Raw genomic sequence first — 115,343 nt, forward strand, 5'->3', positions numbered from 1 at the left:
CTAAAAAATATTCCGAGTGCTAAAGAAGTGAATGACAATGGAGGAATTGAATTAGGGAAAATGAATGCCAAATTATTGCAGAAAATAGAAGAATTAACCTTATATACTATTCAGCAAGAAAAAGCATTACATGCTAAAGATGTTAAGCTAAAGAAGCTGGAAGATGAAACAGAAAAATTAAAAGAACGATTGGCGAGAATAGAGGCTCTTCTATTAAAAAGATAACAAAAAAATCCCGCAACTAAGTTGCGGGATTTTTTTATACTGTTTATAAAAGTTTTATTCGGTAGGAATACGCTCATCAATCATTTTTAATGGCATACCTTCCATTAAACCAATCAGGTCTAATATATCTCTTACTTTTTCTTCTTCTTCAGCTTGTTCTGTTACAAACCATTGTAAAAAGATTTCAGAAGTGAAATCACCTACTTTTCTTGCGGTTTTGAATACGTGGTGAATTGATTTGGTAACCTCTATTTCTGCATCTAACGAAGCTTCAAAAATAGCTCGTAAACTCTCAAATTCGTGAGCAACTTCAGTAGCTATAGGTGACATTGCACTACCGCCATTATCGTTAACGAATTTGAATATTTTCATCATGTGCTCTCTTTCTTCTTCAGCTTGCTTATAAAAGTATGCGGCGCTATTTCTAAGTTCTCTTTGATCGCACCATGACGCCATGGCTAAGTATTTAGAAGAAGCTTGTTGCTCCATCGTTATTTGGTGGTTTAGCAAATCAACTACTTCCACATCTAAAATCATGTCTCTTCTTATTGCTGTTTCCATAATATTTTATTTAGTTTTAATACTATAAAGATACAGATTATAAGGCTTTAAAAAGAATGGAGCACCTAATTTAAAGCCAGTCTTAGTAAAAACTTTTCTGTTTAAATACTGATAAAAGAAGCTCTCTTAACTCTATAAGTTGAGGTACTTCTAGGAATAATAGGTGTTTGTTGTCTGCTGCAAAAAGGAGTATGAAGTTGTCTCCATCGATAATCGTTTCTAATGATTCATAAGAAGCGTATTCTAATACTTTTTTCCTGAAGGCTAATAGCTGACAGAAAGTAAAGTCGATTACTTTATAGCCTAAATCTAGTTGGTAGCAGTTTCTGCCACCGCAAGATATTTTAAATGATAATTCTTCTATAAAAAAATTCATTCGGCAAATATAATTATTTTTAATAAATCTAAAGAAGAATAATATAAGCAATAAAAAAGCCCACTAATTAGTGGGCTTTTTTATTATAAACGTCTTTTAAGACTAGATATTTAATGATTCAAATAACTCAACTAATTTAGGATTAGAAGGTCTTGGAGCATTAGAGTCTACAATCTTTCCTTCTGGATCTAATAAAATAAATCTTGGAATTCCTGATACTCTGTACGCATCCATAAAAGCGTTGTCTTCTTTAGCATATAATTGTACACCCGATAATTCTTTATCAACAATCATTTTTTTCCAAGTTTCGTAGTCTTTTTGTCTGTCAACAGAAATACTTACAAACTCAATATTTTTATTGTGGTATTTTTCTTCAACTTTTTTTAAGAAAGGAATTTCGTTTTTACATGGTTGACACCAAGTAGCCCATAAATCGATATACACATATTTCCCTTTTAAATCATCTAAAGAAGTAGTGCCACCCGCATTGTTTTCATAATCAACAAACTTAGGAGATTCAGCACCTTTAGCTAAGTTTTTAGCAATGTATTGCTTGTCGTTATACATTTTAGTTAAGTACTTTTCTAAACCAGTAATACTTTGTTTTTGGTTTGCTACGAACGTAGAATCTAATGAAGCTCCTTCAAATCTTTTGTTAAAGTCGTCAACAAAAGAAGAAATTTTAGATCTGAAATCTAACTCCGGTAAATCCATTAATTCTTTATCGCCAAATAATTTTTCTTGATTTAAAGAAGATTGAGCTAAGAAAGCACTTTCTTCAAAACCAGCACCCGTATAAGTTATCGTTTCATCAAATTCTTTAGCATCAACTGTTACGTTAATATCGGCTCCATTTTTTAAGTATAAAGTAGCGTATTCTTTACCATCAAAAAGTCTGTAGAAACCATCTTTTACATTCATAGTATCTTTAAAGGTTCCGTCCTCACCAACTTTAATTACTTTGTTGAATTTAAATTGAGGGTTAGAAATAGTAACTGTTTCAGAGTTTTTGTTGGTAATTTTTCCAGAAAAAGTCACATAATCTTTTTGCTCCTCTTTACATGAAACTAAGGCAATAGAAAATGCCAATAAGTAAACTAGTTTTTTCATTAGGGTGTATGTTTAATTTTGCTGTTTAGCGTTATAATAAGCGTCTAAATTAGTGATTTTAAATGAAAGCACAATTTTTTAACATTTCCCTAACTGTTTTTTGAAGCCCTAGGCTTGCTTAAATTTTAATGTCATAATTATCCCAACCAACCTTCACGGTCTAGACTTCTATATTGAATAGCTTCGGTAATATGTTCGGATTGTATGTTTTCGGAAGAAGTTAAATCGGCAATAGTACGAGATACTTTTAAAATTCTGTCATAAGCCCTAGCCGATAGGTTTAATCTTTCCATGGCTATTTTTAATAAGTTCTTACTTTCTTCTGATAATTTACAAAATTCACGAATTTGCTTTACATTCATTTGTGCGTTGTAATGAATGTTTTCAAAGTCTTTAAATCTAGTTGTTTGTATTTCACGAGCATGGGTAACTCTTTTTCTAATATCTACGCTACTTTCTCCTTTTCGTTCATCAGAAAGCTTATCAAAAGGCACTGGAGTTACTTCAATGTGAATGTCTATTCTATCTAACAAGGGGCCAGAAATTTTACTTAAATATCGTTGCATTTCGGCAGGAGAGGAGGTGACAGGTGAGTCAGGATTATTGAAATATCCTGAAGGACTGGGGTTCATACTTGCTACTAGCATAAAACTACTAGGATAGTTTACAGTAAAACGAGCGCGTGATATGGTAACTTCTCGATCTTCTAAAGGTTGGCGCATTACTTCTAAAACAGTACGTTTAAACTCGGGTAGTTCATCTAAAAATAACACACCATTATGTGCCAAAGATATTTCACCTGGTTGCGGATATTGCCCTCCACCTACGAGTGCAACATCAGAAATAGTATGATGTGGAGAACGAAAAGGACGCTGATACACCAAGCCAGTATTTGTTACTTTTCCAACTACAGAATGAATTTTTGTGGTTTCTAAAGCTTCTTGTAAGGTCATAGGAGGAAGGATGGAAGGGAGTCGTTTTGCTAACATTGTTTTACCCGCTCCTGGAGGTCCAATAAGAATAATATTATGTCCGCCAGCTGCAGCAATTTCCATACAACGCTTTATAGATTCTTGTCCTTTTACATCAGCAAAATCAAATTCTGGAAAGTTGATATGTTTGTAAAATTCAGCCTGAGTATCAACGGTTGTAGGTTCGATTTGCTTGTTGCCATCAAAATGATTGACAACTTCCATAATATTGTCTACTCCAAGAATATTTAAGTCACTAACAATAGCAGCTTCTTTAGCATTCTCTTTGGGTAGGATAAAATGTTTAAACCCTTCTTCACGTGCTTTGATAGCTATGGATAAGGCTCCTTTTATGGGTTGTAAACTTCCATCAAGAGAAAGTTCTCCCATAATAATATATGCATCAATATGTTCTGATTTTATTTGATTGGAAGCCGCTAAAATCCCAATAGCTAAGGTTAAGTCATAGGCAGCACCCTCTTTACGAATGTCGGCAGGTGCCATGTTAATAATAATTTTCTTTCCGGGAAATTTGTAGCTGTTGTTAGTTAAGGCAGCAGAAATTCGATACGAACTTTCACTTACAGCTTTATCAGGTAACCCCACCAAGTGGTATCCTATACCTTTATCCATATTTACTTCAACAGTAATTGTAGTTGCTTCAATACCAAAAACAGCACTTCCATAGACTTTTACTAGCATATTTTCTCTTTTCGTTAAAGATAGAGAAAAAAATAAAAGTTATTGTAATTGCATTTGCTGTGGAGTCCAACGAGTTGGATCATTCTTTTTTAAGAAGCCTTTTAAAAGATTGTTGTTCTGATAATCGATATAATCATCATAAATTAAGGCTGTGGGCTTTTTACTAAGTTTGTTAAATGGGATAGAGAAAGTATTGTTGTCAATATCTTGTTGACTTACAATAAAAAATGAGAATCCTGTTAAATCTAGATTTTTGTTTATTGTTGATGAATCATAAAAAAGAGTTGATACCTTGGAAAAGGTGTAAATACTTTTAGGTGTTTTCTCTTTTTTATCGACTTCTTGGGCAGTAGCAGTAAACATAGCTGCTATTAAAAAAAGGGTGGTGATGCTATTTTTCATAAAGTTCCATTTATAAAAAGAGTACCAATAACTATGCCTTTTTCGACATAGGAAAGAGGGACTTATATATTTTACGGATGCCAATAAATATTAAAATCACTGCAATAACAGCTACTATAGGCAAAAAAATGGAAAAGGCAGTCATTACTATTGAAGTGCCTGTTTCTACAGTTGAAATAACAGGGTTGGCAATTCCACCAGTTGTTGCGGTAGAGCTAAGTCGAGTAGAAGCAGCAGTGCCCTTAATGGCTGTAGCGGTTCCTCCACCAGCTATAATTGCCAAAGCCCAAGTGATTACCGGAGATAAATCTGCTACAGTTGAAACCATTACAGCAGTACCAGCAATAGCAGCTAATGGAATTGCTACAGTATCGAGTAAGTTATCAAACCAAGGAATATAATAGGCAAATATTTCTAATATTGTAGCGACTCCCAAGGTTATAATAGCTGGTGAACTAGCTACCCATAGCCAGTTTTGATTTAAAGGGATAAGGTTATAATATCCTGCTAAACTCAATGCAAATAGCGGTAAAAACACTCTAAAGCCTACTGAAGCAGCTAAGCCTATTCCTAAAAATATACTGATAATAGTTTCTGGTGTCATATATTTTTTATTGAAAGATATAAAAAAAGCCTCTTTTTAAAAAGAGGCTTTAAATATTATAATACGAATACTAAAATTAGTTAGCGTTGAATCTGTCTAAACCAGTTTTTAACCAATTGTAGTAAGTTGTATGATCTGTATATTGTTGAGGTGAGTTTAATACCTCTAATTCTGGACTCATTAACACATAGAATGGTTGAGAAGCTGTTTTAAAGTTAGCAGCTTGTAAAGTTGCCCATTTATCACCATAAGTTCTAATTCTCTTTACTTTTCCATTAGATTTGATAAAGTCGAATTGCTCTTCTTCTGGTAACGTTCTTTGGTGGTCATCTACGTATAATGAAATTAATACATAATCATCATTAATTAGAGAGTAGATGTTTGGTTGACTCCAAATATTCTCTTCCATTTTACGACAGTTAACACATGCCCATCCTGTAAAGTCTAATAATACTGGTTTGTTAACTGATTTTGCGTAAGCAATACCTTCATCAAAATCTTTAAAACAATTTAAGTTAAGTGGACAGTGATTGTCTTTTTGATAGATACTGTGGAATTTAGGTGGAGCAAATCCACTTAATAATTCATTTTGACTCCATGCTGGTTTCTCCATAACACCTGGTGCTAAATACACCGCTAAACCTAATGCACCGATTCCTATTAACACTCTAAAAAGAGTCATTTTTCCATATCGTTTACCAATAAATCCAAATAAGTAAAGAGCTAATAAAAGTGCAATTAAAGCCCAGATACCAATAAAGATTTCTCTTTTTAATAATCCCCAGTGACCTACTAAATCAGCATTTGATAAGAATTTGAAAGCAAAAGCTAATTCAATAAACCCTAAAACAACTTTAACAGTATTTAACCATCCACCAGATTTTGGTAAGGTGTTTAACCAGTTAGGGAACATAGCGAACAAAGCAAATGGTAATGCTAAAGCTAATCCAAACCCTACCATACCTACTGATAATTGCATCGCTCCACCGCTTAACGATCCTGCTAATAATGACCCTAAAATTGGTCCTGTACAAGAGAATGATACAATAGCTAAAGTTAATGCCATGAAGAAAATTCCGATTACTCCTCCAATATTAGAAGCGCTATCTGCTTTATTACTCCAAGAGCTAGGTAATGTTAATTCGTAAAAGCCGAAGAACGAACCAGCAAAGAATATTAGAATAACAAAGAAGAATAAGTTTAACCAAATGTTCGTTGAAATACTATTTAATATTTCAGGATCTAATGTATCTAAGAAATGGAAAGGTAAACTTATTAACCCATAAATTAATACGATAAAGAAACCGTATAAAACAGCACTACCGACACCTTTTCCTTTTTTCTCGGTACGTTTGGTGAAAAAAGATACCGTTAAAGGAACCATTGGGAATACACATGGGGTTAAAAAAGCTAATAACCCACCTACAAAACCTAATAAGAAAATATTTAATAGGCTATTGTCTTCCTCTTCACCTGAGCTTGATTCAGTTGAGCTTTTTAATAAAACAGTGTTTTTTAAGTCTAAGTTTAAAGTTTGAGATAACTCTTTACTTTTATCATCAACTTCAGCAATAGTTTGTGCTACTTCTTCTCCGGTTAATGAAAATGTAAAATCTTCATCAAAAGGTAAACAGTATTCCTTACATACTTGCGCGTCAAGATTTAAGGTGATTTTTGTTAAAGTAGTGTCAGAAAGAGTAATTCGTTGTACTATTTTACCTTCTTCAACAAAAAAGATTTCATCTTTTCCCCAGATTTCACTAAACTGAGTTTCTGTTTCACTTTCTTTGGCTTTACCATTTAAGGTATATCCAGATTGTCCTTCTGCTGGTGTAATTGTCATAGGTAGTGAAGCATCTTCTGGATTATACTGAGAGTATAAATGCCAGTCTTCAGCAATTAACACGTCAAAAATTAAGTCGTACTCAGTATCAGAGATTTTCTCTACTTTAGGAGTAACAACTACGGGGTTATCATCAGATTGAGAATAAACCGCTAAACCTATGAATAATAAAAATAGAGTAAAGAATTTTTTCATTCTATATGTAGTTTGATGGGGTTAATTAAATACTAATTTTTAATAGTTTGGTTGTTTTTTCTGTGGGTAAAAAGCGTCTATCTTGTCGTTTTCCTACTATCCAAATAATCTCGTTTTTACTGGAACAGAGCAACCAAATTTTATTTTTGTTTACTATTGATATTTTTTCGTCTTTAAAATACTTACTTACTTTTTTTTTGCCTAACATGCCCTTAGGATAAAAAAAGTCACCGGATTTCCACCGTCTAAGTTTAAGGGGGAAGTTAAGTAATTCATTATCAACGTAAATACTTTTATTGTCAGTATTTGTTTTCCTTTGAACCCTTTTTAGTAGCAGCTTAATTGGCGCTGTAATTTCTTTGTTTTCCTCCCTACTAATGAAATATTCTTCCTCGAAAGAACTTTTTTCATTAGTGCGTAAAAGTAATAAAAAATCTCTGTCTTTCCACAAAGTATAAAATTTTGTTAAAATTTGCTTGCCAGATTGTGCATAAATCAAGTTGTAAACATCGTTCCATTCCTTGAATTCATAAGGCTTTAACAGCTGATATAGGTATGCTTTTGGATTGGATAATTTTAACAGTTTTTCAATGCTAATTTTTAACAAATCACCCTCGTTTGAGACTATTTTATGAGTAATTTCTGCTATTTTATCATTAACAATTTGTTGAGATTCTTTTAAATGATCAATTGTTTTGTTGAAATTGTTTAAAATATTGGGATTCAGTTCTTTTAGTGTTGGTGTTATTTGATGACGAATCTTATTTCTCAAATATTTAGTTTCTGCATTACTTTCATCTTCCCGCCATTCAATATTGTTGCTTTGAGCAAAGGTTAGAATCTCTTCACGAGAAAAAGGAAGTAACGGTCTAATGATATTTCCATTAATTGAAGGTATTCCAGTCAAACCTTCTAATCCCGTACCTCGAGAGAGATTAATTAAAAAGGTTTCTAAATTATCATCAGCATGATGCGCAGTTAATATATAATCAAAAGTATTTTCTTTGCTTAAGCTGTCAAACCAATGGTAACGTAACTCTCTTGCTGCTAATTGTGTTGATAATTTGTTCTTACTAGCGTATTCCTTAGTATTAAAACGTGTTGTAAACGTTTGAATGCTCAAGCTTTTTCCTAACTCTTTAACAAAGAGTTCATCTAAATCACTTTCTTTTCCTCTTAATTGGAAATTACAATGTGCTAATGAAATATTGAAATGTAGCTGATGTAATAGGTGTGCTAGTACCACACTATCAACTCCTCCTGAGATAGCAATTAGCAACTTTTTTTCTTTTAAAAAAGAAAATTGTTCGTCAATATGTTTTGCTAATTGTTGGAGCATGGAAATAATAATTATTGTAATTGAGTGTTTAGCCAGTTTACAACATCTTGTAACATTTCTTCTTTACATAAGTCATTTTGTAATTCATGATACCCACCTTCGAATAATTTTATACTAGCTTTAGAAGTATTGTTTGCAAAAGCTTCTGTGCCTTTATAATCAATAATTTTATCACCTGTACCATGTAATAAGAACATTGGTGTTTTTAAAGAGGAGGCATTTTTAATAGCCCATTCACCAGCATCAATAAATGATAAAGAAAAATTAGGACTTACTTTATCATGAACTAATGAGTCATTACGATATTTTTCAACTTCAATAGGGTCACGAGATACATCATTAGCATCTAACTCATTTCCTAAAGTAACAGAGGGAGCTATTTTTTGCATTACTTTTCCCAACGAAAGTTTCCAAGCAGGTGGCTGAAAAGCCAAACGTAAAAAAGGACTGGTAGCGATGACTCCGTTTAGATGGTGTTTTTCTCTAAGCGTGTAATTAATTACAGTGTTACCCCCCATAGAATGCCCGTATAAAAAGGTAGGTTTGTTACCAAAAACCTCTTTCGCTTTTTCAATTAGTTTGGTTACACTTTTTAAAACATAATTGTAACCTGGGTTATGTCCTCTTTTTCCTGTTGTTTTTCCATGTCCGAAGTGATCAAAAGCAATTACTCCAAAATTATTATCAGTAAGCTTTTTTGCGACGTGTTCATACCTTCCAGAATGTTCTCCCATTCCGTGAATAATTACAACGATGGCTTTAGCAGTTTCTGGTTGCCAATACTGACCAAAAAACTCAGTTTTATGAAAATTGAATGTGAATGTATGGTGTGTCATTAGTCTCTAGTAATGTTTCCGTCTTCTAAAATATTAAAAATAATAGTAGAAGGAGCGTCAGAAATATATTCAACTAATTCAATACTATTTTTATTAAGAGTAGAGGTGGTTTTTAACATTCCTTCTGCTATTTCATCATAAGCCAATACTTGACTATTAATTATATTGAATTGTTTATCGTAAGTAACCAACATAGAGATTAACTCAGTATTATTTGGATAGAAATAATATACTACCGATTGAAAGTTTTCTGATATTTTAGGAAGATAAGAAATACCAATTTTAGCGTTTTTCTCATTTAATTGTTCTTCGAAAATTAAAGGAAGCTTTAAAAGCTCTTGTTGTGGTTTTGTTAATAATTTACCCTCTACATGATTGCTAAAGTTTGTACTGTCAACCAAAGGAACATTTTTAGTAGGATAGTCGTTTAAAAATGAATACTTGTTTGCTTTACAAGACGTCATTGATGCAATAATAGCAACGAACAGTATAAGTTTAATTGTGTTTTTCATCTCTTTATTTTTTGTAATAGTTTTTTGATTAGAAATACTTATTATGAGTATTTGCTATAAATATAGTTAACTTTTGTTAGTGTGTGTTAGTACATATTTCATGGCCTTGGCTTTGAGTAAACATTCTTCATACTCTTTTTCTGGAGTAGATTTAGCTGTAATAGCCCCACCAACGGAGTATGAAACGTATTTGTTATCGGAATTGTATAAAATACTTCGGATAACTACGTTAAAATCGAAGTCACCATTTGGAGTAAAATAGCCTATGGTTCCAGAGTATAAACCACGTTTGGTTTCTTCTAATTCTTCAATGATTTTCATGGCAGAAATTTTTGGAGCTCCAGTCATACTTCCCATTGGAAAGGTGTCTTTAATTACATCGACTGGATGTGTGGTGTTCTCAATTTCTGAAACGACAGTAGAAATCATTTGATGTACTTGCTTAAAGGAGTATACTTTACATAGTTCTTCTACGAAAACACTTCCTTTTTTAGCTGTTCTCGATAAGTCGTTACGAACTAAATCTACAATCATAATATTCTCTGATCGTTCTTTTTCGTCACGAGCTAAATCAAAAGCTATTTTTTCATCTTCAATCGGGTCAATTAAACGTTTTGCTGTCCCTTTAATAGGTTGCGAAATAATTTTAGAATCTTCTTTTCTAAGATATCGTTCGGGAGTTGCTGATAGTAGGTAATGATTGTCGTTTCTAAAAAACGTTGCAAATGGAGGTTCTGATATTTTGTTTAATTGTGTGTATACTCTATAGGGATTTATAACAGTGTTTTCTGCATAGAATTCTTGACAGAAGTTAGCTTCATAAATATCTCCTCTATGTATATGTTCTAATACTTTTTCTACTTTTTGATGGTATTCATCTTTATGGATACGTAGTTTTATTTTTACGTCATCAGTTCTCTCTTGTTGAGAATGATCAATAGAAGGGTTCGTTTCAATAATGTCTTCAAAATCTTCTTCCAATTCATCATCAATCATTTGTAAGTAGTGAAATTCAACTGTGTTTCCTTTGATGAAAATTAATTTTTGAGGTTGAAAAAAATACAAGTCAGGAAAATGAAGTCCGTCAAAGTTGTTTGAACTTAGTCTTTCAGTATCGTTTTTAACATCGTAACTAATGTAGCCAAAGATATAGTCTTTGGTGAAAGACTGATATTCTTTTAGTTTATCAAAAGCTTTGTGATAATCTGTTTTGATAGAGGTAAACTCTTCTACAGCTAAAGCACAATCGAAAGAGCTATATTGTTGCTCGTAATTGTTAGAATCTAGCCAAATAGCTGTTTCAAATTGTTTAGCCCAAACAAACAGTTTTTGCTTGAAGAGCTTAGGGGTGTCTATAGAAAAAATACGGACGGTTCTTGACATCGCCACAAAAATAAGAAACCCGATAGAAATACTGCTATCGGGTGTAGGTTTTATACGATTTTAAAGTTTATTCTTTTTGTTGTAAATTCAACTAGTTGATTCCTAGTTCTTTCCAGTGATTGCTGTAAAAATTTGAGGTTTCTAATAATTGTTCATGGTTTCCTTTTATAGTGGTTTCTCCTTTTTCTAATACATATATCGTATCGGCATATTTTTTTAGGGTTTCTAAACGGTGGGAAATAAATAGTACGCCCATTTGCTCTTTTAATCTAGTAATTAATTGGATACTGAATTTTTCAGTTTTTCTGTCCATAGCAGCAGTGGCCTCGTCTAAAATTAGTAGTTGTGGTTTTTTATATAAAACACGTGCTAGGGCTATGATTTGTTTTTGTCCTCCTGATAAATTCACTCCTTCTTCTCCTAGTATGGTAGCATATCCTTGCGGAAACTCTTTAATGAATTCTTCAAAACCGTGTTCTTGACAAAATTTCACAATGTTTTCTGGGGTGTCTTCTCTTCCTAATAAAATATTGTCTAATACATTGCCGTTAAAAATGGTGATTTCTTGTGGTACAACTCCTACTAAGTTTCTCCAACTAGTTAACTCAATATCGTTAAGAGCTTCTTTTTTGTTGATAATGATTGTCCCGTTTTCAAAATCGTAGAATTTCTGTAGTATTTGTCCTAAGGTACTTTTACCGCTTCCGCTTTCTCCAACAATTGCTGAGAGTTCTCCTTTTTTTATGGTAAGGTTTACTTTTTTTAGTAGTTGACTTCTGCCTGCAAAACGAAAAGATAGGTCGTTTATTTGTAGGTGTTCAAAATTTGTGAGTTCTATTGTTCCTTGTTTCTCTTTTTCTATCGATGTAAACTCAAACATACGGTTAAAGGCTATTTTTGCTTCGTTTATAGGTATGGTAATTAGTGCTAAGTTGGTTATTGATGGTAGTAGTGAGCCTGCAATACCTAATATTGCCATTAGTTCTCCTAATAGCATTTGCTTTTGATATACTTGGTATGAGGTATATGATAAAATAGCCATTAAAAACAAGACTCCTGCAATACCTGAGAGTAGTGCTAAACGTACATTTATTTTGCCTAAATCAACAATTTTATTTTGCAGGTTACCAAATACTAATTGATTTATCTTTTGAAAGAATGATTGCCTGTTGTAGTTTTTTATAGTGGCTATGCCTTGCATTGAGCTGATGTAATTGCTTTCGTTTAGGGCATAACTTTGCATGACTTCTTTTTGCGATTTGATAATTTTATGATTGAATCGGTATATTATGAAAAAGTAAATAGGCAAACTAACCAAAGCGATAATACCTACTTTCCATGAGTAGAAAAATAAAAAACCAAACGATACTAATACAACTAAAGCATCAATAACTACATTGCTGGCTATGAACTTGATTACTTTTTGCACTCTGTTTGTATCGTTTAATCTCGCTACTAATTCTCCTATTTTACGGGTGTCAAAAAAAGGTTTTGGTAAATGGAGTAAAGAGGTGTAAAAAGAGTCAATTATTCGGTTGTTGAAGTCTTTTGATTGTCTTATTAATAACAATTCTCTTAAGGAGGTAAAGCCAATTCTTACTAGTAACAAAAAGGTTAGAAGCCCAATGCCCGATATTAATTTTTTGGTGTTTTGTGATGGTAAAATATCATCGATTAGTTTTTGAGAAAATACAGACATTGCCATTCCTAATACGGCAATTCCTACTCCTAGTACGATACTTGTGGTGAGTAATTGCTTATCTTCTTGTAATAGTTGAAAAAACCATTGTTTTTTTGACTTTTTTGTTTCTTCCGCTTTTATAAATTTTTCGTTAGGGCTTAGGGTTAAGCAGGTTTTAGAGATCCATATTTTTTCTAGTTCTTCTTTAGTAAGGGTTGAAATTCCTTTTCCTGGGTCGCCTATGATGAACTGGTTGTTTTTAAACCCATAACAAACCACGTAGTGTTGTAATTTGTTTTCTAGAAGTACGTGTAGTATTAATGGGGCATCATGTTCTATCAATGCTTGAATGTCTGCTTCGTTACCTTGTGCTGTAAAACCTATTTGGTTGGCAGTTTGATATAGACCTAATAAGGTGGTTCCTTGGCGTGTTGTACCGCTTAATTCTCTTAATTTTTCTATGGAGTTTGCTCCTCCGTAATATTGAATTAACGATAATAAACAGGCCACTCCACAATCAGATTGGTCATGTTGTAATACATGGGTTTTATGAATGTTTTTTTTGTTCATAAATTTATTTTCTAACAGGGTTTACACAGTTTTTACAAAAAATAAGTCACTATTTAACTTTTAAACTTTTCAATTATGTCGGTTTCATTTTTTTTTTGATAAAAAACGAAACAAAAAATCAAGTCTAAACAAGGAAATTACTCCGTATCGTTCTCTCAGTAAACTTCATGCGTTGTGCTCCGCACCGCAATTCTGTTTCTTCGTTCACTATTTCTACGTTTAGACAGGGATACTACTTTTTGGTAATGATGTATTTACTATAACAATACAGTATCTTCTCCTTCACTCAAATCAACAAAACATTTCTTTTATCTAAAATTTACTTTTCATACCATTAAAATGTATTTTTTCTTTCATGCCATTTTTTGTTACGGAATGACTTTTAAAATATCTTCTATTTTGGTAGCTCCTTTAAATTTTTGCAGTAGTTCTTGGTTTTTGTTATATACTACGATATAGGGTATAGAGTTTACATCGAAAATAGTGGCAAACTTAGCCTTGGTATCTTCTAAGAAAGTAACATTTTTTTGATTATCTAATTTATAGCTTATAGCAAACTGTATGATTTGCTCTTTTTTTTCATAAGAAACAAATATCAATTGCGTGTGTTTAAAATCTTGTAAGCGTTTTTGAATTTTTGTAGCTTCTGATTGACAATAGTCACACTCAGTATTAAAGTATACAAAAATCGTAGGTTTGTTTTGTAGGTTGTTTTGTGTAAAAATTTCTTCGTTTAGGGTTGTAAAAGAAAAATTAGGGATGGTTTTAATACGTTTAGCGACCTCTTTTTTATGGTTGAGCTTGGTGGTTATTTTATAACCTAAAAAAGTAACAACTAATACCAATACAATTCCTATAAACAATTTTAGTTTTTTCTTCATTATATTATTTTTATTAACTATTTTTTCATTTCGACTACGCTCAATGAACTTTTTGAACTAACCTTAGACTAGGTTAGGTTTAAGGTTAAAAACATCACTAACCCTAACCAAATAACCAAACCAGTACCATAACTAGCTGCGGTGATTTCAAAACTTTTCCAATAGTTGTTTTTTAACAGTTTGTGTACTCCATATACCAGTACAAAAAAGTAGGCTATTTCAAATAAGTTAATGGTTTGTAAAGGGTATATAAGCCAAGGTTCTAAATTTTCAATATCTAAAAAATTAATATAGCTTAGAGGATAAAACTGCTGAATGTCTTGTAAGGTATAGTCTGTTTTTATAAATAAAAAATATAGTAGTTTTACAAAACCTACCAATACTAATACAAACTCTCCTAATAGGGCTGCTCTAAATAATTGTTTAAATTTTATCTTGTTTTCAGTGTCGTAGAAAAATAACCCTATGTTTAAGCATAAAGCTACCAAACCAGACCTTAATAAGATTATTAAAGGAATTATTAAGTGAAATAACCATTCCCAGTTGTTTTTTTTCTCGATTGCTTCATTAAGCAAATCTTGTGATAAATTTTCAATATAATATTCGTAAACTAGTTTATTAATATTTAATGTATAGTTAGTAATCTCTATGCAAAAAATAGAGATTACTGAAATTATAATTAATATGATGTAGTTTCTCTTATACATAAATATTAATTTTCTCCCTTTTTATTAAGAATAATAGTCTTCTCAAGATATACCAAAATAATTAATGCTATTATGATTAAAGGAATTGATACTTCTATTGTAAAGACTGATTCTGATACAATGAAATAAGATAGAATACATATAATTATAAATAAAACAATAGAAATACTCCGATAATATTTAATTTTCATATTTAAAATTTTTAAAGGCATTGTAAGAAAAATCAAACAATGCCTAGATTAATTTTTTAAGCTCTTAATGCTGCTGCTGTTCCACAAGCTATAAGCGCACCTGCTAAAACAACATTTGCTCCAGGTACAGCAGAACCTACTGCTATTGCATATATTGCAATACCTCCACGAGCAAGAGTTAAACCTGCACATAATCCATCAAAGAATCCTTCTCCATGAATATTTTCCATTTGATTTAATTCTAATCTTTTCATACTTCGAAAATTTTATTTATTATTTAACAATCCTTATTAAAAACTCCATTAATCCATGTTGCAGCAGCTCCAGCTATATATATTGCACCACCTATTCCAGTGCCCCCTGATGCGGCAGTAATAAAACCTCCAATAAGAAGTCCCGCAGCTAACCCAAATCCGCCAGAACAAGAAACTCCACCATGAAGTAATTCCATTTGATTTAATTCTAATGTTTTCATTTTACTATAATTTTTAATATAAATGCTATTATGAGTAGTATAATTTTAACCATTTGAATAGCATTTAATAATTTAACTTTTCCATGATTTCTTTTTAGTCACTCATAGCTTTATGACCATTCTTGCGCAAAAATATTTTTAGCACCCTTACGGTATTAACTTTTAGGTTTGTTAAGAAATAATGTAGAATTTTCGGTAATCAGCAATTTCGGTAATCAGCAATTCTTTTTTTTAATTTCTCTAGCGATACCAATTTAAAAACATATTTTTAGAAAACAAAGATTTTTTAAATTTTGTATTGTTTTTTAACATTTAGGTTGGTGTTTTGTTTGTGTTTTAAGCTTTATTATTGAGTAATGTGTGGTGTAGGTGGTTTTTATAGAAAATAAGAAACCCGATAGAAATACTGCTATCGGGTGTAGGTTTTATACGATTTTAAAGTTTATTCTTTTTTTGAGTTTTCGTATTCTTTAATTTTTTGTTCAACTTCTTCTAAAGTGCCTTCAAACGTTTTTTCTTCAGTTGTTTCTTCATCGTTTTTAATAATTGTGGTAGTAATAATAGCTTTAGCAGTACCGTCGTCATTCTTTTCAATAGTTACTTTAACGATGTTTTCTAGTTTGTTTTCTGTAGTAAATTCAGCATTAGTAGAAAGTTTTACCTCATGCTTTTCTCCATTCTTGTCAATCCAAACTTTACTATTTTCTGTTTTTTCATGTGTATCAGAAGAAGTATGTCCGCCTAATATTGGAGCAATAACTAAACCAACTAAGCATGTAAGTTTAATTAAAATATTCATTGATGGTCCTGAGGTGTCTTTAAAAGGATCTCCAACGGTATCACCTGTAACTGCTGCTTTATGCGCATCAGAACCTTTATAGGTCATTTCTCCGTTAATTTCAACACCAGCTTCAAACGATTTTTTTGCATTATCCCAAGCGCCACCAGCATTATTTTGGAAAATAGCCCACATAACACCCGATACACAAACACCGGCCATATAACCACCTAGAGGTTCAGGGCCAAAAACCAACCCTATAATTACTGGGGTAATAATGGTAATTAACCCTGGTAAAATCATTTCTTTTAAGGCTGCTTTGGTTGAAATATCTACACACTTTGCATATTCAGGAGTACCGGTTCCTTCCATAATTCCTGGAATCTCTCTAAACTGACGACGAACTTCATGTACCATTTCCATAGCTGCTTTTCCTACAGATTGCATTGCCAATGCTGAAAATATTACAGGAATCATTCCTCCAACAAATAACATTGCTAATACATCTGCTTTAAAAATGTTAATTCCGTCAATTCCTGTAAAAGTTACATAAGCAGCAAATAATGCTAAGGCTGTTAAAGCAGCAGAAGCGATGGCAAATCCTTTACCAACCGCAGCAGTTGTGTTTCCAACAGAATCTAATATGTCGGTACGCTCACGAACATGATCTTCTAATTCACTCATTTCAGCAACTCCACCTGCATTATCAGCAATAGGTCCGAAAGCGTCAATAGCTAGCTGCATAGCTGTTGTTGCCATCATTGCTGAAGCTGCTAAAGCAACACCATAAAAACCGGCAAAGTAATACGAGCCATAAATAGCAGCAGCAAATAATAAAACAGATAAGAAAGTAGACTTCATACCTACCGCTAAACCAGCAATGATATTAGTTCCTGCACCAGTAGCACTATTTTGCACAATAGCTAAGACAGGCTTTTTACCTAAACTGGTGTAATACGAAGTTACCATAGAAATTAGAGCACCTACTGCCAAACCGATACAGGCTGCCCAAAACACATTGATAGATGCTACTTCTTTAAAACCTGCGCCGAAGAATTTCATTTGCATGGTTTCAGGCAGCATCCATTTTATTAAGAAAAAACTTGCCGCTAAGGTTAAAATAATGGCAACCCAGTTTCCTGTGTCTAATGCTTTTTGTACTTGTGCTTCTTTGGCTGTATTGTCTTTTATACCTACTAAAAAAGTTCCAATAATAGAAGCTATAATACCAACTCCTGCAATTACTAAAGGGAGTAAAATTGGTCCCATTCCGTTAAAGGCATCAGTAAATGCAGAATCTATCGACATATCTCTAATAACATAGTTGCCAAGTACCATGGCTGCCAATACAGTTGCTACATACGAACCAAATAAATCGGCTCCCATTCCTGCAACATCACCCACATTATCACCTACGTTATCTGCTATGGTAGCTGGATTACGAGGGTCGTCTTCAGGGATTCCAGCTTCCACCTTTCCTACTAAATCGGCACCTACATCGGCAGCTTTGGTGTAAATACCACCACCAACACGAGCAAATAAAGCAATAGATTCAGCTCCTAAAGAAAATCCAGCCAAGGCTTCTAATACAACTGTCATTTCATTGTAAAAATTACCCCCATCTGTAATAAACTGACCAACGAAAATTAGAAAGAATAGACTTAGTCCTAAAACAGCTAAACCAGCAACTCCAAGTCCCATTACGGTACCACCACCAAAAGATACTTTTAAAGCTTGTGGTAAACTGGTTTTTGCAGCCTCTGCTGTTCTCGCGTTAGCATCGGTGGCTATTCGCATTCCTATGTTTCCTGCTAGAGCAGAAAAAATTGCTCCTATAATAAATGCAGGAACAATCATAATGCTGGTTGTTTCTACTACTTGAGAGATTCCGAATAAAGCTAATGAAGCAATAATTACAAAGATTAATAACAATCGGTATTCGGCAGCTAAAAAAGCAAGAGCTCCTTCTTTAATACTTTTTGAAATGGATTTCATTTTATCATTTCCTGCGTCTTGTTTTTTAACCCAGACCATTTTTATATACATAAAAACCAGTCCTAAAATTGCCAATAGTATTGGCACATATATCATGTTTTGTTTCATGTTATTGTTATTTGATTAGTTATAAGTGTTCGTAAATATAACAAAATCAATAACTAAACAAAAAACCTCTCAGTTGTAACTGAGAGGTTTTGTATTTTATTAGAGAAGAATTCTACAAATTAAATAGTAAAATTTCCTTTTGCTTTGTGTTCGCTATTTTCATAACGCTCTAAACATTTGTCTAAAATTTCGTATGCTTCATCAGCATTACCCCAATCTCCAATATCAACTTTTTTCTTCTCTAAATCTTTATATACTTGGAAGAAGTGAGTGATTTCTTTTTGGCGGTGCGGGTTTAAGTCGGCTATGTCATTATATCTATTCCAAATAGGGTCAGATACGGGTACACAAACGATTTTTTCATCTGGACCTTTTTCGTCTGCCATATGGAAAACACCAATTGGCTTTACTTCCATAACACACATTGGAAAAGTTGGTTCAGCACCCAATACTAATACGTCTAACGGATCACCATCTAACGCTAAAGTTTGAGGAATAAACCCGTAGTCTCCTGGGTACATCATTGAAGAGAACAACATTCTATCAAAACGAATTTTTCCTAAATCAAAATCGTACTCGTACTTGTTTCTACTTCCTTTTGGTATTTCAATTAAAACATCAACTGTTTTTCTTTCTTTTGCGGTCATATATTCTAAACTTTTCTTCGTTTTCTAAAATCGGTTTGCAAAAGTAGTAATTTATTAGATTTTTTAAAGAAAAAATAAAGGTATTTTATGGTTAAATGTATGATTATAAGCCGGGTTTAATTCCTATGCGAATCGCGAACTCAGGTGTTGGAGCAACAACTGAGCCTGCTGGAGGGGTGTAATTGCTTCTCCAAATAGCATCAATTCTTAAAAAACGTAAGTTACCATACCCAATATTTTCTAACCCAACGCTGTATTCATAATACAGTTTATTGGGGGCGTTGTAGTTAACATTATATGCTCCACTACTATTCATTAGCCCATCGTTTATAGCTCTGTTTTCTGGGGAGATGTTTCCGTATGCGGCTCTAAAAGAAACTAAACTTCTTAATTTTAATTTTTTTAATAGCGGAATTCTGTTCAGGATGTAACCGTTGAAGTGATGTTCAAAGTGTCCTGCTAAATATTCATCAGCAACAAAGTCGTAGTAATTCAGTAAAGCAAAAGTGTCTTTAACCAATGAAAATGTTTGGTTGGCAGGAATAGGGCTTAATAAAGCAACAGGGACGGTACCAAATGTTTTTCCTGCTTCGATACTTGCATCCAAAGTCCCAAATTTACCTAATAGAATAGGTTGGCTATATTTGAATTGAATTTTATCGTAACTGTGAGTTCCGTTAAAAGGGCCTTTATAGCCTTTTCGGTAATTTAGCACAAAAGTAGGGAACACATTTCTACCAAAACGTCTTTCTACACCTAGTCCATATACAAATCTACCAGGGGTAAAAGAAACATAAATGTCAGAAGCAACATCTGTGACTTGTGATTGAATATTTCCGTTTTCATCGATATAGTCCATAGAGAAATCTTTTTCAGATGCAGAGGCTATTTTTGAATGAGAAAAATTAAATCCTATATGTAAGTTCTGCTGAATTTGGTAGTCAAAATTTGTGGCTATTTTTTCAATGTTGGATAAAAAATAGTTGTCTCCTCTTGAAAATAATGCTGCTGTACCAAAGCTTCTTCCTAAAAGCTGAGTAGTGTTTAATAGAGTACTACCTAATTGTTCAATGTCGTTTTGGTATGCCACTCCAACAGCAATTCTAGGCTTGTAAGATAAAAGATAGCGAGCTTCAGCACCGTACTTTACCCGTTTGTCTTTAAATCCATAGGCAACATGACCGCCTAGGCGAAAACGATCGTCTTTTGTGATGAAAGTTCGGAATCCCATCTTAGTTCTAAACCCTTCTACTTGGTTGTTTGCGAAAGCAGTCCATAGAGGCCCTATTTGCACACCAAGATTTGTGTTTATGTATCCACTAGCTACAGTGTTAATAAGTCCTGTTAGGTTTTTTATTTGTTTCTTTTCTTTAACGCTTTCAATTAACTTATATGTGTTTTTGCTTTCGTTAGTTTGAACAGCTTCCCAATACGATTCTTCTTTTTCGTATTGATCGGGTCTAATCTTTTCAATAGTTTGTTCGTAAAAGTTTTTTGGAAAGGCTTTGTTAAGAACGTAGTTTTTAAAAGTAATGTTCTTTTTAATTGTTAAACCCTTATTACTTTCATTTTTATCAATAAAGGTAAAGTCGCCTTCATAAGCATTTTTAGTAGGAATGTAAATACTGTCGTTTCTAACTTCAAACTCTTTTTCAAAAGTAAGCCCTCTTACAAAGTTTAGGTTGATGCTTTTGTGGACTTTCATTTTTAGTTTTTTGATTGAGAAGTTTTTGTCAGCTACCCAAAAATTTCCTTGAAAAGCTAAATCACCATCTCTTCTTGGAAAGAAAAAAATATTGTAAAGCTTTTTATTGTTGTTTACAATACTATCATAAAGAACGTAATCATAGGTAGAAAAACCATCAGTAGATAAAGGACTAACGAAGGGTTTTTGAAGTAAGTTGATGTTGTTTTTAAAGACGTCAACATTTTGAAAAGTATTCGCCATTCTGTCAAAAATAAAACCTTGAGCGCTCAAGCCTTTAGATTTTTCAGCTTCGATATCTTCTCTAATATTATTGTTGTTGTTATCTCCGTATACATTCGCTACTTGTTCATTTAAGTAAATAGGAATGTAATAGTTTATACCGTCGCTATCATATTTTATTTCTTTGAGTGCTTGTTGATATTCTTTTTTAAAAATTTTTTTTAAGAAAAGGGTGTCTAAATTGTTTAGACCTATTTCTATAGCTGTATTTTTCTTGTATTGATAATGGTCAACTAAATCAAGTCCGTTTTTTCGTTTGCGTTTCCAAATTTCTTTTAGAATTCGATAAGCAGGGTTTTCCTTTTTCTTTAAGCGCTTTTTCGGTTTGGTCACAATAACAACTTCTTCTAGTTCATTGCTTTCCTCTTTTAAAACAACACTTAAAAAACTTGTTTTTTGACCAACTTTTATGGTTTGTGTTTGAAAGCCTACAAACGATATTTCAAGTACTCCTCTATATTTATTCGTTTTTAAATAAAATTTACCATTGTCGTTAGTGGTGGTTCCATATGTGGTGTTTTTTAGGATAACATTAACGTAAGGCATTGGAGTATTAAACTCATCAACTACTTTACCTTGTATAGTTAATTGTGCACTTAAAACACTGGTAGTTAGTAGTAGTAATAAGGTAAGAAGATGTTTCATTATTTTTTTTACTACAAAATCCTTTTGACGTGAGTCAAAAGGATTTTAATTTATTTTCAATTTCTTTTTTCTTCAATTATTTGCGGTACATTACCTCTTTTACAGCTGATACAACATCATTAGCGTTTGGCAACCATTCTTCTAATAAAACAGGAGAATAAGGTGCAGGAGCATCGGCAGTTGTAATTCTTTTTATAGGAGCATCTAAGTAATCAAAAGCTTCATCTTGTACTCTAAAAGTAATTTCTGATGAAACACTTCCAAACGGCCATGCTTCTTCTAAGATTACTAATCTATTAGTCTTTTTTACAGACTCTAAAATAGTTTTATGATCCATTGGACGAACTGTACGTAAATCAATAATTTCGACAGAAATTCCTTCGTTAGCTAATTCGTCAGCAGCTTTGTATGCTTCTTTAATAATTTTACCAAAAGATACCACAGTTACATCAGAACCTTCTCTTTTAATATCAGCAACTCCAATAGGAATGATATATTCTCCTTCAGGAATTTCCATTTTATCACCATACATTTGCTCAGACTCCATAAAAATTACAGGATCGTCATCACGAATAGCTGCCTTTAATAAACCTTTAGCATCGTATGGGTTGGAAGGAACAATAACTTTTAATCCAGGACAGTTAGCATACCAACTTTCAAAAGCCTGTGAGTGTGTTGCAGCTAATTGACCTGCTGAAGCTGTCGGTCCACGAAAAACTATAGGGCAGTTAAATTGTCCACCACTCATTTGACGGATTTTCGCAGCATTGTTAATGATTTGGTCAATTCCTACCAAAGAGAAATTGAAAGTCATATACTCAACAATAGGGCGGTTACCGTTCATTGCTGACCCTACAGCAATACCACCAAAACCTAATTCAGCAATAGGAGCATCAATAACGCGTTTGGCACCAAACTCGTCTAACATTCCTTTACTGGCTTTATATGCACCATTATACTCAGCAACTTCTTCTCCTATCAAGTAAATGCTTTCGTCTCTACGCATTTCCTCGCTCATTGCTTCGCAAACGGCTTCTCTAAATTGTACTGTTTTCATACGTTTTATAAGTAGTTGTTTATCAAGAGTGCAAAAATAATAAAAATAGGAGTAATATTGTAGCTTTAAAACCAACAAATGATTATGTAATAATAATACCTTAATTTTGAGGCTGACGAATGTTGAATAAAAAATTTATTATGCACGCATAGTAAATTAAAAAAAATTCTTAACTTCGTCGCACAAAATTAAGTTTCTTTAAAACAACGATATATGAAAATATTAGTTTGTATCAGTCATGTACCTGATACTACTTCAAAAATCAACTTTACAGATAACGATACAAAGTTTGATACTAACGGAGTTCAATATGTGATAAATCCATACGATGAGTTTAGTTTAACTCGTGCTATGTGGTTTAAAGAAAAGCAAGGAGCAAGCGTAACTGTAGTGAATGTTGGAGGAGCTTCTACTGAGCCTACTTTGCGTAAAGCTTTGGCGATTGGTGCAGATGATGCAATTCGTGTAAACGCTGAACCAACAGATGGATTTATGGTTGCTAAAGAATTAGCTGAAGTTGTTAAAAATGGAGGATATGATTTAGTGTTAGCAGGAAAAGAATCTGCCGATTACAACGGGCAAATGGTTCCAGGAATGCTAGCTTCTTTGTTAGATTTTAACTTTGTTAATGGATGCGTTGGTGTAGAGGTTGACGGAACAAGTGCTACTTTAAATAGAGAGATTGACGGAGGTGAAGAAAAAGTATCTTCAACATTACCTATGGTAATTGCAGGTCAAAAAGGAATTGTGGAAGAAAAAGATTTACGTATCCCTAATATGAGAGGTATTATGATGGCACGTAAAAAACCTTTAAACGTGGTTGAGCCAATTGGAGCGCCAGCGGCAACAGCAACTCAAAACTTTGAAAAACCAGCACCAAAAGGAGCGGTTAAGTTAGTGGATAATGTAGATGATTTAATCGATTTATTACATAACGAAGCAAAAGTAATTTAATTTGCTATATTGTTTTAATAGAGTTTAAAAGTAAAGAATACAAATATTTGTTAGTGTTTAATAGTTGAAAAATAACCACTAACGACTAAAAAAATAAAATAAATATGTCTGTATTAGTTTTTGCCGATTCATCGGAAAGAAAATTCAAAAAAACAGCTTTTGAAGTTGTTTCATACGGAAAAAAAGTAGCAGAACAATTAGGAAGCGATTTAATAGTATTAACTATTAATGGAGGGGATGCTTCTGAATTGTATACTTATGGAGCAGAGAAGGTAGTAGAAGTAAAGAATGACTTAGCTTCATTTAATGCCAAAGGATATGCTTCAATTATTAAACAAGTTGCTGAAGCAAAAGGAGCAAACACAGTAATTATTGACTCTAGTGTTGATGGATTAACTGTAGCACCGTTAGTTGCTGTAGGTTTAGAGGCAGGGTACGCTTCAAATGCGGTAGCATTACCAAGTAGCACAAGTCCTTTTGTCGTTAAGAGAAAAGCATTTTCAAACAAAGGATTCAACAATACTGAAATCTCAACAGAAAAAAAAGTAATTGGCGTAGCTAAAAATTCTTACGGAGCGCATGAAAATACAGTAAGTGGCTCTGTTGAAAGTTTTGATGCTGCATTACCAGAGTTAGGAATAAAGTCAGAAAGTATGAATAGAGCAACGGGTAAAGTTACCATTGCTGATGCTGATATCGTTGTTTCTGCAGGTAGAGGTTTAAAAGGACCTGAAAACTGGGGAATGGTAGAAGAGTTAGCAGATGTTTTAGGTGCTGCAACGGCATGTTCTAAGCCAGTGTCTGATTTAGGATGGCGCCCACATAGCGAACACGTTGGTCAAACAGGTAAGCCTGTGGCTTCAAATTTATACATTGCTATCGGTATTTCTGGTGCAATTCAACATTTAGCAGGAATTAACGCATCTAAAGTAAAAGTAGTTATCAATACAGATCCTGAAGCTCCTTTCTTTAAGGCTGCAGATTATGGTATTGTTGGTGATGCTTTTGAAGTTGTACCTCAGTTAGTAGAGAAATTAAAAGCTTTTAAACAAGCATAAAATAGTGGTAATTTTTTCTTTTTCTAGAAATTAGAGTACAACTCATAATTTTTAGTAAATTGTGCCCACTTTAGAAGGCTGTCTAAAATTTTAAGCAAAAGGCCTAAATTTAGACAGTTTTTTTGTATTTTATGATGATTGATCGTACATGAGTTTAATTAAACTAACTATAAAAGGGATTTCGTATAGCCAAACACAAAGTGGGGCATATGCTTTAGTGCTGAGTGAAATGGAAGGAACCAGAACACTTCCTATAATCATAGGAGCGTTTGAAGCACAATCAATAGCTATAGCTTTAGAAAAGGAAATCCGTCCGCCTAGACCCCTAACTCACGATTTATTTAAAACATTTTCAGATCGTTTTTCCATTATTGTTAAACAAGTAATTATACACAAATTAGTTGATGGTGTATTTTATTCAAGTTTAATTTGTGAACGTGAAGGAGTAGAGGAAGTAATTGATACAAGAACATCCGATGCTATTGCGTTGGCAGTTCGATTTGAAGCGCCAATTTTTACCTATGAAAACATTTTAGATAAAGCAGGGATTTATTTAAAAATGGATGAGGAATTAACGATTGAAGAAGACCTAGAGACTGATGAAGATGAAATTGAGTTTTCAATAGAAGAGGAAGAAGAAGATCAGGGGAACTACTCACACTTATCACTTAAAGAATTACACGAACAACTTAACGATGCTGTAGCCAATGAAAACTACGAATTGGCGGCTAAAATTCGTGATGAAATCAGCAAACGTTCTTAATTTAAAATATTTAAAATGAAGAAACTATTTACTTTCATAATGCTTTGCGTTACGATGATAACTTTTAGCCAAAGCATTGAAAAAAAGTGGAATTTCTCATCAATTACAACAACAGAGGGAGATTCAATTGTTTCTATAGATCCTACAGATGTTTTTACCTTATTAGAAGGCAATTTTACATACTCATTAGTAGCAAAAGATAGTTTACAAGCTTCAGGAAACTATATTCATCAAAATAACTTATTAATTTTTAACTACAAACAACCTAACGATACAGTTCGTTATTACAATGTAGTTGAGTTAACAGATGAAGTATTGATACTTTCAGAAAAAAACATACTTTATAACTTTACAACAGCGCCAAAAGTAGTTTCTGCTCAAGATGCTGAAAAAGAAATCGCAAGTACAAGTGAAATAATTCCAAGTCAAGGGTTTTCCATGCAAAGTTTATGGAGAGGAGCCTTAGGAATGGTAACATTATTAATTATAGCTTTTTTATTTAGTGCAAACCGAAGAGGGATTGACTGGAAAACGGTAGGGTTAGGATTGGCTTTTCAGTTACTAATAGCAATTGGAGTTTTAAAAGTTCCTTTTGTACAAAAAACGTTTGAGCTGGTAGGAGGCTTGTTTGTAAGTGTATTAGATTTTACCAGAGCAGGAAGTGAGTTTTTATTTAGTGGTTTGGTTGCTGATATGGATTCTTTTGGATTTATTTTTGCTTTTCAAGTATTGCCAACAATTATATTTTTCTCGGCACTAACATCAGTATTGTTCTATTTAGGGTTAATTCAAAAAATAGTAAAAGGGTTAGCTTGGTTGTTGTCTAAATTTTTAAAGATTTCTGGAGCAGAAAGCTTATCGGTAGCAGGAAATATTTTCTTAGGACAAACAGAAGCTCCTTTATTAATCAAGGCATATTTAGAAAAAATGAACCGTTCTGAAATCTTGTTAGTAATGATAGGAGGAATGGCTACGGTTGCAGGAGCCGTGTTAGCAGCGTATATAGGCTTTTTGGGAGGAGATGATGAAGCGTTACGTTTATTATATGCAAAACACTTATTAGCAGCATCTGTAATGGCAGCGCCGGGAGCTATTATTATTTCTAAAATACTATATCCGCAAACTGAAGAAGTCAACACAGATGTACAAGTTTCATCAGAAAAAATAGGTTCAAATATCTTAGACGCTATTGCTAACGGAACAACTGAAGGATTGCAATTAGCAATGAACGTAGCAGCAATGTTGTTAGTGTTTATTGCTTTTATAGCCATGATAAATGGTATTTTAGGAAGTCTAGGAGGGTTTGATGGAATTGAGTATTTTAATTGGAAATTTACTTCTTTAAACGAACTAATTGAAGGAGCTACCCCATATGAAGCCCTGTCATTAGAGTTTATTTTAGGATATGCTTTTGCACCTTTAATGTGGTTAATTGGAGTTGCTAAAGAAGACATGGCATTAATGGGACAGTTATTGGGTATTAAATTGGCTGCAAGTGAGTTTGTAGGATACATCCAGTTGGCCGATTTAAAAAATGCAGCGAGTGCTACACATTTAACATATAATAAATCAGTAATTATGGCTACCTATATGTTGTGTGGTTTTGCAAATTTTGCCTCTATTGGAATTCAAATTGGAGGTATTGGTTCTTTAGCTCCAGGTCAACGTAAAAACTTATCTGAGTTCGGAATGAAAGCTCTAATAGGAGGTACTATAGCTTCGTTAATGTCGGCAACCATAGCAGGAATGATTATAGGATAAAATATTGGTGTTTTGTAATTTGTTGTTTTTTAAGGAGATAATTTTATTTGTTCACTTTTTTTGATATATTTATACCAATATTAACCCCCAAAATTAAATCTATCATGAAAAAACTAAAAAGTTTAAAAGGAATTAAAACGTTATCAAAAAGCGAACAAAACCAAATTAACGGAGGAGGCTATACCTACTGTAAAGGACCTCGTTTATGTTGTACTAGATTTGCAAATGGTCAAGAGTTTTGCGACTATGGTTACTGCCAAAGTAATGGAACTTGCGTTTGGGCATAGTTATAGTTGATAACTTATTAATATAATTTTAAAAGCATTTACATTTTTTGTAGATGCTTTTTTATTTTTACGTTGTTAAACAATTCAACAATTTTAACGATTAAACGTAGAAGGATGAAGCAGTATCACGATTTAGTAAAACACGTTTTAGAAAACGGAAACGAGAAAGGAGATAGAACAGGAACAGGAACTAAAAGTGTTTTTGGATATCAAATGCGATTTGATTTAAGTGAAGGATTTCCAATGGTAACAACTAAGAAGTTACACTTAAAATCGATTATTTATGAATTATTATGGTTTATAAAGGGAGATACTAATATTAAGTACTTGCAAGAAAATGGCGTGCGTATTTGGAATGAATGGGCAGATGCGAATGGAGATTTAGGACCAGTATACGGACATCAATGGCGTAATTGGAATAGCGATGATATAGATCAATTAAAAGAAGTAATTGAAGCCTTAAAAAAGAATCCTAATAGTCGTAGAATGCTTGTGTCTGCATGGAACCCCTCTGTTTTACCAGATACTACTATATCGTTTGCAGAAAACGTAGCAAACGGTAAAGCAGCACTTCCACCATGTCACGCATTTTTCCAATTTTATGTAGCAGAAGGAAAGCTTTCATGCCAATTGTACCAACGTAGTGCAGATATATTTTTAGGAGTTCCCTTTAATATAGCATCGTATGCTTTATTTACAATGATGGTTGCTCAAGTTTGTGGTTATGAAGCAGGAGAATTTATTCATACATTTGGCGATGCTCATATATATAATAATCATATAGAGCAATTAGAGCTGCAATTATCACGCGAATTGAGACCTCTTCCGAAAATGAAAATAAATCCAGCCATAAAAAATATTGAAGAATTTACTTTTGAAGATTTTGAGTTACTTGGTTATGACCCGCATCCACATATAAAAGGAGTTGTAGCAGTATAATTTAACTTTATTTTATATATATTGTTTAGTAGCTTTGTAAGAAACCACCAAAAAAGTTATAAAAATGAATATAGACGTTGATGTTTTAAAAGAAGATCTCTACGACAAAATAGCTGAAATTAACGATGAAAATGTATTAAAAGCAATTCATACATTAGTTGATAACATGAGAAATGAAACTTTTGAAGAAGCTACAACAGAGAAACGAGATCTTACAGGATATATTAAAGAATGGGTGAAAAACATGTAAGCAACACATATTAAATTTATGATTACACTCATCGCTGCAATTGCAAAAAATAATGCGTTAGGAAAAGATAATGATTTAATTTGGCACCTACCTGCCGATTTAAAACGTTTTAAAAAAGTTACGACAGGACATCCTATTTTAATGGGGCGCAATACTTTTGAAAGTATTGGAAAACCTTTACCTAACCGTACATCCATAATCATCACTAGAAATAACAACTACTTTATTGATGGCTGTTTAATTGCCAACAGTATTGAGCAAGCCATAGAGTTAACGGGTGGAAAGGATGCATTTATTATAGGAGGAGCACAAATTTATAAGGATGCTCTAGAACAAAACTTAGTTGATAGGTTAGATATAACTGTTTTACATCACGAATTCGAAGCAGATGCTTTTTTCCCTGAAATAGATATGGGAATATGGAAAGAAGTAGCAAGGGAAGACTTTAAAGCTGACGATAAAAATAAATACGATTATAGCTTCGTTTCTTATGAAAGAAGGTAATGGAATTTAAAGAAGTAAATAAATTATCTCCACTTTTTAAAGAACAGGTTAGGTTACTTTGGAATCGTGAATACCCCTATGTAATTGCACAGAAAAGTAATAAAGACTTCAATGAATATTTAGAATCGTTAAAGAATAAAAACCACCTTTTAGTCCTTGAAAAGAATCGAGTACTGGGTTGGTGTTGTGATTTTATTCGTGAAGGAGAATGTTGGTTTGCGATGATTTTAGATACAGAAATTCAAGGAAAAGGAATAGGAAAAAGATTAATTGAAAAGTTAAAAAAGAGGCATAATAAATTAAATGGTTGGGTAGTCATAGAGGAAAGTTATGTAAAAGAAAATGAGCAACCATATAAATCACCAATAGGCTTTTATAAGAAACTAGGATTCACCGTTTTTGAAAAAGAAAAGCTCGATTCATCAATATTAAATGCTGTGAAAATTCAGCTGAAATCATAAGAACTAAATGTCGATAGAACTTACCTCAATAATAAAAAGATACGGAACACAAAAGGCGGTTAATAATATTTCTTTTTCAGCAAAAAAAGGAGAAATAGTAGGGTTTTTAGGCCCCAATGGAGCGGGCAAATCTACAACAATGAAAATCTTAACAGGATTTATTCAGCCTTCAGAAGGAACTGTATTGGTTAGTGGAATTGATGTAATTTCGAATCCTATAGATGCGCAAAAAAAAATAGGTTATTTGCCTGAACATAATCCGTTATATTTAGATATGTATGTGCGTGAATATTTACAGTTTCAAGCATCTTTACACAACGTAGAAAAGTCTAAAATTAATGAAACTATTGAAAAAGTAGGGTTAACGATTGAAGCACATAAGAAAATAAATCAATTATCTAAAGGATACCGTCAGCGTGTAGGTTTAGCTGCTGCTATTTTACACAACCCAGAAGTGTTAATTTTAGATGAACCTACTACAGGATTAGACCCAAATCAATTGGTTGACATCCGTGAATTAATAAAAGAGCTAGGAAAAGATAAAACAGTATTGTTATCTACACACATTATGCAAGAAGTAGAGGCTATGTGTGACAGAGTTATAATTATTAATAAAGGAGAAATAGTAATTAATAAACCTATTTCAGAACTTAAAACAGATAATGAACAAGTAATTAAAGTAACGTTTGATTATAAATTGGAAGAGCAGTTTATAAAACGTTTACCCAATATAATATCGTACAAAAACACTCTAGAAAATAATTGGATACTCGTTTTTAATTCAGTTGACGATATGCGTCCTGTAATTTTTGATTTTGCACAAGAAAACGGATTAAAAATTCTAGGGCTAAATACCGAAAACAAAAACTTAGAAAGTTTATTTAGAGAGTTGACTCAATAGAAAAATAACAACCTAAAAAGAAAGAACTCCTTGCATATACAGTATGTAAGGAGTTTTTTGTTTGACTTGAGATTTTCAAAATTTAAGCCTTACTATTTAAAAAAGTAAGGGTGATTTCCCCCTTTTTAGCACCAGTAATTCTATTTGAAAATTTTTAGGAGAAACTACTTTTTTAAAAGAGTTTTTCATTGCGGTTATTCTTCATAAGAGCAATTAATTTTACAATGCCTGATTGCTAACCCTTCAATCTGCAAGTAAAACTAACCAAACTTACGATCAAATGATTTTTGAAATATTACAAATCATTACCGAAGAATTAAACGGCTATTTCGATGAAAAAGCTGTCGACTTATCAAATATAGCCATGGCAGAAGGAGATGGCAATGCTCCAGCAAATAATCCTGATGTTTCATTAACATTAATCAATACGCAAGAAGAGTTTGCTTTAAAAAATACTTCTAATAATCGTGTTGAAGGAACTTCAGTAAGTTATAGAAATCCAAAAGTATATCTAAACCTTTATGTGCTGTTTAGTGTAGACAAATCTAGTTATGCAGAATCCTTAAAAAGTTTAACTAAAATATTGGCTTTTTTCCAAGGTAAAAAAGTATTCACCCATCAAAACACCAATTTTGAAGGAATAGACGGGCTAGGTGATTTGAAGACTTTTAAATTCATTACACAATTATACACACCATCTTTTGAAGAGCTAAATTATATATGGGGAACCTTAGGAGGTAAACAATACCCGTCAGTACTCTATAAAATAACATTACTGGAAATAGAAAGAAATCTTATAACAAAAGAAGGTACTGTAATCTCTGGTATTGAACAACAATCAATAATTAAAAACTAAAAGATTATGTACAAAACACTGTTCAATATCAACATATATCACTCTTATTTTTTAAATGAAGGAGAACGAACTTTTTTTGAGTTCAATGGAGGTAATAATGGGGTAACACCTCTTACAACGGAAGAAAAAAAACGTTTAGAAGAACAATATGATATTAGCAAGTTTCTATCAATTCAACCTACTCAAGAAACCAAAAAGAGGTTAAAAAATCATAGACTATTGCTTAGAAACCATAAAAAAGGAGTTCGAGTACTATCGGAAACTACAAAAGTAATTGCAGAAGAAGGAAATCAGGAAGTAGATAGGTATAGTCCTATAATTACATTACCCGATTCACTAACACTAACTTTTTATGTAAAAGCACACCATTCTTATTTTGAAAATTTTTCAAACATAATTGAAAAGAAAGAGCAGCAATTATACTACTTATCAAACAAAACTTCTTCAGCAATCAATTTATTTGAAGCCATTTCTGAGGTGAAAAAATGGAGTTCATTTTTGATTTCAGAAAATGAAACAAGAAAGTTGCTACATCAATTGGAAAGTGAAAAAGAGTTTCAAACAACCACCCCAAATTTGGTAAGCATAGCAAACATAGCTGCTTTTCAGTTAGAGACTATAGAAGCTAAATTAATGAATGCTACTCCTTTAAATGAAGAAGAACAAGAGGTTGTAAACACGATTAATTCCTTTGTGAAAAGCATTAAAAATAAAGGAGTAATAGGCCTTGTACAAGTCCAGATATTAGGAAATGACAATACAAACCTAACAGAAGAAGTGTTTGTTAAGAATAAGGAAACTCAGCTGTTTGATGTGTTAGAAAAATGCTTGTTAGAAACGCCTCCTCAGTTTGCTGTATGTATTGAAAATAGAGCCACTTTTTGGCGTTATACCAAAACAAGTGAAAGTCTTGTGATGACTACTTCAGAAGAAAGGCCTTTAACACTCAATGGACGTGTTGAGATAAATAAACAAGACGTTTCGCCACAACCACAAAACGATTATTATTTCCCAAATCCTACTCCTGAGAGTATTACCCTAGATCCAGATAATCAAAATTATTATTCGGAAGTATTTATATAAACAAAAATTAAAATTAAAAACAAGTAATTATGTCAGCGTACAAAACACCAGGAGTCTACGTAGAGGAAATTGTAAAGTTTCCCCCTTCGGTAGCTCAAGTAGAAACAGCAATTCCAGCTTTTATTGGTTATACCGAGAAAGCAACTAAAAAAGCAATAGGAGACCTTAAGGGAGTGCCAACTAGAATCTCTTCAATGTTAGAATATGAGAATTACTATGGAAAACCGAAGAATGAAACAGGAATTAAGGTATCTGTAGTAAATGGAGAAATCTATGCAGAAGGCCCTAGTAAAAATGAGAGATCTCCATTCTTCATGTACTATGCAATGCAAATGTTTTTTGCCAATGGAGGCGGACCGTGTTACATTGTTTCTGTAGGAAGATACGGAACTGATATTGATGATGCAGATTCTCAAGAAACTATCGTAGAACAAGCAAACTTAAAAACAGGATTAGATACCATAGAAAAGGTAGATGAAGTTACTTTAATCGTTTTTCCAGACGCTTCTAATTTGGGAGATGTAGATAGTTTTTATGGATTGTATAATGATGCTTTAAAGCAATGCTTAAAATTAAAGGATCGTTTTGTAATTATTGATACGGAACATGATGATGATACGCAATCACCAACTCCTGTAGAAGATTTGAGAAATAAAATTTCAAACATAAAGGATGAAGTAAAATATGGCGGAGCATATTACCCGTACGTGAATACAATCTTAGATTATATGTATGATGAATCTAAAATTTCAGTGATAGAAAAGTCTACCACTCAAGAAGATTTAGAGGCAGCGGTACAAGAGATTTCAGACAGTATAGACACAGCTAAGTTTACAGATTTAAGAAACTCAATAGATGCTTTAAAAGCCGATGCAGATGCAAACGTAACAGATGCAACATCAGCCACAGCATTTGTTCCTATAGTTAAAGCTGCAATTGATAATATAATCAATTATATAAATACGTTAAAAGTAGATGTAGAAACCGCATTAATTATTTCTCAAAAAAACACAGCGGTTGCAACAGAATCAAATGCTTTAGACGCTTGGATTACAAATGTGTTAGAGGGAGCGATTCTTGATTTTAATAAATCAAAAGATAACTTAAACTCTGATGATACGGCTATTAAAATAAAAAATGAAATAGATATTGATACCGCAGCAATAGATGCTTTAAAAACGAGTGTAGATACTTGTATTGCATCAGGAGAACTGGATGCAGTTATTACTGCTTTAAATACAAACGCAGCAGTATTACCAACAACAACAACTGTTTTAAAGAGTTTAAAAACGACAAACAATCGTTTATACAATCAAGTAAAAGCCGAAATAGGTCGTATTCCATTAACCTTACCCCCTAGTAGTAGTATTGCAGGAATCTATGCTGCTGTAGATGAGAATAGAGGGGTATGGAAAGCACCGGCCAATGTTAGCTTAAATTATGTTATAGAGCCAACAATTCAGGTATCTCATGATGAACAACAAGGATTGAATGTAGACGAAGTAGCTGGTAAATCTATAAATGTAATTCGTGCATTTAAAGGGAAAGGAAATCTAGTATGGGGAGCAAGAACCCTTGCAGGAAACGATAACGAATGGAGATATGTATCTGTTAGACGCTTCTTCAACATGGCAGAAGAATCGATTAAAAAAGCAACAGAACAATTCGTTTTCGAGCCTAACGACAAAAATACGTGGGTGCGTGTAAAAGCAATGATTGATAACTTCTTAACACAACAATGGAGAGCAGGAGCACTAGCAGGTCCTACACCAGAAAAAGCATTTTATGTAAGTGTTGGTTTAGGAGAAACGATGACCGCTCAAGATGTTTTAGAAGGAAATATGATTATAGAAATTGGAATGGCAGTAGTACGTCCAGCTGAATTTATCATTCTTAAGTTTTCTCACAAAATGCAAGAAGCATAATTAAATGAATTAATAAAAAAATAAACAAAAAATAAAAAATCATGGCAGAATTATATCCAATTCCAAAGTTTTCCTTCGAAGTAACTTTTGGAGACACAAAATTTAATTGCACAGAAGTTTCTGGTTTGAGTTTCGATAATAAAGTAATAGAATACCGTGGGGGAGCTGATAAAGAATACCACAAATCAAAGCAACCAGGACTGTTTGAGTATGGTAATATTTCTATGAAACGAGGAACTTTTGTAAATAAGAGTAAAGAGTTTTATCAACAGTGGGCTAAAACGGTCTATTTTCAAGAAGGTGGTGAGCAATTTAGAGGTGATCTAACCATAAAGTTATTAGACGAAAATGGAGACCCAGCTGTTGTATGGGAAGCCCAAAATGCATACATCACTAAAGTGCAACCAACCGATTTAAAAGCTGATGGTAATGAAATTGCCATTGAAACTGCCGAGTGGGCTATTGAAAAACTTAAAATGCCATCGTAATGAGCTATTATCCGCCAGTAGGCTTTAGTTTTCAAGTAGAGTTTGTAGATGTTTCAACTTCACAAGGAGATAATTCATTTCAATCAGTTTCAGGTCTTTCAGTAGACCTTGAAACTGAAGAAATAACCGAAGGAGGAGAAAACAGGTTTAAACATACAATACCCGTACGTTCTAAGTATGCTAATGTGGTTTTAAAAAGAGGAATGTTAATGGATTCTGAAGTGATTAATTGGTGTAAAAAAGCAGTGACAAATTTCGAAATACAACCCTCTGATATTAATGTGATGTTGTTGGGAGAAGATGGACAAACCATACAGACTTGGAATATTGTACGTGCTTATCCAGTAAAATGGAATGTGGGAGATTTTAATGCGGAAGAGAGTAAACTGGTTATTGAAACATTAGAATTAACCTATAACTATTTCAAAGTATCCTAACATGCCAATTACAATTAAAGAATTACATATCAAGATTAATGTAGATGAAAAAGCAGAGCCCCAAGGAAAAACAAGTGGAGCAAAAAATGGTAATACAGCAGCTATTGTAGCAGCATGTGTTGAAGAGGTAATGGATATTCTTGAAAGACAAAAAGAACGATAATGAGTCAAGGAGAGTTAAAAAAACTAGTTATAAAAGCGTATAAAGATATTGCTTTTTCTGAACCCGTTGGTGACGGTGAGTTTACAACATTAGTAAACCCAGAAAAGTACATGATTGCCTATAAACCTGAATATGATGAAGAACAGGGACAAGGGACAAGCGCTACACAACCAAGTTTTACTAGAATTGCTCCACAAGAACTAGACTTAGATTTATTGTTTGATAGTAGTGGAGTTATAGATGGTAGCCCAAATTTGAAAGATGGGATCATAGATAAAATAGATGCATTTAAAAAAATTGTATTCGATTACAGTGGAGAAGAGCACAAACCTTACTACTTAATGATTAAATGGGGGGCATTGCTTTTCAAAGGATCTTTAGTAGATCTTTCTATTGAATACAGATTGTTTGCTCCAGATGGAACTCCCTTACGTGCCAATGCAAAATTAAAAATAAAAGGAACCGTTGATGAGGATTTACGAGTAGCAAGAGAAAACAATCAATCTCCAGATTTAACACACTATCGTAAAGTGAAATCAGGAGATACCTTGCCTCTAATGTGCCATCGTATTTATGGAGATTCTAAGTATTATTTAGAAGTAGCGCGTGTTAATAAAATAATGCAGTTCAGAAAGCTACAACCAGGACAAGAAATTTTTTTTCCACCCTTGCAAAAATTCGCATAAATGAATAACACAGGAACCATACAAACTTCAAAAAGTGCCGATTTAGTCACGTTTAAAATCTTAATTGCTGGAGAGGAACTCTCAAAACAATACGAGGTAAAAACGATTACTGTGGCTAAAGAAGTAAATAAAATACCTACAGCCCAAATTGTTTTATTAGATGGAGATGCTTCTCAAAGAGATTTTAAGTTGAGTAATGAAGACTTGTTAATTCCGGGAAAAGAAATTGAAATTACGGCAGGATATCATTCCGATGAAGAAACCATTTTTAAAGGAATAGTTATTAAACATAACCTAAGAATTAGAGCCAATTCAGCACAGCTGATTGTTGAATGTAAAGACGAAGCTGTGAAAATGACGGTAGGTAGAAAAAGCAAGTATTTTTACGAAAGCACCGATAGCGACATTTTTGAAGAAATCATTGGAAATTATGGTTTAGCTAAAGAGGTAGAATCTACAAATTACAATCATGCAGAATTGGTACAATACAATGCCTCAGATTGGGATTTTATGGTTTCGAGAGCACAAACAAACGGAAAACTGTGTTTTGTTGACGATGGAACCATAACCATAGCCAAACCCAATGTGAGTCAGTCTGAAATTGAAACCGTAACCTTTGGAGGTTCTTTGTTAGATTTTGATGCAGAAATAGACGCACGTCATCAAGTAAAAAAAGTAGCAGCCTATAGTTGGAACCACGCTGATCAGGAGCTAGTTGAAATTGAAGGAAAAGATCCTAATATAAGTTTAAACGGAAATTTATCGGTTTCAGACTTAAATAAAACGATAGGTTTAGAAAGTATGGAGTTACGACACGGAGGTGTTGTTACCGATACTGAACTACAAGACTGGGCAGATGCTAAATGGTTATTTCAACAATTAGCAAAAGTAAGAGGACGTGTAAAATTTCAAGGAATTCCTTCGGTAAAACCAAATACAATTTTAAAGCTAGAAGGAGTAGGAGATCGGTTCAACGGAAATGTATATGTAACAGGAGTACAGCATCTAATTTCAGAAGGAAATTGGGTTGTCAATGCACAGTTTGGATTGTCAACAGAATGGTTTTCTGAAACTTTTGAAATCTCAGCCAAATCAGCATCAGGATTATTACCCGCAATTCAAGGCCTACAAATAGGAATTGTTTCTCAATTGGAAGAAGACCCTGATGGAGAAGATAGAATTCTAGTGCAAATTCCTATAGTAAATAATAAAGAAGAAGGTATTTGGTGCAGAGTAGCTTCACCCGATGCAGGAGAAAATAGAGGTATTTTTTTTCGTCCTGAAATAGGTGACGAGGTAATTGTAGGATTTATCAATGAAGATCCTAACGATGCTATTGTTTTAGGGATGTTGCATAGTAGTGCAAAACCATCACCTATTACTGCAACCGATGATAATCACGAAAAAGGAATCATTACCAGAAGCGAAATGAAAGTATTGTTTGATGATGATAAAAAAATAATCACCATAGAAACACCTGCGGGAAAAACCATTGCATTAGATGAAGATGAAGGAGCCATAACTATTGAAGATGATAACTCCAATATAATAATCATAAACAGCGATGGGATATCAATGGAAAGTGCAGGAGATATTTCATTAAAAGCCTCAGGAGACGTAAATATTGAAGGAACAAATGTGAGCATAGCAGCCAATGCAGAATTTAAAGCAGAAGGTAGTGCTGGCGCAGAAGTTTCAACAAGTGCTATAGCTGTTTTAAAAGGCTCGTTAGTTCAAATAAATTGATTTTAGAAAAGAGAAAAGAGAAAAGAGAAAAGAGAAAAGAGAAAAGAGAAAAGAGAAAAGAGAGAAGAGAAAAGAGAGAAGAGAAAAGAGAGGAGAGAAAAGAGAGAAAAATTAATATTGATAACTGATATGGGAAATCCAGCAGCAAGAATAACAGACATGCATGTGTGTCCAATGGTAACGGGAACAGTCCCTCACGTAGGAGGACCAATTTTACCAGCAGGAGAGCCTACGGTATTAATTGGAGGTTTACCAGCAGCTAGAGTAGGAGATATGGCTACTTGCACAGGTCCTCCAGATAGTATAGTCGCTGGCTCAGGAACCGTATTGATAGGAGGAATGCCAGCAGCAAGAATGGGTGATAGTACTTCACATGGTGGTACTATTGTACTGGGAGAACCCACAGTTTTAATAGGATAATAATGGAAAATAAAAAAGCATTTTTAGGGATAGGATGGGATTTTCCACCCGAATTTTCAAAAGACTTAAGTGAAGTAGTCATGATTTCTGAAGAGGAAGACATTAAAAGTAGCTTAGAAATATTGTTAACGACTCGATTAGGAGAACGCGTAATGCTACCTAATTATGGGTGTAACTTACAAGAACTTCTTTTTGAGAAACTTGATAGAACGCTGATAACCTATGCCAAAGATTTGATAGAAACAGCAATCTTATATCACGAACCAAGAATCGATGTTATTCATATTGATGTTTCGGAAACAGATCCTTTAGAAGGAATGTTGATTATAAAAATTGACTATAGAATTAGAGCTACAAACAGTAGAACCAATGTGGTTTTCCCTTTTTATAAAGGAGAAGGAACCGATATAAATTAAAACACACCATGAGTAAAATCATTTCTAGCATATTACAACGAAACGGAACAGGACAAGAGCGACGTTATATTGAAGCACTGAACCCTGAAAATTTCGAACTTCACGATTTTACTATTGAAGATTGGATTTTATTTGCCTATAATTTTGCTGAAAAGCTCAATTATTTTCCCACAGAAAACCATGAAGTAGCGTCTGGAGATTGGCAACTTTTTTTTAAAAATTTAACGACAGAGAATATCCCTTTTAGAGGAACAAGAGAGTATAAAAAAATAAAAGAAAATATTCAGAAAGCTCTTGAGAAATACACCCAAGAAGGAAAATTAAGCCCGCATTTAACTTTATTTGTTTGTTTTTTGCACTTGTTAGAACTTTCAAAAGAGCGATTCAACAATTTAACGAAACGCCACTTAGATTTTTACTACAAAGAAATACTTCAAGTTCAAAAAAGAACGCCAATTCCAGATCAAGCACATGTAATTTTTGAACTGGCAAAAAAAATAGCAGATGAACGAATAGAAAAAGGAACGTTGTTAGATGCAAAAAAAGACAGTTTAGGAAATCCATTAGTATACGAAACAAATGAAGAACTGATTGTAAATAAAGCTTCTGTAGGAGCCATAAAAACGATTTACAATAACAATTCAGAAAGTTTAAAAAAGATAAAAGCAAGTGCTGTAGCGAATACAAAAGATGGTTTTGAAGAGCCACTATCTGAAGAAGCACCGTATTGGTATCCATTTGGATATCCTGAAAGTGAAAAAAATGCTATTGAGTTGCCAGATGCAATAGTAGGTTTTTCAATAGCTTCACCAATGCTACTTTTACAAGAAGGGGATAGAACAGTAACGATTGCTATTAACTTTAAAAATAACTTTGAAGAAAATTCTTTTGATGTAAGCGAATTGCTACAAACCGTCCAAATTTTTGCCAGCGGGAAGGAAAAATGGGTAAGCCCAACATTAACGGCAATTAATCATGCAAATGATGGAACCCTTGAAATTGTCAATCAGGTAAGTTTTACATTTACATTAGGGCTTGATACAGAAGCATTGGTAGCATATAATGAAGAGTTTTTACTTAAAAAATACAATACAGCACATCCATTAGTTCGTTTTGTTTTTGATGTTTCCAACACGAATGGATACGATTTTTACAGGTTTTTAGCAGGGAACACACTTGAAAAAGTAACTATAAAAACAGATGTTAAAGGAGTAAAATCAGCAACAGTTGAAAATGATAATGGAGTGCTAAGAACCAAAAAACCATTTCATCCTTTTACAACACGCCCTATTGAAGGATCGAATTTTAGTGTGGATTATACCGAAGCTTTTTCGAAAAAGTGGAAAGATTTTACAGTAAATCTTCACTGGAAAAATATCCCCGAAGATTTTAAAGAATGGTATCAAGCATATGTGAAATCAACAAGTTATTCTTCTATTAAAACCTATGGAGATGAATTGGGAGAAGCTATAGGTTTAAGGAATTTAATAATTGAAGACTACACTTTTTTCCAAATAGAAAAACGATTATTGCATGCTGCTGGAGAAACCAAAGAAACCGTAGGGAAGATTGAAAACCTCTTTAAAAAACAGGTTGATGAAGAAAGTGAAGCGGTATTTTATACCTCAGAGTTTAAGGTAGAAAATACAGGAAATAGTTACGGAATAGACAAAGCAGGTCCTTTACAGTTAACACTAGAACAATCATTTTTACATGAGTTGTATCCTAAGTTATACGCACTGGCAGTAAGTGCAGAAGATAAAAATATTAACCTTCCTAATGAACCCTATACCCCATTAGTAGCATCTATTTCTGTAAACTATTCAGCAGAAGAAACCATGGTAATGGAAGGGATGAATTTAAATGAAAACCGCATTCAATTATTTCATGAACACCCTTTTGGGCAACACGAAGAAAACTATGCAGAAAAAAAGTATTTACAAGAAGAAAAAGGAATTGTAGATATTTTTGATAAAGACAGTATTCAAACCACTTTAGTACCAAAATACTGTTTAGGGGGTCACTTATTTTTAGGAATAGAAAATGTAGCGCCTCAGCAAAACCTTTCACTGTTAATCCAAGTATTAGAAGGAAGTGAAAATCCAGAAGTAGAAAGTTTTGGAGCAAATGAAAAAATAAACTGGTCGATATTATGTAATAATAAGTGGAAAACACTTGAAAATAATATCATATCGAACAGTACAGATAATTTCTTGAAATCAGGAATTGTTAAGTTTTCCATTCCTAAAGAAGCCAATTCCGATAACACATTATTACCAGCGGGCTATACTTGGATAAAAGCAGAAATGAATAAGTCGTTTGAAGCCGTATGCAAGGTCATTGGTATTCATGCACAAGCAGTATTGGCTAGGTTTGAAGATAACAATAATGAGGTAAGCCATTTAAAAAACGGATTGCCTAGTGAAACCATCAAAAAAATGGTGACACGCATTCCACAAATTAAATCAGTTTCACAACCGTATAATTCATTTGGAGGAAGTCCTGAAGAATCTGATGCTAACTTTTATAGAAGAATAAGCGAACGCTTGCGTCATAAAAATAGAGCGATAAGCTTATGGGATTACGAGCATTTGATTCTTCAAGAATTTCCTGAAATATACAAAGTAAAGTGTTTAAATCATACTTCAGAAACAAGTTTTACAGCAGCGGGTTATGTTACGTTAATTGTGGTGCCAGATACTGTAAATAAGAATGTATTTGATATGTACCAACCAAGAGTTAGCAAAGCTACTTTAAACAGTGTTACGACTTACATTAATTCGTTAAATACCCTACCTGTAAATGCTGAGGTTATCAATCCAAATTATGAAGAAGTAACGATTGGCTTGGAAGTGAGTTTTTATGAAGGATATGATGAAAACTATTATACAGAGCAGCTAAAAACCGACATTACAAAATTCTTATCTCCTTGGGCATTCGACGAAACCAAAGAAGTAACCTTCGGAATTATGCTGCACAAAAGCATATTGATTGATTACTTAGAAAAACTGCCTTATGTAGATTATTTACAAAACGTAAGCATGAATGGCAATGCTAATGTGTACAAAATAGAACCAAGCAATCCAAAATCAATATTGGTATCTGCTAAAACTCACAACGTAAGTACTGTATTAACGACCTGTAAAGGAACCAAAAAAATCATAGAACAAACATGTCAGCTATAAACGAACATATCAATATTCCTAAAAATATATCTAGAAAAGATGACTTAGATTTTTCTTTTTTAAGAAAAGAAGGAATCTCTTATTTGGAAACATTAGGAGGTAAGTTGTGGACTGACTTCAATTCACACGATCCAGGAGTTACTATTTTAGAAATGTTGTGTTATGCCATTACCGATTTAGGAATGCGTATTGATACCCCCTTAGAAAACTTATTGGCATCTAAAGATCCCAGTTTATCATTGCAAGCACAGTTTTACCAAGCTTCAGAAATTTTTCCAACCAAACCAGTCAATGAATTAGATTACAGAAAACTGTTTATTGATTTAAAAGGGGTAAAAAACTGTTGGTTACGAATTTACGACAAGCAAGTGTTTGTAGATTGTAAGAATAACCAGTTAAGCTATAAAAAGTTTGAAGGGATTTTACCAGAGTTTCAAAAAGATTTTAAGCTAAAGGGATTGTATTCCTTATTGGTCGATTTAGAAGAAGGCTATACTAAAGAACAAGTTTTTCCTCATATAAAAACGACTTATCACAAAAACAGAAATTTATGTGAAGACTTGATAGAAATAAAAGAAGTAGACACGCAGCCGATTGCTATTTGTGCCAATGTAGATGTAACTCCTGAAGCAGATGAAGAATGGGTATATGCCAATATTGTATTTCAAATAGAAAACTACCTATCACCATCTTTAAAATTCTATTCAATTCTGCAAATGTTAGATAAAGGGTATACAACCGATGAGGTATTTGATGGCCCAGTTTTAAACAATGGATTTATTGATGTAGAAGAGCTTAAAAAAGCAGAATTAAGAAAAGAGGTACGCCTTTCAGATGTGATGAAAATTATCATGAACATTGAAGGGGTAAAATTAATTAAAGACATCTCTGTAGGTTTTTGTGATGAAAATATAGTTCAAGAGAACAAATGGGTAGTTTGTATCGATCCAGATAAAAAACCTGTGTTGTGTGAGAAAAGTACTTTTAATTTTAGCAAAGGATTTCTTCCGTTAAACTTAAACTACGATAGGGTAGAGGAATATTTGAAACAATTAAAAGAAGATGAAATAGCATCACAGCAAATAGCAGATGAAGACAAGGTTTTATCGTTGCCAAAAGAAAGTTTAATAGGAGTTAGCGAGTATACCACTATTCAAAATGATTTTCCTGATACTTACGGAATTGGTCGAGAGGGGCTAGCTGTACATGTTTCTAATGACAGGAAAGCAAAAGCGAAACAATTAAAAGCCTATCTAACATTTTTCGATCAAATCTTAGCGAGCTATTTCAAACATTTATCAGAAGTAAGAACGTTGCTTTCTGTCAGTGGGCAAGAAACGCGTACTTTTTTTACACAAGCGGTTAAAGACATTAAAGATTTTGATGAACTCGTTAGTGAATATCCACAGTCAGATGACGATGAATTAACAAAACTATTGTTCAGTCAGTTTGATAATAATATAGAGCGAAGAAACTCCATTTTAGATCATTTATTAGCTCGTTTTGCTGAACGATTTGGAGAATATACCTTCATTATGAAAGCGCTGTATGGAACAGCTACCGATGAAATTGTATTGTCAAACAAAGAGTCTTTTTTAAAAGACTACAACATAATAAGTAGCGAAAGAGGATTAGCGTTTAATTATTACAAGCGCGTTAAAGAAAACTTATGGGATACTAACAATGTATCAGGATTTCAAAAGCGTATAGCACGTTTAATGGGAATTACCAATGAGAAACGAAGACATTTAACGGAAACCAGTGTAGATATTTATGAAGTAACAGAAGGGAGTAATAGCTATAGATGGAGGTTAAAAGATACTAGTGGAAACATACTATTGTCAGCAACTGAAAACTATGTTAAAAAATCCTTTGCTATTGAAGAATTATACTTTGCAGTTTTACAAATGGTACAAACCAAAGAAAAAGATATAGAGGAAGCTTTTGAAGAAGGTATTACAAATAATATGCAAATTGGATTTATAAGAATACATGAATCTACACCATCAAAACCTTCTATTCCAGTAAAGTATTCTTTTGATGTTATTAATCCGGAAAAACCAAAGAGTAGTTCTGATTACATCATTGCAAAACAATACAAATATTATACAGATAGTAATGATTTAAAAGAAGCATTATTAGAGGTGATTTCTTTTCTAAAAAAAGAGTTCACTGAAGAAGGAATGTTTTTAGTTGAACATATGCTATTGCGCCCAAATGTTACCAATAACGAAGCAGAAAACTTTTTGCCTATTTGCGCAAAAGACTGTGAAGATTGTGGAACGATTGATCCTTATTCTTACAGAGTTAGTATTGTTTTACCAGGGTATACATACCGCTTTTCAAACCCAGATTTTAGACGCTATATGGAAGATGTTATCAGGCAAGAACTTCCAGCACATATACTACCAAGAATATGTTGGGTAGGAGAGCGTAAGGGAATTGTACCAGATAAAGAAAATGATTTATTACAGTTTGAAAACTCTTATAAAGAGTACCTGTTTGCCAAAACAAATTTAGAGCAAGAACAACCAACAGAAAATGGTGAATTACAAAATTTAATACATGCAATACAGCAATTAAATACAATTTACCCAGTAGGAAGATTAACCGATTGTAGTGCTGAGGAGGAAGCCTTAGATGGAAGAATCATTTTAAATCAATCTAGTATTGGAAACATTGGCGCAGAAAAAGAAAACAATAACGAAGAAAACTCATAAAAAATAGTACGTGTTTATTTATTAACACAGCCAAAACATAATACGTATGGAAACGACTAACCTAAAATTAAAAGAAATTACAACTGAATATAGCAAGTTCAATGCTAATCAAGTATTAACAGAAACACAATTAAATGCATTTATTGATTATTTCGATGATCAAAACCGTTTATCGAGGTTAGGCTTAAGTGGTGTTGGTTTAGTATGTGGTTTTAAAGTAATACCCAAGTTTACCATAGATAAAACTGCTGTTACAAGTATTGAAATACTGCAAGGGGCTTCAGTAACTACTGATGGAGATTTAGTTCAGTTTTTTGATTTAATAGAAGAAAACGTACCATCAAAAACATTTTCATTCTATAAAAAGTTTGAAGATACTGATGGGAATTACGAACGTTTTAAAAACTCTCAAGATAAGCAGTATAACTTATGGGAATTGCATACAGAAGAAGAAGAGTCGTACACCAATTTAGTTGAGTTTCCTGAGATACAAAAAATGGCTGTTTTATTGTATCTAGAACAGTACGCAAATGAAGATGAATTGTGTAGTAAGTTGACATGCGATAATCAAGGGATTGAACAAATTAATAAGCTGCGAGTATTACTCGTGAGCATTGAAGATTTAGAAGCGATTGCTGCCAAAGATGCTATATTTTTAAAGCACAATTGGTATAAAATTAACCATGAGTTACCAGTGGTGGAAGCAAGAAGAGTGGTGTTAACTGAAAATAATACGCAAACATTTGCAGAGTTAAAAGCGCAGTTTGATAGTGTTGTTAAAGATGAAAGTATTAGTGTAGATTTAATTGCAGGATTTGATACCATATTTTCAAAATTTCAAAAACCATCCATAGCTACCAAACTAAAAGCATTGTTTAGTTTTAGTTCGTTGGCGGTTCCATTAGATTTTCAGTATCGATATGATGCTATAAAGGATATGGTAGACACTTACAATGAAATTAAAGAACTACTGTTACATATCAATGTAAATTGTTGTCCGAGCATAGGTGCTTTTCCAAAACATATTATGTTAGGAAAATTGAAGCAAACGGAAGATTACCCAGAATTACGTCACCGATTCTATAAATCAACGATTGTAGGTCAAGAAAATGAGAACCTTCAAAAAGTACAATTGTTAATTAATAGAGCAATTGCTATTGTAACTAATTACATAGGAAAAATAAAGTCTGATGAAATTGTTATCACACCATCGCAAGCATATAGTCGTTTGAGCGATAAAGCAGTTCCTTTTTATTACAATGTTTCTTCACAGTTTTTAAAGAATTGGGACTTTAACAAAACAACAAACTACAGAGCCAACCAAAACTTAAGTTATCATAAAGAAAACCTTTCGAACTCTTTAGCCATTCAAAAACCATTATCATACAATATTGATAAAAATGACTTTTACAGAATTGAAGGACATCAAGGGAAAATGTATCGAGATGCCCTAGCAAAAATCTTAAAACTTAAAGAAGATAACGGTTTGAGTTTTGATGTGAAAACACTTTCTATCAATGCTGCTGAACAAATTATTAACATCAACAATTACGAGTGTGAGTTTGAAGATTTAAAAATGTTATTGAACGCATGGAGAGCTGAACAGAATTGTATTTTATCAGAAGTAAGTAAAACATTTTCAGCATTCAAACTAACCAATCCAAAAGTTAATACGGTAGTTGATAAAGTTGAAAAATTTAGAGATAAAACAGTGGTTCTAGATAAGGAACCAATTAAGGAAGAAATTCCACAAGTAAAAGAGTATGTGAGTAGAATGGATGGGCTTTCTAAAGAAACAAATATAAAGGAAGATTTTAGGTATAAATACGATATCGGAGCCAAAGAATACAGTAGGTTTTTAGAAGAAGAAAACATAGTTAAAGAGAGCTTAACTAAAGAAGACGATTCTCTTGGGACTTTAATAGAAAAAGTATTTGATACAAATAAAGATGGATCGGCTAGTGACATTATTGTTCAACTCAATAAAGAAACCGAGGTAATAAAAGAAACGGCAGTATGGAAAGAAGAACCTACGCTTAGTGACTTCATTTTAACAGATTTAACCGAAACCTTGGTTCATGCATATATATTAGATACCAAAGTACCATTATACATAAGAGACATAGATAATTTAGTGTTAACCAACTATAAGTTAACCATTGCTGAGTTGTGTAAAAAAGTAAAAAGTTTGCAGGCTAAATATAACAGTACTACACTAGAATTGTCTACTAAGCAAATTTTAGGATTGTTAATTAACCAATTATCTATTGTTTGTTGTTCAGGAAAAAAGCTAGAAACATTACTAGCTGAAATAGAAAAGAGAAAGAAAAAAATACTCGAAAGAATACAACTTTCAGAATTTGTAAAACAACATCCAGGACTTGAACATAAGGCAGGAGTTGTTCCAGGAGGAACCTTTGTAATGGTGTATGTTACCGAAAATGCAGCTGATAAAAATACATTTGATGAGGTAGTAATAGATGTTGTATTTAAAAATCAACCAATTTTATCAGATGTCGGATTTATAAAAGACGAGTTCTTAGCTTCTAAAGAAGCTTTTTTAGAAAAAGAAGTATTGTATAAAAATGGAGGAGTAATCAAGTTATGGGATAAAAGTTCAACAATTAACTTTTCATTTGTAGATGGAAGTTATTTTAACCTAAAAGACAGGCTGTTTTTTGAACAAGATGTTGTATTGGTTGGAAAAACATTGGCAGAAACAGTAAATAATTTTACAGCATTCTTAAACAGAACTTGGTTTAGAGCGGGAGTATCTAAAGTTCTTAAGGCAGAAGAAACCAAAATGTACAAAGACGGATCGGTTGGAATGCGTATTACGATTAAAGATCATTTAGTACCAAAAGGAGAATACTTTTTCCAGATATACAATCCTGTTGTTTTAGAAACAACCAAACGATTGTATTTCGACGAAAATGAAGTGCTTAGTGAGAATGAAACATTAAAAAACACCGTGGTAGCAGATTTTTCTTTACCCTATATGTGTTGTTCAGATTGTGTACCAGTTAATTTTATAATCCCTAAAGAACCACCGTTTTTAAGCTTACCAGTAAGCACCATTTGTTTGCAAAAAGAAACTGTAATAGAACCGTTAATTTTTACTGTGAGACCAGTAGATGGAGAAGTAAAAGCAATTGTTCCTGAAGGAGTAATATCAGGAGTATTTAAAGATTCTGAAGATGAAAAATGGAAAATAGATGTTGCAAAAGTTGATAAAAGTTTATTAGGTAAACCGTTGAAGTTTACAGTAAACGATGAGCCTACAGATTGTGAGCTTACAGTATATCCAGCATTAGAGTTGTTGGTTGAAGTAGAACAACCTATTGAATATAATGAAGATAAATCTAAAGCCAGGGTAACGTATGTATTACATTGGAAGGATGCTGATATTGTTAGTGCTGATTTCTTTAATAATATCAAGTACTCTTGGGATTTTATGGGAGATGGTACAAGAGTAGAACATGCACCTATAAATAATAAAGTTTTCCATAACTACACCTTACCAATTAATGATATTAATAATGAGATAAACCCAGCATTAGAAATTTCATTAGGACCATGTTCAAAAGAAATTCCTATAAGCCCAATAAAGTTTGACACTTTAACACCGTCAGAGTTGGCTATCGAACCATCATACTGTATCGATTTTACTAAAGAAAAAATAGCAAGAATACCATTTACCAATGTTAATGGAACAATAACTATTGTTGGTGGGGCTATAAAAGGACTAACGATTGAGAATAATGAATTGGTTATTGATGTAGCCACTTTTGAAAGTTATGATCAAATTATTGAGTTTTTAGAAGACGGACAAACAACAAATGCAAGAATAACGATTCATGAAGTTAAACAAATAAGCATTTCAGAACGAAGCGAATCGAGATTTATATGGAAAGATGGACAATTATTTTATGAAGCAGCTTTTGAGGCAATACTTCCAGAAGGTGTAAAACCCGAAGGATTAAAATTTAATTGGAGTGTAAATAGCATTGAGTCGGAGACAGAGTTGTTCAATCCTCAGTTATTAGTCAAAGAAGGTGTAGGGAACTCATACACGATAAAGTTAATGATTACTGATGGCAACGGATGTTTTTCTAAAGCAGATTTTACAAAGAATATAGCCTTCCCAGAGTTTACAATAAGCTTATCAAACACCACTTTTTGTTTAAGTGATAAAGAGTCTTATCCTGTGGTTGTGAGACCTCAATTTGAAGGGGTACAACTAACAGGAGGAAATGTGAAATTGAACGAAGAAACTAAAGTATGGGAATTTGTGCCAGCCAATTCAGGGTTAACAGCTTCGGGGACTGTAAGTATAAGCCTTGTAGGAACTTTTGTTACACAGACTATTAATTTAAGAGCAACACCACAAGCAAGCTTTACACATAGTTTTGATTCAGAAAAGAGAATATTATCCTTGACAAATACTTCTGAAAAAGGAGATAAGTACGTTTGGATAATTAACGGAGTAGAAAAAGAACCACAAGTAAATAGAATAACCATAACCGAAGATTTAAGCAATTTTGAGGATGATATAGTAGAAGTTTCATTAATAGTAGCAAGTGAGTGTGGAGAACATACCGCTACAGAAACGATAGAAATAGGTAAAATACAAGATAAGACTTGTGAGGAGATAAACCAAGGAGAAATTGAAAACTATTATACGTTAAATAAGTTTAGTATAAGTGATGGAGGTAGCGGTACTAATGTTAACATGATTGTGGTAGTTCCTACCAATGATTTATATACCGAAATTATAACCGATGAAAAGAGTTCTTATTTAAAAGGAGACAACAACAACCAATTAAGGGAAATGTTTTCTAAGCTACTTGTCAATACATCAAAATTACTTGTTGAAGATGTTGAAAATAGAACATTGCTTACAAGGTATTTTAGAGCAGAAGTAAGATTGTTTTTAAATATTCTTCATTGCCAAGCCCCCACAGTTTTAGAGTCGGATGAAAACCGAGGAATTATCTTAGAACTGTTAGAAGTTATAGATAGTGCTTTTATCTTTTTTAAAGAAAATCAAATAAAAGTAGCGAATGAAGAATTCCTACAATTTTTAAAGGAATTTACAACAGAAGTTCAAGCAGCATATATTTCTGAGTTTATAAATGAAAAATTAATAGAAAACGTATAATGGTAGCTAAAGAACATACCATTCATAAAGTATTTGTCGAGGTAAATACAAGAAGTAAAAAGACAGCAGAAACGTATAAAAACTCAATAGAGAACTTTTTACAGGAAGAAGTATTTCCGGCAATAGAGAACTATTTTAATTCTCAGGAAATTGATAGTAAAGTTTTCATTCAACAAATAGCAAACTTAAAAATAGAAGTTGATATAGCGAATAGTAACAAATCTATAACTAGCAATAGTGTAAAGCGAGAAATAAAAGAGCAACTCATAACAAAGTTAAAAGCTGTTTTTAAAGAACCGGAGTTGCATGAGGTAACAATAAAAACAAGGACTATATCAGAATCTAAACTAGACACTTTTTTTTACTTTTTGGAACACGGAACAACAGCTTGGTGGAACCAAAAAGAAGAAAAAACGTTTACAAAAAAGAGACTGTTTGAAATAACTGAAAATTCAAGTTTTGAGAAGAGGTTTTTAATGTCTTTAAAAAACCCTGTGCAAAGAAAGCGATTGATACAACAGTTTAAAACAGAGGAGTTGTACCTGTTGTTTTTAGGTGTTTTTAATAAACCTGAGGAATACAAGGCATTTTTGTTGACAATTAAAAAGTTTGATTTTACTTCTTTTAAAATAAAGAATAAAGTATGGAACATCTTTATTAATGCCTTATTAAATAAAGATTTTTCAACAATAACAAAAGATGTTCAAGAGGCTATAAAAATCTTAAAACAAACCAATAGTTTTTATAACGAACAAGAGGAGTTAGTGAGTTTTTTAAAACTCCTTATTTCAAAAAACAACACACTTTCCACTCAGTTTAATAATGAAAAACGAGAAAGAAGAGATAGCGGAAAAATAGAAAAAAATACCACTAATACAAGCAATATAAGTTTTGCAAATGTAACAAGAGAAAGAGAAAAGAGTAACATAGGTAATATTGATGAGTTTACTAAAACAAATTCTGATATTGAAACGAGAACTCAAGATTTAAATACATTACACAATGAGTGTTCTGTTGAAAATAAAGAGCAAGAAGCACAAAGAAATATTAGCCTGCTCAATGAAGTGAAAGGGATAAAAAGCCAAAACAAAAAAGAAAAGTTAAAGAAACAACCCCCAATAAATAAAAATCAAGAAGAAAAACAAGAAGAAAAACAAGAAGAATTTAAAACAGAAATGAAACTGGAGAGTAAGGTGCTTAAAAAGGACGATGCAAGCCCAATAACACAAAAGTTAAAAGAGGAAAAAAGAGCAGATTACCAAAGAAGACATCAAGAAGCATTGAAAAATACTTTTTTGGTTAAAAATGAGGTTGCTAGTGAGTTTAAATCTCACCTTGTTAAAAATGTGGGATTAATTTTATTACATCCATTTTTAAAGCAGTTTTTTAACTCATGTGGTTTTCTAAACAAAGAGAATAAAATAATCAAACCACATCAGGCGGTACACTTGTTACACTATGTAGCAACCAAGAAAGAGCAGCAATTTGAAAATAACTTAGTCTTTGAAAAATTCTTATGCAACCTGCCCATACAAAGCTCTATTGAAAGAAATATAGTTTTGGATGATGCGCTTAAAGAAAAGTCAGAAGAATTATTAAGAGCAGTACTTCAAAATTGGTCAGTATTAAAAAAATCTTCAAATGATTTACTGCGGAATGAGTATTTACAAAGAGAAGGTAAGTTAGACTTAACAAAAGATAACCCTACGCTAACAGTTGAAAGAAAAACACAAGATATTTTATTAGATACCAAGCTTCCATGGAACCTTAGTTTGTGTAAGCTTCCTTGGAAGAAGGAACTAATCTTTACAAATTGGTAGCGTATCACTAAAACTTTAGAAGTCATGTTTAAAAGAGATAAAAAACCAGAACCTACTGCTACAGAAAATGATCAAAAAAAGAACCTTTTCTTTCAGCCAAAACTAGCATTTGGTAGGCAAGGTGATTCATATGAAGTAGAAGCAGATAAAATGGCAGATAAAGTGGTAGGAAACACTCACGAATCTAATGCTATTCAGCAGAAAGAAGAAGAAAGTGAAGTTCAGCAAAAATCGTTAGCTACTGAAATAAGCCCTTTAATACAAAAAGCTGAAGCATTAGAAGAAGAACCTGTTCAAAAGCAGGAGGAGGAAGCGGTACAAAGTAAAGAAGAGGAAGAGCCCATTCAAAAGCAGGAGGAAGCAGCAGCGGTACAAAGTAAAGAAGAGGAAGAGCCCGTGCAAAAGCAGGAGGAAGCAGCAGCGGTACAAAGTAAAGAAGAGGAAGAGTCTATTCAAAAACAGGAGGAGGAAGAGACCGTGCAATCAAAGACCGAAAACAAGGGGGCAACACCCAATAAATCTTCTTTTGAAAACAAATTAAGAGGAGCTAACGGAGGGCAAAAAATGGATGCAGGAACATTGACAGAAATGGAGTCTGGTTTCGGAGCTGATTTTAGTCATGTAAACATCCACAACGATTCAGAAGCGGCTCAAATGAGTCAAGAAATAGGTGCACAAGCCTTTACCCATGGAAACGATATTTATTTTAACGAAGGGAAGTACAATCCAAATTCTAAAGGCGGAAAACATTTGTTAGCACATGAATTGACGCATACCATTCAGCAAAAAGGAATGGTGCAAAAGAAAATTCAAAGAAAGAAACAACCTAAATCAAGTAGGTTTAAGCACGATGAAAATATCAGTAAAGCATTAAATAATTCCAAGTATATTAAGTTAGGAAGTACAGGCATACAAGTAATCACTTTACAAAAAGCTTTACTAGATGCAGGTTATACCCTAACAAGTGGCGTTTCTGGAACTTTTGATAAAGGAACGGATTTAGCGGTAAGAAAATACCAGAAAGACAATAAGTTGCAAGTTGATGGGATTGTTGGTCCCGAGACAATGGGGCATTTGGATAATAATTTTGCGGCTACAACAATCACAAACCGCTATACGAATTGGTATAAAAAGCAACGTAAGCTATACAAAAGTGAAGCGAGTTTTCCTTTTCATGTGAAAATCATGAACTTCTTTTATAAATCACGTAATTTTCACGTAATTCAAATGTTAAAAGACAAAGGATATACAATTAAAATATTTACGTCAGCATATGATTTTTGGAAAGATATAAAAACAGGAAAAATAACAAAAAGTAACTTAAGTAAGAGGTTAAGAGGAAATACAGAGAAGCATACAAATACAATAAGGTTGAATGCAAACTTATCAATAGAAGATGCTGCAATGACATTATATCACGAGTTACATCACGCCTATAGTAAAGAAACGGATTATTTAAAACAGGAAATAGAAGTTAGAATTTTAACAGAACAATTTGCGATAGATAATAACTTACCAGAAACAGGTAAAAATTACAGAACAAAAAGCAATGAAGTAAATAAAAAGTATATAGAAAATCAAATAATGTCTTCCTCACATTATAACCCAAAGGGAAGAGTAAGAGTAAAAAGAACTTATGGAGGAGAAAAAATTGTAGGACCTTGGATTGTACCAAAATAAACATATTTAAATATGTACTAGTACTCTTTACATTAACTATTAACTGTACACATAAAAAGCAAGAGATGATTAGAATTAATGCACAAATAGAAAAATTCACTCAAAATGCACAAAGAGATTATTATGAGGGAGGGAGCGCCCAGAATTTTCATGCTGTAAGATTAAACATTAGTAAGCCTAAAAAATTTTTGGGATATAAGTTTACAGTTTTGATAGAATCAGGTAAAGAGTTTGATGAAAAATGGAGAAAAGAGAATAGCTTGCTATCTTTTGAAATAGAGCCCCTATTGTTAGAAGATCATAATTTTTTATTCTTTGAAGCAGCTTTAGAAAATATAAAATGGGAAAAATAATAGAATAGTTAATTAAAACAAGGATGTTTTCACCACAAAACCAACATACCACAAAACCAACTTCTTCAAAATATACTGGAGGGAAAAACTTTATTCAACCTAAATTAAATGTTGGAAAACCAGGAGATACATATGAGGTAGAAGCCGATAGAGTCGCCGATCAAATTGTAGCAAAAGGAAAAGAAACTCCTAATTCTTTCTTAACACCAACGATTCAAAAGAAAAATGAAGAGGAACTTCAAAAGCAAGAATCAAACGAACAAGAGGTTCAGCAAAAACCATTGGTGGACACTATAAGTCCAGTAGTACAATTAAAATCAGAAAATAACCTTCAAAAGCAAGAAGAAGAACTACAACAAAAAGAAGAAGAGGATGTGCAAATGATGGAAGAAGAGGAAGTAGTTCAGCATAAAGAAGAAGAGGAGCTACAAAAATCTCCCGAAGAAGAGATCCAACCTAAACAAGATACATCTGAAACTTCATTTGTTGGAGAAGTAATCCAACAACAAACCGAAGAAGACATTCAAGAGAAAGAAGAGGAAGAAATTCAAGAAAAAGAAGAAGACATTCAAGAAAAAGAGGAAGAAGAAGTACAACAACTACAAATGTCGGGAGGAGATGATACTTCTTCACTAGAAAGTAACTTAAGTAACTCAAAAGGAGGAGGAAATTCGTTACCTAGTAGCACTAAAAATGAAATGGAGTCAGGTTTTGGAGCCGATTTTAGTGGGGTGCGTGTTCACAACGATAGCAATGCGGTTCAAATGAACAGAGAATTGGGCTCTCAAGCATTTACCAATGGAAATGACATTTATTTTAATGAAGGGAAATACAACCCAACATCAGAATCAGGAAAACACCTATTGGCACATGAGTTAACACATACCGTACAACAAGGAGCATCATCAGCCGCTAACAATGTTCAAAAATCAGGAGGAGAAACGGGTACAGAAACCTTAGTAGCACCCACTCAAGCACTAGATATAACAAATGGATTACAATTATCTGACGACTGGTTAGCCTATATTGAACAAGAATCGAGAACGCGCAATTTTGAGGTAGCTGTCAAGATTGGAGAACGTTTTACGGGAACCATTAGAATAAGAAAGTTAGGAAGACCCGCAGAAGGAGAATCGCAAAAATTTGAATTATCAGACGGCAATGATTATCTGGATGTTCGTGGAATGTCATTTTTAAATCCCTTGAGAGATGCAGGCGTATTTCCTGTATTGGTATTGCGCAATTTTGGAGAAGAACAAAATACGACAGGTTTTTTAAGTGTTAGAGTAGGAGAAGAAGTGGTACCGGATGTATTGGGTATTATCCAGAAAATTAACCAGAATCTAGAGGCAATGAGCTTCTTAGGTTTGAGTCCGATTGAAGTTGCCGAAGGTTTAGAAAACCGATTCGAAAATGGTGGACTCAATTTTAGAGCCAATAATTTATCAGCTAATATAGATGGCTATATAGAAGCAACAGGAAGTTTAGGAATCACAGATTCTAATTTAAGCTTTGAACTTAATTCTACCGTAGAAATTGCTGGGTTAGCCTCTGGAGAATTCAATGTAGCCAGAGGAGCTGATGGAAAGTTAAGCGGACAAGCAAGCATTGCTGCTGATATAGCCAATGTAAGTGCTTCTTTAACTGTAGAATATGATGATGGTGCTGTAACTATTCAAGGTACGGGTAGGATGAATTCCGATAAATTCTCTGGAGAAATTACCCTGTTAGTAACCGATGCAACACGTTCTCGACAAATGATGCACGCTGCATTAGGCGTTGAAAGTATGGATCAAGAAGCCGAAGCTCCTGCAAATCAAGAACAGGTAACTACACCTAAAACGAAAAATAATCAAGTACTAGCTGGTTGGGGTGAAGTACAAGCAACTATAACACCTTGGTTAGAAGGAACGGCAAAAGTAGGAATAGACAACGAAGGCCATGTTACCATTGTCGGTGAAATTATTGTTCCAAACGAGATTGAGTTAATGGAGCAGCGTGGAAAGAAGGTCGATATTTTTGAAGTTGAAATACGAGCAGGATATGGAATTCCATTAGTAGGCCAAGTGTTTTTATTTGCGAGCATAGGAATGTTTGCCAATGCAGGTTTTGGTCCTTTAGTATTAAAAGATGTAGGTTTTACAGGAACCTATTCTACCGATCCATCCGTATTGCAAGAGTTTAATATTACAGGAACGTTGGGTATTAATGCTTTTGCTGTACTTGGATTAGAAGCCGAAGCAGGTGTGGGAGTTACCTTAATAGGACATGATGTAAAAGCAGGAGTAAATGTTACGGCTGCGGCTGGACTACGAGCGTACGCAGAGGCTACACCAACTTTTGAATATAAAGAGGAAGCTTCTCCAGAAGGAGGAAAAGTAGGAGAATCACGATTAAAAGGACATTTTGAAGCTGCAGCTCAACTATTCTTACAATTATCAGGAGCTTTATTTTATGAACTAGATAGTCCATGGTGGTCACCTGCACCTGATGGGAGAGAAGAGTTTCCATTAGGAGAGGTACAATACCCTATTGGAGATAGTTTAGGAATTGGAGCCGATGTAGATTGGTTAGTAGGAGGAGAAGAACCGCCAGAATTAACCATGTCTCCTGTAGAGTTTGACCCTGATAAGTTTACTGCCGATGTTATGGCAGATCCGCCTCCACGGAGCATGGGAGATAGCGAATCGAGTCCTGAAGGAGAATGGCAAGGAGAAAACACAAATAGCAATCAAACAGTAAATCCTGAAATAACAGGTGAAGGAGAAGGGTTGCCACCTGGTAGAAGAGAAGAAGATTTAAGTGCTCTTTCTGAAGAACAAAAATACATGCGTGCTTTAGACGAATTGTCTCAAATGGAAAATGCGAATCCAAAACCTACGATTGGAGTTGTGGAAGATAAAATAACAGCTGTTAAACGCAGGTATGGAATTCGTAGAATTCAAACTAGAAATGAAGAAACAGAAAGTGTTGCTGTTTATGTAGAACATGGAGAAGAAAACAATGGAAGGCATTTGTTACAAATACCGTTAATGAGTGAGGCCGAAAAAAGAGAACTAATTAATGAAGGATTGCGAGCACTCCATAGAAAAGAAGGAGAAAAAGCAGAAGAAGGAAAGATAAGCAGGGCAGAGGCCGAGGAAGTAGCGACAGAAATAAATGCTGAATTTGAGGTTTTTACTTCCGTTAGCGTTACAGATGGAGAGGATAGTTGGGATTATATTTATACGGCTAGTCCTCCTAAAAAAGAGGAATCAAATTTGACTAAAGAAGAGGTGGAGGAGACAAATGGTGAATCTGAAGAAGGAGTTGAAGAGTTAGAAAAAAAGCCTAAAATTTTAGACCAAGTTGGAAGTAAAGTTACGGATGACAATGACGAAATATTACCTGAGTTTAAACAAAAACTCGGAGATCATGCCGATAATAAATTAAAATTTAAAGATAGAGATAGAGAAAATCAAGCTTATCAATTTATGTCAAATACGGGTAAAATTAATAAGGTAAGCTTTAGAGGTAAAACCAACCCTTTACCCACCTTATTTATTGATGGGAGTGATGTTGAAGAAAATTATGCAGACCAAGGAATTTTAAAAGAAGGAGCAAGTAAAAATTATAAAAAGCCCCATGGATTTTACAAACCCGATAAGATAAAAATGACATATGATAAAGCATCAAAAAAATATTTAGCAGAGTATTCAACCAAGCCGTACTCTGGAGAAGATAGAGGAGACGACAATCCGAAATTTAAAATTGAAATTTCTTATGGAGAAGTTGCCGAAAAAAGCAATGATGTGGTAGAAAACAGAAGTGTTTTTGGAGATAATTTAGTATTCAAACCAGAAGGAAATCCTAGAGGAACTACAGATAGTGCTAGCAATGGTTTTGACAATGCTCATTTAATAGGAGATCGATTTGGAGGGTCTGGTAAAAATTCTGCACTAAACATTTACCCTTCTTCTCCTGATTATAATAGGAAGGCAATGTTAGGAGTTGAAAATAAGATGGCATCAATTTTTTCTAACCCAAGTATTTCTTCTTTCGACTTGAATGTTTCTGCAAACATAAAACATGAAAAAGGAAACAACTTAAATCAGTTGTTAGAACAAGAGTTTACTGAAGATAATCCCAATTTTGACCCTCAAAGATTCAAGGGCTTAGAAGAAGAAGAAGTAAAAACAAAATTAGTTAGAGTATTACAAAAAGAGATTAATGCAGATCTTAAAGAATTACCAGGGCAGTTTTTAAATGTTTTTTATAACAGTAGTGGTTATGAATTTACCGAAGAGCAAATGGTTACAGATCCAAATGATGAAGCTTATAAAGAAGATTTTAATCAGCATACTTTTGATGATAAAACAGCCAGATTGGGAATTGATAGTGGTTATGGGAATATCATAAAAGACCATCCAGCAATGCAAGACGAGACTCAAACAGAAAGTGCCTCTTAAAAAGAAACGTAGTATGGTAGTAATTGACAAAAAAATAAACTCATTAATTAATTTAGAGTTGATAAAGTATCTTGAAAATAGAGTAAGAGCAAGATTATTATATGAGTTGAGAGAAGAAGTAGTAGAGGTAATTGAACCAGAAATAGAGAAAGATGGAACTTTTTTATCTGACTTTATTATTAGAAATAAATTATCTAATTACGAGGTTATTTTACTGTTGTTAACACTAATACCTCATTTAGTGCCTAATTTTTATACCAAAATAATCGAAGAGTACATTCCGCAAGGAGGAGAGTTTCCTGAATTTGGCGGAGTAAAAGGAAAGTCTTATCGAGGTATTTTACCAACAGTAGAGACAGCACTGTATATATTGTCGGGGAATTATATAGTCAATAGGTTATTGAACAGAGCTTATATTCTTTATGAAAACAGATTGATAAAAAACAAAATAATCGTTGTTGAAAAAGTATCAGAAGGAGAACCTTTAACGTCTGCAAAATTAATTTTATCAGAAGAATATACACACTTGTTTTTAACAGGAGAAGAACTAAAACCACAATTAAGTCAAGACTTTCCAGCAAGTTTAATTACTACCAATTTAGCATGGGAAGATTTGGTATTGCAAGAAAAAACACTCAATGATGTCAAAGAAATAGAAAATTGGCTAGCGTACAAAGAAATACTAATGAACGACTGGGGTATGGCTTCAAAAATAAAACCAGGTTATCGTGTGTTGTTTTGTGGCCTCCCTGGAACGGGAAAAACGTTGACAGCAGGTTTACTAGGAAAACATACAGGGAAAGATGTTTATCGAGTAGATTTATCAATGGTAGTTTCGAAATATATAGGAGAAACAGAAAAAAACTTATCCAAACTATTTGATAAATCCATTAACAAAGATTGGATTTTATTTTTTGATGAAGCTGATGCTATCTTCGGAAAACGAACAGGTGTTCGTGATGCGCACGATAAATACGCGAACCAAGAAGTATCGTATTTATTACAAAGAATAGAAGCCCATCCGGGACTTATAATTTTAGCTTCCAATTTTAAAAATAATATTGATACGGCTTTTACACGACGCTTTAATAATATCATAGAATTCGAAACGCCAAACTATGATGAAAGATTGCTATTGTGGAAAAACAATTTACCTAAAAATGTTGAACTTGAAGAGTCAATTACGATAGAAGAATTAGCAAAAAAATTCAACCTCACAGGAGCAAACATCGTAAATGTAGTTCAATATGCGTGCTTAAAGACCATTGGAAGTAACGAAAATAAAATTTTAAGGCAGTATATTTTAGAAGGAGTTAAAAGAGAATATACAAAAGAAGGAAAAACAATTAATATTAAACTTTAAAAAGCGGAGTAATGAAATTAATTAATCAAATAAATGGTATCCCTTTACAGTATGCTAGATTAACCAATCATCCTTATGGAACTAGAGGAGAACAACGTAATTTTTCAATTGATGAAGATTTCTTAAGTATTCTAGAAAATGCACTTCAAGAAGTTTTCGAACATTGTCCTTTAGGAAGGCCAGAAGTAATTACCACTGCAGGAATTTTTGTTGAAAAGCCAGGGCAACACGGACACGGAAAAGCATTTGATTTAGATGCAATTTTTTGGAGCAATGAAAATCTAATTACAACTAATTTTATTCATCAAAAAGAGTTATATCTTGGAATAGAATCCTTTTTAAGAAAACACTTTGGTATTGTGTTAAATTATTATTACCCTAATCACAAAGATCATTGGCATGTCGATACCAGTGTACCTGTCGACTATAATGAGACCTCAAAATCAGAAACCCTGTATTTGCAGTTGGTTTTAAAGCATATTTATAAAGAAGAAATTTTAGTAGATGGAGTATGGGGACGCCAAACTTCTGGAGTAGTAAAAAAAGTTTTCGATAAACTAGGAATAGCCACACCCATTACAACAAAGACCAACTATTTAAATTTTCTAGAGGTAACGGGTAAAATAGCATTTAAGTTATATGAAGAACATACTTCTCCTAAACATTTGTTAAGTAACTTAGCAGAAGTAATTGAAGGGTTGCCGCAACAAAATAAAATAGCAGTAAGAGCGGCATTCAATAGCTTTTTAGATCATGGAGAAACAGCAACTTGGTTGAGTAATTTTGAAGAAATTCACAATTTGAATGCTATTATAGAAGAAATTATAACCTAAATTTTTATTTTGAAAACTGATGTTTAAACCACACTTTTTTCCAAACTCTCTTTAGAATTAAAAATGTAGTGTTTTCAGTATAGAAATCAATATCACTTGATTCAATATTTTGCAGATCTCTTTCAGAAACATCAATGCGATATAAAAGGTTAGTATAAGAATTAAAATCATGTAAAATTAACTCTTTTACTGACTTTTGGAGTTTTTCTTTTAACTCAGAAGGAGTATTATTTACAGAAAAATCTAAATCAATTCCAGTCAAACTTAAATCTTTGTTAAGTTGAATTATAAGTTGTTTATATAACTTTTGAGTAGCTATATTTGTTAATAAATCAATACTGTTTTGATAATTAGAGAGCATTTTTAATTCAATTTATAATTGATAAATTGTTCATCTAATGCTTTTAAAAACTCACTGGACACTTTAATTTTTGTTGTTCTACTAGGTAAACTCAGTTCTATTTTTTCTTCAGCATCCCAAATGGTAAAATATAAACTTTGTGAACCTTTGTTGGTCGCAAATAGGTGTTGTAGCTCTTTAATTGTATTTTCTTTTACTTCTTGTAGGGCGATTTTTATAGTGAGTTTTTTACACATTTTATCCATTATATCATGTAACAATAAAAACTCATTAAACCCAACTCTAGGTTCACCTTTAACACCTTCTTTAGTAGTCCATCCAGGTTTGATAGTAGTTTTGATAAATAAGAAAGAATTTGGAACCAAAAAGTGTTTAAACTTTAAGTAATCTTCACCAAAAATTCGGAATTCAAAACTATCGTTGTAGTCTTCCATAGTAAAAGCAGCCCATCCTTTTCCTGCTTTTGATACACGATGTTGTACATCGGTTACAATTCCGGCAAAAGAAAGTCCTAAACCTTCGTATTGAGCAATGTTTTTAAAATGCGCTAGGGTAGCGTTGCAGAACTTTAGTTCGTTTTTAAAATCATCAAGAGGATGTGCAGAAATATACATTCCTACGACTTCTTTTTCGCGGGCTAACAACTCCATAGTTCCCCAAGTTTCACACTCAGGAATCAAGGGTTCAGGTAAATCAACTTCTGAAGCTTCTCCAAACAAAGAAACCTGAGACGAATTCTGATTTTCTTGAAACTTATTTCCAAAGCGAATAGCCTTTTCTAAAAAAGTTTGCCCTTTTTCATCTTTTACATAATATTGAGCTCTATGGGCACCAGTAAAAGAATCAAAACCACCCGCTAATACTAATCCTTCAAAAGCCTTTTTGTTTGCAACACGTAAATCAACACGTTTGGCTACATCAAAAATAGAAGAGTAATGTCCGTTTTCTTTGCGTTCATCAATAATTGCTTTAACAGCAGAGCCTCCTACTCCTTTAATAGCTGCCATACCAAAACGAACAGCACCGTCTTTGTTTACTGAGAACTTTGCATACGATTCATTTACATCAGGACCCAATACTTCTAACCCCATGCGTTTACATTCCTCCATAAAAAACGAAACAGTTTTAATATCGTTCATGTTATTAGAAAGTACTGCTGCCATATATTCAGCAGGATAGTGGGCTTTTAAGTAAGCAGTTTGATAGGCAATCCAAGCATAACAAGTAGAGTGCGATTTGTTAAAGGCATAAGATGCAAAAGCTTCCCAGTCTTTCCAAATTTTTTCCAAGGCTTTTTCATCATGACCATTGGATTTTGCTTGATTTACAAACTTAGGTTTCATTTTAGCAAGCACTGCTGCTTGCTTTTTACCCATTGCTTTACGAAGTACATCGGCTTCACCTTTGGTAAAATCAGCTAACTTTTGCGAAAGTAACATTACTTGCTCCTGATATACAGTAATACCATAGGTTTCGGCTAAGTATTCTTCCATGGCAGGAAGGTCATACTGAATTTCTTCATCACCATGCTTTCTTCTAATAAAAGAAGGAATATATTCTAAAGGACCTGGGCGATACAGTGCGTTCATTGCAATTAAGTCGGCAAACACCGTAGGTTTTAATTCGCGCATGTATTTTTGCATCCCAGGAGATTCGTATTGGAATATTCCCACAGTTTCTCCGCGTTGGAAAAGAGCATAAGTTTCCTCATCATCAATAGGGAAGTTCTCTGGGTCGAGTTCTACCCCATGACGTGCTTTTACAATTTTTACCGTATCCTTAATTAGGGTTAGAGTTTTCAACCCCAAGAAATCCATTTTTAATAATCCAGCACTTTCTACTACCGAGTTGTCAAACTGAGTAACGTACATGTCAGAATCTTTCGCAACCGACACAGGTACGAATTTGGTAATATCATCAGGAGTAATAATCACCCCGCACGCATGAATTCCAGTGTTCCGAACCGAGCCTTCTAAAATTCGAGCTTTGTTAATGGTTTCGGCTTCTAGTCCATTACCATCAGCAATAGCTTTTAGCTCATTTACCATTTCAATTTCTTCAGAACGAAGCTTTTCTTTCAATCCTTTCTCGTCTAAAGAAAAGATCTTTTTCAACTTCATTCCTGGAATTAATTTGGCAATTCTATCTGCTTCAAATAGCGGTAAATCAAGTACACGAGCAGTATCACGTACAGATGACTTAGCAGCCATAGTACCGTAGGTAATAATTTGTGCTACTTGATTAGCACCATATTTTTCAATTACATAATCCATTACACGACTTCGACCTTCATCATCAAAATCAATATCAATATCGGGCATCGATACACGTTCAGGATTTAAGAAACGCTCAAAAAGTAAATCGTACTGAATAGGATCTATATTGGTAATCCATAAACAATAAGCAACAACAGAACCAGCAGCCGAACCCCGTCCTGGACCTACCGATACATCCATGTTTCGGGCTTCTCGAATAAAATCTTCTACAATCAAAAAATACCCTGGATATCCTGTTTTAGCAATTACATCAAGCTCAAAATCTAAACGTTCTCGGATTTTATCGGTAATTTCTCCATAACGCTTTTTGGCTCCTTCATAGGTTAAATGACGTAAGAAGTTATTTTCACCTCTTTTTCCTCCATCTTCAAGGTCTTTTTCATCTCTAAACTCTTCAGGAATGTCGAAAGCAGGTAATAATACATCACGTGCTAGGCCAAAAGGTTCTACCTTATCTACAATTTCTTGAATGTTAATGATTGCTTCAGGTAAATCAGCAAAGAGTTTTTTCATCTCTTCAGTAGATTTAAAATAGTATTCATCGTTAGGTAATCCATAACGATACCCTCTTCCTCTACCTTTAGGAGTTGCTTGTTTTTCACCGTCTTTTACACATAATAAAATATCATGGGCATTGGCATCTTCTTTGTCCAGGTAAAAAGTATTGTTTGTAGCAACAATTTTTACATCATGTTTTTTAGAAAATGAAAGGAGAGTTTCATTAACAATTCTTTCATCTTCCTGTCCATGGCGCATCAATTCGATGTATAAATCTTCTCCAAATTGTTCTTTCCACCAAAGCAAAGCTTCTTCTGCTTGAGCTTCACCTACATTTAATATTTTGCTAGGAACTTCACCATATAAATTCCCTGTCAATACAATTACGTCTTCTTTGTATTGTTCGATAATTTTTTTATCAATTCTTGGAACGTAGTAAAAACCGTCAACAAATGCAATAGAAGACATCTTTGCTAGGTTGTGGTATCCCTTTTTGTTTTTAGCAAGCAAAACAACTTGGTATCCGTTGTCTTTTTGGCTTTTATTCGTATGGTCTTCACAAATATTAAATTCACAACCTACAATAGGTTTTAAAATGCGTTGTGTTGGTTCTTCCCCTTTTTCTAAAGCTTCTTTGTTTGCTTCTTCAGCGGCTTTGTTATGACCTAATACAGCTTGTACAAAATGAAAAGCAGCCATCATGTTACCAGTATCGGTCATGGCAACGGCAGACATATTGTCTTTAGCAGCAGCATTTACAATATTACCAATTTGAATGGTAGATTGTAAAACAGAATATTGTGTATGGTTGTGTAAGTGAGCAAATTGAACCCCTTCAAGCTCTGCTAATCCTTCAGCAGTAGAAATTGTATTGGCCTCTTCTGTTTCTGAAGATTTTCTTTTGCGAATTTTCTCACTTTCCTTTTTTAGGTTTAAGTGTTTGAGTCCAATTACTTGTATCGGATTTGGATTAGCTTCTGTATAACGTTGAAAATAATCAGAAGAAACCCCTAATTGTTCTTCTGTATATTGACGTAGACGAATTAATTCTAAAAAACACCTTGTAGTCGCTTCTACATCGGCAGTTGCATTGTGAGCTTCTCCAAAACCAGTTCCGAATAAATGATTGTGTAATTCGGTAAGAGTTGGAAGTTTAAATTTTCCTCCACGACCACCAGGAATTTGACATAATTGTGCTGTATGTTCGGTACAAGTATCTAAAACAGGTAATTCTGTTAAATTATTTTCAACACCTAAACGATGAAATTCACAGCCCATAATGTTGACATCAAAGCCAACATTTTGACCTACAATGAACGTGGTTTTTTGTAATGCATTTTGGAATAGTTCTAAGCCTTCACGTAACTGAATTCCTTGTTCGATAGCTAAATCGGTTGAAATTCCGTGAATTCGCTCTGCATCATACGGAATATTAAATCCGTCAGGTTGAATTAAAAAATCGTTGTGTTCAATTAAGTTTCCTAATTCATCGTGTAATTGCCATGCGATTTGTATGGCTCTTGGCCAGTTATCGGTATCGGTTATTGGAGCGTTCCAACTTTTAGGTAATCCAGTAGTTTCGGTATCGAAAATTAAATACATGGGCAAAAAATTACGTTGAAGTGTCTTGGGTAAAACAAAGTGTAAAAATACGAAGAATTTGCATTGCTATTAAGAGAAGTTATTAACGAGTATTTTTGGTTGTGGTAAAGGCTTGAATAACTGGCTGTAATCAAAAAAGGGTGTTAAGTGTAAGTTAACTTTAAAAGAAATATGAAAAAAAAGTAGTTGATAATCAATTAATAAGATTACATTTGCACTTTAATATAATATTTTTTTACAATGAAAGAAGGAACAGTAAAGTTCTTCAATGAATCTAAAGGTTTTGGATTTATTATCGAATCAGGATCAAACACAGAACATTTTGTACACGTATCAGGTCTAATCGACGAGATTAGAGAAGGTGATACTGTTGAGTTTGAACTTAAAGAAGGAAAAAAAGGATTAAACGCAGTTAGCGTAAGAGTATTATAATATACCTTCACAATTTATTTTTTCTAAGCATCTGGATTCCAGATGCTTTTTTAGTTAAATAAAGAATGTTTTTTAAAGGTAGTTTGGAAAATATTTTCTAATTTTGCGCTCACTTATCACGAGATGGTAAGATTTGTTAATAATCAAGGTCGCGTACCTTAAAAATTAAAATTATGCCTGTAAAAATTAGATTACAAAGACACGGTAAAAAAGGAAAACCATTTTATTGGGTAGTAGCTGCTGATTCTAGAGCTAAAAGAGACGGTCGTTTCTTAGAAAAAATCGGAACTTATAACCCAAACACGAACCCTGCAACAATTGAATTAGATGTTGATGGAGCTGTAAAGTGGTTACAAAATGGTGCTCAACCAACAGATACTGCTAGAGCTATTTTGTCTTATAAAGGAGCTTTGTTAAAGAATCACTTAGCTGGTGGAGTAAAGAAAGGAGCTTTAACTGAAGAGCAAGCAGAAGCTAAATTCAATGCTTGGTTAGATGAAAAAACAACTAAAGTTGCTGGTAAAGCAGAAGGTTTAGTAAAAGCAGAGGCTGAAGCTAAAGCAAAAGCTTTAGAGGCTGAGAAAGCTGTAAATGAAGCGCGTATTGCCGCTGCAACTCCTGCTGTAGAAGATAGCGAGGATGCTGCTGCTGAATCAGGTGCTGATAGCGAAGAATAAAAAACTGTATTACGATGATGCAAAAAGAAGATTGCTTTTATCTTGGCAAAATCGTTAAAAAACATAGTTTTAAGGGGGAGGTAGTTATTAAGTTAGATACCGATGAACCCGATCTTTACGAAAATTTGGAATCAGTTTTTGTCGATTTAGGCAATAACCTGATTCCTTTTTTTATTGAGAAATCTACCCTCAGTAAAGGTACTATGTTTCGAGTAAAGTTTGAAGACGTAGATACCGAAGCAGATGCAGAGGCTATTTTACGTTCAGGTGTTTACTTGCCTTTAGAGTTGCTTCCAAAACTTTCGGGAAACAAATTTTATTATCATGAAGTAATAGGCTTTAAGGTAATAGATGCTTCTTTTGGCGAAGTGGGAGAAGTGGTGAGTATTAACGATTCTTCTGCACAACCTTTATTTGAGGTTGACAGAGGAGGGAAAGAAGTTTTTATACCTATGATTGATGACTTTATCAAAAAGGTAGACAGAGATACTAAAACTATTGAGGTCGAAACACCAGAAGGGTTAATTGATTTGTATTTGGATTAGAAAATATATTCAAAGACACAATCTTTTCCATTTTCAAAAACTTGTTGCATTCCTACAAACTCAAAGCCTAGATTCTTTAACAACTTTTGAGATTTTTCGTTCTTGGGCATAGTTAAAGCCATTACTTTCTCTTGCTTAAAGGTAGTACGAACATATTCTATAATTAGTTTTGTGGCTTCTGTTGCATATCCTTTTCCTCTTCCTTCGGGTAAAAATGCGTACCCAATATCAATAAAATCTAACGTGTCTCTTTGAAGTGCAGTTGAGGCTCCAATAGGTTTGTTGGTTTCTTTTAAAATAACCGTAAAAAAACCAAGCCCTCCTAGTTTTGAGTTTTTAAACAAGATGTCCTTTAGGTAAATACGAGTCTCTTCAATAGATTTTAAATTTTTATCTCCTATAAATTGAATCCAATCTGGATCATTAAATAGTTGAAAGTAAAAAGGGGCATCGCTCACCAGAGCCTCCTTAATAATTAAACGTTCGCTTTCTAATAACATAGCCTAAATATAAATTAAAAATGTACTTTTGCGAAGCAAAAAAAGAATAAAATGAGTTTATTACAAGAATTACAAGATAGAAGCGGAAATCAATGTGAGTTATGTGCATCAAAAAATGATTTGTCAATTTATGAAGTACCACCAATTTCAACAGGAGGAGTTGATGGGAGTTTGTTGGCTTGTGCTACTTGTGTTGAGCAGATTGAAGATGTTGATAAAACAGATGCTAATCACTGGCGTTGTTTAAACGATAGTATGTGGAGTGAGTTCAGAGCCGTGAAAGTTGTGGCTTGGAGAATGTTACATCGTGTTAAAAAAGATGGGTGGTCACAAGATTTGTTAGATATGATGTATTTAGAGGATGAGGAATTGCGTTTTGCTGAAGCTACAGGTGAACATTTAGATGAAAGTGAAAAAATAATTCATAGAGATGTGAATGGAACAGTTTTACAAGCAGGAGATAATGTGGTGTTGATTAAAGATTTAAAAGTAAAAGGTTCTAGCATGGTAGCAAAGCAAGGAACTGCTGTGCGTAGAATTTCGTTAGATCCTGAAAATGCTAAATATATTGAAGGAAAAGTAGGAGCTACTCAAATCGTAATTATTACCGATTATGTAAAGAAAATGGCTGAAAAAGAATAGGTTTATATTTAGAATATAATGTCTGCTAAATATTATAAAGAAAAACATTTACAAGCAACAAGGTATAAGATAGAGAACGTTATCAGACAGCAAGACTTTTTGTTAAGACACAAATGGAAAGTAATTGCTGCTGGTATTGTTTTTAGCTTTTGGGCCCCAACTTATGGTGTGGGGCATTCTTTTTCTAATAAAAAATCAATGCTACAAAAAACAGAATATAATTATTTAAAGTTAGTAATGCTTTGCGCAACTATTTATATGATTTTCTGCATTCTTTATCATTTTTCTAGCAGGTATCAGGATAAGAAAAGACTAAAAGAATTGAAAGAGTTAGAAAAAAGATTGGAAAAAGAAATTTCGGAGTTAAACTAACTTTTTTATTTCTCAGTATTATAATATACTTTATAAAACTTCATTTTCTTATCTTCATCGTATCCTTGTTCTAAATATTCAGCAGAGGCATCAGGAGCATCAACATCAATTTTAATTTGAATATTGGTGTCTAATTTAATTTCAGTTTTAAACTTGCTTTTTTCCTTCTTTAAAACAACATCAGATACTTCAAAATTATTACGAATTAGTACATCGTTTAATTTTTCAAAGTGCTGCTTGTAATCTTCAAAAAGATCTTTATGCTTGTCTTCTTCAAAAATTTCATCTTTGAAGCCATGATAATCTACACTTTCATGCTCTTTAAAATAATCAACAGTATTGGCTAAGAAATTACTTTGTTCTTGTTTTCCAAATTCAGGTTTTATAACCTCTTCAGAAAACTCCTTGCACATTTCTAAGTAATTCTGAGTATGCAAGTTACGATCGTCAGCATATTTAACACTTAAGAAGTTTTTAATCCAGTATTGCGCATCGTATTGGTTGTTATCTACCGATAAAACGACAGTTCCTTCTGCATCAGTAGCGTTTAAAATTAAACAACCTTTATCTAACCTCTTGGTTGAAATTCCTTTTTGAACTACTACATCAAAACTGTCATCATCTAAATAGGTTTGAAAGAAGTCTACCTTACTTTCAATTTTAAAAACCCCAACAGCTTCAGTTAAAACATCTTTATACTCGATACCTTCAAAATAAGCTACAATTACATCGCCTGTTTTTATATTGGCTGAGTTCGATTGTTCGTATAAATGATTAACAATGTTTTTAGAGTGTTCAATAAAAACGTTGTTACTATCATCTTCAAAAATATCTGAAGTGTACTTATTAATTTCGTTTAAACGAACATCTGCATGATGACTAAAACGATAGCTTTGTGTAACTGAACCGAAAGGTTTTAGTAAAAAAGGAAGTAATAATTCGTAACTTTCTTCATCAAAGCGGACTAAACTTTCAGAAAAGGCATTTTGTCCACTATTATACTTGTTAGCTACTTTGTGGATAATACACTTATTAATTTCGGTACGAGTTCTTTTAATCATCTTCTAAAAAATTGGAAGACAAAAATAGAAAAATTAAAGTTTCAATTTTAATTGTTCAGGTAACAATTTAAATGATTTTCGATGATAAAGGGTTGCTCCAAATTGACGAATAGCTTCGCGGTGTTCTTTTGTAGGATAGCCTTTGTTTTTATGCCAGTTATACTGAGGGAATTCCTGATGAATTTTTTCCATATACTCATCACGATAGGTTTTGGCAAGTACAGAAGCTGCTGCTATACTCATAAATTTAGCGTCCCCTTTTACAATGGTTTGATGTGGAGTTTCTTGATAGGGTTTGAATTTGTTCCCGTCAACAATAATAAATTCTGGTTGAATAGTTAATTGTTTTATCGAACGATGCATTCCAGTAATAGATGCTTGTAAAACGTTGAGTTCATCAACTTCTTCTTGATGGATAAATGAAACTCCATAAGCAAGTGCGTGTTCTTCAATATAAGGACGAAGATGTTGTCGTTTTTTTTCTGAAAGCTGTTTAGAATCATTTAATAATTCATGGCGAAAATTACTAGGTAAAATAACTGCTGCAGCTACTACAGGACCAGATAAACAACCTCTACCAGCTTCATCTGTTCCTGCTTCAAATTCATAGCCACTATAATTTAATTGCAACATGCTACAAATTAACAGATTTCAAAGAAATTAATCGTGATTTTTGTCGTTAAATTATTTTACTTTTGCTGTTATGAAGAAAAATCTTTTAGTACTTTTTTGTTTGATAAGTGTCCAAGTACTTTTTTCTCAAATTAGAAATGTTGATGGGAGTTTTGGTAAAATTCCTAGAAGAGGGATAGACTCACTACCAGATAATGAAATAAATGTAAAGCTTAGTGGGAAAACTAAGTATACCGATTATAAAATTATATCGCATAAAAACGATACTACAATTGTAGATACGACATTGACTATTCTGAAAGAGTATGCATTCAACTTTTTAAGAAAAGATAATTTCGAATTGCTAGCTTTTCATAATCAAGGACAAACTTTTAACAATTTAGGATATGATTTTACGGCCATTTCTCAATTTCCTGATATAGGTTTTAGAGCTAAAATGTTCAATTATTTTAATATTGAAGATGTAAATTATTATCACGTACCTACCCCAACAACAGAAATCATGTATCGAACAGGGTTAGAACAAGGTCAGGTATTAGATGCACTTTTTACAACAAACTTTTCCAAACGATTTAATCTTGCCATAGCTTATAAAGGACTTCGTTCGTTGGGAACATATAGGCGCTCTTTAGCTAGTACAGGTAATTTTAGAGTAAGTTTTAGTTACGAGACTCCTAAAGGACAATATGCAATTAGAGGGCATGCTGTAAATCAAGATTTTTTCAATCAAGAAAATGGAGGGTTAACAGAAACTTCTTTAGAGGGGTTCATAACAGACGATCCTAATTTTAGTGGGAATAGAGGTAGGATGGATGTGAACTTGAATAATGCTGAGAGTACTTTAGATGCTAAGAGGTTGTATTTTGAACATACTTTTAAACTACTTTCCTCAAAAGACAGTGTGAATCAAAAAGACTTTACGAATTTAAAATTAGGACATTCATTTACCAGAGATTCTAAGTTTTATCGATTTAACGAAGGTACAGTATCAGGTATGTTTGGAAGTGCAAATATTTCAAGCAGCATAAATAACAAGACTATTTATTTGTTATACAATAATCAGTTCTTTTTAGATTTTAATTCAAAATATGTATTAGGTAAATTTCGTGTAAAAGCAGAATTATCAAATTATACATATGGATATGAAAACTTACAGAATAATACGGTTGGAATTACAAAGAATAAGCTGAAAGGGGATGCAATTTCTTTTGGAGCTGATTGGAATGGAAGAATTGGAAACTTCCATGTAAATGCTTCTGGAAGTCTTACACCTGGAAGCGGACGTTTATCTGGAAATAGCCTTTCTGGAGAAGCTTTTTATAAGAAAGATAGCGTACTTACTGTAAAGGGTAGGGTAGGAATAAGTAACAAATCGCCCAACTTTAATTTTTTATTGCATCAAAGTAGTTACGATGATTATAATTGGGAGAATAATTTTTCTCAAATAGGAACACGTACATTGGGAGGAGTTATTGAGTCTAAATGGGGAAATGTCTCGCTAGATATTACGAATATTAGTAATTATACATATTTTAATAAAGAGAGCAAACCGGAACAATTTTCTGGAGATGTTAATTATTTAAAAGCAAAAGCCTCTAAAGAGTTTACTTTCGGAAAGTTTGCTTTAAACAATACTTTAATGTATCAAAAAGTAGCAAGTGGTAACAGTGTTTTTAGGGTTCCAGAATTGGTTACTCGTAACACACTTTATTATACTGATGAATGGTTTAAAGGAAAACCTTTGTTAGTGCAAATAGGAGCTACATTTAAGTATTTTTCAGAATATAAAGCGAATGCGTATAATCCGTTGTTAGCAGAATTTACTTTACAAAACGATACGGAAATTGGATATCCAACGGTTGATTTATTTTTTAATGCAAGGGTTCGTAGAACTCGAATTTATTTTAAAGCAGACAACATAAGTTCTTTTGTGTTAAAAAAGAATTATTTTTCGGCACCAAATTATCCGTATAGAGATTTCGTAATTCGTTTTGGGGTGGTGTGGAACTGGTTTATATAAAATGAAAGAAAAGTTACGACAAAATTGGAAGTTGTTTTTAATAGCAAGTTTAACTTTAGGGTTAGCACCTTTTAAACCCCCTCATATTGTAGGCAAGTTACAATGGATAGTAGGAGGAAACGCTTTTTCAGGAGAGCAGGCTATGCAATTTATGGATTGGTTTGATGTGTTTTTGCATGGAACTCCTTGGGCACTTTTAATAGTGTCAACTTTATTACATGTTTTCAGGAAAATATAGCTCCATTTCAGATAAAAAACGTCCTTTAATACTACTTTCTCGTTTACCAATTATTTCAAAACCATGTTTTAAATAAAAAGCATCCGAATTGGGGTCTGATAAAACATTTAAAACAGCGCAAGAACTACTTATACAAGATTTTTTTGCATGTTCCAGTAGTTTAGAACCAATCCCTTGGTTGATAAACTTGGGAGTGACAAATAAAAAATCTAAAAAACCTGTTCTAATATTAGCTCGGTATAAAACGTAAAAACCAGCTGTAATATCGTTAACTTGAAATTTATAAATAGTACAATCGGCAAATATTTTAGGGGTGACCGTTAGGTCGTCTTTCCAAAGTTCCATTTGCTCTTTAGAGTATCTCCAGTGTGCTTTTGAACTTATGGCAATTTCAGTTAATAAGTTAGCGTCTTGTATGTTGGCTTTAATTATCATAAAAAAGAACCTCACGAAAGGTGAGGTTTATAAATGTTATTCTTTAGAAGCTAGTTGTTTTATTTTAATTTTAAATGCGGCAAATAGTAATGTTGTAAAAGGACTTAGCCAATTAAACATGGCATACAAAGCATAATCTATAACAGGTACACCTAAAACGCCAGAGTGATAGGCTCCACAGGTATTCCAAGGAATTAAAACAGAGGTAACAGTACCAGAATCTTCTAAGGTTCTACTTAAGTTTTCAGGAGCTAAGCCTTTGTCTTTATAAGCTTGTGCGTACATTTTTCCAGGGACAACAATTGCTAAATATTGATCAGAAGCGGTAAAGTTTAAACCAATGCAAGTGGCAACAGTACTGGCAAATAATCCAAATACTGAATCAAATAAACTTAACATAAAACTGCTAATTTTAGCTAAGGCTCCGATAGCGTCCATAACCCCACCAAAAACCATTGCTAATAAAATTAACCAAACTGTTCCAAGCATTTTTTTCATTCCACCAGCGGTGAATAAATCTTTTAATACTTCGTTATCCGTAGCTACTGAAGTCTCAACAGTTATGGCTTGCATTATTCCTTTGTAGGCAGACTCGAAATTTAATTTTTCAACTCCTGAAACTTGCGCAACAACATGAGGTTGAAAAATCAAAGCGAAAGCACCACCTAGTATGGTTCCAGCTAAAAGGGCTATCAAAGGAGGTGTTTTTTTAATAATTAAAACGACAACTAATACTGGCACAAGAAACAACCATGGAGTTATAGTAAAAGCCTTGTTAATATCGCCAAGCATTTGTTGAGTATTAGCATCACCAGTGGTTGTTTGGGTAAACCCTAAAATGATAAAAAAGATAATGGTTATTATAAATGTAGGAACAGTAGTGTAAGCCATGTATCTTATGTGTGTAAACAAATCTGTTCCAGCCATGGCAGGAGCTAAGTTTGTAGTGTCTGACATTGGAGACATCTTATCTCCAAAATAAGCACCAGATAAAACAGCCCCAGCAGTCATTCCTAAAGAAATACCTAAAGCTTCACCAATACCAATAAGGGCGATTCCCACAGTTGCAGAGGTTGTCCAAGAACTCCCAGTAGCAACAGATATAACAGCACAGATGATTAAACATGCTACTAAAAAGATAGTCGGATTTAAAATTTGAAGCCCGTAATAAATCATTGAAGGAATAATACCACTAACAAGCCATGTTCCTGCAAGCGCACCAACCATTAACAAAATTAAAATAGCACCTGCGGTAGATTTTATGTTTTCAGCAACCTCTTCAATCATTCGTTCATAAGAAACCTTGTTTTTAAAACCTACAATAGCAGCAACAGCTCCACCTAATAATAAAATAAACTGATTGCTTCCACTTAAAGCATCGTCTCCAAATACGTATACATTATAAGCAAGCATACCAATTAGGGCAAAAACAGGAATCAAAGCTTCCCATATGCTTAATTCTTTATTTTGAATTATTTTTTGATTCTCTATTTCAATTTCAGATAGGTTTTTGTCGTCTTGCATGTATGATATTTTTTCGGCTTGTAATGTTACGACTTTGTATAGAATTATACAAATGTAATCAGTTGAGAATCTAGTTGCTGTTTAATATATCAAGTATAATAGGTTTAAGTCCACTAAAGAAGAATTCAACCGCAATTACCATAACTATCAGTCCCATTAACCTCATCATAACGTTTATACCAGTTTGACCTAATATTTTAATGATTTTAGATGAGCTATATAAAATTAGGTATGTTACTACGATTACTAGAAAAGTAGCAACGATTAATACTAGTTTCATTTCAAGAGAATTAGCATCTTCCATCATTACTATAGCATTGGTTAAGGCACCTGGACCACAAATCATTGGTATTGCTAATGGAGTAACAGAAATATCGTTAACGTATGTTTTAACTTCTGAGCTACTTAATTTTACTTTTCCTAATCTTGCTTGAAGCATATCCATACCCATTAGAAAAAAGATTACACCACCAACAACTCTAAAGCTATTTACTGAGATTCCAAAAAAGTTAAATAGCAATTGACCAGAGAATGCAAAAATTAAGATAGTTATAAAACTAACTATAGAGGCTTTTTTTGCAGTTTGATTTCTGCTCTCTTTGTCTAAATCAGCAGTCATCGTCATAAAAATAGGCATGGTACCTAAAGGGTTGATGAGTGTAAAAAACGAAGTAAAAGACAAAACTCCAAAAGTGATTATTTCGTTCATAGTTCTAAATTATAGTATACCTATTTCTTTCATACAGGCATTCATCATTTGGTAAGTGCGTTCTATATCGTTGTCTAATCCAATAGAAAAACGAATCAATCCGTCTGTTAATCCCATTTCTTTTTGTTCATCTAAAGGAATTTCTGATGAAGTAGAGGTGCCTGGTGCAGAGAACAAGGTTTTGTAAAAACCTAAACTTACAGCTAAATACCCCAAGTTTCTTTCTTGCATTAACTCCATTAAAGCATTGGCTTTATCTAATGAACCAGCATCGATGGTTAGCATTCCTCCAAAACCGTATTCTTTGTTCATCATGGATTTAAAAACTTCGTGTGATGGGTGTGATTTTAACCCTGGGTATACCGTTTTTAATCCGTCAGCTTCAAATTTTTCAGCTAAGTAACTCGCGTTTTTACTGTGTTGCTTTACTCGAATGTGCAAGGTTCTCATGTTTTTTAAGATGGAAGCAGCTCGCATAGAGTCCATAGATGCACCTAACAACATGCTTGCACCATCAATTACACTTTTTTGAGAGTTGATAAAATCGGTAGTTCCACAAATAACACCTCCCATCGTATCGGAAGAACCATTGACAAATTTTGTTAAACTATGAATAACAATATCAGCACCTAATTGAGCAGGGGAAATAGATAAAGGAGAAAATGTATTGTCTACAACTAACTGTAAGTTATGTTTTTTAGCTAATACAGATAAGGCTTTGATATCGGCAACTTCTAACAATGGGTTGCTAACGGTTTCACAGTAAATCATTTTAGTTTTCTTAGTAATAGCTGCTTCTACTACAGCTAACTTTGTAATATCAACGAAAGAAGTTTCAATACCTATTCGAGGGGTAAAATTCTTTAAAAAAGCATAGGTTCCTCCATAAATAGTTCTACTGGAAACAATATGGTCTCCTGCTTCGCAAATTTGTAAGATGGTAGGAGTGATGGCTCCCATACCAGTAGCGGAAACATTGGCAGTCTCAGTACCTTCCATAGCGGCTAAAGCTTCAGATAGATATAAGTTTGAAGGAGAGGAGTGGCGAGAGTATAAATAACAGCCATCTGTATTTCCCTCAAAAGTATCAAACATGGTTTTAGCAGATAAGAATGTATAAGTAGAGGAGTCTGATATAGATGGGTTTACACCACCGAATTCTCCAAAGTATTGTAGGTCTTGTATGTTGTTTGCAGGTTTAAATTTCATCTTGATTAAGGTTAATTATTAGTAGACTACTAAAATCAACTTTAATTGTTTAAAAATCAATATAAAGTGCTTTGTGTAGAAAATTATACTAATTTTGTGTTTATATTTAGTTTTTTATTAATTCCCAAAAGGATAGTCATAATAAACACAGATTTTTTTTCAGATGAAGTTAGATCATATAGATAAGAAGTTATTAGGGTTGCTTCAAGCAGATAGTAAACAAACCACAAAACAATTGTCATTACAGTTGGGGCTTTCGGTAACAGCAGTTTATGAACGAATAAAAAAGTTAGAAAAAGAAAAAGTAATTACACAATATGTAGCGGTAGTTAATAAGAATAAAATTGAAAAATCGTTTTTAGTTTTCTGTCATGTTCAGTTAGAGCGGCATAATAAAGATCATATAGCAGTTTTTGAAAAAGAGGTTGATAAATTAGAAGAGGTAACTGAGTGTTTTCACGTAAGTGGAGATTATGATTATATTTTAAAGGTTTACGTAAAGGATATGGATGCTTATCGAGATTTTATAGTAAATAAACTTACAGCATTAAAATATGTTGGTAATACTAGAAGTATTTTTACAATAGGCGAAGTTAAAAACGCTATAGCAATAGCTTTATAAAAAAAAACGAGTACTTAAGTACTCGTTTTTTCTATTTCAATAAACACGTTTTGAGGTTTTATTGTTTTTTAACTAATACAATTTTTTCAGTTTGTTTTTTTACTAATTGACTGTAAAAGTCTTTTACGATAGTATAATACTGGGGAGCTATTATATTTGAGTTAAACTGAACTACTGAAGAGAGTTTAATTTTATTTCCTTTTACTAGTACTTTGTATTTAAATATTCCTAGTTTTTCAGGTAATCCTATTGCTAATTCTTTTGGGTATGACTCTACAGAGTAACCATTGGGAATTGTAATGGAAACAGAATATTGATCTTGCCATGGCATACTAAAATCTATAGGAAAGTTTCGCTCTTTAGATTTAAAAGGATTCTCTTTTGTAGCTAGGAAGAATGAAGGAGAAAAATATAGTTTATTGTTTATTCCCTCAATAAAATCCTCACCAGAAAATTTTAAATTTTGTATAATAGGTTTAGACAAGTCTTCTTTGTTCAAAACTTTGAACTCGTCGATTTCTATACCATGGTCACTTTCTATGGTGTTAATAATTTCTTCTTCTTTCTTAAGATTGTTTTTTTGACGATAAAACATGGCAGAATGACCTGTTAATAATTTTCTGTACATTCCAATGACTTCTCCAGATTCATCAATTTTTACATGTAATATGCTATTTTCTTCAGTGTGATTTAAAGGAATTAAATTAATTTTAGTTGACGAACCGTCTTTAAGAACTTCTCTACCATACCAATTTAAAGTTCGGTATGGAAGAATATTTATTGTGGAATATTTTTCAGTAGCGTCTAGTAAAATGTATTTATCGTCTGATAAATTTATTTTAGAGATAAGATAATTGAATCCCTCTAAAGTAGGGAATAAAGGAATTCCGTTGTTTTTAGTACTTACTAACAAAGGGTTCGCATCTAGTCCTGCACTGCGTAACATAGATGTTAGTATTAAATTAATTTCAGCAGAATTACCTACCCCTTCCTTAAAGGCTTTTTTTACGCCCACATCTGTATATTTAGCATAATAACCATCCCATTTTATTTTAGATTTTACAAATTGAAATATTAAAGCAATTTTTTCAGAATCATTTTTAGCTTGTGTTAAAATACTTTTCAAATCATCCTCAAAATAACTGCTCTTTTCCAATTCATTTCCAAAACTAGATGACTTGTATATCGTTTTACATACATCTTCCCATGTTGTGGTGTAATTTTTTATTCCTCCTCCTGTTTTTAAAAAGTTTGTTCCAGAAAGTTCAAACTGAATTCCACCTCTATAATTGTCAATATTTCCAGAATATGGTTCATTTTCCTTGACTTCAGGAATATTAGTGGCAGAAAACTCAGAGACAAAATTTGAGTAATCTATTTTTGTATTGTTAAAAGATGTTTTTACAGTACGATAACCACTTCTAGTTTTTGAAGAAATATTTATGGAAGCTCTTTTTTTATATTCTTTTAAAGGGGCACTGTAATAGCCTTTTAATCTTTTATTAAAAGTAAAATATTCAGGGATTTCTACTTTGTAATTTAAATTTTTAACTGGAATTCCATACTGAAAATTCAGAGTTTTGATGTCCCAATAAGGTGAAGTTAAGGTATATTTTAAGTCAATAACACAGCCTTCTTTAACGTTAGGTAGCGTTATTGTTTTTTGACTTCTATATTTATTTAGTTTTTCATCAAAAACATCTTTTTTTGAGAGTTTAACTTTTTCAATTTTATTTTCTTCTAAGTTATAAGTATATGCTTTTAATGAACTAATTCTTTCTTGTTCTCCAGAGTCGGGATTGTAGAATTTTATTTTTTTTGAGGCATAATTAAATCCTTCTTTTGTATAAATTTTAATACGTTCATGGTAGTCAGTAACAACTTGAAAACCTTTATTTGAATCATATTCAAAATATGTTCTTCTCTCTTTTAAGAGGTAAGCGGCATCTGCTGTTGAGTCTAAGGGGTGAAATTTTTCTTGAAGCTCTTCTTTAGAAACTTTTCCGAAGTTAATTTCTTGTGCATTTATGTGTATTGTTATAATTAACACGAAAACAGACAGTATTTTTTTCATAGTTTTTATTGTTTGATTAATTCTATTCTTAAATTGTCGTATTTAACGACTGTTTTTCTAAATTTCCTGTAGGCTTTATAATCCTCTTTTGAATGTATTCCTTTAATAAGAGAAAACTCTCTTTTATAGTTGAATGTAGTGTTGTTTATTTTTTCAAATGAAATACGATAAGTTCCAAACTTATTAGTGATGTTTCTTTTTTCTGGTAAACTTGTAAATGTGTACCCCTCTGGGAGAGTAAAAATAAATTCATCTTTATCGGTAAATCCCCTTTCAATTTCTAATGGCTGTTGTCTATTTCTATATTTTTTTGGGATTCCAGTAACTCGATTAAAAATATTAAGTTTAAATAAATAACTACTATCTCTAACAGTTGCAAATTTTTCTATTTTAACATCAAGATCCTCAGTAAATTCAATTTGTTCTTTATTGTTAGAATGCTTAATATTATCAACTTCTAAATTATTATTGTAATCCCAAACCGTAGATTTGTAATATTTATTGAGCTCTTTTTTAGTAAATTCTTCTATAGCATACTTGTCATAATATTGTGTTCCGTATGATTTCCTCTCAAAATGAGCAGAGATGTTTCCATTTGGCAGTAACGTAACATCAGCTTTGGTAAGTTGTAAATTGTCTTTGTTAATATAAGCAGGAGTTCTTTTAATGACGCCTCCTTCTGGTGTTATTACCAGTACATCTCTATCATCTGTAAAATCTCCCAAAAAACCAAAGGGGATAGTTTGGCTAGTACATTCTAACCAAATATCATTTCCATTATTTGGAATATTTAGGATAACATGATTACCTTGCATAGAAGAAAAATCGTTATAAACATTTTTCTTAGCATTACCAGCCCAAACAACTGAGTAGTGTGATTTCACACCAGCAGCATCTAAAAGGGCTTTAGTATAATTAGTTAATCCTTTGCAATCTCCATAACCTACTTCATGGACTTTATTTGCAGGTATAGGTTTCCAGCCGCCAATGTCTATTTGTACACTAATATATCTTGTTTTGTTTTGTACATATTCGTAAATAATTTTGGCTTTATCTACCGGGTCGTTAATATCTTTAACTAATTGTTGAACCTCAGAGATTGTTGAAGGAGATAATTGATTTCTACCACTAATAAGTTTACTATACATCCATTTTCCAAACTCTTTCCAGTTCTTAGCACTCCCCTTAACTCCTTTTAAACTAAATAAATCAAGTGAGATAGACATGTTTGGAACAAGCTCTTCAAAGTTTAGAGTATAGTATTCTGGTCTTATAGCTGGTTGGTTTGTTAATGTATAGTTTACATTATTATTACTGGAAGAGTTTTTAATAGTAAACCCCTTAAAGTTTTTATCTCTTTTTCTAAAAGGGATTTTTTGAGGGTTATTTAATGTATACACACTTTTTTCTATGGCTAAATTGTAATTTTCAATTGGAAACCATTGAGGAATAAACCCTGTTGATGAGTTTTTATATTCAGATTCAAAAACAACAGTATAAGGATAGGAAGTAGGTGTATGTTCTAAAAACTTAACTCTTGAGTCAGAATAAAGTGTTCCACCATCAACTGCACTAACATCTTGAAAGTCGTTTTTGGAGTACTTTTTTACTTTGTTGCCTAAGGCGTCATAAATAATAGCAGATAAATGAGTTATTTTGGTGTCGTTGTTGTAGTGTTTGTAAGCGTTAATATGTTTTTTACCAAGTTTATTAAAAACAGTAACGATTCTTTGTTGTTTAACTTTAAGTTGATCTACAGTCTCAACATTTACGACTATTTTGTTTAATCTAATTATGGCATTCGCATTTTCTTTTAGTTCTTTAGGAATAAAAAGAGAAGAAAGTTGTTGTTTTTCTTGAGAAAGAAGATTGCTACATAGCATAAACACTATTGAGAAAATAGTGAGTTTGTTGATTTTCATGCAATTAATTTGTTTTGTTTTCTAAGGAACGAAAATATAAAAAATAAAATAAAGTGAAAATTGCCTTTTCTTACAAGGCATTTTGCTGATTTTGATAAAAGGAATCTGTTTGGAGTTTCATCAAGTTGCGAGCCATTTTTTGTTTATAATTATATAGCTCTTCCTCAGTTTTTAAATCAGAATAAATTTTATTATTAAGGTCTTTGTCGGTTTGTAAAATCGCCTCTCGTTGATATACTTGCTGCTGAATCCATGTTTTAATCAAAGATTCTTGATTCTCTAATTTGTAATCGTACTCGCTTTTTGAACTAATAAGTTTAGCAAAGATTGGAGCTGTTTCAATAGCTAGGAATAGAAGAAAAATGAAAAAAGAAGGTAACCAAGGCAGTTTATTTAAAGCATTTACATGAGCCATTAAACCATCGAAATTAGAAATAATAGGTTGTGTTTTAGACTCTGTTTCTTTTTGTAGTTGAATTAAATTTCTAATAGCTTCTTCTTTCGCATTAATTTTGTCATTATGAGCAAGCTTTAATTGGTTTAATTCTGATAAAGCAGCATCATGTTTTTCTCTTTTTTCTTTATAAACAGGACCTTTACCGAGAAGTTTTGTGCCTTTTCTGCCTTCAGCTTCTGCAATATAAGTTTCATATAGTGTGTTTACTTCTTGTTCTTTAGTCGCTATTTCTGTTTTTAAGGAGGTAATTTCTGAATTTATTTTTTCGATTTCAGGAGTAAACTGTTGTGCTATTTGTGTTTTGTTATCTAATGTCATCTGATTTTTTTCTGTCAGTAACACTTGGTTGACTTCCTTTTCAAAAATTTTTAACTCCAAAGGTTTAGAAATAACCACAGCAATAATTAATGCTAATAGCAAACGTGGAATTACTTGTACAATTTCTTGTCGTTTAGAGTCTCTTTTTTTTATGGTTGAAACAATAAATCGATCTAAATTAAAAATGAGTAGTCCCCAAATAACTCCGAAAAAAACAGAAGTATACATATTGTCAAAAACAGTGTACAAAGCGTAAGCAGAGGCAATAGTTGCCATCAGAGCAGTAAAGAAAACAGTGGCGCCGATACCAGCATATTTGTTTTGCTCTCCATTAGCACATTTTTCTAGCAAATCTAAATCAGCTCCAGAACAAAGAAGGAAAAATCGTTTTAACATACAGTAAGCTTATGTGTTAATAACGAGTGTTTTAAATAATTGTTACAAATAAAAGCCTCATTTAAGAGGCTTTTAACAAAATTAGTTTTTTATAGTTATCGGTTTGTCTGAAAGTTTAAAAATAGCTTTACCATTTTTATTCCAATTATGTAAGTTTATAGAGTTGTTAGATTTTAAAAGTTTTAGTGCTTTTTTGTAACTTATTTTCTTACCGTTGTAGTAATATTCAGAGTTGTTGTCTTTGTGTTTTTTGATATATTCCAAAGGAGAGATTGGCTCTGGAGGTGTTCTCATTCCTTTTTTAATCCTAATATGAGGAGGTGGAGGAGGAGTATGTGAAATACCACCTTTTTTTACTCTAGTAAGAGGAGGAGGTGGGGGTATGTTTGATTCTTCTCCAATCCTAACTACTGGAGAATTTGGAGCTGGTGGAGTTCTCCTATAAACTCCTTTCTTCGGTGGAGGAGGTGGGGGAAGTTGCTTTCTTTCTTCTAAGGTAAGGTCATCATATTTTTTTTGTATTGTACTTCCATCTTCATAAGTGTACACTACTAATGTTTCTTTAGAAGATTCTCCTTTTAAATTTTTGGCACTATTTTTTACTTGTATAGATACAGGAGCTTTGTCAGTATCTTTTTTTTGCGCTTCAACTCTTTCGGCAAAGAGAAAAGTAAATCCTGCTAATACGGGTATTACCGTCAGTTTTTTAAGCAAAATTTTGGTACGAGAACTTTGTTTTGTCATCATTAATAATCTTTTTTTAGTTAATACGTAATTCAAATTACTGGCCAAGTAATATTCGTTGTTCCAAGTAGCTCTATTTAATAGTAAATATTGATACTCAGTAGTATTTTTATGTGTAGTGATCACTTTGTTGTCTGCTAAAAACTCATGATTTAACTTTATTGCTTTTTTAAGAAATATAAATGTTGGATTGATCCAAAAAATAATTTGTAAAAATTCAATCAATAAGATATCAAACGTATGCTTTTGTATAGCATGTGTTAATTCGTGGGTATAGAGTTCAATTTCTATCTTGTTTGAATTGTATTCTTCTTTATTGATAAAAATATAGTTCCAAAAAGTGTGTGGACTGATAGCATCATCTACTAAAACAAGCGTAGTTTTTCCCTTTTTAATTTTTTGATGTCGTTTTATTTTTAAAAAGATGTTAAGTAAGTTTTTTGTAAAACGGATTAATAAAATGATTGCTACGATTGTATATCCAACAAATAGATATTGTGTGTAGTTAATTTCTTCACCTGTATTTGCATTCATAGTCGAATCTGTAATTAAGGTAGCTGTTGTTCCTACAGTATTCGGAATTGTTTCTATGTATATTTTATAAAAAGGAGCTATAAACGAAAACAATAAACTACCTAATAAATAAAATCGGTTGAATTGGTGCATTTTTTCTCGTTCTAACACTAAATGATAGAATGCAAGAAGTAACGCTAAACAAAGCCCTGATTTGATTAAATACGTTATCATTATTGTTGCTTTTTAATCTGTTGATCAATAATTTTTTTTAAATCTTCAAGTTCAGAAACTGATAAATCTGTTTTTTCAGTAAAGAAAGAAGCAAATTGACTCGCAGAATTGTTGAAAAAGTTTTTAATCAACCCATTTACATGTTTAGAAAAATAATCTGATTTTTTAACTACAGGAAAATACTCTCTTGATTTTCCATATAATTTATAGTCAACAAAACCTTTGTCTTTCATTCTTTTTAATAAAGTAGCAACTGTTGTGGTTGCAGGTTTTGGTTCTGGAAATTCTGCTAAAATATCTTTCATAAAAGCTTTTTTAAGCTTCCATAAATATTGCATTACTTGCTCTTCGGTTTTTGATAATTGCATTGTTACAAAATTAATTTCATCTCTACAAATGTAGAAATAAAATTTAATTCTACAAATGTAGAGGTTGTAATTTTTTAATATTCAGTATTTTTGAATAAAAAGACAACGATGAGATTTTTAGCGATTATTTTTTTATTGTTTACACTCTCTGTATTTACTCAAGAAAAGTTTGAGCGAGAATATAGAGTTGATAAAGATAAAGTACCAAGAAATTCGTTACATATTATAAAAAAATGAGGCTTTAAAGAGAAAGTAAAGTGGTATGCTGAAGAGAGTCAAGAAGGGAAGACTTTTGAGGCGAAGGTATATTATCAATCTCAAAAGCACAGTGTTGAATTTTCTGAAAAAGGAGAAATTATAGATGTTGAAATAGAAGTGGATTTTTCTGAATTAAACAAAAAAGTACAGACACAAATAAAAGGTCTTTTGTCTGAAAAATTCAAAAGGTTTAAGATAAAAAAAACTCAAATTCAGTATAAAGGAGATGAGAGTGAGCTGTACAAAGCGGTATTTAAGTTAGCTGGTCATCATGAAAAAATACGCCCTAATTATGAGCTAATTGTTAAAGGAAAAAGAGAAAAGTTGTATGTAGGCTACGAGTTCTTGTTTAATAGTAACGGAGTTTTAATTAAAGAATGGAAGCTGGCTCCTCAGCACCATATTAATTTAGAGTTTTAATGAAAGAGGTGGTCGTTTTTTTAGGATTATTGTTGCTAGTAGTGTCTGTTCAGGCGCAGGCTAACTTTACCTCTGGATGGTTGCCAAAAGTAGTGCTGTCAACAAAAATTTCAGGGACAACCAAATGGGTAAACAGTATTGAAGCACGAGAGGTATTTTATGATGATGAATTTATGGTTTCTCATCGTTTGGTAGATATGTCTAGCATTTTTTCAATAAAAGTAGCCGTAAACACATCGGTTAATTTTGGGTATATTCTTCGTCTCAAAGAAGGTAATCTAGTGCACAGAACGGTTCAGCATTTTAATACTGTACAGAGTTTTGATACTTTTAAATTAGGGCATCGTTTAGGGGTTGAACAATTTTTCGCTTCTGGAGTTGAATCGCAATACCGAACTCGTTATCGAGTTTCTTGTGAAAAAGCATTGTCAGGAGATAAGGTGGATGTTAAAGAATGGTACCTTAAATTATCAAATGAATATTTGTGGCAATTTAATGAAGAAGATTTAGAAGTACGATTGTCTCCGTATGTAGGGTACAGACTTTCTAAAAAAGATAAATTAGAAATTGGTTTAGACTATCGCTTAGGGAAATTGTTAACGATGGCTAAGAATAATTCTTTATGGTTTAGAACAACGTGGTATATTTCTTTATAAAAAAAGCGTCATTATCTAATGACGCTTTTTTATAATTATTTAGATAATTCAGTAAAGTACTGATAGAAATACGGAATAGTTTCAATTCCTTTTAAGTAATTCCACACGCCAAAATGTTCGTTGGGCGAATGAATGGCATCGGAGTTTAACCCGAATCCCATTAAAATAGTTTTACTTTTTAATTCTTGTTCAAACAAAGCAACGATAGGAATACTTCCACCACTTCGTTGCGGAATTGGAGTAACTCCAAAGGTTTCTTGGTAGGCTTTACTTGCTGCTTGATATCCAATATTATCAATTGGTGTTACGTATCCTTGTCCACCATGATGAGGTTTTACTTCTACTTTTACCGATTTAGGTGCAATACTTTCAAAATGTTTTTTAAATAACTCGGTAATTTCTTCCCACTCTTGTCCAGGAACTAAACGCATAGAGATTTTTGCATAGGCTTTGGAAGCAATTACTGTTTTGGCACCTTCCCCTGTATATCCACCCCAAATACCATTCACATCTAAAGTAGGACGGATAGAGTTACGTTCGTTAGTAGTATAGCCAGCTTCACCATGTACATCGTCAATATCTAAAGCGGCTTTATATTCTTCTAATGAGAATGGAGCTTTTGCCATTTCATCACGTTCTTCACGCGATAATTCTTCCACTTTGTCATAAAAACCAGGAATGGTGATATGATTGTTTTCATCGTGTAATGAAGCAATCATTTGGGTTAAAATATTGATTGGATTAGCTACTGCACCACCATACAGTCCAGAATGTAAATCTCTATTAGGCCCCGTTACCTCAACTTCAACATAACTCAAACCACGTAACCCTGTTGTAATAGAAGGAATGTTATTAGCAATCATTCCTGTATCAGAAATTAAAATTACGTCGTTAGCTAGTTTTTCTTTGTTTCTTGGAACAAACCAAGCTAAACTTTCAGAACCCACTTCTTCTTCACCTTCAATCATAAATTTCACGTTACAAGGTAAGTTTCCTGTATGGGTCATATATTCCAATGCTTTTACGTGCATATACATTTGCCCTTTATCGTCACAAGCACCACGAGCAAAAATAGCTCCTTCAGGATGGATGTCTGTTTTTTTAATCACAGGCTCAAAAGGAGGTGAGGTCCACAAATCGATAGGGTCTGCTGGTTGTACGTCGTAATGACCATAAACCAACACTGTTGGTAAATTAGGATCTATTATTTTTTCTCCATAAACGATAGGGTACCCAGGAGTTTCGCAAATTTCTACTTTATCACATCCCGCTTTTTCTAAACTTTCTTTAACCGTATCAGCAGTGTTTAATACATCTTGATTGTAGGCAGGATCAGCACTTACTGAAGGGATTTTTAATAAATCGATAAGCTCATTAATAAAACGATCTTTATGTTGAGCTATATAATCTTTTACGTTTTGCATGTGTTGTATATTAATTAGCATCAAAAATAAGAAAAATAGTATACTTCTTCTTTGTAGTTTGCAAGTATTGTTTATATTTGCATCCACAATTTCAAAAGTACGCGGGCGTGGTGGAATTGGTAGACACGCTAGACTTAGGATTAAACCAAATAAAAAGTGTTAAATTGCACTTTATGCGGGTGTGGTGGAATTGGTAGACACGTCAGACTTAGGATCTGATGCCGCAAGGTGTGGGGGTTCGAGTCCCTTCACCCGCACAAAAGCCGAAGATTTATCTTCGGCTTTTTTTATTGAAAAAACTAAGCGAAAAAATGGACAGGTACAACATAGGTACAACATTTTCACTTTTTTCAAGATAAATATGGTTTGGGATAACTTAATCTCAATTAATATCAAGCGCTATTTCTCACAATAAGAATTCATGAAATTTAGGTTTTCTTGACCCTCGTTCTTCGATTGAGAGTTTATTATCATACAATATTTCCGAAAGTTAAACTCGTAAAATACTTGCATCAAAAGACTACGGCATAAAGTCATCGCTTATGCCTCTGCTCATTTATTCCGTTTCCTTTTGAGCCAAGATTTTATCTTCCGTTTGGTTCACTGCTCAAATATGGTTTAATCAAAAACTTGAGTATTATGACAACAAAAACAAGTAATAAAGTAAAATATATAATAACTTTTAAAGTGTCCAGAGATTTCAGCAAACTATAAATCCAGACTTGGCCACTTGGAAAATTAAACCATACTAGAAACAGGCTAGAAAGACCTTTGATGAAAAGTTATTGAATCAACTTTATAAGAACACTCCTATTGTTTATAGTGAATTTAGAAATGGTTGAGAAGGTTATAGGCAATCAAATTCGTATTTGTAATCAAATAATTTCTATTGGTGCTAAGTACAAGTCTAAATTTTTTAACAAAATGAGATAAACAATTATCTCTACTACATTTTTCTACCGCATTTACTTCAATAAGTTTTGTTTAATTACAATATAAAAGAGTATTAAAACACCGACATGCATAGTTGAAATACAGTATTTAAACTCAAAGTAAATTGATATATCGATACTACAAACGGTTAATGAACTTCCATTAACAAATTTATAAGATGTAACTAATGATGCTTTGAATACTATTGCTTCAAAACTTAAAAGTATGAAAGCAATAATTCAAAACATTTTTCTGGCATTAATCCTAATTTGTTCAAATATACATATAGGTAATGCCCAAAATTCAAACGACTTTTCGTTAACCATTACAGGTCAAGTTATAGATAAAACATCAAAAAAGCCCATAAGTTATGCTACTGTTGTTGTAAAATATGCAGAGGATGGTAAGGTTATTACCGGTGGTATATCAAATGACGATGGTCAATTTGTAATTAAGGATATTTTATATGGGTCAAAGATTATCGAAATTCAATTTATCGGTTATAAAACCGTTGTAAGAGAGATAAATATAGATAGTAAGTTAACAGAATTGGGTGTCGTAGCGCTAGAAGAGGATACAGAACACCTAGACGCAGTTGAAATTATTGCAGAACGTTCTACCATAGAACAGCGCATTGACAGAAAGGTTATAAATGTTGGTAAAGATTTAACAACGGCTGGTGCTTCGGCAGCTGACATTATGGGTAATATTCCTTCTGTAGATATAGATCAAGACGGGAATTTATCGCTGCGAGGCAATTCTAACGTTCGTGTGCTTTTAGATGGGAAACCAACAAATATTAGTGCCAATCAAATACTACAACAAATCCCTTCAACATCTATAAAAAAAATTGAATTAATAACAAATCCTTCAGCTAAATACAACCCTGAGGGGATGAGTGGTATCATAAATATCATTTTACATAAAAATACAAATACAGGTTTTAATGGTTCTTTGAGCACAGGAGTTGTTGTTTGGGATAATGTACAATATAATGGAAGTACAAATATTAATTACAGATCCGAAAAGTTTAATCTTTATGGAAGCTACGGACTTAACAATAGAAAAAGAAGAGTAAAAGGAAGTATTTTAAGACAACAAGACAATTCTAACGAAAAATGGAATTCAGCAAGCGATAGCAATTCACACTTATTCAAATTAGGCTTAGATTATTTTTTAAACGATAAAAACACATTATCTATTTATACAAACCAGAATATTTTTGATAGTAATGTTTTAAGTAAAAACAGAGTTTTATTTAGTAATCAGACTGATTTTATTTATCAAGGTTACGATAGTGAAAGAGATAATATTAATGCAAGCTATAATTTTGATTATAAGCATATTTTTGACAAGAATAATCATACTTTAGAGTTAGAGCTTGATTACAATACCTATAATGGTAATGAACTATCAGATTTTCTCATTGAGAACGAAATGAGTACTAATAGCTATCTAGATGATATAGGCAACACCAGGAATAATATTATAGTTAATCTAGATTATGTAAGTCCCTTATCTGATAATGCTAGCTTAGAAATAGGTGCCGAAGCTCGTTTACAAGAAATCGATAACATGTTTATAACATCAAATAGCGATAGTTTTAATTCTAGTTATAGCTACAATAGAGATATCTATTCATTTTATACAAGCTATACAAAAACTATAGGGAAGTGGGACTATCAGGTTGGCGCTAGATTAGAAAACTACGATGTAAAAGGCCTTTTTAAACAAGTAAATGCCAATGTTGAATTATTTGAAGATAAAATTTTCAGTGTTTACCCTTCAGCTTTTCTTAAATATACGCCAAATACCGAAACGCAAAAAAACTCTTATCAAATAAGTTTTAGCAGAAGAGTAGATAGACCTGGTCTAGACCAAATTAATCCAATACGAGTTTGGTCTTCTGCTCGTGTAACAAATGTTGGCAATCCCAATTTACGACCACAGTTCACTAGTTCAATAGAAGCTAATTATACAAGAAGACTAAATAATAAAGGCAGTATTACTAGCGGTATTTTTTACAGGACGATCTCAAATGAGATTACACGATTTGCATTTCAAGATCTGCAACAACCTTCAAGAATATTGTTTTCTTACAATAATTATGAGGATAATACAGCTTATGGTTTTGAACTATCTGGAAATTACAAACCTCTGAATTGGTGGAATTTTAACGCTAGCTTTGATATTTATGCACAGACCCAAAAAGGTGTAGCAGAAAATGTTGAAGTTGAAGTAGATAATGTATTATATAACATTAAAATGACCAATAATTTTAAAGTTAATAATGATCTCACTTTTCAATTATTTGGTTTGTATAGAGGTGCAAATAAAAATTTACAATTTGAAACCGAAGCATTCTACTTTGTAAATGCTGGTGCTCGTTATAGCTTCGCAAACCGAAAAGGGACATTAAGTTTAAATATGAATGATATTTTTAAAACACAACAATTTTCATTTAATGGTTACAGGCCTATAACACAAAAAGGTGAGTTTAGCTGGAACAGTAGAACTATATATATTGGTTTGTCTTACCGTTTTGGTGGAAAGGGTAACTCTGCAAAACGAAAGAAGCGCGACAATAATGAGAAAAGAGGTAGCGATTTTTTATAAAAATCGCTACTCAATTATTAAAATATTGTGAAGGTGTAGTGCCCATAAGATTTTTAAAAGACTTTATAAAGGTGGCTTTAGAGTTAAATCCTACCTCTTGTGCTATACCAAATAAGGTTAAGTCATCTTTTTTAACTTTGGCAACTTCAATAAATTCTTTAATTCTATAGTAGTTGACATATTCAAAAAAGTTCATACCTATACGTTCGTTGAGTAACCGTGCCATTTCTGGATTTGAGATACCGATCATTTCAGATAATTCAGCTTTTAAAAGTTTATTATTAAGATATGGCTTTTTATTTTGCATAAGCGAATCAAGCTGTGCTTTTAAGCGATCTAAATCGTCATTGTTAAACTTAGATTGATTGTATTTTTTCACAACATTTAATGGCTTTCGCTGATATATTTCTGATGAAATCATACTGTAATAAGCAATAAAGAGCACTATAAATGATATAATGAGCCAAACAATAGTTCTAAAATCACGCTCTATCATTATTGGACCAAATAAACTAATTACATAAATAACAGACCAAACTACTAAACAAATTCCTATAGCGATATGTAGGTTGTAGAAAAAAGAATTTTTTACAGAATAAGAGAGCTCATTTTTTAATTTATCCCTAAATGTCAAAAGACTTCGAAAGCTAATAAACCAATATGTCGTATTTACTATTAAACCCATAGCATGGAATAAATAGATAACTCTGTCACTTTCGCCAGATAACATACGATTTTTTAAATCGATATTAGAGGGTAGTACAAAGTAAAAAACCACAAAAAATGAGTAACTTAGAGCAGGTAAATAATGGACTAAATCTGCAGCTTTGAAGTCTTTTCCTAAAAACGATGTTCTTGTAAATAAATAAATGGTAGTGCCAAAAAGTAAACCTGCTAGTTCTGAAAATGCAATCAATCTAAAATCTTGTCCAAACAAGCCTTGTATATGTAGTATTTTTCCAATCAACCCTATAAGAATGGCAACAATTAGAACGATTAGGTATTTATTAACAAGTTTTCTTCTTTTTGAAGAAAATACATACACGATAAGTAAAAGCACACATTGCAAAAAAGCAAAATAAATTAATTGATTATAGATGGATTGCATTTTATTTATATTAAATTATTTAATCAAAAACTGATTGACATTTAATAATCCCTCAGTGTCCATTTTATTATTTTTCTTGTGAAACTCTTCAAATTCTTCCTTGCTATCCCATTCTGTAATCACAAAATAATCTGGATTATAATAGTATTTAAACGGCGATTTACCATTGATTAATTCTACTACAGTCTTACCACCACTTGTCTTAGATTCCTTTTTATATTCTTTTAAAAATGAATCAAAATTTTTGTCATCCTTTTTCCAATAGGCTGTGGCCACATTATATTTTTCTTTATTGATGCTAAAAGTAACGTCTTTTGGCATTTCATAATAGGTTAAATTAAAAATCGAAAAAATAGTTCGCCTCTGTTCATCAAAATCCGGTACTTTAGTATATATATCCGTTAAAAAAAATTCGCGTTTTTCAAGATTGTCCCATTTACCAATAATGAATACATTAGGCTCTATATTACCTTGCAAATTTGAAGTGCCAGAAGCTTGTAATAATTTAAAACTCTCTTTAACAGCAACAGTAAAAGCCGTTTCCCTGTATCGTTTGTATTCCTTTTCTATATTCGGTTTTCGCTCTACTAGTAAAATATCCAATACCTCACCTTTTTTTAAGGTAAATGTTTTAATTGTTTCTTGACTATACCCAATTTGTGATACTAGTGAGAAAAGGAATAAGATTGTTAATTGTTTAATTGCTTTCATAATTTTTGATATTAGTTTAAATTCATTTTCAGCTAAATTATGTAGCCATTAAGAAAACAATCTTAAAATAAATACAAGTTGGGTTTATATACGGTTTTTATACGTTTTATGAGTTGTTCTTACAGTGTTTTTTAATGAATTTAGAACTCTAAGTTTTTTAGTCTTTTTTCTATTTTAGGATGATTAATGTTTCCTTTTGTTAATTTTCCTTGAGATAATTCATCCAGACGTTTTAAGGCATTAATCATGGATTCTCGACTATTTTTGATGGCAGAAAAGGAATCTGCATCATATTCTAAAAAATACATGATTTTGTTAGGGATATAGTAAATAACAAGTCCAAATAAAGCCCCGCCTAAAAACACGGAAAGTCCTTCGAAAAATTTATTTGGGAAATCAAAATCATCCATTACCGACCTTCCAAAAAGATATAACGTTAAAAATGTTACGTTTAGAACGTACATAATGAATATGTGCTTTCTTTTGTGATGTCCAATTTCATGATAAATAATAGCTTTCAATTCTGAGGGATTTAAGTTCTCCTTTAAATCTTTAGCTAAGATTATGATTTTATAAAACGGAATAATGCCAGTAGCTATGGCGTTGGTGCTGATTTTGTCTGTAAAAAAAACTTTAAAATTCAACCCATCTTCGTTGAGTTCCTCTTCTGTCGAAAAACTTCTTTGGTGTCTTTTTGATAAAAGGACATTTTGAAGTGGGTTTAAAATAAACCAATAGCCATAAAGAGACATTGATAAAAGGGTGAAAAATAGTATATCATTATCAAAGTCTTTAACAAAGATAGATGGTAAATATAGTATTCCCCCTAAAAAAAGTGATGCCAAAAGTATAGATAGTAAATTGTCTTTGATAATCGCTATATCTTTTTGTTTGGAAAACACATAAGTTATTAAATACTGAATAAATAATATAAAAAAGCAGATGCTTGGGTAGTAGAGTAGTTCCACCATATTAGTGTTAATGTATCATTAGTTTCTGTATACTTTTCTTTCTGTTATTTTTTCATCATATTTTTCGATAAAAATGTCGATTTGGTCATTATTTAATTTACCATCTATGGTCATTACGTCTTGTTCAATAAGCCATTTGATAAATGATTTATTCCAGTAGCCTAGTGTGGTTTCTAAGCTCTTTTTAGATTTGACAAATAGTATTTTTTTATAACCATCATTAATGTTGCTCACAACATTAATAATTTCATTTTTTGTATGTAACTCATAAATGACATACTCATTATTATGAGACTTCTTTGCATATCTCAATGTCTCTTTACCATTAATAAAAATGACATTATTTTTCATTTTTACTTTTTGAGCATGACAAACTGTTAAAAATAGAAAAAAGGAACAGATTAAAATTAGATTGTTTTTCATATAAAAATTGGAGTAAACATTGATATTAAAAAAGGTTGGTCTTTTTAAAAACATTGCTAAAATAAATCATCGACTTACAAAAGGTTTCAAATTGACTGAAAATAGGTTTAAATACCGTTTGTGTACCATCTTGATTCTTTTTTTTCAAGTACCCATAGTTCATTTTTTAAATTTAGCATCAATATTATTATAGATAAACATTAAATAAAATTTTGAAGATTATGAAAAAACTTTTACTCAATTTATGTGCAATTATTATTGTAAGCAATAGTATTCTGGCACAGACAGAATTATACTTTGAAGACTTTGAAGATATTACAGATATGGATGGATATCAGCTTAAAGATGGCTCTAGTAGTGACATACCATTTCAATCTGCAAATTCGGGAACAGATTATATTTTGAGAGATACACCATCGACTTTTAATATGCCAACAGTTGCCACTGGATTTACAGGTATGACAGTAGGGTTTGAAGATGTTGATGTTGCTGGAGGTATTTCAGGTGTACCATATATACAAACAGACCAAATTAATATAACCAATTATGAATCTTTAAATTTTGAAATGCGCATTGCTGCACCACGTGGTGCAGATGGAAATCGCTTTGAAGTAGGTGATGAAGTTAGAATTGAAGCTTCAATTGATGGAGGAGCATATAACGTAATTGGAAGAGCTGGAGGAGCAGTTAATAGAAATTATTATATAGATGTAAATAATGATGGGATTACAGGTTCTGGAGACGATGTTTTATTGACAGCAGTTTCACAATTAATGAATTTTAATATTGTTGGCACAGGGAGCACATTAGATTTAAGAATTTACTTAAATAGCCCTGACCCTCAAGAAGAAGTAGTTATTGACGACATTAAAGTACAAGGAAGTAATACTTTGGGAACAGATAGTTTATTTTCAAAGCAATTTAGCATTTACCCCAACCCTACTTCTAGTAAAGTAAACTTGAATTTTAAAGAACAGTATAAATACATTACTATTGCTGTGGGAAATGTAATTGGTCAAAGTATTCTAGTAAAAAAATATAGTTTGATAGATCAAATATCATTTGATATAAACGGTAAGCCTGGTATTTATTTTATAAAAGTTTCAAACAATTTAGGCGAATCGTCAAAAATAAAAATTATAAAAAGATAAACATATGTCAACAACGTAAAAAATTAAATCACGTGTTCTTACAATTTGATTTACTAAGATCCTTAATCTATCAGATAAAATGGAGATAATATATAGTTAACGGGAATAGTATTGAAAAGTTGATTTTTCCTATTAGTCTATAGTTCTAGCTTAAGTTATAATATAACAATACAATTAAAACAGAAATAATCAAATTATATAATACTTAGATTTGATCATTACAAATACATTCCATTTTTAAATTTAAAATGAAGATTTAAATTAATGAAAAAAAGCAACATATTTATTCTCGGCATAATGTTTTTAATACTTGGATTGACACTTTTTAATAACCAAAAGTTATTACGATATGTTTTTATTGGTTTAAGTATAGTTTCCTTTTTTATTTCGATAAAAAGGAATGAAAAATAAAAACTTCACTAAGATATGTGTGATTTTTTATCTGTTTTGAGACTACCTACCAAAGCCTTAGAGAATTTAATACGGTTTTTATCTGCAAATTCAGTTGCTATAACATGCAACAAAATTATGCATAAAACGATTTTAGAATAATAGAATGAAACTAACCGAAAGAGTATCCAATTAATTAAAAAGTTTAATCGTTCTTTTTGTTAGAGGTTTTTTATCATACAATATTCCCGAAAGTTAAACTCGTAAAATACTTCCATCAAAAGACTACGGCATAAAGCCATCGCTTCTGCCCCTACTCATTTATTCCGTTTCCTTTTGAGCCAAGATTTTATCTTCCGTTTGGTTCACTGCTCAAATATTGTTTAATCTAAAATTTGAGTATTATGACAACAAAAGCGAGTACCACAAGAAAGCGTAGAATTACAACGACTACTGCGAAGAAAGAATTGAACGGAAAGAAAGTTCCGGCACTTCAAATTGAGAACATTCCCATTGGCAAAATCAAGCCTGACCCTAAGCAACCGAGAAAGACCTTTGATGATAAGCAGCTACAACAGCTTTCGGATAGCATCAAGGAATTTGGGGTATTGCAACCAATAACGGTTCGCAAATCTGGAAAGGACTTTATCATCGTAATGGGTGAAAGACGGTTTCGCGCAAGCAAAATAGCGAACAAGAAAACGATTCCCAGTATCGTAAGAACTTATGAAAACGACGAAGTGCTTGAAGTTCAAATCATCGAAAATCTGCAACGAAAGGACGTAGAGCCTACCGAAGAAGCCGAAGCGATAGCTTATCTGAGTGACAAGTATCAACCCTCTGAAATCGCAAAGCGTTTGGGTAGAACGGATAATTTTATCAGACAACGTCTCAAGCTAGCAGGATTGATTGATGGCTTCAAACATTTTGTACGCAATGGCGAAATGACCATTTCCTTAGGTGTCGGTGTAGCGCTCTTTACACCAGAGGAACAACAGATGATGCTGGAAACAATGGGTGAAACTTTTAATGCGCATCAAATAAACAAGATGATTAACGATCAAACCTATGATTTAGAAAAGGCATCATTTGATGTTACAAATAAGACTTTGGTGCCAAAAGCTGGTTCGTGTGTAGAATGTCCATTTAATGCGGCAAATCAAGGGAATCTTTTTGGCGAAGGTAAAATGGTTTGCGCTAAATCGGCTTGTTTTGAGACAAAGAAATCCAAATCGTTTTTGAACTTGATTGAGAAAACCAAAAAAGAGAACATTCTTTTAATTCCTGAAATTCGCCTGTATTGGGCAGATGAGGAAAGCAATCAGCTTATTATTTCCCAATTGGAAAAAAATGGATTTAAAGTGTATCTACTAGATGATGTTGAAATTATCGAAAATCCAATTGAACCTACAATAGAAGCCATTAAGATTGAATATCAGCATTACGATTATTCAGAAGATGAACTTAAAGCGGAATTTGATGAAGCGATGCAGGATTACGAACAAGCATTGATAACTTACAATTCTGTAAAGGATAATGGATTTGTAAACGGTATCATCTTTCATCCTGAAACTTACCAACACAAAGAAATTTTCGTAAAGGTGAATGAGAAATCAGAAAACAAATCAATTGATTACTCAACACCATTGGCTAACAGAAAAATGGCAGATTGTACGCCCGAGGAACAAATCATTAAAATCAACGAAAGGGAAACCCGTAAGAGGCAGATTGAGAACAATAAGCAGTTTGAAGAAGTTGTCAAAATGATTCGTGAGACAGATTATATCAATACCAAGAAAATACTTTCGGTGGATGAAATGGTAGCATTCTCAATTTCGCTTTTTGAAAATAATGTGGACTATACAAGCCAACAGAAATACTTTTCAGGATTGTTGGGCGATACATCAAAAATGACCAGAATTGATGTTGCGGAAAATTTCAAGAAGAACTTTAAAAAGGAAATCTTCCACAAATTGATCCGCTACATCCTCACGAAGCAAGTCCATTTTGGCGAAAGTAATCACGTTAACAATCTCACGAATATTTCATTCTACAATGCGATGCAGGGATATTACAAATCCAGAATTGCAGACATTGAGAAGAGCTATGCTGAGAAACGAAACAAGCGTGAAGCACGTTTGAAAGAGCGTATAGCAGTTCTTGAAAAGAAAATTCAGGAACTCAACGATTAGCTTTTGTTGTTTGAAGAAGGGTTGGCATTCGTGTCGGCCCTTTTTCTTTTTTATAACATTAAATGGGTATTAAGAAAAAAGTCAATCAATATCGGTGCAAAGGTAAACTCGTAAAATGCACCCATCAAAAGACTACGGCATAAAGCCGTTGCTCGCATCCATTTCTGATTTATTCCGTTTCCTTTTGAGCTGTGATTTTAGCTTCCGTTTGGGTACTGCTCAAATATTGTTTAACTAAAATTTCAACATTATGAAACAAGTATCAACAAAGGTGAAGATTTCAGCCCAAGAAACCGAGGCACATTATCAATCTAGTAAAGAAAATTACAAGATTGAAGGTGCCGAAAGTCATCTAGCCTACTACAGAGAAAAGCATCCAGAGTATTATGCTCTTCTATCACAAAATGTTTAACCTTAAATTCAGAAGCTATGTATTTACAAAATTTACAACAGGATGAAATTTTTGTTCCATCAGAAATGAAATCCTTAAAAACCTTAACGCAGATGGAATCTCGACGTGGACTTGAAAACGTCATCATTTCAAATGGAAAAATTGTCAATGTGGTATCGAACAGCTACGGCCACATCCCAAACCAACTGTTTTTTAAGAAAGCAGAAGAAATGTTGATTGATGCTGGACTGAACTACCACAAACGTACTATCAACAAAATCGATAGGTCGTTCATTACCGACTTTATCATTGACGACAAAAGCCAGTTTACGGTCAAGAATGATAAGGATTTGATACTGCCGATGCTTCGGTTCAAGAATTCATATGATGGAAGCGAAAAGACCTCTGGCCACTTTGGTTTTTACCGAAAAGTATGTTCCAATGGTCTTCACGTCTCACAGGCTGAAATCGAGTTTTCGATTAAGCACAGTAAGAATAATACAGACCTAATAATGCCAAGGTTGAATAATCTGTTTGATAAATTTCTGGATAACGAGTTCTACACCATCACCAAGAAATTCGACAAGATGAAGGAATTTAAAATCATCGACACCAAGGAATTTGTAAAGGCGATATTGGATAGAACGAAGTTGTTCCGCTATGAATGTAGCGACAAGAACAGCGACCCATCGAAGAAGTCGCGTGAAGTCATAGAAACTCTAAACTATGAGGCCTTATTGCTCAATGAAGAACCGAATTTATGGTTAGGTTATAACGCCTTCAACGCAGTATTGCACAACACGTTAAAGAAAAGCTTTGGCCAACAAGAGCGGTTGGACAAGAAACTCTTTGATGAAGTCTATGCCCTGGCATAGATTTAGAGGTTTATCCAGTACCTATCTAAACTGGATTTTTTCTTTTTAATTTTCAACTTTTAGGCGGAAACAAATAATAAAGTATATTGTGCATTATTAACTATAGTTGTGGAAAAGCTTACTGAAAATAGAACTATTGAATTATTGATGCCTTTTTTGGTACAACAAGGCTACGCAATAGAAAGTTTCTGCTTGGGACAAACTAGAGGTTATGATATTGTTGCGGTAAAAAATAATAGGAAGCTATTCGTAGAAGTAAAAGGTGCGAAAGCGCATAACGATTCACCCACTAAGAAACGCCCATTTTTTAATTCAGGCCAAATTAAATCACATTTGGGAAAGGCTATAATAAAATGCCTCGAAACCAAAGTCGCACATCCTGAAGCGACAATAGCTATTGCCCACCCAGAGGACGAGCAAATTAGAAGAGCAATCGATGGGATAATTCCAGAGCTAAATAAAATAGGAATTAGTCATTACTGGGTAAGTGCCAATGGAACTGTTCAACTTGATTCACACACTTAAATTTGAACCACTCTTTAACTAAATCATTAGACAGCATATTCAAATTCTTGGAAAAGAACCGTGAATTTAACCATACTGTACAGACAAAATCATATTACCGTTTTTTGTCGCCATATAGCAGTACGCAAGAAAAAGTATATTCCCTTCTACATCATATCGTAAATACACAAAGCAGACCAAATATAAACAGGCTCTCAGATTTTTTTCAAAAGATATATACCAACCAGCATCTCTTAACAGGCTTTCGCAATTTTGTTGAGTTTCTCACAGAAAAAGAGTGCGAAGAATGTAATTACGAACTGCTGTTTAATGCACTGTTGAAACAAGATGGTTGGGGAAAAAAGACATCTGCATTGTTTACAAAGACCATTTACCACATTCATAGGGGTAGTTACGACCAATCATTACGAATATGGAATGATGCCCCACAAGAGATAGATTCCAGCGAAAAATTCTTTTTGCCTGTAGATACGGTGATTGAAGCAATCTTTTATAAACTTGATTCATCAGAAAAATGGAATTTTGATAACATCAATTCCGTTTTACAACAAATCTATTCATCTGAGCAGATGGAAATTTGGGATGATTTGTGGTTTTGGGGTTTTATCACACAATTGGGTTCTGGTTTACAACGAGAACATATTTGGAACGAACAAAAATACTGGGCATTGCTTGAGACCGATAAAGACAAGATTGTTATTGAAAAAATACAATCAAAATCTTTGGAATTTCTGTCAATATTGAACTCTGACCAGTAATCACTTTAATAATCATTAATCAAAATTTTACCACTTAATTTTGATAGTGGCAATAATTTGTTTTCAAATATTTACCACTTTTTTGTATTTTTGGCAATGTTTTGATTTTTAATTATGCCAAAAATTATAGAAAATAGACTCATAGAAGCCTTTAAGAACCGTAGTTCATTCAATAGGGGTGAACTATATGACTTTTATCTCGATTTTGAACCAGACCTCAAAGAGAATACGTTTGGTTGGCGAATCTATGACCTTAAAAAAAAGGATATCATTAAAACAATAGGACGTGGGCTATATGTTATTTCCTATAAGCCTAAGTATAAAGCCGTCCTGTCTGATAACATTTATAAAATCGCTCGCAAGACCAACGAGCGTTTTGAGGATATAAAATATGCAATCTGGGAAACCCAATGGCTTAATGAGTTTACCCAACACCAAACTTCCAATCAAATAATTATTGTCGAGGTAGAAAAAGAGTTTATAGATTCATTCTATTATTACCTTAATGATAATCTGAGAATGGATTTTTTCCTAAATCCAGATGAGAAGGAAATTCAGTTTTACATTTCAGAAAGTAATGTGCCAGTTGTTATTAAGCGTTTGGTGACCAGGGCACCCATTCAAAAAATAAAAAACAAGAAGGACGTTGTAGACATAGCCACACTAGAAAAGATAATGGTTGACCTATTTGCAGATGAAAACCTCTTTCATTTTTACCAAGGTCCTGAAATGGTACATATCTATGAAAATATCATAGACAGGTACAGCATCAATTTTACCAAGATGTTCAGCTATGCAAAACGACGTAAAAAAGAACAGGAAATCAAACAATTTATAAGTAACCACATTCCAGATTTCTTAGAAGATATACCATATGATTGATAAAAAAAGTTTTACAAAGGAATGGCTGGATAACTTTCGTTCAAAAAAAGAACATAAGTCCATTAACGTTACTATTTTAGAAAAAATGGTTCACGCATTGTCCCTGTTGGAACATTTAAAATTAGCCGGACTTGATTTTGTGTTCAAAGGTGGTACATCACTTGTGCTCTTGCTAAATGAAGGTAATCGATTTTCAATCGATATCGATATTATTTCGAGTATCGAGCGTAAAGAATTAGAGGCAATATTAGATACGGTAATAGCCAATTCACATTTTACAAAACACGTATTGAACCAACGTAGAAGCTATAAAGAAGGTGTGCCAAAGGCACATTACACATTCGAGTTTCAGTCGGTGTATAACCCAAATGTGCCAGGAACTATTCTATTAGACATTCTTTTTGATAGTCCACACTACCCAGAACTTATCGAATCACTAATTGAAACACCTTGGCTCTCTGTTGATGGAATAGTAACAACGGTAATGACACCATCCATTAATGCCATATGTGGTGATAAGCTAACTGCATTTGCGCCAGAAACTATAGGTATTCCCTACTATAAACAAGACCAGCTGTTTGCAATGGAAATCTGTAAACAATTGTTTGACTTGTCAAAACTATTTGAAAGTATTACGGATATGGCCACAGTGAAAAAAAGTTTTTCTGCTTTCGCGAAAGCAGAACTATCTTATCGCAGTTCGGATGCTAATTTTAGTAAAAGGAATCTCAGTGATAAAGATGTGCTGTGGGATTCTATAAATACCTGTGCAATTATTGCACGACGAGAGCGCAATCTAACTACTGAAGCAAAAAAGAAATTTGCGGATTTAAGTTCCGGCATACGAAGTTTTGGCAGTGCATTTTTGATGACAGGAAATTTTAGAATTGAAGAAGCATTGTCAGCATCAGCCAGAGTCGCTTATTTGAATGCCATACTGCTACAAGAGGAATTAGTTGAAATAGAATATTATAAGAATCAGGATACCAGCAAACTGGCCATAAAACATCCAGATTGGGCATTTTTGAACAGATTAAAGCGACAACCGGATAAATCCATATTTTATTATTGGTATAAGACGGTAGAATTATTAGTAAATTAACGTGAATGGAATTTAAATATATCATAGAAATTTGTGTCGCTATCGATATTGCAATTTTGGGTATAGCATACCCTATTATCGTAGACAAAATATCCAATATTGGTTATAAGTTTTCATCAAACTATTTGGCCAATGCTTTTGAAAGTGAATTTCCACAGACCAAATTTCTTGGAATACTACCAGGAAGATCAAGAAGAATAACAGTTTTTGAGTGGGTTTTATTCCTTACAATCGGATCATTTATATTCCTAATATTAGACCTCGAACCTCTTTTTTGGAAGGATTACTGGTGTATGCAAAACTCAGCTAGAATCTTAGTATTGCTATCAACAATTGCATTGGTTGTGGTTTTTATTATTTGGTTAGATAAAGTATCACTCTATAATGGTAAGTCCACACGTTTGCTTACCTATATTATTTCCAAATACCGAAAGCTGGAGAAAGACGAAGATGACAAATTCTATTTCAAAATCATCAATGAACTGGCGATATTCGCTATCAGAACACAGGATAAGGGTTTGGAAGAAACATTAGTTACGTTCTACACAGAAGAATTTAACAATTACCGTGCAAACTTCATAAGGCCTAGAGAAGAAGAGAAACCTGATGGATTTGAAAACTTTAAAGTTGAGTTTAATCACGAATTTCATAATGGCATAAGGGAAATCATCAGGGAAGTTGCTAAGGGTAGAAATGAAGACTTGCAAAGTCTTGAATATTTTGTTGTAAGTGGTATATGGCTGATGGGGCAAGGCATATTTGAAACACCAATCTCTAACGAAACCTACAAGGAGCTTTGGCGAAATGTTGTACTCATATCAAACAATGCCAAATTTGTGGGGAACTATTGGGGTACGGCACATCAATATTTTAGTTTTGGATTACAACGCGTGTATGGCACTAACTACAACTTTGAAACCCACACATACGATAACCAGTCATTAATAGATAAAAGGGATAACGAAAGAAAACGTTTTTTTGAGTTCCACTTGGCATTAGGCGGTTTATTGATTTATCAGAAAAACTATGAGGCTATTAAAACGCTGTTTACATATACACAGCATCAGCCACCAAAATATGTTCTGTTACCTAATAATATGACAGAGATTTTTACTTGGTTTAGTAGTTTCAAGGATGAATTTGGTAGAGGATATTATCCTATTGATTTATCATATCCTTTCCCAGGATTGGATAATTTAGGGAACAGAAGGCGCGTTACTTTTTACATATGCCAATATTTAGCACTGCTCTTTTTAAGACAATTTAAATTAACCGAATATAATACCTACGATAACTTCACTGCGCAACCTACCTTACCTCAGACCGAAGTATTGGAATTATTACGTTGGCAAGAATCCATAAATTATTTCAGGTTCTGTTTGAAAAAAGTATTGAAAGATAAAAATCTCTTAAAGACAATATAATATGAAGAAGAAAGAGATAAAGAAACTAAAGGCGAAGTCATCAAAATTTATAGATGTTCTCGAAATATCCATTGAAAAAGCTATTGAAGATGCAAGATTAAATGCAGATATTGACTATGATAAAGAATGGGATTTTCTAGTCAATTCTAAAGAAGCCATTGTAAAAGCATTAGAAAATTTTGATAGTATCCAGAATTCTGCTGAAAATTTTGATGGGCAACCTACTATTTCCTTCGGTGTAAATGGTACAATGAATCTGTTTCAGAAATCTGCGTTTACATCCGGAGATATCCCGCATCTTAATGCGGACACTATATTATCCCAACAGATAGTGTACCAGAACATTAATTATTACATTCCAAACGCATTTCTATCAGCTAGAAAAAAAAGGTATCTTCTTCGTAAAGATGACTTGGTAAAAGGAATTGAAAGATTAGGTTTTGATGCAGAAAGAGATGTGATTATAGCAATGAATCTAAATATCTATGGGATAGATGATTTTAATAAAATTGAGGATAAAATTATTAGTATTCCATCTACAGGCCTTAAAAATGTACTGTTCGTTTTACCAAAAGCTGATTTGCCTATTCTAAAACATAAGGACCTTGATGTTGATGAACAAAAAGAACACCAACTAGGGATATTAGATGAAGATAGAAAAATTTACGGCTCTTTAATCGACTTAACACAAGATGGTAATTCTAAACATAGGGACAAATGGAAAAATTCCAACATAGATTTTGCTACCGATTTAAAAGTACAACTCACCATTGCTTTTATTACGGAAGTTGTTTGGAAAGCCAATGCTAATGTTGTTCAAATCAATATTGAAAACTCATTAAAGGAACAGGGAATCGTAAACGAACTATCAGATGTAGAAGAACTGATACCTAAAAGAGAAGATAAAAATTAAGATTAGAAATCCATACCAATGAATGTAACTGGAAAAGGAGGATTTAGTATTGTTAACCACTCAGCACATTTCCCTTTATTTAGTTCCTTCCTGCCGAAAAGGCAGGAAACACTTCATTCCGAGAAAAGAGCTTCACTACAAATATCTTGGACACAATCCCCAATTTTAGCTTTCCACTCCGCTGACCCTTCCCGATACGCTGGGAAGGAACATTACATTACTTAGCCAAAATTGTGAATTAAGTCCGCCTTTCATCGGAAAGCCATCACTTCGGTTTTCTTAACAGAATTTACGGTAAGTCCTTCTTGAGTGCTTCCTCGAAAATTCTTAAAAACCAAATTGCTGTCTTACACATTTTAAGGGGTTTATAATGGATAAAGCCTTTATTGTTTTTCGGGTCGTCGAAAAACAGGCACGACATAACCAATTCTAGTTTAATCACAGCTACTTGTTTCGCTTAACTGTCGGTACGCTCAAACGCAACTGCGTTTAAAAGAACTGCTAATGCCCTTATGGAACTTGTCAAGACTATACGAGTTTTAGTGAAAAATAAGGCTTCTACTTCCTTGAAATTCCAAGGAATTTACTACGTCGCAAACACACCTGATTTTACACTAAAAGTCTTGACAAAACCCACTCTATCCATTGTGCGGTGCACGAAAGAAAAGAACAAACACCCCTTAAAATTTAATCACAGTTGAATTGAAAAGGGAATTATTAATCTTTAAATCTTTTATTATGAGTACTATTAAAAATCACGTACAGTTAATTGGAAACGTTGGACAAGAACCAACCATTACGAACCTTGAAAACGGAAAGAAAGTAGCCCGTTTTTCACTCGCCACAAATGAGTATTACAAAGACAGCAAAGGCGAAAAGCAGACAGATACGAATTGGCATACAATTGTAGCTTGGGGCAAGACTGCTGAAATTGTAGAGAAGTACGTGGAAAAAGGAAAAGAAGTTGGAATATCAGGAAAACTAAAATCCCGAAGCTACACAACTGATGATAACGAACAACGCTATGTTACGGAAGTTGTAGCTGATGAAATCCTATTACTTGGAAGCAAGGGAGATAAGTAAACCTAAAATGAAAGAGGGCGTAACCGTCGAAAGATCCGCCCTCTTTTTTTCATTCACACTTTAATTAAATGCACAATGAAAGCACAAGTTAACGAAATAAAAATAAGTTATAAAGGCGGTCTAAAATCCAAAGATTGGATTCAGGTTTCGTCTTCTGCACAAGCTGCGGAAGTCCTTTTTCAAAATTGGGATAAACGTACAATGGAATTACAAGAGACGTTTAAAATTGTACTCTTAAATAACAGTAATAAAGTGAAAGGTATTTGCCAAATTTCACAAGGTGGAATTGTAGGAACTTTAGTGGATATGCGCATACTATTTGCAACTGTATTAAAATCACTTTCGGTAGGTTTGATATTAGCACATAATCATCCAAGCGGTAAATTGGAACCGAGTAGAGCAGATATAGAATTGACTAACAAAATCAAGAAAGCTGCATCTGTTTTTGATATTCGATTGTTAGACCATTTGATTTTTGCGCCCAATGGCGATTACTATAGTTTTTCAGATAACGGAATTTTATAAAGAAAAAGACTATGGTATATCTCAATTTTACGGACTTGAGCGAAGAGGCTCAAAACCGACTTTTAGAAATTTCTAAAAAAGATGTGGAACGAAAATTTGGGGATGCTATCCGCAAATACGTAAAGGAAAATTATACCTGTTTTGAAACAATGATTGAGGAAGAAGCGATACGTAATTTATATACCTATAAATATGTGTTCAATATATAATTTAGTTAATTTTTAAATCCAACACCTCTGATTTTTCAGAGGTGTTTTTGTATGTAATTCAAATCGGATTCAAGAAAAAAAAATGTATCTTTACATTGCTGAAATTCAGCACGCAAACTAAAGTAAGGTTATCCAATTTTGACTTTCGCCGATACCCTTACACATCGAAAAATAACATATCGGAAAATCATTTTCCTTAAAAAAGGCAATCGGCTTTTTAGCCGGATTGTATGGATTTTTGTCCCGCGAGCGGGACGAAAAGGAATAGCAAGAGGGTAACACGCTTCGCGATGTTTCAGATTCCTTTCTGCTTTTAACAAACTGTAAATCAGTTAATTAAGTTTGTTATGGTTTCCTAACAATCAAAGATTTGCGACAAACGGGCTGAGAACGTCCATTTTTAGGGGAGATTTTGCGACAAATCGGCAAAATATGGACTCATTTACTGGAATTAGATTCAAAAAAGAAACTGCAAAACGTTTCCAAACTTTCTCACGCACTTACTTCAAATCGCACACCGAGGCAATGGCCACGATGCTCGATTTTTTCTTCTATAACGAAATTTCGCCAAAGGAAAAGTTAGGCCCGACAGGGCGAACTATAGAGGCCAAACTTTTAAAAAGAATTAATGCTATTATCGCCATAATGAGGGATGTTGAAAAGACGCAAACCAAACCAACTGTAGCTATGATTCAATCCCTTTTTGAAACGGAAGAGTCAATCAAGAAACCGCTTATTATAGAAAAGAAGTATGCAGAAGAAAAGAAAGAAGTACGCTTTTGTGAAAAGCAAAGTTCAAGTAATCAACTCTAATTTTTTGAGCTATGTACATAACAATAACACCTCAAAAACTGGGTAACAATTATTCACAAAGTTCAGCTGATTTTGTCGAGTATTTAGAGAAGGAAAATGAAGGTTTGGAACAGCAGGATATGGAACATTTTTTCAATCAGTATGGCGATGAAATTTCGGCTGAAGAAGTAGTCAAAGAAATTGACGGAAACACAGCAAAATTAAAAAAGACAGAACCCAAGTTTTATTCGATTACGGTCAGTCCTTCAAAATACGAATTGAGAAAATTACAGAACAATAGCCAAGATTTAAAACGATACACCAGAGAACTGATGAAGGATTATGTTACCAGCTTCAATCGGGAAATCAATGGACGGCCGATTACAATAAACGATATAAAATACTTCGCTAAAATTGAACATCAACGAACCTTTAAAGGAACGGACAAGCAGATAAGAGAGAACCAGCCTTTTGCTACCAAAATATTGCAACTCAAAACGGAAATCCGAAATATAGAGGAAGGACGAGCTGAAGGGAATATTAAAAAGATGAGAACCAAAATTGCCAGATTGGAAAGTCAGGCACCACATCGGCAAAATGGAAAACGTATAGTTCAGGGAATGGTAAAAGACGGGAACCAAAGCCACATTCATATCATCGTGAGTAGAAAGGATGCTTCCAATTCGGTCAGCCTTTCTCCAGGGAGTAAGCACAAAGCTTCTGAAGTTGAAATGCACGGTAAGAATGTCAAGCGTGGTTTTGACAGGGATAAATTCTTTGAGAACGCAGAAAAAACATTTGACAAGACTTTTGGCTATAAGCGCAACTTCGCTGAGACGTACAAGGCACGGAAGGATTTTGTGAAAAATCCCAAGCTCTACTTTGCTGCCTTGATGAAATTACCTGCTAATGAAAAAGCATTGGCTTTTAAAATGATGAATAGAACCGGATTGCCCTTACCACCTAACATCCCTTTAAGCCAAGCACAAATTGCACTTCGGGTTTTCAAGCGCCTAAGACACGGTGCAGAAGTAGCCATAAAATCAAGTTCCATCGGAATCTAATTGGAATGCAGATAGATAATCTCATAACAACATTTTCAATTATTGGTTTTGCCAGTACTGTTTTTTATGCGATATTTCGGATAAGCAAGTATGCGTTTCTTTTGAATATAGCAATGCTTTTATTTCTCTTATTTTATATTTCTGAAGGGAATCAATTAGTATTGGTATTGTTGTATTTGGTGTGTCCGCTAATGCTAATTAATACAGGAATGTATGTTTTTCTGCATAAATCTGAAGACAAACAAAATGGAAATACTAAATACCAAGTCAGTTTTTCTACTAATAAAGGAAACTTCAAACTGGATAATATTAAACGTGGCGCATCCGTCATCGGATCCGCCGGAAGCGGAAAAACTGAAAGTGTCGTATATGGATTTCTAAAGCATTTCCGTAAAGAGAATTTTTGTGGAATTATTCACGACTACAAGGATTTTGAACTTACTGAAATGGCATACCCATTGTTTAAGGATAGTGATATTCCGTTTAAGGTCATTTCCTTCGATAAAATTATCCATCGGGTAAATCCTATTGCACCTCGCTATATAGAGAACGAGGAAAGTGTAAACGAGGTGTCAAGGGTATTGATTGAAAATCTTTTGGAGCAACGAGAATCTGGAACAACAGGTACTACAAAATTTTTTAACGACGCGGCCGAAGGATTGATAGGTGGTTTGATTTGGAAATTGAAAACCGACTATCCCAAATACTGCACGCTACCACATTTGATAGCAATTTATCAGTTATTGGACACGGACAGCCTTATTCAGTTTTTGGAAACCAATACTACATCGAGAGCAATGGCAGATGCTTTTATAAGTGGCAAGGATTCTGACAGGCAAACTGCTGGTGTCAAAAGTACCTTGGCCAATGCACTAAAGCGCATTAGTACACAACGTATATTTATGGCTCTCTCTGCAGATGAAGTGCCTTTGAATATCAATAGCGAAGATAATCCTGCCATCATTTCCGTAGTGAACAATCCAAAATATGAGACATCATATTCGCCCGTAATTGCAACCATTGTTCACACTATTACAAAACAAATGAGTGTGCGTAATTCCAGACCTTCGTTTTTGTTGATGGAAGAAGCACCGACTATACGCCTTTTGAATATGCACCGTATTCCAGCGACCTTACGGAGCTATGATATCGCCACTATTTATGTAATGCAGGACAAAATCCAAAACGATATGATGTATGGCGACAAGGCAAGTAAGGCGATTTTAAGCAATTTGTCCTATCAGTTTTTTGGAAAGGTAAACGACCCGGATACTGCAAAATACTATGAACGCTTTTTTGAAATTATTAAAAACCCGACGAAAAGTATTAGTCGTGGGCATAATCTCGATTTTGATACACGTATTACGACTGGAGAAAAGGAAATTCCAAAGATAAGATCTGACGTTTTTTTCAGATTAAAACAAGGTGAGTTTATTACTTATGCTGATGGCAACGATAAGAAAGTTCAGTTTAAATTGGCTAACATTAAACGAGAGTTGCCAAAGGAATCGAAGCAATTTTCTCAGGCTGATTTAGCGGCGAAATTTGAGAGGGTTTATGAGGAAGTTAGGTCGATTTTTAAGTAGCTTTTTTATTAGTTTAATTAAAATATCATGGTCAGAATATGAGTGATGAATCTATACATAAAACGAGTAATTGCTTTATCCAATTTTTTGGAATATTTCCAAATAATAGTAAAACTTCAATTATCAAAATCACAAAATCATTTGTACCTTTGGAATTAATTTAGCTTATAACTAACTATCAAGTATTTTGGACAACTTTCGATATGATTAATTTTAATTTAATAGAAAATTTAGGTTTGGATAAAGCCGTATCTGTCACTTCGGATCCTATTCAAGTTTCTGATAGTCAAATGGTTGTAATTAATCAAGTCAAAGACTTCGGTATTGATGAAATTTACTTCAGTACTGATGAAAATAACAATAGTTTCCCCGCGGTTTTTTTAAAAAAGGTTGAAAGATTTGATGACCATGCGCTTCATCAGGTTGCGAAGGCGCAAAAAAAAATATGGAACTTCAAAAAGGTAATTTTTCTATACGTTTATTCGGAAACTGAAATCCGTATCTACAACTGTGCAGAAAAACCTCTCATAATCAAATCAGACGATTTTGACTATAAAAAGGAGCTTAAAACACTCGAAATTGAGTCTTACAAGTTCAAGGACAAAACCAAAATCAAACAGCTTCAAAACCTTTTTTCAACCATTGCCATTGATACAGGTATTATATGGACATTGGCGGAAGCCTATGAAATAAGAAAGAAGATAAGTCTTCAAAGAAGGGTTGATAAATACCTTGTAGAGAGCCTTACCTATACCGCCAAGCAATTGCAGGAAGAAGGGCTAGAAATTGACTTTATTCATAAAATAATAATGCGCTCTCTATTTCTTTTGTATTTGGAAGACAGAGGTGCAACGGATGAAAAATTTTATTCTGAAATAAAAAAAGGAGCTAAGTCTTATTTTGACATTCTAGACGATACTGATAAAACATATTCTCTTTTTCAAAAATTAGAAGAATACTTTAACGGTAATGTTTTTACAGTTGATAGTAATGAATCTATTTCCAAAGAGCATTTGCTGATTATCAAAAAGTGTTTTATAAATGGTAATGATAATTCCATTCAGCAAAATCTATTTGAAGATTTACGCCTATTCGATTTCAGTATTATTCAAATAGAATTATTGAGTGAAATCTACGAGAATTTCTTAGCTGAAATAAACCCTGCCTTAAAGCAAGATACAGGCACATTTTACACACCGCCCTCTCTGGTTGAACTTATATTGAATGAGAAATTACCAATATCTAGGTCGGAAAAAGAATTTAATGTTAAGGTATTAGACCCAACGTGTGGTTCGGGTATTTTTTTGGTTGAAAGTTTTAAACGGTTGGTCAAGCGACACGAAAATGCCAATGGAGAAAAACTTACGGACTTTAATGAATTGAAAAAACTACTTACGGATAATATCTTTGGTATAGAGATACATCCTCAGTCCATCAAAGTAACAGCTTTTAGCCTTTATCTGGCTTTGGTGGATAACTTAAATCCCAAAACAATTTGGCAAAATAAGGATTATCGCTTACCATATTTGATAAATGACCCTACTGATGATACCCTGTTTGAGCAAGGTAACAATCTGTTTCGAAGTGATACTATTCGGCAAAATCCGGAAGTAGAACAAATAGACTTTGATTTGGTGGTTGGAAATCCGCCTTTTGGTACTAAGAACCTATCCCAATCTATTCGAGATTATAGCGATAAATTTGGCTTCGCTAAAGAAATGGTTCTTCCATTTTTACACAAGGCGACAACCTTTTCTGAAAACGGGGAAATAGCATTGATTTTCAATACCAAAATCCTTACCAATACCAAGATAACATATCAAAATTTTAGGAAGTGGCTTTTCAACGAGTGCTATGTTGAGAAGATATATAACTTTTCTATATTGAGGAATGCACCAAAAGACTTTGGAGGTCAATTATTTGGTTCGGCTACAGGACCAATAAGTATTGCATTTTACAGAAAAAATGAACCAAAGAAAAAATCTAATACAATTGTCTATTATGCCCCTAAGACATACATTAAATCCAATGTGATAGAAGGTGTTAGCATTGATGGTACAGATTTGAAATATCTTCCTCGTGAAGAATGCAAAAAACCGACTTCAAAAATTTGGAAAATTGCAATGTGGGGTGGAATAGGAGATATTAATTTAATACAAAAACTCAATACTTCAGACAGTCTTGAACAGTTTATTTCGGATGAAAAAATTTACAGAGGCTCTGGGTTACAATTTTTGAATAATTCTACTAAGAATCCAAAAGTAGACAACGAAATTCCAAACAGATATATTGCCCCTTCAAATATTAGACGTTACGTTTCACATTCATTTTCAGATTTGAATTCTGGACTTACTCAGAGATCAAAGGAAATATATGCTAAATATTACGATGTACAAGTTGAGGACTTACCCACGATTAACGTGTTTAGGCGTGTGGGTGCAAAGAAAACTTATTTTGCGCCACATATTTTAATAAAGGAAGGTCTTTCTAATTGGAAAATTTGTGCTTCATACGAAGATGAAGCCTGTTCGTTTAACAGTAAAGTTTTAGGACTTAGTCACTCAGACTCAAAAGTACTCAAAGGATTAACTTGTTTTATAAACTCAAAACTTGCCTATTATTATCTTTTTTTATGTTCTGCATCTATTGGAATCGAGAGAGAAGAAATCAAACCAAATGAAGTTTATAGACTACCATTTTCTTTGACTAAAAAAAACTTATATCATCTTGCTAACATTTATGATAAGATGATAATTGAGGGATCTAAAATTTTCAACACTAACTCAAAAAAGTTTGAAAGGGAAATTGATAGGTATATCTCTAAATGCTTTGATTTTTCAATCGATGAAAGTTTAATTGTAGACAATTTTGTAGAATTCACAATTCCATTATTAATCAAGAAGCATCAATATGTCCTCGGTCCAACCAACAAAAATGAAATTCGAGATTATGCTAGAAAAATTTCAAAGTATTTAAACGACTTCGTGCAAAGCCAAAATCTATATGCTAACTGTACTGTTTATGAAAATATAAATCATTTTTCACCTTTAATGATAATCAAAATTATGTTTGGAGATTCTGAAAAGGAAGTTTCAATATCTACTGTAGATTTACAAGACATTTTGCGGGATTTGGATAAAGAACTATGGCAAAAGAAAGCAACTAATATCTATTTCAGAAAAAAATTAAACTATAAGACAGGTAACGAGATTTTTATTGTTCGTCCCAATCAGAAACGATTCTGGACTCAATCGATGGCGATTGAGGATGCTTCAGAATTAATACTGGAAATCCTTAATGAAGTATAATAAATGGGATTAAACAAAGTAATAGTTGCCAACTTCAAAAGAGGCTTTGAAGAAAAATGCTTTCAGCTGATAACAGAATCTTATGTTTCAGCTATGGAAACCAAGTTCATCAAACTGAACTGGGATGAAAATGACATTACTTCAGAATTACACGAACACATTAAGGAAAATCCGCTAAGATTAAAGTGGAGCATCGTTACGAATGTTGAGCAGCATTTACCGAAAGATGATATAGGTAAGGAAAAGGGGTTTGCAGCAAAACTGCCTAGAATAGACCTTAGATTGGTAACTATAAATTCATCCTTAGAATATGAATACTATATGGAGGCCAAAAACCTTAAAGAGAAAGATTCTGGCTTAAAACGACGTTATATTGATACTGGAATTAACAGTTTTGTTTCCAAGAAATATGAAAACGGATGCCTACTTGGGTATGTTCTTGAAGGAGATTTAAACAATACCGTGGATGGAGTTAATACACTTTTAAAGAAAGACAGCAGGCAGTCTGAATTTTTGAAACCTAAAACCAATTATTTACACGATAAGTATTACGAATCGGAACACGTTGATGATTTGGTGATAAGGCATTTTATGTTCGATTTTACCATTTTAAATAGTGTTTAAAAAGAGCCTTTTTCCCTAGGCCCTTTATTAATCACTTTCCACTGGCCATCTTCTTTAACCAATTTAAAAATACCAGGTTTAGGGTCATAGGCTGTGAAATATTTTATCTAGGTTATTTCACCAACCATAGCTTCATCAATAATCTTGAAGTCGGATTTTAAATTTTTATCCTGAACGAACATTTCTTGAATGCTGGAAAGATTCGCATAGCCCTCTGCAATAGTATGCTTTTTTAGAGAAACTTTATCACCGTAATAAAAACTTTCGGCAACAACTTTAGCAGTTTCAGTAGGAGACATATCTTTATTTCCTCAACAGGAGATGAAGAGCGACACAAGTAGACAAATGACTAAATTTTTCATAATACTATTAATTTGGGTTATTGATATATCTATGTGAAATTTTAAGTTCAATATTGCGCTCGCCGCCTTTCTCGTTCAATTCCAAAATTACCCTGCGCTCATTTGATAATGAGAATTTAGGCATCACGTAAACCAATCGTACCATTTTGCCTTCCACGATTTTTGAAAGCAAGAGATGTTTGTAAATAGGTTCTTGGTACAAACGCTGTAATGATTTTCTTTTTCCCTTTTGTCGCGTTTCGATTGAGAGGTTTAAAAAATTCAAATCGTAATCCATTGAAGAATTATTCTCAATCCGCATAACAAAGTAGAGCTCTTCTTTATCAAAAACAATATTTTCAATAGTCAAGACAATGCCTTGAGTACGCTTCTTAATTCGACCAACACGCTGGTTACTATTAAGAAGATAGGAGCAGAATTTTTGATAGTAATAAGTTCTGTTATCTATATTTTCTTCTGTAGAAACAACCTGAATCGAATCAGGTATTATTGGCTTTTCATTCCCAATACTACTCGATAATGGGATAAAATAATTGAGCTTTGACAGTTGCTTTTTATAACTAACAATATACGAAAAAATTGAACCATTTTTACTGACTACCAGAAGATTACTGTTTTTACCAGGCTTTGCCTGAAGTAGTCCAAAATATTGTTCCTTTTCACGATTATAAGTAAATACAAAATTATCCGAACCGGTTATGCCTTGGCGTATGGGTTCGGGGAAAAACAGGGCAACGTTTTTGGTGTCGTTTGCATAAATGGTATCGAGAACTAAATTTGTTTGCGATTTAGTCTGTGCCAAGCACAAGAGAGGTGTAAAAGCAGAATTGACAAGAGCTAAAATGATGATATATTTTTTCATAAGTGTGGTTTTTAAATGCCCATTAGGGACTTCATAATTTTGGTTTTAGAATTAATTTGTAATTATTGAGCACAGTTACCTTCACACTTCGGTTACTACGTCTGAAAACCTGTGTAATTCCACTTACTTGAGGAACAGTAGGAATATTGATGTCGCCAATAACATCATCTAAAACTTCCGTGGTAGCCTCTGCCCGAAAATTGTTTTGTACATAAATGCCCTCACTGCCATCCAATAAATCAAATGCCTTGAGTTTAGTAGGATGATGATTTATGTTCTCAATTTCGATTAAGGCACGATTTGGTTGAAAACTGATAAACCCAAAAACGGGTGTATTCTTTGGTATAAGCTTACCATTGATAGTTGCTGATTTGGTAAGCCGCATTCGTAATCGGGTATTCGCTTTGACAACCTGGTCGCCATCAACCACTACATAAATCGTTTCATCTGTGTTGCCAATTACCGAAACTTCATTGGGTTTAGGCGAAGCGGCAAAGAACAGTTGATGTTCCAGCCCCAATTCCTTAGCCAGAATTTTTTGTTCACGCTTTAGTTCAGCTGAGTCGATTCGTGGCGTGTGCTCTTGTACGACTTTTTTTTGTCCTAAGTTTCGATACTTCTTTTTAGAATATTGAATCCTACTAGCATTGTATATACTATCCACGATACGTTCTTTTTCGAGTTCGGGTAAATCAGGATTGTAAAGACCTGTGGAGTCTAAAAGTTTTTCATCATATATGCTAGGTGCGTTATTCTCGCGCACTTCCTTTAAATCATTGATGGCATCCAATTTTGAGTCATATTCTTTTTGGTTTTCGTCCAAGTCAGGTACTAAGACCTGTTTAAGATTCTCATTTTCAATATCGTCATCGCCCATAACCATCATAGAGTAGGAAATGAGGAATATGAAAATTACAGCTAATACAGATGCAAAGACGATTTTGTTCTTATTTATCTTCATAATTATAGTTTTTAAGTGCT

Annotated in this window: 101 protein-coding genes, 1 tRNA gene and 1 pseudogene; 61 read left to right on the forward strand and 42 right to left on the reverse strand. The window is 33.1% G+C overall.

All coding sequences use genetic code 11. From position 1 onward, the window contains the following. Positions 1–225, forward strand: a pseudogene (locus tag ACN0WY_RS03985) (cell wall anchor protein); the annotation flags it as partial. A gap of 54 nt (positions 226–279) precedes the next feature. Here ACN0WY_RS03985 and ACN0WY_RS03990 read toward each other — a convergent pair. From ACN0WY_RS03990 to ACN0WY_RS04085, 20 genes are all read right to left on the reverse strand, one after another. Beyond that, positions 280–786, reverse strand: a complete 507-nt coding sequence (locus ACN0WY_RS03990) for a ferritin (RefSeq protein ID WP_417799633.1) — start codon at positions 784–786, stop codon at positions 280–282. A gap of 82 nt (positions 787–868) precedes the next feature. After that, positions 869–1,162 carry a hypothetical protein gene (locus ACN0WY_RS03995; RefSeq protein WP_417799634.1) on the reverse strand — a complete coding sequence of 98 codons (294 nt, stop codon included), beginning with the start codon at positions 1,160–1,162 and terminating at the stop codon, positions 869–871. A 102-nt stretch (positions 1,163–1,264) separates the two neighbouring features. Then, the gene (locus ACN0WY_RS04000; protein ID WP_330488541.1) at positions 1,265–2,272 is read right to left on the reverse strand and encodes a TlpA disulfide reductase family protein; all 1,008 of its coding nucleotides are present in this window, start codon (positions 2,270–2,272) and stop codon (positions 1,265–1,267) included. Between the two features lie 137 nt (positions 2,273–2,409). Continuing rightward, positions 2,410–3,945, reverse strand: coding sequence for a YifB family Mg chelatase-like AAA ATPase (locus ACN0WY_RS04005; RefSeq protein WP_330488540.1), 1,536 nt, complete (start codon positions 3,943–3,945; stop codon positions 2,410–2,412). A 39-nt stretch (positions 3,946–3,984) separates the two neighbouring features. Further along, complete coding sequence (locus tag ACN0WY_RS04010; protein ID WP_417799635.1) at positions 3,985–4,347, reverse strand: hypothetical protein; 363 nt, start codon at positions 4,345–4,347, stop codon at positions 3,985–3,987. A 31-nt stretch (positions 4,348–4,378) separates the two neighbouring features. Beyond that, complete coding sequence (locus ACN0WY_RS04015) at positions 4,379–4,951, reverse strand: DUF4126 domain-containing protein (RefSeq protein WP_330488538.1); 573 nt, start codon at positions 4,949–4,951, stop codon at positions 4,379–4,381. A 76-nt stretch (positions 4,952–5,027) separates the two neighbouring features. Next, entirely contained in the window at positions 5,028–6,989 is a 1,962-nt protein-coding gene (locus tag ACN0WY_RS04020) for a cytochrome c biogenesis protein CcdA (protein ID WP_417799636.1), read from the reverse strand. Between the two features lie 25 nt (positions 6,990–7,014). Continuing rightward, on the reverse strand, positions 7,015–8,328 hold the full coding sequence (gene tilS, locus ACN0WY_RS04025) for a tRNA lysidine(34) synthetase TilS (protein ID WP_417799637.1): 1,314 nt from the start codon (positions 8,326–8,328) through the stop codon (positions 7,015–7,017). 11 nt (positions 8,329–8,339) lie between these two features. After that, positions 8,340–9,164, reverse strand: coding sequence for a lysophospholipase (locus tag ACN0WY_RS04030; RefSeq protein ID WP_417799638.1), 825 nt, complete (start codon positions 9,162–9,164; stop codon positions 8,340–8,342). Continuing rightward, positions 9,164–9,676, reverse strand: coding sequence for a hypothetical protein (locus ACN0WY_RS04035; protein ID WP_417799639.1), 513 nt, complete (start codon positions 9,674–9,676; stop codon positions 9,164–9,166). The genes ACN0WY_RS04030 and ACN0WY_RS04035 overlap by 1 nt, the downstream gene beginning before the upstream one ends. A gap of 66 nt (positions 9,677–9,742) precedes the next feature. Beyond that, the gene (gene pabB / locus ACN0WY_RS04040) at positions 9,743–11,059 is read right to left on the reverse strand and encodes an aminodeoxychorismate synthase component I (protein WP_417799640.1); all 1,317 of its coding nucleotides are present in this window, start codon (positions 11,057–11,059) and stop codon (positions 9,743–9,745) included. A 91-nt stretch (positions 11,060–11,150) separates the two neighbouring features. After that, complete coding sequence (locus ACN0WY_RS04045; RefSeq protein WP_417799641.1) at positions 11,151–13,310, reverse strand: peptidase domain-containing ABC transporter; 2,160 nt, start codon at positions 13,308–13,310, stop codon at positions 11,151–11,153. A gap of 368 nt (positions 13,311–13,678) precedes the next feature. Next, positions 13,679–14,191: a TlpA family protein disulfide reductase gene (locus tag ACN0WY_RS04050; RefSeq protein ID WP_417799642.1), complete on the reverse strand. Its 513-nt coding sequence runs from the start codon at positions 14,189–14,191 to the stop codon at positions 13,679–13,681. Positions 14,192–14,259: 68 nt separating this feature from the next. Beyond that, positions 14,260–14,898, reverse strand: a complete 639-nt coding sequence (locus ACN0WY_RS04055; protein ID WP_330488530.1) for a hypothetical protein — start codon at positions 14,896–14,898, stop codon at positions 14,260–14,262. 247 nt (positions 14,899–15,145) lie between these two features. Then, on the reverse strand, positions 15,146–15,343 hold the full coding sequence (locus ACN0WY_RS04060; protein WP_330488529.1) for a hypothetical protein: 198 nt from the start codon (positions 15,341–15,343) through the stop codon (positions 15,146–15,148). A gap of 23 nt (positions 15,344–15,366) precedes the next feature. Beyond that, positions 15,367–15,564 carry a hypothetical protein gene (locus ACN0WY_RS04065; protein ID WP_330488528.1) on the reverse strand — a complete coding sequence of 66 codons (198 nt, stop codon included), beginning with the start codon at positions 15,562–15,564 and terminating at the stop codon, positions 15,367–15,369. A gap of 442 nt (positions 15,565–16,006) precedes the next feature. Further along, entirely contained in the window at positions 16,007–18,445 is a 2,439-nt protein-coding gene (locus ACN0WY_RS04070) for a sodium-translocating pyrophosphatase (RefSeq protein WP_417799643.1), read from the reverse strand. A 119-nt stretch (positions 18,446–18,564) separates the two neighbouring features. Further along, positions 18,565–19,092 carry an inorganic diphosphatase gene (locus ACN0WY_RS04075; protein ID WP_330488526.1) on the reverse strand — a complete coding sequence of 176 codons (528 nt, stop codon included), beginning with the start codon at positions 19,090–19,092 and terminating at the stop codon, positions 18,565–18,567. A gap of 103 nt (positions 19,093–19,195) precedes the next feature. After that, positions 19,196–21,724: a DUF5686 family protein gene (locus tag ACN0WY_RS04080; RefSeq protein WP_330488525.1), complete on the reverse strand. Its 2,529-nt coding sequence runs from the start codon at positions 21,722–21,724 to the stop codon at positions 19,196–19,198. Between the two features lie 76 nt (positions 21,725–21,800). Beyond that, positions 21,801–22,781 carry a pyruvate dehydrogenase complex E1 component subunit beta gene (locus tag ACN0WY_RS04085; RefSeq protein ID WP_330488524.1) on the reverse strand — a complete coding sequence of 327 codons (981 nt, stop codon included), beginning with the start codon at positions 22,779–22,781 and terminating at the stop codon, positions 21,801–21,803. A gap of 213 nt (positions 22,782–22,994) precedes the next feature. On the opposite strand from ACN0WY_RS04085, the gene ACN0WY_RS04090 reads away from it, so the two are divergent. The 30 genes from ACN0WY_RS04090 to ACN0WY_RS04235 all read left to right on the forward strand — a co-directional run bounded on the left by ACN0WY_RS04090 (position 22,995) and on the right by ACN0WY_RS04235 (position 60,442). Beyond that, a complete protein-coding gene (locus ACN0WY_RS04090) occupies positions 22,995–23,735 on the forward strand; it encodes an electron transfer flavoprotein subunit beta/FixA family protein (protein WP_330488523.1) in 741 nt (246 codons plus the stop codon). 104 nt (positions 23,736–23,839) lie between these two features. Beyond that, entirely contained in the window at positions 23,840–24,793 is a 954-nt protein-coding gene (locus ACN0WY_RS04095) for an electron transfer flavoprotein subunit alpha/FixB family protein (RefSeq protein ID WP_330488522.1), read from the forward strand. 148 nt (positions 24,794–24,941) lie between these two features. After that, positions 24,942–25,556, forward strand: a complete 615-nt coding sequence (locus ACN0WY_RS04100; RefSeq protein WP_330488521.1) for a bifunctional nuclease family protein — start codon at positions 24,942–24,944, stop codon at positions 25,554–25,556. A gap of 15 nt (positions 25,557–25,571) precedes the next feature. Continuing rightward, positions 25,572–27,317 carry a NupC/NupG family nucleoside CNT transporter gene (locus tag ACN0WY_RS04105; protein ID WP_417799644.1) on the forward strand — a complete coding sequence of 582 codons (1,746 nt, stop codon included), beginning with the start codon at positions 25,572–25,574 and terminating at the stop codon, positions 27,315–27,317. 104 nt (positions 27,318–27,421) lie between these two features. Next, positions 27,422–27,604, forward strand: a complete 183-nt coding sequence (locus ACN0WY_RS04110; RefSeq protein WP_330488519.1) for a hypothetical protein — start codon at positions 27,422–27,424, stop codon at positions 27,602–27,604. A 114-nt stretch (positions 27,605–27,718) separates the two neighbouring features. Then, the gene (locus tag ACN0WY_RS04115; RefSeq protein WP_417799645.1) at positions 27,719–28,543 is read left to right on the forward strand and encodes a thymidylate synthase; all 825 of its coding nucleotides are present in this window, start codon (positions 27,719–27,721) and stop codon (positions 28,541–28,543) included. A gap of 64 nt (positions 28,544–28,607) precedes the next feature. Continuing rightward, entirely contained in the window at positions 28,608–28,793 is a 186-nt protein-coding gene (locus ACN0WY_RS04120) for a hypothetical protein (protein ID WP_073182575.1), read from the forward strand. Positions 28,794–28,811: 18 nt separating this feature from the next. Then, positions 28,812–29,297, forward strand: coding sequence for a dihydrofolate reductase (locus ACN0WY_RS04125; RefSeq protein WP_073182576.1), 486 nt, complete (start codon positions 28,812–28,814; stop codon positions 29,295–29,297). Further along, the gene (locus ACN0WY_RS04130; RefSeq protein ID WP_417799646.1) at positions 29,297–29,758 is read left to right on the forward strand and encodes a GNAT family N-acetyltransferase; all 462 of its coding nucleotides are present in this window, start codon (positions 29,297–29,299) and stop codon (positions 29,756–29,758) included. The genes ACN0WY_RS04125 and ACN0WY_RS04130 overlap by 1 nt, the downstream gene beginning before the upstream one ends. A 7-nt stretch (positions 29,759–29,765) precedes the next feature. Next, on the forward strand, positions 29,766–30,659 hold the full coding sequence (gldA, locus tag ACN0WY_RS04135; protein ID WP_330488517.1) for a gliding motility-associated ABC transporter ATP-binding subunit GldA: 894 nt from the start codon (positions 29,766–29,768) through the stop codon (positions 30,657–30,659). 280 nt (positions 30,660–30,939) lie between these two features. After that, entirely contained in the window at positions 30,940–31,515 is a 576-nt protein-coding gene (locus ACN0WY_RS04140; protein ID WP_330488516.1) for a DUF4255 domain-containing protein, read from the forward strand. Positions 31,516–31,521: 6 nt separating this feature from the next. Next, positions 31,522–32,598 carry a hypothetical protein gene (locus ACN0WY_RS04145; RefSeq protein WP_417799647.1) on the forward strand — a complete coding sequence of 359 codons (1,077 nt, stop codon included), beginning with the start codon at positions 31,522–31,524 and terminating at the stop codon, positions 32,596–32,598. A gap of 29 nt (positions 32,599–32,627) precedes the next feature. Beyond that, entirely contained in the window at positions 32,628–34,523 is a 1,896-nt protein-coding gene (locus tag ACN0WY_RS04150; protein WP_417799648.1) for a phage tail sheath family protein, read from the forward strand. A gap of 41 nt (positions 34,524–34,564) precedes the next feature. Then, positions 34,565–35,011 carry a phage tail protein gene (locus tag ACN0WY_RS04155; RefSeq protein WP_330488513.1) on the forward strand — a complete coding sequence of 149 codons (447 nt, stop codon included), beginning with the start codon at positions 34,565–34,567 and terminating at the stop codon, positions 35,009–35,011. Beyond that, complete coding sequence (locus ACN0WY_RS04160; protein ID WP_330488512.1) at positions 35,011–35,448, forward strand: phage tail protein; 438 nt, start codon at positions 35,011–35,013, stop codon at positions 35,446–35,448. Before ACN0WY_RS04155 ends, ACN0WY_RS04160 begins: the two co-directional genes overlap by 1 nt. Before the next feature lies 1 nt (position 35,449). Further along, positions 35,450–35,611 carry a DUF5908 family protein gene (locus ACN0WY_RS04165; protein ID WP_330488511.1) on the forward strand — a complete coding sequence of 54 codons (162 nt, stop codon included), beginning with the start codon at positions 35,450–35,452 and terminating at the stop codon, positions 35,609–35,611. Further along, positions 35,611–36,297, forward strand: coding sequence for a LysM peptidoglycan-binding domain-containing protein (locus tag ACN0WY_RS04170; protein ID WP_330488510.1), 687 nt, complete (start codon positions 35,611–35,613; stop codon positions 36,295–36,297). The genes ACN0WY_RS04165 and ACN0WY_RS04170 overlap by 1 nt, the downstream gene beginning before the upstream one ends. Further along, positions 36,298–38,043, forward strand: coding sequence for a type VI secretion system tip protein VgrG (gene vgrG / locus ACN0WY_RS04175; RefSeq protein WP_330488509.1), 1,746 nt, complete (start codon positions 36,298–36,300; stop codon positions 38,041–38,043). Continuing rightward, complete coding sequence (locus ACN0WY_RS04180) at positions 38,040–38,171, forward strand: hypothetical protein (protein ID WP_417799649.1); 132 nt, start codon at positions 38,040–38,042, stop codon at positions 38,169–38,171. Before vgrG ends, ACN0WY_RS04180 begins: the two co-directional genes overlap by 4 nt. A gap of 1 nt (position 38,172) precedes the next feature. Next, positions 38,173–38,463 (forward strand): PAAR domain-containing protein, encoded by a 291-nt coding sequence (locus ACN0WY_RS04185; protein WP_173359354.1) that lies wholly within the window; start codon positions 38,173–38,175, stop codon positions 38,461–38,463. 2 nt (positions 38,464–38,465) lie between these two features. After that, entirely contained in the window at positions 38,466–38,879 is a 414-nt protein-coding gene (locus tag ACN0WY_RS04190) for a GPW/gp25 family protein (RefSeq protein WP_330488507.1), read from the forward strand. Positions 38,880–38,887: 8 nt separating this feature from the next. After that, positions 38,888–42,064, forward strand: a complete 3,177-nt coding sequence (locus ACN0WY_RS04195) for a baseplate J/gp47 family protein (RefSeq protein WP_417799650.1) — start codon at positions 38,888–38,890, stop codon at positions 42,062–42,064. Continuing rightward, complete coding sequence (locus tag ACN0WY_RS04200) at positions 42,052–44,784, forward strand: hypothetical protein (protein ID WP_417799651.1); 2,733 nt, start codon at positions 42,052–42,054, stop codon at positions 44,782–44,784. The genes ACN0WY_RS04195 and ACN0WY_RS04200 overlap by 13 nt, the downstream gene beginning before the upstream one ends. Positions 44,785–44,830: 46 nt before the next feature. Then, on the forward strand, positions 44,831–49,945 hold the full coding sequence (locus ACN0WY_RS04205) for a hypothetical protein (RefSeq protein ID WP_417799652.1): 5,115 nt from the start codon (positions 44,831–44,833) through the stop codon (positions 49,943–49,945). Continuing rightward, entirely contained in the window at positions 49,945–51,765 is a 1,821-nt protein-coding gene (locus ACN0WY_RS04210; protein ID WP_417799653.1) for a contractile injection system tape measure protein, read from the forward strand. Before ACN0WY_RS04205 ends, ACN0WY_RS04210 begins: the two co-directional genes overlap by 1 nt. Positions 51,766–51,789: 24 nt before the next feature. Continuing rightward, complete coding sequence (locus ACN0WY_RS04215) at positions 51,790–53,445, forward strand: eCIS core domain-containing protein (RefSeq protein ID WP_417799654.1); 1,656 nt, start codon at positions 51,790–51,792, stop codon at positions 53,443–53,445. Positions 53,446–53,510: 65 nt separating this feature from the next. Beyond that, a complete protein-coding gene (locus ACN0WY_RS04220) occupies positions 53,511–53,798 on the forward strand; it encodes a hypothetical protein (RefSeq protein ID WP_417799655.1) in 288 nt (95 codons plus the stop codon). Positions 53,799–53,821: 23 nt separating this feature from the next. After that, positions 53,822–58,246 (forward strand): eCIS core domain-containing protein, encoded by a 4,425-nt coding sequence (locus ACN0WY_RS04225; RefSeq protein ID WP_417799656.1) that lies wholly within the window; start codon positions 53,822–53,824, stop codon positions 58,244–58,246. 13 nt (positions 58,247–58,259) lie between these two features. Beyond that, positions 58,260–59,609, forward strand: a complete 1,350-nt coding sequence (locus tag ACN0WY_RS04230) for an ATP-binding protein (protein WP_417799657.1) — start codon at positions 58,260–58,262, stop codon at positions 59,607–59,609. Between the two features lie 11 nt (positions 59,610–59,620). Further along, the gene (locus tag ACN0WY_RS04235) at positions 59,621–60,442 is read left to right on the forward strand and encodes a hypothetical protein (protein WP_330488498.1); all 822 of its coding nucleotides are present in this window, start codon (positions 59,621–59,623) and stop codon (positions 60,440–60,442) included. Positions 60,443–60,446: 4 nt separating this feature from the next. On the opposite strand, the gene ACN0WY_RS04240 is transcribed toward ACN0WY_RS04235, so the two are convergent. Next, positions 60,447–60,803 carry a hypothetical protein gene (locus tag ACN0WY_RS04240; protein WP_330488497.1) on the reverse strand — a complete coding sequence of 119 codons (357 nt, stop codon included), beginning with the start codon at positions 60,801–60,803 and terminating at the stop codon, positions 60,447–60,449. Positions 60,804–60,805: 2 nt separating this feature from the next. After that, complete coding sequence (gene dnaE / locus ACN0WY_RS04245) at positions 60,806–65,179, reverse strand: DNA polymerase III subunit alpha (protein WP_417799658.1); 4,374 nt, start codon at positions 65,177–65,179, stop codon at positions 60,806–60,808. A 240-nt stretch (positions 65,180–65,419) separates the two neighbouring features. Here dnaE and ACN0WY_RS04250 point away from each other — a divergent pair, with 240 nt between their 5' ends. The 3 genes from ACN0WY_RS04250 to rimM all read left to right on the forward strand — a co-directional run bounded on the left by ACN0WY_RS04250 (position 65,420) and on the right by rimM (position 66,833). After that, positions 65,420–65,611, forward strand: coding sequence for a cold shock domain-containing protein (locus ACN0WY_RS04250; protein ID WP_330488495.1), 192 nt, complete (start codon positions 65,420–65,422; stop codon positions 65,609–65,611). A 173-nt stretch (positions 65,612–65,784) separates the two neighbouring features. Continuing rightward, a complete protein-coding gene (locus ACN0WY_RS04255; protein WP_330488494.1) occupies positions 65,785–66,288 on the forward strand; it encodes a 30S ribosomal protein S16 in 504 nt (167 codons plus the stop codon). 17 nt (positions 66,289–66,305) lie between these two features. After that, the gene (gene rimM, locus ACN0WY_RS04260; RefSeq protein WP_330488569.1) at positions 66,306–66,833 is read left to right on the forward strand and encodes a ribosome maturation factor RimM; all 528 of its coding nucleotides are present in this window, start codon (positions 66,306–66,308) and stop codon (positions 66,831–66,833) included. Here rimM and ACN0WY_RS04265 read toward each other — a convergent pair. Beyond that, positions 66,830–67,333: a GNAT family N-acetyltransferase gene (locus tag ACN0WY_RS04265; protein WP_417799659.1), complete on the reverse strand. Its 504-nt coding sequence runs from the start codon at positions 67,331–67,333 to the stop codon at positions 66,830–66,832. The genes rimM and ACN0WY_RS04265 overlap by 4 nt on opposite strands. A gap of 51 nt (positions 67,334–67,384) precedes the next feature. Between ACN0WY_RS04265 and ACN0WY_RS04270 the strand changes: the two genes are divergently transcribed. Next, positions 67,385–67,975 (forward strand): PhnA domain-containing protein, encoded by a 591-nt coding sequence (locus ACN0WY_RS04270; protein WP_330488492.1) that lies wholly within the window; start codon positions 67,385–67,387, stop codon positions 67,973–67,975. 18 nt (positions 67,976–67,993) lie between these two features. Further along, positions 67,994–68,347: a hypothetical protein gene (locus ACN0WY_RS04275; RefSeq protein WP_417799660.1), complete on the forward strand. Its 354-nt coding sequence runs from the start codon at positions 67,994–67,996 to the stop codon at positions 68,345–68,347. A gap of 5 nt (positions 68,348–68,352) precedes the next feature. On the opposite strand, the gene ACN0WY_RS04280 is transcribed toward ACN0WY_RS04275, so the two are convergent. Both ACN0WY_RS04280 and ACN0WY_RS04285 read right to left on the reverse strand, forming a co-directional pair. After that, the gene (locus ACN0WY_RS04280; RefSeq protein ID WP_330488490.1) at positions 68,353–69,408 is read right to left on the reverse strand and encodes a nucleoid-associated protein; all 1,056 of its coding nucleotides are present in this window, start codon (positions 69,406–69,408) and stop codon (positions 68,353–68,355) included. 33 nt (positions 69,409–69,441) lie between these two features. Then, entirely contained in the window at positions 69,442–70,041 is a 600-nt protein-coding gene (locus ACN0WY_RS04285; RefSeq protein WP_330488489.1) for a ribonuclease HII, read from the reverse strand. 70 nt (positions 70,042–70,111) lie between these two features. On the opposite strand from ACN0WY_RS04285, the gene ACN0WY_RS04290 reads away from it, so the two are divergent. Together ACN0WY_RS04290 and ACN0WY_RS04295 are read left to right on the forward strand one after the other, a co-directional pair. Further along, positions 70,112–72,061 carry a putative porin gene (locus tag ACN0WY_RS04290; protein WP_417799661.1) on the forward strand — a complete coding sequence of 650 codons (1,950 nt, stop codon included), beginning with the start codon at positions 70,112–70,114 and terminating at the stop codon, positions 72,059–72,061. A 1-nt stretch (position 72,062) separates the two neighbouring features. Further along, complete coding sequence (locus ACN0WY_RS04295; RefSeq protein ID WP_417799662.1) at positions 72,063–72,299, forward strand: hypothetical protein; 237 nt, start codon at positions 72,063–72,065, stop codon at positions 72,297–72,299. Here the strand turns inward: ACN0WY_RS04295 and ACN0WY_RS04300 are convergent. The 4 genes from ACN0WY_RS04300 to ACN0WY_RS04315 all read right to left on the reverse strand — a co-directional run bounded on the left by ACN0WY_RS04300 (position 72,276) and on the right by ACN0WY_RS04315 (position 76,176). After that, complete coding sequence (locus ACN0WY_RS04300) at positions 72,276–72,734, reverse strand: GNAT family N-acetyltransferase (protein ID WP_417799663.1); 459 nt, start codon at positions 72,732–72,734, stop codon at positions 72,276–72,278. The two genes, ACN0WY_RS04295 and ACN0WY_RS04300, sit on opposite strands and share 24 nt — an antisense overlap. 36 nt (positions 72,735–72,770) lie before the next feature. Beyond that, complete coding sequence (gene nhaC, locus ACN0WY_RS04305) at positions 72,771–74,258, reverse strand: Na+/H+ antiporter NhaC (protein ID WP_417799664.1); 1,488 nt, start codon at positions 74,256–74,258, stop codon at positions 72,771–72,773. A gap of 70 nt (positions 74,259–74,328) precedes the next feature. Next, positions 74,329–74,967, reverse strand: coding sequence for a MarC family protein (locus tag ACN0WY_RS04310; RefSeq protein ID WP_330488484.1), 639 nt, complete (start codon positions 74,965–74,967; stop codon positions 74,329–74,331). Positions 74,968–74,976: 9 nt separating this feature from the next. Then, complete coding sequence (locus ACN0WY_RS04315) at positions 74,977–76,176, reverse strand: aminotransferase class I/II-fold pyridoxal phosphate-dependent enzyme (RefSeq protein ID WP_417799665.1); 1,200 nt, start codon at positions 76,174–76,176, stop codon at positions 74,977–74,979. Between the two features lie 163 nt (positions 76,177–76,339). Here ACN0WY_RS04315 and ACN0WY_RS04320 point away from each other — a divergent pair, with 163 nt between their 5' ends. After that, positions 76,340–76,798 carry an Lrp/AsnC family transcriptional regulator gene (locus ACN0WY_RS04320; protein ID WP_281980645.1) on the forward strand — a complete coding sequence of 153 codons (459 nt, stop codon included), beginning with the start codon at positions 76,340–76,342 and terminating at the stop codon, positions 76,796–76,798. 58 nt (positions 76,799–76,856) lie between these two features. Here ACN0WY_RS04320 and ACN0WY_RS04325 read toward each other — a convergent pair whose 3' ends face one another. The 5 genes from ACN0WY_RS04325 to ACN0WY_RS04345 form a co-directional block, all read right to left on the reverse strand. Next, on the reverse strand, positions 76,857–78,872 hold the full coding sequence (locus tag ACN0WY_RS04325; RefSeq protein ID WP_417799666.1) for a DUF3857 and transglutaminase domain-containing protein: 2,016 nt from the start codon (positions 78,870–78,872) through the stop codon (positions 76,857–76,859). Positions 78,873–78,877: 5 nt separating this feature from the next. After that, positions 78,878–80,794 (reverse strand): DUF3857 domain-containing protein, encoded by a 1,917-nt coding sequence (locus ACN0WY_RS04330; RefSeq protein ID WP_417799667.1) that lies wholly within the window; start codon positions 80,792–80,794, stop codon positions 78,878–78,880. A gap of 70 nt (positions 80,795–80,864) precedes the next feature. After that, positions 80,865–81,965, reverse strand: a complete 1,101-nt coding sequence (locus ACN0WY_RS04335) for a DUF4407 domain-containing protein (protein ID WP_417799668.1) — start codon at positions 81,963–81,965, stop codon at positions 80,865–80,867. Between the two features lie 81 nt (positions 81,966–82,046). Continuing rightward, a complete protein-coding gene (locus ACN0WY_RS04340; protein ID WP_417799669.1) occupies positions 82,047–83,456 on the reverse strand; it encodes a M56 family metallopeptidase in 1,410 nt (469 codons plus the stop codon). After that, positions 83,456–83,824, reverse strand: coding sequence for a BlaI/MecI/CopY family transcriptional regulator (locus tag ACN0WY_RS04345; RefSeq protein ID WP_299005937.1), 369 nt, complete (start codon positions 83,822–83,824; stop codon positions 83,456–83,458). Before ACN0WY_RS04345 ends, ACN0WY_RS04340 begins: the two co-directional genes overlap by 1 nt. Positions 83,825–84,250: 426 nt before the next feature. Between ACN0WY_RS04345 and ACN0WY_RS04350 the strand changes: the two genes are divergently transcribed. Next, a complete protein-coding gene (locus ACN0WY_RS04350; RefSeq protein ID WP_417799670.1) occupies positions 84,251–84,502 on the forward strand; it encodes a hypothetical protein in 252 nt (83 codons plus the stop codon). Next, the gene (locus tag ACN0WY_RS04355) at positions 84,502–85,158 is read left to right on the forward strand and encodes a DUF2490 domain-containing protein (RefSeq protein ID WP_330488477.1); all 657 of its coding nucleotides are present in this window, start codon (positions 84,502–84,504) and stop codon (positions 85,156–85,158) included. Before ACN0WY_RS04350 ends, ACN0WY_RS04355 begins: the two co-directional genes overlap by 1 nt. A gap of 35 nt (positions 85,159–85,193) precedes the next feature. On the opposite strand, the gene ACN0WY_RS04360 is transcribed toward ACN0WY_RS04355, so the two are convergent. Beyond that, a complete protein-coding gene (locus ACN0WY_RS04360; protein ID WP_330488476.1) occupies positions 85,194–86,582 on the reverse strand; it encodes a dipeptidase in 1,389 nt (462 codons plus the stop codon). Positions 86,583–86,757: 175 nt separating this feature from the next. On the opposite strand from ACN0WY_RS04360, the gene ACN0WY_RS04365 reads away from it, so the two are divergent. Continuing rightward, positions 86,758–86,839, forward strand: a tRNA-Leu gene (locus ACN0WY_RS04365). A gap of 901 nt (positions 86,840–87,740) precedes the next feature. Continuing rightward, entirely contained in the window at positions 87,741–90,131 is a 2,391-nt protein-coding gene (locus ACN0WY_RS04370; RefSeq protein WP_239178610.1) for an outer membrane beta-barrel protein, read from the forward strand. Between the two features lie 10 nt (positions 90,132–90,141). Here ACN0WY_RS04370 and ACN0WY_RS04375 read toward each other — a convergent pair whose 3' ends face one another. From ACN0WY_RS04375 to ACN0WY_RS04390, 4 genes are all read right to left on the reverse strand, one after another. Continuing rightward, complete coding sequence (locus ACN0WY_RS04375; protein WP_159612940.1) at positions 90,142–91,239, reverse strand: helix-turn-helix domain-containing protein; 1,098 nt, start codon at positions 91,237–91,239, stop codon at positions 90,142–90,144. A 15-nt stretch (positions 91,240–91,254) separates the two neighbouring features. Continuing rightward, entirely contained in the window at positions 91,255–91,950 is a 696-nt protein-coding gene (locus tag ACN0WY_RS04380; RefSeq protein WP_159612938.1) for a hypothetical protein, read from the reverse strand. A 140-nt stretch (positions 91,951–92,090) separates the two neighbouring features. Continuing rightward, positions 92,091–92,795: a M48 family metallopeptidase gene (locus tag ACN0WY_RS04385; protein WP_239178613.1), complete on the reverse strand. Its 705-nt coding sequence runs from the start codon at positions 92,793–92,795 to the stop codon at positions 92,091–92,093. A gap of 144 nt (positions 92,796–92,939) precedes the next feature. Continuing rightward, entirely contained in the window at positions 92,940–93,155 is a 216-nt protein-coding gene (locus ACN0WY_RS04390; protein ID WP_417799671.1) for a hypothetical protein, read from the reverse strand. Positions 93,156–93,565: 410 nt separating this feature from the next. Between ACN0WY_RS04390 and ACN0WY_RS04395 the strand changes: the two genes are divergently transcribed. From ACN0WY_RS04395 to ACN0WY_RS04480, 18 genes are all read left to right on the forward strand, one after another. After that, positions 93,566–94,495: a T9SS type A sorting domain-containing protein gene (locus ACN0WY_RS04395; RefSeq protein WP_159612932.1), complete on the forward strand. Its 930-nt coding sequence runs from the start codon at positions 93,566–93,568 to the stop codon at positions 94,493–94,495. A 794-nt stretch (positions 94,496–95,289) separates the two neighbouring features. After that, on the forward strand, positions 95,290–97,077 hold the full coding sequence (locus ACN0WY_RS04400) for a ParB/RepB/Spo0J family partition protein (RefSeq protein WP_159612918.1): 1,788 nt from the start codon (positions 95,290–95,292) through the stop codon (positions 97,075–97,077). A 250-nt stretch (positions 97,078–97,327) separates the two neighbouring features. Then, a complete protein-coding gene (locus ACN0WY_RS04405; RefSeq protein WP_159612916.1) occupies positions 97,328–97,489 on the forward strand; it encodes a hypothetical protein in 162 nt (53 codons plus the stop codon). A gap of 17 nt (positions 97,490–97,506) precedes the next feature. Continuing rightward, complete coding sequence (locus tag ACN0WY_RS04410; protein WP_159612914.1) at positions 97,507–98,343, forward strand: DUF932 domain-containing protein; 837 nt, start codon at positions 97,507–97,509, stop codon at positions 98,341–98,343. A 108-nt stretch (positions 98,344–98,451) separates the two neighbouring features. Then, positions 98,452–98,868, forward strand: a complete 417-nt coding sequence (locus ACN0WY_RS04415) for a hypothetical protein (protein WP_159612912.1) — start codon at positions 98,452–98,454, stop codon at positions 98,866–98,868. 47 nt (positions 98,869–98,915) lie between these two features. After that, a complete protein-coding gene (locus ACN0WY_RS04420) occupies positions 98,916–99,626 on the forward strand; it encodes a hypothetical protein (protein WP_159612910.1) in 711 nt (236 codons plus the stop codon). A gap of 114 nt (positions 99,627–99,740) precedes the next feature. Continuing rightward, positions 99,741–100,508 carry a DUF6577 family protein gene (locus tag ACN0WY_RS04425; RefSeq protein WP_159612908.1) on the forward strand — a complete coding sequence of 256 codons (768 nt, stop codon included), beginning with the start codon at positions 99,741–99,743 and terminating at the stop codon, positions 100,506–100,508. After that, on the forward strand, positions 100,501–101,610 hold the full coding sequence (locus tag ACN0WY_RS04430) for a nucleotidyl transferase AbiEii/AbiGii toxin family protein (protein ID WP_159612906.1): 1,110 nt from the start codon (positions 100,501–100,503) through the stop codon (positions 101,608–101,610). The genes ACN0WY_RS04425 and ACN0WY_RS04430 overlap by 8 nt, the downstream gene beginning before the upstream one ends. Before the next feature lie 5 nt (positions 101,611–101,615). Next, entirely contained in the window at positions 101,616–103,034 is a 1,419-nt protein-coding gene (locus ACN0WY_RS04435; protein ID WP_159612904.1) for a hypothetical protein, read from the forward strand. 1 nt (position 103,035) lies between these two features. Then, the gene (locus ACN0WY_RS04440; protein ID WP_159612902.1) at positions 103,036–103,947 is read left to right on the forward strand and encodes a hypothetical protein; all 912 of its coding nucleotides are present in this window, start codon (positions 103,036–103,038) and stop codon (positions 103,945–103,947) included. A gap of 738 nt (positions 103,948–104,685) precedes the next feature. Beyond that, positions 104,686–105,030, forward strand: coding sequence for a single-stranded DNA-binding protein (locus tag ACN0WY_RS04445; protein WP_159612900.1), 345 nt, complete (start codon positions 104,686–104,688; stop codon positions 105,028–105,030). Positions 105,031–105,105: 75 nt separating this feature from the next. Next, positions 105,106–105,555: a JAB domain-containing protein gene (locus tag ACN0WY_RS04450; RefSeq protein ID WP_159612898.1), complete on the forward strand. Its 450-nt coding sequence runs from the start codon at positions 105,106–105,108 to the stop codon at positions 105,553–105,555. A gap of 11 nt (positions 105,556–105,566) precedes the next feature. Continuing rightward, positions 105,567–105,764: a hypothetical protein gene (locus tag ACN0WY_RS04455; RefSeq protein WP_159612896.1), complete on the forward strand. Its 198-nt coding sequence runs from the start codon at positions 105,567–105,569 to the stop codon at positions 105,762–105,764. A 432-nt stretch (positions 105,765–106,196) separates the two neighbouring features. Further along, a complete protein-coding gene (locus ACN0WY_RS04460; RefSeq protein ID WP_159612894.1) occupies positions 106,197–106,577 on the forward strand; it encodes a BfmA/BtgA family mobilization protein in 381 nt (126 codons plus the stop codon). Positions 106,578–106,588: 11 nt separating this feature from the next. Then, positions 106,589–107,620: a MobB family relaxase gene (gene mobB, locus ACN0WY_RS04465; RefSeq protein WP_239178619.1), complete on the forward strand. Its 1,032-nt coding sequence runs from the start codon at positions 106,589–106,591 to the stop codon at positions 107,618–107,620. Between the two features lie 5 nt (positions 107,621–107,625). Then, positions 107,626–109,206, forward strand: a complete 1,581-nt coding sequence (locus tag ACN0WY_RS04470; RefSeq protein WP_159612890.1) for a type IV secretory system conjugative DNA transfer family protein — start codon at positions 107,626–107,628, stop codon at positions 109,204–109,206. 203 nt (positions 109,207–109,409) lie between these two features. Beyond that, positions 109,410–112,514 (forward strand): HsdM family class I SAM-dependent methyltransferase, encoded by a 3,105-nt coding sequence (locus ACN0WY_RS04475; protein WP_239178621.1) that lies wholly within the window; start codon positions 109,410–109,412, stop codon positions 112,512–112,514. Positions 112,515–112,517: 3 nt separating this feature from the next. After that, positions 112,518–113,138, forward strand: a complete 621-nt coding sequence (locus ACN0WY_RS04480; RefSeq protein ID WP_159612886.1) for a hypothetical protein — start codon at positions 112,518–112,520, stop codon at positions 113,136–113,138. A 107-nt stretch (positions 113,139–113,245) separates the two neighbouring features. On the opposite strand, the gene ACN0WY_RS04485 is transcribed toward ACN0WY_RS04480, so the two are convergent. The 3 genes from ACN0WY_RS04485 to traM all read right to left on the reverse strand — a co-directional run bounded on the left by ACN0WY_RS04485 (position 113,246) and on the right by traM (position 115,323). Next, positions 113,246–113,437, reverse strand: a complete 192-nt coding sequence (locus tag ACN0WY_RS04485) for a hypothetical protein (RefSeq protein ID WP_239178624.1) — start codon at positions 113,435–113,437, stop codon at positions 113,246–113,248. A gap of 70 nt (positions 113,438–113,507) precedes the next feature. Next, entirely contained in the window at positions 113,508–114,362 is an 855-nt protein-coding gene (locus tag ACN0WY_RS04490; RefSeq protein ID WP_159612884.1) for a DUF4138 domain-containing protein, read from the reverse strand. Between the two features lie 31 nt (positions 114,363–114,393). Further along, positions 114,394–115,323 (reverse strand): conjugative transposon protein TraM, encoded by a 930-nt coding sequence (gene traM / locus ACN0WY_RS04495; RefSeq protein ID WP_159612882.1) that lies wholly within the window; start codon positions 115,321–115,323, stop codon positions 114,394–114,396. Positions 115,324–115,343 lie beyond the last annotated feature (20 nt).

Origin of the sequence: Tenacibaculum sp. (genome assembly GCF_048269885.1) — a bacterium.
Lineage (GTDB): Bacteria > Bacteroidota > Bacteroidia > Flavobacteriales > Flavobacteriaceae > Polaribacter.

Coding starts and splice junctions, on each gene's coding strand:
- ACN0WY_RS03990 (WP_417799633.1), bottom strand. CDS start 786: ATGGAAACAGCAATAAGAAGAGACATGATTTTAGATGTGGAAGTAGTT.
- ACN0WY_RS03995 (WP_417799634.1), bottom strand. CDS start 1,162: ATGAATTTTTTTATAGAAGAATTATCATTTAAAATATCTTGCGGTGGC.
- ACN0WY_RS04000 (WP_330488541.1), bottom strand. CDS start 2,272: ATGAAAAAACTAGTTTACTTATTGGCATTTTCTATTGCCTTAGTTTCA.
- ACN0WY_RS04005 (WP_330488540.1), bottom strand. CDS start 3,945: ATGCTAGTAAAAGTCTATGGAAGTGCTGTTTTTGGTATTGAAGCAACT.
- ACN0WY_RS04010 (WP_417799635.1), bottom strand. CDS start 4,347: ATGAAAAATAGCATCACCACCCTTTTTTTAATAGCAGCTATGTTTACT.
- ACN0WY_RS04015 (WP_330488538.1), bottom strand. CDS start 4,951: ATGACACCAGAAACTATTATCAGTATATTTTTAGGAATAGGCTTAGCT.
- ACN0WY_RS04020 (WP_417799636.1), bottom strand. CDS start 6,989: ATGAAAAAATTCTTTACTCTATTTTTATTATTCATAGGTTTAGCGGTT.
- tilS (WP_417799637.1), bottom strand. CDS start 8,328: ATGCTCCAACAATTAGCAAAACATATTGACGAACAATTTTCTTTTTTA.
- ACN0WY_RS04030 (WP_417799638.1), bottom strand. CDS start 9,164: ATGACACACCATACATTCACATTCAATTTTCATAAAACTGAGTTTTTT.
- ACN0WY_RS04035 (WP_417799639.1), bottom strand. CDS start 9,676: ATGAAAAACACAATTAAACTTATACTGTTCGTTGCTATTATTGCATCA.
- pabB (WP_417799640.1), bottom strand. CDS start 11,059: ATGTCAAGAACCGTCCGTATTTTTTCTATAGACACCCCTAAGCTCTTC.
- ACN0WY_RS04045 (WP_417799641.1), bottom strand. CDS start 13,310: ATGAACAAAAAAAACATTCATAAAACCCATGTATTACAACATGACCAA.
- ACN0WY_RS04050 (WP_417799642.1), bottom strand. CDS start 14,191: ATGAAGAAAAAACTAAAATTGTTTATAGGAATTGTATTGGTATTAGTT.
- ACN0WY_RS04055 (WP_330488530.1), bottom strand. CDS start 14,898: ATGTATAAGAGAAACTACATCATATTAATTATAATTTCAGTAATCTCT.
- ACN0WY_RS04060 (WP_330488529.1), bottom strand. CDS start 15,343: ATGAAAAGATTAGAATTAAATCAAATGGAAAATATTCATGGAGAAGGA.
- ACN0WY_RS04065 (WP_330488528.1), bottom strand. CDS start 15,564: ATGAAAACATTAGAATTAAATCAAATGGAATTACTTCATGGTGGAGTT.
- ACN0WY_RS04070 (WP_417799643.1), bottom strand. CDS start 18,445: ATGAAACAAAACATGATATATGTGCCAATACTATTGGCAATTTTAGGA.
- ACN0WY_RS04075 (WP_330488526.1), bottom strand. CDS start 19,092: ATGACCGCAAAAGAAAGAAAAACAGTTGATGTTTTAATTGAAATACCA.
- ACN0WY_RS04080 (WP_330488525.1), bottom strand. CDS start 21,724: ATGAAACATCTTCTTACCTTATTACTACTACTAACTACCAGTGTTTTA.
- ACN0WY_RS04085 (WP_330488524.1), bottom strand. CDS start 22,781: ATGAAAACAGTACAATTTAGAGAAGCCGTTTGCGAAGCAATGAGCGAG.
- ACN0WY_RS04090 (WP_330488523.1), top strand. CDS start 22,995: ATGAAAATATTAGTTTGTATCAGTCATGTACCTGATACTACTTCAAAA.
- ACN0WY_RS04095 (WP_330488522.1), top strand. CDS start 23,840: ATGTCTGTATTAGTTTTTGCCGATTCATCGGAAAGAAAATTCAAAAAA.
- ACN0WY_RS04100 (WP_330488521.1), top strand. CDS start 24,942: ATGAGTTTAATTAAACTAACTATAAAAGGGATTTCGTATAGCCAAACA.
- ACN0WY_RS04105 (WP_417799644.1), top strand. CDS start 25,572: ATGAAGAAACTATTTACTTTCATAATGCTTTGCGTTACGATGATAACT.
- ACN0WY_RS04110 (WP_330488519.1), top strand. CDS start 27,422: ATGAAAAAACTAAAAAGTTTAAAAGGAATTAAAACGTTATCAAAAAGC.
- ACN0WY_RS04115 (WP_417799645.1), top strand. CDS start 27,719: ATGAAGCAGTATCACGATTTAGTAAAACACGTTTTAGAAAACGGAAAC.
- ACN0WY_RS04120 (WP_073182575.1), top strand. CDS start 28,608: ATGAATATAGACGTTGATGTTTTAAAAGAAGATCTCTACGACAAAATA.
- ACN0WY_RS04125 (WP_073182576.1), top strand. CDS start 28,812: ATGATTACACTCATCGCTGCAATTGCAAAAAATAATGCGTTAGGAAAA.
- ACN0WY_RS04130 (WP_417799646.1), top strand. CDS start 29,297: ATGGAATTTAAAGAAGTAAATAAATTATCTCCACTTTTTAAAGAACAG.
- gldA (WP_330488517.1), top strand. CDS start 29,766: ATGTCGATAGAACTTACCTCAATAATAAAAAGATACGGAACACAAAAG.
- ACN0WY_RS04140 (WP_330488516.1), top strand. CDS start 30,940: ATGATTTTTGAAATATTACAAATCATTACCGAAGAATTAAACGGCTAT.
- ACN0WY_RS04145 (WP_417799647.1), top strand. CDS start 31,522: ATGTACAAAACACTGTTCAATATCAACATATATCACTCTTATTTTTTA.
- ACN0WY_RS04150 (WP_417799648.1), top strand. CDS start 32,628: ATGTCAGCGTACAAAACACCAGGAGTCTACGTAGAGGAAATTGTAAAG.
- ACN0WY_RS04155 (WP_330488513.1), top strand. CDS start 34,565: ATGGCAGAATTATATCCAATTCCAAAGTTTTCCTTCGAAGTAACTTTT.
- ACN0WY_RS04160 (WP_330488512.1), top strand. CDS start 35,011: ATGAGCTATTATCCGCCAGTAGGCTTTAGTTTTCAAGTAGAGTTTGTA.
- ACN0WY_RS04165 (WP_330488511.1), top strand. CDS start 35,450: ATGCCAATTACAATTAAAGAATTACATATCAAGATTAATGTAGATGAA.
- ACN0WY_RS04170 (WP_330488510.1), top strand. CDS start 35,611: ATGAGTCAAGGAGAGTTAAAAAAACTAGTTATAAAAGCGTATAAAGAT.
- vgrG (WP_330488509.1), top strand. CDS start 36,298: ATGAATAACACAGGAACCATACAAACTTCAAAAAGTGCCGATTTAGTC.
- ACN0WY_RS04185 (WP_173359354.1), top strand. CDS start 38,173: ATGGGAAATCCAGCAGCAAGAATAACAGACATGCATGTGTGTCCAATG.
- ACN0WY_RS04190 (WP_330488507.1), top strand. CDS start 38,466: ATGGAAAATAAAAAAGCATTTTTAGGGATAGGATGGGATTTTCCACCC.
- ACN0WY_RS04195 (WP_417799650.1), top strand. CDS start 38,888: ATGAGTAAAATCATTTCTAGCATATTACAACGAAACGGAACAGGACAA.
- ACN0WY_RS04200 (WP_417799651.1), top strand. CDS start 42,052: ATGTCAGCTATAAACGAACATATCAATATTCCTAAAAATATATCTAGA.
- ACN0WY_RS04205 (WP_417799652.1), top strand. CDS start 44,831: ATGGAAACGACTAACCTAAAATTAAAAGAAATTACAACTGAATATAGC.
- ACN0WY_RS04210 (WP_417799653.1), top strand. CDS start 49,945: ATGGTAGCTAAAGAACATACCATTCATAAAGTATTTGTCGAGGTAAAT.
- ACN0WY_RS04215 (WP_417799654.1), top strand. CDS start 51,790: ATGTTTAAAAGAGATAAAAAACCAGAACCTACTGCTACAGAAAATGAT.
- ACN0WY_RS04220 (WP_417799655.1), top strand. CDS start 53,511: ATGATTAGAATTAATGCACAAATAGAAAAATTCACTCAAAATGCACAA.
- ACN0WY_RS04225 (WP_417799656.1), top strand. CDS start 53,822: ATGTTTTCACCACAAAACCAACATACCACAAAACCAACTTCTTCAAAA.
- ACN0WY_RS04230 (WP_417799657.1), top strand. CDS start 58,260: ATGGTAGTAATTGACAAAAAAATAAACTCATTAATTAATTTAGAGTTG.
- ACN0WY_RS04235 (WP_330488498.1), top strand. CDS start 59,621: ATGAAATTAATTAATCAAATAAATGGTATCCCTTTACAGTATGCTAGA.
- ACN0WY_RS04240 (WP_330488497.1), bottom strand. CDS start 60,803: ATGCTCTCTAATTATCAAAACAGTATTGATTTATTAACAAATATAGCT.
- dnaE (WP_417799658.1), bottom strand. CDS start 65,179: ATGTATTTAATTTTCGATACCGAAACTACTGGATTACCTAAAAGTTGG.
- ACN0WY_RS04250 (WP_330488495.1), top strand. CDS start 65,420: ATGAAAGAAGGAACAGTAAAGTTCTTCAATGAATCTAAAGGTTTTGGA.
- ACN0WY_RS04255 (WP_330488494.1), top strand. CDS start 65,785: ATGCCTGTAAAAATTAGATTACAAAGACACGGTAAAAAAGGAAAACCA.
- rimM (WP_330488569.1), top strand. CDS start 66,306: ATGCAAAAAGAAGATTGCTTTTATCTTGGCAAAATCGTTAAAAAACAT.
- ACN0WY_RS04265 (WP_417799659.1), bottom strand. CDS start 67,333: ATGTTATTAGAAAGCGAACGTTTAATTATTAAGGAGGCTCTGGTGAGC.
- ACN0WY_RS04270 (WP_330488492.1), top strand. CDS start 67,385: ATGAGTTTATTACAAGAATTACAAGATAGAAGCGGAAATCAATGTGAG.
- ACN0WY_RS04275 (WP_417799660.1), top strand. CDS start 67,994: ATGTCTGCTAAATATTATAAAGAAAAACATTTACAAGCAACAAGGTAT.
- ACN0WY_RS04280 (WP_330488490.1), bottom strand. CDS start 69,408: ATGATTAAAAGAACTCGTACCGAAATTAATAAGTGTATTATCCACAAA.
- ACN0WY_RS04285 (WP_330488489.1), bottom strand. CDS start 70,041: ATGTTGCAATTAAATTATAGTGGCTATGAATTTGAAGCAGGAACAGAT.
- ACN0WY_RS04290 (WP_417799661.1), top strand. CDS start 70,112: ATGAAGAAAAATCTTTTAGTACTTTTTTGTTTGATAAGTGTCCAAGTA.
- ACN0WY_RS04295 (WP_417799662.1), top strand. CDS start 72,063: ATGAAAGAAAAGTTACGACAAAATTGGAAGTTGTTTTTAATAGCAAGT.
- ACN0WY_RS04300 (WP_417799663.1), bottom strand. CDS start 72,734: ATGATAATTAAAGCCAACATACAAGACGCTAACTTATTAACTGAAATT.
- nhaC (WP_417799664.1), bottom strand. CDS start 74,258: ATGCAAGACGACAAAAACCTATCTGAAATTGAAATAGAGAATCAAAAA.
- ACN0WY_RS04310 (WP_330488484.1), bottom strand. CDS start 74,967: ATGAACGAAATAATCACTTTTGGAGTTTTGTCTTTTACTTCGTTTTTT.
- ACN0WY_RS04315 (WP_417799665.1), bottom strand. CDS start 76,176: ATGAAATTTAAACCTGCAAACAACATACAAGACCTACAATACTTTGGA.
- ACN0WY_RS04320 (WP_281980645.1), top strand. CDS start 76,340: ATGAAGTTAGATCATATAGATAAGAAGTTATTAGGGTTGCTTCAAGCA.
- ACN0WY_RS04325 (WP_417799666.1), bottom strand. CDS start 78,872: ATGAAAAAAATACTGTCTGTTTTCGTGTTAATTATAACAATACACATA.
- ACN0WY_RS04330 (WP_417799667.1), bottom strand. CDS start 80,794: ATGAAAATCAACAAACTCACTATTTTCTCAATAGTGTTTATGCTATGT.
- ACN0WY_RS04335 (WP_417799668.1), bottom strand. CDS start 81,965: ATGTTAAAACGATTTTTCCTTCTTTGTTCTGGAGCTGATTTAGATTTG.
- ACN0WY_RS04340 (WP_417799669.1), bottom strand. CDS start 83,456: ATGATAACGTATTTAATCAAATCAGGGCTTTGTTTAGCGTTACTTCTT.
- ACN0WY_RS04345 (WP_299005937.1), bottom strand. CDS start 83,824: ATGCAATTATCAAAAACCGAAGAGCAAGTAATGCAATATTTATGGAAG.
- ACN0WY_RS04355 (WP_330488477.1), top strand. CDS start 84,502: ATGAAAGAGGTGGTCGTTTTTTTAGGATTATTGTTGCTAGTAGTGTCT.
- ACN0WY_RS04360 (WP_330488476.1), bottom strand. CDS start 86,582: ATGCAAAACGTAAAAGATTATATAGCTCAACATAAAGATCGTTTTATT.
- ACN0WY_RS04370 (WP_239178610.1), top strand. CDS start 87,741: ATGAAAGCAATAATTCAAAACATTTTTCTGGCATTAATCCTAATTTGT.
- ACN0WY_RS04375 (WP_159612940.1), bottom strand. CDS start 91,239: ATGCAATCCATCTATAATCAATTAATTTATTTTGCTTTTTTGCAATGT.
- ACN0WY_RS04380 (WP_159612938.1), bottom strand. CDS start 91,950: ATGAAAGCAATTAAACAATTAACAATCTTATTCCTTTTCTCACTAGTA.
- ACN0WY_RS04395 (WP_159612932.1), top strand. CDS start 93,566: ATGAAAAAACTTTTACTCAATTTATGTGCAATTATTATTGTAAGCAAT.
- ACN0WY_RS04400 (WP_159612918.1), top strand. CDS start 95,290: ATGACAACAAAAGCGAGTACCACAAGAAAGCGTAGAATTACAACGACT.
- ACN0WY_RS04405 (WP_159612916.1), top strand. CDS start 97,328: ATGAAACAAGTATCAACAAAGGTGAAGATTTCAGCCCAAGAAACCGAG.
- ACN0WY_RS04410 (WP_159612914.1), top strand. CDS start 97,507: ATGTATTTACAAAATTTACAACAGGATGAAATTTTTGTTCCATCAGAA.
- ACN0WY_RS04425 (WP_159612908.1), top strand. CDS start 99,741: ATGCCAAAAATTATAGAAAATAGACTCATAGAAGCCTTTAAGAACCGT.
- ACN0WY_RS04430 (WP_159612906.1), top strand. CDS start 100,501: ATGATTGATAAAAAAAGTTTTACAAAGGAATGGCTGGATAACTTTCGT.
- ACN0WY_RS04435 (WP_159612904.1), top strand. CDS start 101,616: ATGGAATTTAAATATATCATAGAAATTTGTGTCGCTATCGATATTGCA.
- ACN0WY_RS04440 (WP_159612902.1), top strand. CDS start 103,036: ATGAAGAAGAAAGAGATAAAGAAACTAAAGGCGAAGTCATCAAAATTT.
- ACN0WY_RS04445 (WP_159612900.1), top strand. CDS start 104,686: ATGAGTACTATTAAAAATCACGTACAGTTAATTGGAAACGTTGGACAA.
- ACN0WY_RS04450 (WP_159612898.1), top strand. CDS start 105,106: ATGAAAGCACAAGTTAACGAAATAAAAATAAGTTATAAAGGCGGTCTA.
- ACN0WY_RS04455 (WP_159612896.1), top strand. CDS start 105,567: ATGGTATATCTCAATTTTACGGACTTGAGCGAAGAGGCTCAAAACCGA.
- ACN0WY_RS04460 (WP_159612894.1), top strand. CDS start 106,197: ATGGACTCATTTACTGGAATTAGATTCAAAAAAGAAACTGCAAAACGT.
- mobB (WP_239178619.1), top strand. CDS start 106,589: ATGTACATAACAATAACACCTCAAAAACTGGGTAACAATTATTCACAA.
- ACN0WY_RS04470 (WP_159612890.1), top strand. CDS start 107,626: ATGCAGATAGATAATCTCATAACAACATTTTCAATTATTGGTTTTGCC.
- ACN0WY_RS04475 (WP_239178621.1), top strand. CDS start 109,410: ATGATTAATTTTAATTTAATAGAAAATTTAGGTTTGGATAAAGCCGTA.
- ACN0WY_RS04480 (WP_159612886.1), top strand. CDS start 112,518: ATGGGATTAAACAAAGTAATAGTTGCCAACTTCAAAAGAGGCTTTGAA.
- ACN0WY_RS04485 (WP_239178624.1), bottom strand. CDS start 113,437: ATGTCTCCTACTGAAACTGCTAAAGTTGTTGCCGAAAGTTTTTATTAC.
- ACN0WY_RS04490 (WP_159612884.1), bottom strand. CDS start 114,362: ATGAAAAAATATATCATCATTTTAGCTCTTGTCAATTCTGCTTTTACA.
- traM (WP_159612882.1), bottom strand. CDS start 115,323: ATGAAGATAAATAAGAACAAAATCGTCTTTGCATCTGTATTAGCTGTA.